This window comes from Paraburkholderia dioscoreae (assembly GCF_902459535.1).
Taxonomy (GTDB): domain Bacteria; phylum Pseudomonadota; class Gammaproteobacteria; order Burkholderiales; family Burkholderiaceae; genus Paraburkholderia; species Paraburkholderia dioscoreae.
Map to the genome: position 1 here is coordinate 795,685 of NZ_LR699553.1, position 115,343 is coordinate 911,027.

The 115,343-nt window shown below is 61.2% G+C and carries 96 protein-coding genes, 1 other RNA gene, 1 pseudogene and 1 riboswitch (2 of these 99 only partly in view); of the genes and pseudogenes, 42 read left to right on the forward strand and 56 right to left on the reverse strand.

Features of this window, described 5'->3' with window-relative positions; genetic code table 11:
• The 5 genes from PDMSB3_RS03635 to PDMSB3_RS03655 all read right to left on the reverse strand — a co-directional run.
• A protein-coding gene (locus PDMSB3_RS03635; protein ID WP_165184740.1) for an NAD-dependent epimerase/dehydratase family protein crosses the window boundary here: on the reverse strand, positions 1-551 show its 5' portion. Its footprint begins 388 nt before the window's first position; 551 of the gene's 939 nt are visible here — the first part of the coding sequence; its start codon is at positions 549-551; its stop codon lies off the left edge, out of view.
• A gap of 143 nt (positions 552-694) precedes the next feature.
• Positions 695-2,506, reverse strand: coding sequence for a hypothetical protein (locus tag PDMSB3_RS03640; RefSeq protein WP_165184743.1), 1,812 nt, complete (start codon positions 2,504-2,506; stop codon positions 695-697).
• Between the two features lie 71 nt (positions 2,507-2,577).
• The gene (locus tag PDMSB3_RS03645; RefSeq protein ID WP_165184746.1) at positions 2,578-3,318 is read right to left on the reverse strand and encodes an SDR family oxidoreductase; all 741 of its coding nucleotides are present in this window, start codon (positions 3,316-3,318) and stop codon (positions 2,578-2,580) included.
• Complete coding sequence (locus PDMSB3_RS03650) at positions 3,315-4,631, reverse strand: FAD-binding oxidoreductase (RefSeq protein ID WP_165184749.1); 1,317 nt, start codon at positions 4,629-4,631, stop codon at positions 3,315-3,317. Before PDMSB3_RS03650 ends, PDMSB3_RS03645 begins: the two co-directional genes overlap by 4 nt.
• 3 nt (positions 4,632-4,634) lie before the next feature.
• The gene (locus PDMSB3_RS03655) at positions 4,635-6,059 is read right to left on the reverse strand and encodes a UbiA family prenyltransferase (RefSeq protein WP_165184752.1); all 1,425 of its coding nucleotides are present in this window, start codon (positions 6,057-6,059) and stop codon (positions 4,635-4,637) included.
• 344 nt (positions 6,060-6,403) lie between these two features.
• Here PDMSB3_RS03655 and PDMSB3_RS03660 point away from each other — a divergent pair, with 344 nt between their 5' ends.
• From PDMSB3_RS03660 to PDMSB3_RS03675, 4 genes are read left to right on the forward strand one after another with little or no spacing between them, the layout of a single operon-like run.
• Positions 6,404-7,249 (forward strand): glycosyltransferase family 2 protein, encoded by an 846-nt coding sequence (locus tag PDMSB3_RS03660; RefSeq protein WP_165184755.1) that lies wholly within the window; start codon positions 6,404-6,406, stop codon positions 7,247-7,249.
• A complete protein-coding gene (locus tag PDMSB3_RS03665) occupies positions 7,246-8,202 on the forward strand; it encodes a UDP-glucose 4-epimerase family protein (protein ID WP_165184758.1) in 957 nt (318 codons plus the stop codon). The genes PDMSB3_RS03660 and PDMSB3_RS03665 overlap by 4 nt, the downstream gene beginning before the upstream one ends.
• Before the next feature lie 7 nt (positions 8,203-8,209).
• Complete coding sequence (locus tag PDMSB3_RS03670) at positions 8,210-9,241, forward strand: MraY family glycosyltransferase (protein ID WP_165184761.1); 1,032 nt, start codon at positions 8,210-8,212, stop codon at positions 9,239-9,241.
• 5 nt (positions 9,242-9,246) lie between these two features.
• The gene (locus tag PDMSB3_RS03675; protein ID WP_165184763.1) at positions 9,247-11,124 is read left to right on the forward strand and encodes a polysaccharide biosynthesis protein; all 1,878 of its coding nucleotides are present in this window, start codon (positions 9,247-9,249) and stop codon (positions 11,122-11,124) included.
• An 86-nt stretch (positions 11,125-11,210) separates the two neighbouring features.
• Here the strand turns inward: PDMSB3_RS03675 and PDMSB3_RS03680 are convergent, their stop codons facing one another.
• The gene (locus PDMSB3_RS03680; protein WP_165184766.1) at positions 11,211-12,311 is read right to left on the reverse strand and encodes an MraY family glycosyltransferase; all 1,101 of its coding nucleotides are present in this window, start codon (positions 12,309-12,311) and stop codon (positions 11,211-11,213) included.
• A 272-nt stretch (positions 12,312-12,583) separates the two neighbouring features.
• Between PDMSB3_RS03680 and PDMSB3_RS03685 the strand changes: the two genes are divergently transcribed.
• From PDMSB3_RS03685 to PDMSB3_RS03735, 11 genes are all read left to right on the forward strand, one after another.
• Entirely contained in the window at positions 12,584-14,131 is a 1,548-nt protein-coding gene (locus PDMSB3_RS03685; protein WP_165184769.1) for a methyl-accepting chemotaxis protein, read from the forward strand.
• A gap of 382 nt (positions 14,132-14,513) precedes the next feature.
• Positions 14,514-16,001 (forward strand): hypothetical protein, encoded by a 1,488-nt coding sequence (locus PDMSB3_RS03690; RefSeq protein WP_165184772.1) that lies wholly within the window; start codon positions 14,514-14,516, stop codon positions 15,999-16,001.
• Between the two features lie 461 nt (positions 16,002-16,462).
• Positions 16,463-17,197 carry a Crp/Fnr family transcriptional regulator gene (locus PDMSB3_RS03695; protein ID WP_165187339.1) on the forward strand — a complete coding sequence of 245 codons (735 nt, stop codon included), beginning with the start codon at positions 16,463-16,465 and terminating at the stop codon, positions 17,195-17,197.
• Positions 17,198-17,324: 127 nt separating this feature from the next.
• Entirely contained in the window at positions 17,325-18,440 is a 1,116-nt protein-coding gene (locus PDMSB3_RS03700; RefSeq protein WP_165184774.1) for an acyltransferase family protein, read from the forward strand.
• Positions 18,441-19,548: 1,108 nt separating this feature from the next.
• Positions 19,549-20,610: a dTDP-glucose 4,6-dehydratase gene (rfbB, locus tag PDMSB3_RS03705; protein WP_165184777.1), complete on the forward strand. Its 1,062-nt coding sequence runs from the start codon at positions 19,549-19,551 to the stop codon at positions 20,608-20,610.
• A gap of 10 nt (positions 20,611-20,620) precedes the next feature.
• Positions 20,621-21,514 carry a glucose-1-phosphate thymidylyltransferase RfbA gene (rfbA, locus tag PDMSB3_RS03710; RefSeq protein ID WP_165184780.1) on the forward strand — a complete coding sequence of 298 codons (894 nt, stop codon included), beginning with the start codon at positions 20,621-20,623 and terminating at the stop codon, positions 21,512-21,514.
• Between the two features lie 513 nt (positions 21,515-22,027).
• Positions 22,028-23,452 carry a lipopolysaccharide biosynthesis protein gene (locus PDMSB3_RS03715; RefSeq protein ID WP_232064098.1) on the forward strand — a complete coding sequence of 475 codons (1,425 nt, stop codon included), beginning with the start codon at positions 22,028-22,030 and terminating at the stop codon, positions 23,450-23,452.
• Between the two features lie 59 nt (positions 23,453-23,511).
• Positions 23,512-24,465, forward strand: coding sequence for a glycosyltransferase family 2 protein (locus PDMSB3_RS03720; RefSeq protein WP_232064099.1), 954 nt, complete (start codon positions 23,512-23,514; stop codon positions 24,463-24,465).
• Entirely contained in the window at positions 24,462-25,112 is a 651-nt protein-coding gene (locus tag PDMSB3_RS03725) for an acyltransferase (protein ID WP_165184789.1), read from the forward strand. The genes PDMSB3_RS03720 and PDMSB3_RS03725 overlap by 4 nt, the downstream gene beginning before the upstream one ends.
• Complete coding sequence (locus PDMSB3_RS03730) at positions 25,109-26,263, forward strand: NAD-dependent epimerase/dehydratase family protein (RefSeq protein ID WP_165187341.1); 1,155 nt, start codon at positions 25,109-25,111, stop codon at positions 26,261-26,263. The genes PDMSB3_RS03725 and PDMSB3_RS03730 overlap by 4 nt, the downstream gene beginning before the upstream one ends.
• 24 nt (positions 26,264-26,287) lie before the next feature.
• Positions 26,288-27,247 (forward strand): glycosyltransferase family 2 protein, encoded by a 960-nt coding sequence (locus PDMSB3_RS03735; RefSeq protein ID WP_232064100.1) that lies wholly within the window; start codon positions 26,288-26,290, stop codon positions 27,245-27,247.
• Here PDMSB3_RS03735 and PDMSB3_RS03740 read toward each other — a convergent pair.
• The 3 genes from PDMSB3_RS03740 to PDMSB3_RS03750 all read right to left on the reverse strand — a co-directional run bounded on the left by PDMSB3_RS03740 (position 27,210) and on the right by PDMSB3_RS03750 (position 32,396).
• Positions 27,210-28,559 carry a hypothetical protein gene (locus PDMSB3_RS03740; RefSeq protein ID WP_165184791.1) on the reverse strand — a complete coding sequence of 450 codons (1,350 nt, stop codon included), beginning with the start codon at positions 28,557-28,559 and terminating at the stop codon, positions 27,210-27,212. The two genes, PDMSB3_RS03735 and PDMSB3_RS03740, sit on opposite strands and share 38 nt — an antisense overlap.
• Before the next feature lie 129 nt (positions 28,560-28,688).
• Positions 28,689-29,792, reverse strand: coding sequence for a dTDP-4-amino-4,6-dideoxygalactose transaminase (rffA, locus tag PDMSB3_RS03745; protein ID WP_407670559.1), 1,104 nt, complete (start codon positions 29,790-29,792; stop codon positions 28,689-28,691).
• A gap of 228 nt (positions 29,793-30,020) precedes the next feature.
• The gene (locus PDMSB3_RS03750) at positions 30,021-32,396 is read right to left on the reverse strand and encodes a polysaccharide biosynthesis tyrosine autokinase (RefSeq protein ID WP_407670560.1); all 2,376 of its coding nucleotides are present in this window, start codon (positions 32,394-32,396) and stop codon (positions 30,021-30,023) included.
• A gap of 511 nt (positions 32,397-32,907) precedes the next feature.
• On the opposite strand from PDMSB3_RS03750, the gene PDMSB3_RS03755 reads away from it, so the two are divergent.
• Entirely contained in the window at positions 32,908-34,029 is a 1,122-nt protein-coding gene (locus tag PDMSB3_RS03755; RefSeq protein ID WP_165184797.1) for a glycosyl hydrolase, read from the forward strand.
• Between the two features lie 15 nt (positions 34,030-34,044).
• Here the strand turns inward: PDMSB3_RS03755 and PDMSB3_RS03760 are convergent, their stop codons facing one another.
• The 12 genes from PDMSB3_RS03760 to PDMSB3_RS03815 all read right to left on the reverse strand — a co-directional run bounded on the left by PDMSB3_RS03760 (position 34,045) and on the right by PDMSB3_RS03815 (position 50,385).
• Positions 34,045-35,151, reverse strand: coding sequence for a glycosyltransferase family 4 protein (locus PDMSB3_RS03760; protein WP_165184800.1), 1,107 nt, complete (start codon positions 35,149-35,151; stop codon positions 34,045-34,047).
• A gap of 731 nt (positions 35,152-35,882) precedes the next feature.
• A complete protein-coding gene (locus PDMSB3_RS03765) occupies positions 35,883-36,932 on the reverse strand; it encodes a glycoside hydrolase 5 family protein (protein WP_165184802.1) in 1,050 nt (349 codons plus the stop codon).
• Positions 36,933-37,950: 1,018 nt separating this feature from the next.
• Entirely contained in the window at positions 37,951-39,033 is a 1,083-nt protein-coding gene (locus tag PDMSB3_RS03770) for a glycosyltransferase (RefSeq protein ID WP_165184805.1), read from the reverse strand.
• A gap of 46 nt (positions 39,034-39,079) precedes the next feature.
• Positions 39,080-39,943 carry a sugar transferase gene (locus PDMSB3_RS03775; RefSeq protein ID WP_165184807.1) on the reverse strand — a complete coding sequence of 288 codons (864 nt, stop codon included), beginning with the start codon at positions 39,941-39,943 and terminating at the stop codon, positions 39,080-39,082.
• A 1,001-nt stretch (positions 39,944-40,944) separates the two neighbouring features.
• Positions 40,945-41,679: an ABC transporter ATP-binding protein gene (locus PDMSB3_RS03780; protein ID WP_165184810.1), complete on the reverse strand. Its 735-nt coding sequence runs from the start codon at positions 41,677-41,679 to the stop codon at positions 40,945-40,947.
• Between the two features lie 29 nt (positions 41,680-41,708).
• Entirely contained in the window at positions 41,709-43,649 is a 1,941-nt protein-coding gene (locus tag PDMSB3_RS03785; protein WP_165184813.1) for a branched-chain amino acid ABC transporter ATP-binding protein/permease, read from the reverse strand.
• 8 nt (positions 43,650-43,657) lie between these two features.
• Complete coding sequence (locus PDMSB3_RS03790; protein ID WP_007176005.1) at positions 43,658-44,533, reverse strand: branched-chain amino acid ABC transporter permease; 876 nt, start codon at positions 44,531-44,533, stop codon at positions 43,658-43,660.
• A 96-nt stretch (positions 44,534-44,629) separates the two neighbouring features.
• On the reverse strand, positions 44,630-45,847 hold the full coding sequence (locus tag PDMSB3_RS03795; RefSeq protein ID WP_165184815.1) for an ABC transporter substrate-binding protein: 1,218 nt from the start codon (positions 45,845-45,847) through the stop codon (positions 44,630-44,632).
• Positions 45,848-46,071: 224 nt separating this feature from the next.
• Positions 46,072-47,094 carry a UDP-glucose 4-epimerase GalE gene (gene galE, locus PDMSB3_RS03800; RefSeq protein ID WP_165184818.1) on the reverse strand — a complete coding sequence of 341 codons (1,023 nt, stop codon included), beginning with the start codon at positions 47,092-47,094 and terminating at the stop codon, positions 46,072-46,074.
• A 12-nt stretch (positions 47,095-47,106) separates the two neighbouring features.
• Entirely contained in the window at positions 47,107-48,255 is a 1,149-nt protein-coding gene (locus PDMSB3_RS03805) for a glycosyltransferase family 4 protein (RefSeq protein WP_165184821.1), read from the reverse strand.
• Positions 48,256-48,295: 40 nt separating this feature from the next.
• On the reverse strand, positions 48,296-49,126 hold the full coding sequence (locus tag PDMSB3_RS03810; RefSeq protein ID WP_165184824.1) for a glycosyltransferase: 831 nt from the start codon (positions 49,124-49,126) through the stop codon (positions 48,296-48,298).
• Positions 49,123-50,385 (reverse strand): oligosaccharide flippase family protein, encoded by a 1,263-nt coding sequence (locus PDMSB3_RS03815; RefSeq protein ID WP_165184827.1) that lies wholly within the window; start codon positions 50,383-50,385, stop codon positions 49,123-49,125. The genes PDMSB3_RS03810 and PDMSB3_RS03815 overlap by 4 nt, the downstream gene beginning before the upstream one ends.
• 301 nt (positions 50,386-50,686) lie before the next feature.
• On the opposite strand from PDMSB3_RS03815, the gene PDMSB3_RS03820 reads away from it, so the two are divergent.
• From PDMSB3_RS03820 to waaA, 4 genes are all read left to right on the forward strand, one after another.
• Positions 50,687-52,081: a phosphomannomutase/phosphoglucomutase gene (locus tag PDMSB3_RS03820; RefSeq protein WP_165184830.1), complete on the forward strand. Its 1,395-nt coding sequence runs from the start codon at positions 50,687-50,689 to the stop codon at positions 52,079-52,081.
• Positions 52,082-52,325: 244 nt separating this feature from the next.
• On the forward strand, positions 52,326-53,327 hold the full coding sequence (waaC, locus tag PDMSB3_RS03825) for a lipopolysaccharide heptosyltransferase I (RefSeq protein WP_165184833.1): 1,002 nt from the start codon (positions 52,326-52,328) through the stop codon (positions 53,325-53,327).
• Positions 53,328-53,376: 49 nt separating this feature from the next.
• A complete protein-coding gene (locus PDMSB3_RS03830) occupies positions 53,377-54,261 on the forward strand; it encodes a Kdo hydroxylase family protein (protein WP_165184836.1) in 885 nt (294 codons plus the stop codon).
• Between the two features lie 67 nt (positions 54,262-54,328).
• Positions 54,329-55,648, forward strand: a complete 1,320-nt coding sequence (gene waaA, locus PDMSB3_RS03835; RefSeq protein ID WP_165184839.1) for a lipid IV(A) 3-deoxy-D-manno-octulosonic acid transferase — start codon at positions 54,329-54,331, stop codon at positions 55,646-55,648.
• 35 nt (positions 55,649-55,683) lie between these two features.
• Here waaA and ureG read toward each other — a convergent pair whose 3' ends face one another.
• The 16 genes from ureG to PDMSB3_RS03915 all read right to left on the reverse strand — a co-directional run bounded on the left by ureG (position 55,684) and on the right by PDMSB3_RS03915 (position 73,260).
• Positions 55,684-56,337, reverse strand: a complete 654-nt coding sequence (gene ureG, locus PDMSB3_RS03840; RefSeq protein WP_165184842.1) for an urease accessory protein UreG — start codon at positions 56,335-56,337, stop codon at positions 55,684-55,686.
• A gap of 11 nt (positions 56,338-56,348) precedes the next feature.
• Entirely contained in the window at positions 56,349-57,029 is a 681-nt protein-coding gene (locus tag PDMSB3_RS03845; protein ID WP_165187348.1) for an urease accessory protein UreF, read from the reverse strand.
• A complete protein-coding gene (gene ureE, locus PDMSB3_RS03850; RefSeq protein ID WP_165184845.1) occupies positions 57,016-57,675 on the reverse strand; it encodes an urease accessory protein UreE in 660 nt (219 codons plus the stop codon). Before ureE ends, PDMSB3_RS03845 begins: the two co-directional genes overlap by 14 nt.
• Positions 57,676-57,677: 2 nt before the next feature.
• Entirely contained in the window at positions 57,678-59,384 is a 1,707-nt protein-coding gene (ureC, locus tag PDMSB3_RS03855; RefSeq protein WP_165184848.1) for an urease subunit alpha, read from the reverse strand.
• 58 nt (positions 59,385-59,442) lie between these two features.
• Complete coding sequence (locus PDMSB3_RS03860) at positions 59,443-59,748, reverse strand: urease subunit beta (RefSeq protein ID WP_165184851.1); 306 nt, start codon at positions 59,746-59,748, stop codon at positions 59,443-59,445.
• 38 nt (positions 59,749-59,786) lie between these two features.
• Positions 59,787-60,089, reverse strand: a complete 303-nt coding sequence (ureA, locus tag PDMSB3_RS03865) for an urease subunit gamma (protein ID WP_011487082.1) — start codon at positions 60,087-60,089, stop codon at positions 59,787-59,789.
• Between the two features lie 175 nt (positions 60,090-60,264).
• A complete protein-coding gene (locus PDMSB3_RS03870) occupies positions 60,265-61,068 on the reverse strand; it encodes a transporter substrate-binding domain-containing protein (protein WP_165184854.1) in 804 nt (267 codons plus the stop codon).
• A 247-nt stretch (positions 61,069-61,315) separates the two neighbouring features.
• Positions 61,316-62,404, reverse strand: a complete 1,089-nt coding sequence (locus PDMSB3_RS03875; RefSeq protein ID WP_165184856.1) for an acyltransferase family protein — start codon at positions 62,402-62,404, stop codon at positions 61,316-61,318.
• Positions 62,405-62,457: 53 nt separating this feature from the next.
• Positions 62,458-64,146, reverse strand: coding sequence for a hypothetical protein (locus PDMSB3_RS03880; RefSeq protein WP_165184859.1), 1,689 nt, complete (start codon positions 64,144-64,146; stop codon positions 62,458-62,460).
• Between the two features lie 432 nt (positions 64,147-64,578).
• The gene (locus tag PDMSB3_RS03885) at positions 64,579-65,460 is read right to left on the reverse strand and encodes an urease accessory protein UreD (RefSeq protein WP_165184862.1); all 882 of its coding nucleotides are present in this window, start codon (positions 65,458-65,460) and stop codon (positions 64,579-64,581) included.
• 116 nt (positions 65,461-65,576) lie between these two features.
• Positions 65,577-66,269, reverse strand: coding sequence for an urea ABC transporter ATP-binding subunit UrtE (gene urtE / locus PDMSB3_RS03890; protein ID WP_165184865.1), 693 nt, complete (start codon positions 66,267-66,269; stop codon positions 65,577-65,579).
• Between the two features lie 45 nt (positions 66,270-66,314).
• The gene (gene urtD, locus PDMSB3_RS03895) at positions 66,315-67,178 is read right to left on the reverse strand and encodes an urea ABC transporter ATP-binding protein UrtD (RefSeq protein ID WP_165184868.1); all 864 of its coding nucleotides are present in this window, start codon (positions 67,176-67,178) and stop codon (positions 66,315-66,317) included.
• Entirely contained in the window at positions 67,175-68,356 is a 1,182-nt protein-coding gene (gene urtC / locus PDMSB3_RS03900) for an urea ABC transporter permease subunit UrtC (protein ID WP_165184871.1), read from the reverse strand. The genes urtD and urtC overlap by 4 nt, the downstream gene beginning before the upstream one ends.
• A 1-nt stretch (position 68,357) precedes the next feature.
• On the reverse strand, positions 68,358-70,016 hold the full coding sequence (urtB, locus tag PDMSB3_RS03905) for an urea ABC transporter permease subunit UrtB (RefSeq protein ID WP_165184874.1): 1,659 nt from the start codon (positions 70,014-70,016) through the stop codon (positions 68,358-68,360).
• A 209-nt stretch (positions 70,017-70,225) separates the two neighbouring features.
• The gene (gene urtA, locus PDMSB3_RS03910; protein WP_165184877.1) at positions 70,226-71,524 is read right to left on the reverse strand and encodes an urea ABC transporter substrate-binding protein; all 1,299 of its coding nucleotides are present in this window, start codon (positions 71,522-71,524) and stop codon (positions 70,226-70,228) included.
• Between the two features lie 389 nt (positions 71,525-71,913).
• Positions 71,914-73,260, reverse strand: coding sequence for a DUF3443 domain-containing protein (locus PDMSB3_RS03915; RefSeq protein ID WP_268738013.1), 1,347 nt, complete (start codon positions 73,258-73,260; stop codon positions 71,914-71,916).
• Here PDMSB3_RS03915 and PDMSB3_RS38160 point away from each other — a divergent pair.
• Positions 73,200-73,358, forward strand: coding sequence for a hypothetical protein (locus PDMSB3_RS38160; protein WP_268738018.1), 159 nt, complete (start codon positions 73,200-73,202; stop codon positions 73,356-73,358). The genes PDMSB3_RS03915 and PDMSB3_RS38160 overlap by 61 nt on opposite strands.
• A gap of 165 nt (positions 73,359-73,523) precedes the next feature.
• Here the strand turns inward: PDMSB3_RS38160 and PDMSB3_RS03920 are convergent, their stop codons facing one another.
• The 5 genes from PDMSB3_RS03920 to PDMSB3_RS03940 all read right to left on the reverse strand — a co-directional run bounded on the left by PDMSB3_RS03920 (position 73,524) and on the right by PDMSB3_RS03940 (position 77,241).
• Positions 73,524-73,973 carry a DUF2844 domain-containing protein gene (locus PDMSB3_RS03920; RefSeq protein ID WP_165184883.1) on the reverse strand — a complete coding sequence of 150 codons (450 nt, stop codon included), beginning with the start codon at positions 73,971-73,973 and terminating at the stop codon, positions 73,524-73,526.
• A gap of 144 nt (positions 73,974-74,117) precedes the next feature.
• On the reverse strand, positions 74,118-75,470 hold the full coding sequence (locus tag PDMSB3_RS03925) for a DUF3443 domain-containing protein (RefSeq protein WP_165184886.1): 1,353 nt from the start codon (positions 75,468-75,470) through the stop codon (positions 74,118-74,120).
• 15 nt (positions 75,471-75,485) lie between these two features.
• Positions 75,486-75,953, reverse strand: a complete 468-nt coding sequence (locus PDMSB3_RS03930) for a DUF2844 domain-containing protein (protein ID WP_165184889.1) — start codon at positions 75,951-75,953, stop codon at positions 75,486-75,488.
• A 245-nt stretch (positions 75,954-76,198) separates the two neighbouring features.
• A complete protein-coding gene (locus PDMSB3_RS03935) occupies positions 76,199-76,522 on the reverse strand; it encodes a rhodanese-like domain-containing protein (protein WP_165184891.1) in 324 nt (107 codons plus the stop codon).
• Between the two features lie 65 nt (positions 76,523-76,587).
• A complete protein-coding gene (locus PDMSB3_RS03940) occupies positions 76,588-77,241 on the reverse strand; it encodes a protein-L-isoaspartate O-methyltransferase family protein (RefSeq protein WP_165184894.1) in 654 nt (217 codons plus the stop codon).
• A gap of 287 nt (positions 77,242-77,528) precedes the next feature.
• On the opposite strand from PDMSB3_RS03940, the gene PDMSB3_RS03945 reads away from it, so the two are divergent.
• The 6 genes from PDMSB3_RS03945 to PDMSB3_RS03970 all read left to right on the forward strand — a co-directional run bounded on the left by PDMSB3_RS03945 (position 77,529) and on the right by PDMSB3_RS03970 (position 84,465).
• Entirely contained in the window at positions 77,529-78,608 is a 1,080-nt protein-coding gene (locus PDMSB3_RS03945) for a LacI family DNA-binding transcriptional regulator (protein WP_165184897.1), read from the forward strand.
• A gap of 3 nt (positions 78,609-78,611) precedes the next feature.
• Positions 78,612-80,099, forward strand: a complete 1,488-nt coding sequence (locus tag PDMSB3_RS03950; RefSeq protein WP_165184900.1) for a sugar ABC transporter ATP-binding protein — start codon at positions 78,612-78,614, stop codon at positions 80,097-80,099.
• A complete protein-coding gene (locus PDMSB3_RS03955) occupies positions 80,080-81,093 on the forward strand; it encodes an ABC transporter permease (RefSeq protein ID WP_165184902.1) in 1,014 nt (337 codons plus the stop codon). Before PDMSB3_RS03950 ends, PDMSB3_RS03955 begins: the two co-directional genes overlap by 20 nt.
• 87 nt (positions 81,094-81,180) lie before the next feature.
• Positions 81,181-82,143: a substrate-binding domain-containing protein gene (locus tag PDMSB3_RS03960; protein ID WP_165184905.1), complete on the forward strand. Its 963-nt coding sequence runs from the start codon at positions 81,181-81,183 to the stop codon at positions 82,141-82,143.
• Between the two features lie 88 nt (positions 82,144-82,231).
• Complete coding sequence (locus PDMSB3_RS03965; protein ID WP_165184908.1) at positions 82,232-83,281, forward strand: sugar phosphate isomerase/epimerase family protein; 1,050 nt, start codon at positions 82,232-82,234, stop codon at positions 83,279-83,281.
• A 32-nt stretch (positions 83,282-83,313) separates the two neighbouring features.
• On the forward strand, positions 83,314-84,465 hold the full coding sequence (locus PDMSB3_RS03970) for a Gfo/Idh/MocA family protein (protein WP_165184911.1): 1,152 nt from the start codon (positions 83,314-83,316) through the stop codon (positions 84,463-84,465).
• A gap of 39 nt (positions 84,466-84,504) precedes the next feature.
• Here PDMSB3_RS03970 and PDMSB3_RS03975 read toward each other — a convergent pair whose 3' ends face one another.
• From PDMSB3_RS03975 to PDMSB3_RS03985, 3 genes are all read right to left on the reverse strand, one after another.
• Positions 84,505-84,765, reverse strand: a complete 261-nt coding sequence (locus PDMSB3_RS03975) for a hypothetical protein (RefSeq protein WP_091796466.1) — start codon at positions 84,763-84,765, stop codon at positions 84,505-84,507.
• A 235-nt stretch (positions 84,766-85,000) separates the two neighbouring features.
• A complete protein-coding gene (locus PDMSB3_RS03980; RefSeq protein ID WP_165184913.1) occupies positions 85,001-86,170 on the reverse strand; it encodes an ABC transporter substrate-binding protein in 1,170 nt (389 codons plus the stop codon).
• A 34-nt stretch (positions 86,171-86,204) separates the two neighbouring features.
• Positions 86,205-87,146, reverse strand: coding sequence for a CysB family HTH-type transcriptional regulator (locus PDMSB3_RS03985; protein WP_091796464.1), 942 nt, complete (start codon positions 87,144-87,146; stop codon positions 86,205-86,207).
• A 219-nt stretch (positions 87,147-87,365) separates the two neighbouring features.
• Here PDMSB3_RS03985 and PDMSB3_RS03990 point away from each other — a divergent pair, with 219 nt between their 5' ends.
• The 6 genes from PDMSB3_RS03990 to cobA all read left to right on the forward strand — a co-directional run bounded on the left by PDMSB3_RS03990 (position 87,366) and on the right by cobA (position 93,583).
• Positions 87,366-89,045, forward strand: a complete 1,680-nt coding sequence (locus PDMSB3_RS03990; RefSeq protein WP_165184916.1) for a nitrite/sulfite reductase — start codon at positions 87,366-87,368, stop codon at positions 89,043-89,045.
• 22 nt (positions 89,046-89,067) lie between these two features.
• Positions 89,068-89,607 (forward strand): DUF934 domain-containing protein, encoded by a 540-nt coding sequence (locus PDMSB3_RS03995; protein WP_165184919.1) that lies wholly within the window; start codon positions 89,068-89,070, stop codon positions 89,605-89,607.
• Entirely contained in the window at positions 89,604-90,350 is a 747-nt protein-coding gene (locus tag PDMSB3_RS04000) for a phosphoadenylyl-sulfate reductase (RefSeq protein ID WP_165184922.1), read from the forward strand. Before PDMSB3_RS03995 ends, PDMSB3_RS04000 begins: the two co-directional genes overlap by 4 nt.
• A 111-nt stretch (positions 90,351-90,461) precedes the next feature.
• Positions 90,462-91,424, forward strand: a complete 963-nt coding sequence (cysD, locus tag PDMSB3_RS04005) for a sulfate adenylyltransferase subunit CysD (protein WP_165184925.1) — start codon at positions 90,462-90,464, stop codon at positions 91,422-91,424.
• Positions 91,425-91,449: 25 nt separating this feature from the next.
• Positions 91,450-92,766 (forward strand): sulfate adenylyltransferase subunit 1, encoded by a 1,317-nt coding sequence (locus PDMSB3_RS04010; RefSeq protein WP_165184928.1) that lies wholly within the window; start codon positions 91,450-91,452, stop codon positions 92,764-92,766.
• Between the two features lie 58 nt (positions 92,767-92,824).
• On the forward strand, positions 92,825-93,583 hold the full coding sequence (gene cobA, locus PDMSB3_RS04015) for a uroporphyrinogen-III C-methyltransferase (RefSeq protein WP_007175959.1): 759 nt from the start codon (positions 92,825-92,827) through the stop codon (positions 93,581-93,583).
• A 6-nt stretch (positions 93,584-93,589) separates the two neighbouring features.
• Here the strand turns inward: cobA and PDMSB3_RS04020 are convergent, their stop codons facing one another.
• Positions 93,590-96,790 (reverse strand): enterotoxin A family protein, encoded by a 3,201-nt coding sequence (locus PDMSB3_RS04020; RefSeq protein WP_165184931.1) that lies wholly within the window; start codon positions 96,788-96,790, stop codon positions 93,590-93,592.
• A gap of 1,304 nt (positions 96,791-98,094) precedes the next feature.
• Here PDMSB3_RS04020 and PDMSB3_RS04025 point away from each other — a divergent pair.
• Positions 98,095-98,508: pseudogene (locus tag PDMSB3_RS04025) on the forward strand (contractile injection system protein, VgrG/Pvc8 family); the annotation flags it as partial.
• Between the two features lie 264 nt (positions 98,509-98,772).
• Positions 98,773-99,819, forward strand: coding sequence for a type VI secretion system Vgr family protein (locus PDMSB3_RS04035; protein ID WP_232064104.1), 1,047 nt, complete (start codon positions 98,773-98,775; stop codon positions 99,817-99,819).
• A gap of 171 nt (positions 99,820-99,990) precedes the next feature.
• Here the strand turns inward: PDMSB3_RS04035 and PDMSB3_RS04040 are convergent, their stop codons facing one another.
• From PDMSB3_RS04040 to lptF, 3 genes are read right to left on the reverse strand one after another with little or no spacing between them, the layout of a single operon-like run.
• Positions 99,991-100,362, reverse strand: a complete 372-nt coding sequence (locus PDMSB3_RS04040) for a sirohydrochlorin chelatase (protein ID WP_165184937.1) — start codon at positions 100,360-100,362, stop codon at positions 99,991-99,993.
• Between the two features lie 11 nt (positions 100,363-100,373).
• Entirely contained in the window at positions 100,374-101,522 is a 1,149-nt protein-coding gene (lptG, locus tag PDMSB3_RS04045; RefSeq protein ID WP_011487122.1) for an LPS export ABC transporter permease LptG, read from the reverse strand.
• 3 nt (positions 101,523-101,525) lie between these two features.
• Positions 101,526-102,623 (reverse strand): LPS export ABC transporter permease LptF, encoded by a 1,098-nt coding sequence (gene lptF / locus PDMSB3_RS04050; protein ID WP_007175951.1) that lies wholly within the window; start codon positions 102,621-102,623, stop codon positions 101,526-101,528.
• A 137-nt stretch (positions 102,624-102,760) separates the two neighbouring features.
• Here lptF and PDMSB3_RS04055 point away from each other — a divergent pair, with 137 nt between their 5' ends.
• The 3 genes from PDMSB3_RS04055 to PDMSB3_RS04065 all read left to right on the forward strand — a co-directional run bounded on the left by PDMSB3_RS04055 (position 102,761) and on the right by PDMSB3_RS04065 (position 105,669).
• Positions 102,761-104,272 (forward strand): leucyl aminopeptidase, encoded by a 1,512-nt coding sequence (locus PDMSB3_RS04055; RefSeq protein ID WP_165184940.1) that lies wholly within the window; start codon positions 102,761-102,763, stop codon positions 104,270-104,272.
• A gap of 58 nt (positions 104,273-104,330) precedes the next feature.
• A complete protein-coding gene (locus PDMSB3_RS04060) occupies positions 104,331-104,747 on the forward strand; it encodes a DNA polymerase III subunit chi (protein ID WP_091796450.1) in 417 nt (138 codons plus the stop codon).
• A 94-nt stretch (positions 104,748-104,841) separates the two neighbouring features.
• A complete protein-coding gene (locus PDMSB3_RS04065; protein ID WP_165184942.1) occupies positions 104,842-105,669 on the forward strand; it encodes a DUF2486 family protein in 828 nt (275 codons plus the stop codon).
• Positions 105,670-105,815: 146 nt separating this feature from the next.
• Here PDMSB3_RS04065 and PDMSB3_RS04070 read toward each other — a convergent pair whose 3' ends face one another.
• Positions 105,816-106,154 (reverse strand): c-type cytochrome, encoded by a 339-nt coding sequence (locus tag PDMSB3_RS04070; RefSeq protein WP_165184944.1) that lies wholly within the window; start codon positions 106,152-106,154, stop codon positions 105,816-105,818.
• A 168-nt stretch (positions 106,155-106,322) separates the two neighbouring features.
• Positions 106,323-107,996, reverse strand: a complete 1,674-nt coding sequence (ilvD, locus tag PDMSB3_RS04075; RefSeq protein ID WP_165184946.1) for a dihydroxy-acid dehydratase — start codon at positions 107,994-107,996, stop codon at positions 106,323-106,325.
• Positions 107,997-108,169: 173 nt separating this feature from the next.
• On the opposite strand from ilvD, the gene PDMSB3_RS04080 reads away from it, so the two are divergent.
• Complete coding sequence (locus PDMSB3_RS04080) at positions 108,170-109,156, forward strand: LysR family transcriptional regulator (protein ID WP_165184948.1); 987 nt, start codon at positions 108,170-108,172, stop codon at positions 109,154-109,156.
• Positions 109,157-109,284: 128 nt separating this feature from the next.
• Positions 109,285-110,190 carry a prolipoprotein diacylglyceryl transferase gene (gene lgt / locus PDMSB3_RS04085; protein WP_165184951.1) on the forward strand — a complete coding sequence of 302 codons (906 nt, stop codon included), beginning with the start codon at positions 109,285-109,287 and terminating at the stop codon, positions 110,188-110,190.
• Between the two features lie 107 nt (positions 110,191-110,297).
• Here lgt and PDMSB3_RS04090 read toward each other — a convergent pair whose 3' ends face one another.
• The 5 genes from PDMSB3_RS04090 to PDMSB3_RS04110 form a co-directional block, all read right to left on the reverse strand.
• Positions 110,298-111,032 carry an SIMPL domain-containing protein gene (locus PDMSB3_RS04090; RefSeq protein ID WP_165184953.1) on the reverse strand — a complete coding sequence of 245 codons (735 nt, stop codon included), beginning with the start codon at positions 111,030-111,032 and terminating at the stop codon, positions 110,298-110,300.
• 175 nt (positions 111,033-111,207) lie between these two features.
• Entirely contained in the window at positions 111,208-111,666 is a 459-nt protein-coding gene (locus PDMSB3_RS04095; RefSeq protein WP_132375720.1) for an EVE domain-containing protein, read from the reverse strand.
• A 117-nt stretch (positions 111,667-111,783) separates the two neighbouring features.
• Positions 111,784-111,965, reverse strand: a non-coding RNA gene (gene ssrS / locus PDMSB3_RS04100) — 6S RNA.
• Between the two features lie 134 nt (positions 111,966-112,099).
• A complete protein-coding gene (locus tag PDMSB3_RS04105; protein ID WP_028200473.1) occupies positions 112,100-112,414 on the reverse strand; it encodes a cell division protein ZapA in 315 nt (104 codons plus the stop codon).
• Positions 112,411-112,773, reverse strand: a complete 363-nt coding sequence (locus tag PDMSB3_RS04110) for an ATPase (RefSeq protein WP_165184955.1) — start codon at positions 112,771-112,773, stop codon at positions 112,411-112,413. Before PDMSB3_RS04110 ends, PDMSB3_RS04105 begins: the two co-directional genes overlap by 4 nt.
• Before the next feature lie 208 nt (positions 112,774-112,981).
• Positions 112,982-113,239, forward strand: a riboswitch (cobalamin riboswitch).
• A 90-nt stretch (positions 113,240-113,329) separates the two neighbouring features.
• On the opposite strand from PDMSB3_RS04110, the gene PDMSB3_RS04115 reads away from it, so the two are divergent.
• Both PDMSB3_RS04115 and PDMSB3_RS04120 read left to right on the forward strand, forming a co-directional pair.
• Positions 113,330-115,204: a TonB-dependent receptor domain-containing protein gene (locus tag PDMSB3_RS04115; RefSeq protein WP_165184957.1), complete on the forward strand. Its 1,875-nt coding sequence runs from the start codon at positions 113,330-113,332 to the stop codon at positions 115,202-115,204.
• 51 nt (positions 115,205-115,255) lie between these two features.
• Positions 115,256-115,343 carry the start of a FecCD family ABC transporter permease gene (locus PDMSB3_RS04120; RefSeq protein WP_165184959.1) on the forward strand. It continues 977 nt past the right edge of the window, so the window shows 88 of its 1,065 coding nt (coding positions 1-88); its start codon is at positions 115,256-115,258; the stop codon falls past the right edge of the window.

The window sequence follows — 115,343 nt, forward strand, 5'->3', positions numbered from 1 at the left end:
TATTTACCGCTGCCGGGAATCGGGAACACCGGTACGCGATGCATGAAGCGTGACAGCCAGCCCAGATGTTTGCGGTCGAACCAGCCGAACATCAACGTAGGCCGCAGTACCACGCAGTCGATGCCCGATGCGAGTACGATCTCTTCCTGCTCGCGTTTCGTGTCCGTATAGAAATCCTCGCCCACCGAATTCACCACGGACGAGCTGATATGCACGGTGTACGGAATGCGATTGCGCTTGATTACGTCTAGCACATTGCGCGTGGACGTAATATTGTTGCGAATGAAGGGCTCGAGTGTCGGTGCGCCGATCTGTGCCTGCAGCATGACGACGAGGTCGGCGCCTTCAAAGTGCTTTGCCCAGTCGCCTGCCTCCGCGAGGTCCGCGTAAATTGCCGTCACATCCGCGTGGACCTTGCGAAGCACTTCCAGGTTGGCTTTGTGCTTGTCGAGCACGACCAGATTGTGATACCCGCGCGCTTTGAGTCGCGCGACAAGGTTCTGGCCGACGAGGCCGGCGCCGCCGGGCAGAAGGATGCGGGTTTGATTCATGCGCTCATTCAATTGCGGTCACCATTGCGGTTCGCGGGATCGGAATTATACAGTCCGAAGAAGTTTGCTTCGGTGCGTCTGCGGGCTATCGCGTCGGCTCAGTCCGTTGCCCGCAGATCGGCACTTTCCGGCATACGGCTTTGTCATTTCCCGACCGGACCGAGTCCGAGAAACTCGACGCGGAACTGGCGGGTCCAGAACCACGGCGTGTTCGACACGAATCTCACGGATGTCACGCGCAGTTGATTCGCGTCGTCTTTTGCCAGCCGTACGAAGCTTTCGTTCGATTCGACGAAAGGCGAAACGATGAATCCCGTCGTACCCATCGCCGGTATGTAGCGGCGCGTGACGACTGTGCCGTTATCGAGGGTCAATTCGATCTGCATGGTCGGCGAGCGGAAGAGGGTGGAAAGCACCCGACCGGCCAGCGACTGGCCGATTCCGACCTTTGCCAGCACAGGCTGGTCGCTGTGAGGCACGGGAATGGGCGCGTTGAGCAGGAACGGGCCCTCTGAGAGCAACGTGGGGTCGGCAAGTACAACCGGGCGTTGACGCTTCATGACGATATAGCGCGGACCGACTTCGCTGATCGCATACCGGGACCGCAGAATCGGCCAACTGCTGGCTTCTTCCAGCGACGCGAGGCGACCGTCGATCGGCGCGATCTCGAAAAAGACTGTGTCGGGCGCGGTTGCCCCGAGCAGATGCTGTGCATTGGCTGCTTCGAGCACCGGTGTGTAGGCCGAGTAGCTCTGGAACACGGGGCGCCCCGACCACGTGAGACCATTGGCGAAGATCGTCGAAAGATCATCGGGATACACGTCCACGGTGCCCAAGGTTTTCGGCAGCGGAGATTGTGCCGCGATGGCCTGGTTCGCGGCGCGGAATGCTGCACGCAGATCGTCGGGCGTCGGCGGATGTAGCGCGGCACCCACCATACTGCGATATGACTCGATCGACACGTCCCGCAGCGCGCGTGGCGAGTATTGCCTCGGCAGAACGGAATAGGCGCAGATCGCGCTGATCGCCATCAATACGACTGCCGTACGGACATTGACGAGCGACGCGGCCCAGATCGTGACCAGCAGCAGTGCGCCGCCCGCGATGATGGTATGCGCGTCCTGACGGATGAAGCCGGCTTTGAACGAGATGAACAGGTAGAGCACGGTGCCGAGCATCGCTATCGCGCGGAACAGCCGCGGCAGTTTCCATGTGCGCCATATACACGCGGTCAAGATGACCGAAGCGATCACATAGTAGGCGACGGCGCCCTTGGGCCCGGGGTACGACATCGCCTCGGCATAGCCGCTGATAATTGGCGATTGCGCGATGAAGAACGCCGGTAGCGCCTCGACAGGCTGTCCGCACCAGGTCCACGCGGCGATCATCGCGACAGCCGGCACGACCACCACGAGCGCGGCGATATGGAGGCGGCGGCCGCAGAGGAGTGCGATGATTCCCAGCAATGCCTGCGTCGCAGCAACACCGGCAAAACTACCCTTGACGAGCGGAACAAGTCCGATGCTCAACGATGCCAGCGCGAGCAGCATGACGGTGCGCGAATTGACCGGCAGATGGTAGGCGTCCTGCTCCGGCAGGCTCACGCGCACGCACGCTACGAAGAACAGGAACTCGGGCATCGTGAATGCCGCATCCCGTATCTCGAATGGTGCGATCACGACGATTATCAGCAGGAACGACAAGGCCCAGCGCCGCGCGAACGCCAGCAGTACGCCGGCCCACATCGAGAGGGCGATCAATGCACTGCTGATATCCATGATCGACAACGTCGCCGGGTGAAACTGACGCGTATAGGCGGAAGCGAGCGGGCCGAACGTGAATACGATGTCGCGGCCGAAGACCAGATGCCGTGCAATCCCCTCGTTCAACGCATACATCCATGAAGCGTCGAGCCCCGGGGTCGGTAGCCTTGGCGCGAGTGGAACGTAAAGCACGCAGAGCGCGATCAGTGCGATGAGCGCCCCGACGCCGACGGCGCAAGACCTGATCCGTGTGGACGCCGGCCTCATAACGACGCCCGCTTGAACAGGAACCGCGGCACCGAGCGAATGATCAACATGATCGGCGCCCAGAACCAACGTGTGTACAACACGTCCTTGCGTTTATCGACGGCGCGCACGATATCGCCCGCAACCTGATCGGGCGTCGCGACGAGTGGTCCGGGCAACGGCAGACCCGCTGTCATCGGCGTTGCCACGAAGCCCGGTTTGACCGTCAGAACGTGTACGCCGGCTTTGAACAGGCGCGCATTCAGTCCCTCGCAAAACGCGGAAAGCGCGGCCTTCGCGCTACCGTACAGATAGTTCGAGGGCCGGCCGCGGTCGCCCGCTACGGACGAGATCACCGCCAGCGCACCGCGCTTCTGTGCTTCCAGGATATTGGCAATCGGTGTCAGCAGCGCAATCACCGAAACTGCATTCGTGTTGAATTCACGCACGGCTACGGCGGGGTCGGCCTGACAGGCGGTCTGGTCCGGCAAGGTGCCGGGCGCGACCAGTACGATATCGAGTGCGCCAAGCTCCCTCTGGCAATGTTCGAGCATACCGGAATGCAGATCCAGGCGATCGATATCGAGTTGATGGCAGGCCGCCAGTTGCGCCCCACGCGCGCTCAGATCCGCCGCCACCTGCTGAAGGCGTTCGCCGTTGCGGGCAACCAGGAAAAAGCGTGCGCCCTGGGTTGCCCAGTGGCGTGCGCAGGCGATGGCAATCGCCGACGTCGCGCCGACGATAAGAATGTTTTTCATGTTCGAGTGGTCCGTTCCCAGAAACGCGAAAGCATTGCAGGGTCCCGCAGCGCTTCGAGTTGCTGCCATTGAGGATAGGCGGCGCGAAAGTCGGCACCGGGCATATGTGCGTCTTTGGCTGGATAGATCCGGCCGCCGGCTTCGCGCACGATGGCGTCGAGTTTCGCAAAGAGCCGGGTATTCAATTCGTTGCGCTGGGGAAAGTCCAGAGCAAGGGATGTGCCCTCGAGCGGAAACGACAAAAGGCCTGGCGAGCGCAGATCACCGCAGCGTTTCAGCACGGCGAGAAACGAGCCAGTGCCGCTCCCGGCAATCGCGTCGAGGATGGCGCGAGTCGCGTCATGCGCCGTGATCGACGGCACTACGCATTGGTATTGCTGGAAGCCCGCCCGCCCGTAGATTCGGTTCCATTCCAACAGGCTGTCCAGCGGGTAGAAGTAGTCGTCGTAAGTGACCTTTGCGAATACTTCGCCGCGCTGCTGTTTCTGATAGTAGAGCTCGTTGAACACGCGCAAGGTAAAGCGGTTGAATACCGGAATCGGCAGCGTGAACGGCACGGTGCGTTTCTTTCGCCGCGTGACTTCGAGCGGTCCGTCGGTCGCATGGTCGCCGACCATGAAGATGCCGCGTCCGAGGGCTGAACCGCGGCTTTGGCAATCCACCCAGGCGACGCTGTATTCGTGCAACGGATCGAGGCGTTCCGACAACGTGAAGAACTCGTCGAGATCACCGAACCGGATACTTGTCATATTGATCATGCTCGAGCGGATCGGCATCAACTGGATTTCCGCCCACAGGATCAGGCCAGTGAGTCCGAGGCCGCCAATCGTCGCTGCGAAGAACCCGGGTTGCTCGTCGGGCGAGCATTCGAACTGCGAGCCGTCGCTGCGCGCGAGGGCGAAGCGGCGCACGTGCCGGCCGAAGGTGCCGCGCAAGTGGTGATTTTTGCCGTGGACGTCGTTGGCAATTGCTCCGCCCAAAGTTGCGTATTTCGTGCCCGGCGTTACCGGCAGCATCCAGCCGCGTGGAATGGCGACGTCGAGAATCTGCTCCAGCGTGACGCCCGGCTCCGCGCGCAATACGCCGGTCTGCCAGTCCGCAGCAATCAGCCGGTCGAGCGGCAGTGTTTGCACGACATGTCCCGATGCGGCGAGGCAACTGTCTCCATAGCTACGGCCGTTGCCGAAGGCAAGGGCGGTGCCGCTTTCCCGGGCCGCCTCCAACCACGTGGCGCGCGCAGCGTCACGCCATGAGATTGCATGCGCTTCCTGCGGTACATGCGGGAAACGCCCCCATGACAGAACTGTTTTCATCGGCTAGATCGCGGCCCAGAAGATCAGGCCGCAAAGAACAACGACAGCCAGGCTCACGCGGTCGCGCGCGGCGAAAACGATCGGGTCGTCGTGCATCAGGCCGCGATGCGCAATGATCCAGGTGCGGCTTACCCAGTAGAGCAACAGCGGACAGGCGAGCCAGATGACCTGCGGGTGGCGGTACATGCTGGCGGTTTTCGCGTCCTGAATATAGAGCGCAAGCACGAGCACGGCCAGATAGCCGGAAGCCGTTCCAAGTGAAGAGATAAGCGACAGGTCGCTCGCCACATAGCCGCGCCCGCGTGTCTTGACGACGCCGCGCACTTTCATCGAGTGCAGTTCGGCATATCGCTTGACGAGCGCGAGGCTCAGGAAGATGAACATCGAGAAAGCGAGCAGCCAGAAAGTCAGTTGTGCGTCGACTGCCGCCGTGCCGGCGATGATACGCATTGTGTAGAGCATGGCCAGTACGACAACGTCGACCATTACCTGGCGTTTCAGGAACATCGAATAGGCCAGCGTCAATGCGTAGTAGCCAAAGAGCGCCGCGGAGAATTGCCAGGGCAGGAAAAGCCACGCCGTGGAGAAAGCACCCACCAGTAAGACGGGAAAGAGCGCAAGCCCCCATGTGAGCGGCAGCGCGCCGGACGCAAGCGGGCGCTGGCGTTTCACGGGGTGGTGACGGTCATCTTCGAGATCGAGCAGGTCGTTCAGCAGGTAGACACTGGAGGCACACAAGCCGAATGTGAGAAATGCCACAAGCGCGGCAACCGTTAATCCAGGGGAGGACAGCTTATGTGCAGCCAGTAACGGCAAGAAAATGAGGAGATTCTTCAGCCATTGATGCAGGCGTAAGGATTTGGCGCAAGTCCTGATCGTGGGAGGGCGCGATTCGATCACGCGCTCGACATTGCCGATCCTGCGGGCGGCGCGTTCCACCCCGTTCGACGGATTGACCACGTACGCACGCTCTGCAGATTGCCAGACCGCTATGTCGTCATGCGAATTGCCCGCATAATCGAAGCCTTTTTCGCCGTACTCGGCGACCAGCATATCCCGCTTGTTGTGAGCGGACAGGTTGATGTTGCCGTTCGTTGCAAATGTTTTGTCGAACAGGCCCAGATGGGCGGAGATGGCCTGCGCATAACGTTCGTGACTCGCGGTGGCCAGCACCAGTGAGCGGCCCGCGTCGCGTTCCCTCTTCAACCATTGCAGTACAGTGGCGTCGTAGGGCAGCACGGCGACATCCACCTTCGTCGCGTCGGCGAGGCCAGCCTTCAAACCGGACTTGCCATTGCGCGCGAGCCAGAGGAGCGGCTCGTAAAAGCGTTGCGGGGCTGCCTTCAGATAGGCAAAGGCTGACTCGATCAGGATGTCTGAGCGAATCAATGTGCCATCGAGGTCGACGACGAGTGGTCTGCTGCGCATTCAGTCTGCCCTGTGGGCGGTTCGAGTTGGTGAGCGGTTTGCCGCCAGCTGTGGCGCTGCGCTATCGCCGGAGTTTCGGCCGATTACCGAACGGTTGGAGTTTGGCGGCGTTACTTTACTATTCCGCAATAATGCGCACAACCTTACGGGTAAAGTGCCCAATTTCGATGCAGGTCATCCTGATCAAATCGGAATAAAGGAAGATTGCTGAAATCGTATCGGACGTAACAATCAGAAAGACGAGTTGCCGAAAATCGAAAATTTGAGCAAACTGCGGGTTTGTTGCGCGCACGCAACGCGGCATTTTCTCGAAGTGCCCGCCATAAGGCACGCAGTTCCTACACATGAAAGAAACATGCTCTCTGCATCCCGAGTCCGACGGGTTGTCCGTGTCGGTGGTGGTCTACCACCCGCATACAGAACAGTTGGTATCCACGCTCACGGGTCTCGCCGCCGCGTGTGATGCGCTGCACATCAGCCGACCCCGGCTCCCGGTCGCGCTGTATCTGGTGGACAACGGCGGCTTGCCCGACGTCTCGGCCTCGCTGGATGAACTCCGAGCCCGCAATGTCGTTTGTGCGGTCATCACGGGGCAAGGTAACGTAGGCTACGGCAGGGGCCACAATCTGGCAATCGAGCGTAGCGCCAGCCGTTATCACCTCGTCCTGAACCCCGACATCGATCTGGCGCGCGACGCGCTTCGCGAAGGGCTGGACTTTTTCGACGCGCACCCCGAAGCAGGTCTCATCACGCCGTGGATCGGGGACGAGCATGGCGCGCAGCAGTTCTTGTGCCGGCGCTACCCCACTTTGCTCGATCTGTTTGTGCGCGGCTTTCTGCCGTCTGGAATGCGTCGGCTGTTTGTCCGTCGACTCGCACGCTACGAGATGCGGGATCGGATCAACGCGCGCGACACAGTGTGGGATCCGCCCATCGTCAGCGGCTGTTTCATGTTGTTTCGCATGACGGCCTTGAAGCAGCTGGCGGGCTTTGATGCCCGCTATTTCCTTTACTTCGAAGACTATGATTTGAGTCTTCGCGCGCATGACGTCACCCGCGTCGTCTACACGCCCGCCGTGCGCGTGCTGCACCACGGCGGCGGCGCAGCGCGCAAGGGCTCTGCGCATATCCGTATGTTCATGTCTTCAGCATACAAGTTCTTCAATCGCTTCGGCTGGAAGTGGCTATGAGCCGCGTGCTGGTGACGGGCGCCAACGGATTCGTCGGCCACGCGCTATGCCGCGTGTTGATGCAGTCGGGCCACACCGTCTGCGGACTCGTACGCCAGGCGGGGCAACTTGAGCGAGGCGTGAACGAGTGGGTCGAGACCCAGCCGGATTTCGCCGGCGTCGACACCAACTGGCCCGCTGCGCTTCAGGTCGACTGTGTCGCCCATCTGGCGGCGCGCGTGCATGTGATGCGCGATACCGCAGCCGATCCCGATGCCGCGTTCCACGCCACCAACGTCGAGGGCGCGTTGCGCGTCGCGAAGGCGGCCTGGCGTCATGGCGTGCGGCGTTTCGTCTTCGCCAGCAGCGTCAAGGCAATTGCCGAGAGCGACGCGGGCCGGCCATTGCGGGAAGACGATCCGCCCACGCCGCAGGACGCCTACGGGCGCTCGAAGCTTGCGGCCGAACAGGCACTGACGCGCTACGGCGAGGAAACCGGTCTGGAGGTGGTGATCGTGCGCCTCCCTCTGGTCTATGGACCACAGGTGCGCGCGAATTTCCTGAGGCTGATGGACGCGATCTGGAAGGGCTTTCCGTTGCCGCTCGGCGCAATCGACGCGCGCCGCAGCCTCGTCTACGTCGACAACCTCGCGGACGCGCTGATGCATTGCGCAACCGATCCGCGCGCCGCGCACCGGACTTTTCATGTGGCTGACAGCGACGCCCTCACCGTCGCGGAACTCGCGCGCTCCCTCGGCCGGCATCTGCACAAACCCGCCCGCCTGCTGCCCCTGCCCGCAAGCTGGCTGCACCTCGCGGGCCGCCTGACAGGCCGCACGGCGCAAGTCGACCGGCTGGTGGGATCCTTGCAACTGGACACCAGCCGGATCCGCGCGGTGCTGAACTGGCAGGCTCCGTATTCCACCGACGAAGGGCTGGCCGAGACAGCCCGTTGGTATCGATCCACGCATTGAGGCGCGCATGCTGATGTTCCTTTTCACGTTGCCGGGCTGGACGATCGCGATCCTGATCGCGATCGCCTCGGCTTGCGCCTGCGCGGCCATCCTCTGGGCTTTGCTCAAAACCGGTCTCGCCTGGCGTCTCGCCACCGACATTCCCAACGACCGCTCGCTGCACACGCGGCCCACGCCGCGTGTGGGCGGCTGGGGCATCGTCCCGGTGGTGGTCCTGGCAACCGTTGTCCTCGCGCCGCACCTCTGGCTGGCCGCGCTGTGCGCTGCGGCGCTGGCCGCGGTCTCGCAGATCGACGATCGGCGCGGACTGCCCGCACGGATCAGATTCGCGGCGCACCTCGCCGCGGTGGCGATCTTCGTCGGGGCGCACCCGGCGCCCGTGCCGCTCTGGCTGCTGGCGGGCATGTCATTTTTACTGTTGTGGCTGGTCAATCTTTACAATTTCATGGATGGCGCGGACGGCCTGGCCGGCGGCATGACGTTGTTCGGCTTCGCGGGCTACGCGGCCGGCGCTGCGATCGCGGTCCATCCGTCGCTGGAACTCAGCCTGGCTTCAGCCGCCGCCGCGGGCGCCGCCGCCGGGTTTCTGGTCTTCAACTTTCACCCTGCGAAGGTCTTCCTCGGCGACGCCGGATCGATTCCGCTCGGTTTTCTGGCGGGCGCTTTCGGCTACTGGGGCTGGAGCGCCGGCGTCTGGCCGGTCTGGTTTCCCGCGCTGGTGTTTTCGCCGTTCATCGGCGACGCGTCGGTCACGCTCCTGCGAAGGCTTCTGCGCGGCGAAAAAATCTGGCAGGCACACCGTGAACACTACTATCAACGCATGGTCCAGTACGGGCTCGGGCATTCGAAGACCGCCATCCTGTGGTACGTGGTAATGGCGACTGGTATAGTCCTTGCTCTAACCTTGCTCGGCTGGTCTTCAGCCGTTCAATGGTGTAGCGTTGGCGCATGGGTGATCGTGCTGGTATTGATTGGTATCGGAGTCGATTCACGCTGGCGTCGATTCCGGATAGCAGATTCCGAACAACCTGAGGTGTGACGCCGATGTTTCGACACAAAGCCTCATGGCTATCATTTAGCGCCTTCGCCTTCGACCTCTGCGCGGTCGCAGGCGCCTGGCTCGCGGCATACCTGATCCGCTTCAACGGCTACGTTCCGGTCGAGTTTTGGTCCGGCGCGGTCAGGACACTCATCTGGGTTCTTCCCGTCTACGGGGTGATGTTCCGCATCTTTGGCCTGTACAGGGGCATGTGGGTGTTCGCGAGCCTGCCTGACCTGATGCGCATCGCGAAAGCCGTGCTCGCCGGCGCGTTCGTGATGATGATGGTGGCCGTCATGGTCCAGCCGCATCCCATCATTCCGCGCTCCGTGCTCGCTGTATCTCCGCTGCTGTTGTTTCTCGCTATGGGCGGTTCGCGCGCGCTCTATCGCGCGTCCAAGGAGTTCTATCTCTACGGCGGCCTGGTGGGACAAGGCAAGCCGGTGGTAGTGCTCGGCGCGGGCAACGCCGGCGCGAACCTGGCGCGCGAACTCTCGCGTTCGAGCGAATGGCGCCTGGTGGGTCTGCTCGATGACGACCCGGCCAAGCAGGGCCGCGAAATCTACGGCTACAAGGTCTGGGGGCCGATTAGCGACCTGCAGCACTGGGCTACGGACATGAAGGTCGAGCACGCGATCATCGCGATCCCTTCGGCGTCGGTCGATGCGCAGCGCCGCGTGGCGACGCTGTGCGTACGCGCCGGCGTGCGGGCTATGGTGCTCCCCGCGTTGACCACGCTGACGCAAGGCGAAGCGTTCCTGTCGCGCGTGCGTCAGATCGATCTGGAAGACCTGCTCGGCCGCGAGCCGGTGCGCATCGACATGCCGCACGTCGAGGCACTGTTGAGCGGCCGCGTGGTGATGGTGACCGGCGCGGGCGGTTCGATCGGCTCCGAACTGTGCCGTCAGATTCTGCGCTTCGAACCTGCCCAGCTGATCGCTTTCGATCTGTCCGAATACGCGATGTACCGCCTCACGGAAGAACTGCACGAGCGCTTTCCGAAGCTTTCCGTGGTGCCGGTGATAGGCGACGCAAAAGACTCCCTGCTGCTCGACCAGGTACTGTCGCGCTACACACCGCACATTCTCTTTCACGCCGCGGCCTACAAGCACGTGCCGCTGATGGAAGAACTGAACGCGTGGCAGGCGGTGCGCAACAACGTGCTGGGCACATACCGTGTCGCGCGCGCCGCGATTCGCCACGACGTGAAGCACTTCGTGCTGATTTCCACCGACAAGGCGGTGAATCCGACCAATGTCATGGGCGCGAGCAAGCGTCTCGCGGAAATGGCTTGCCAGGCGTTACAGCAGACCAGCACACGCACGCAGTTCGAGACCGTGCGGTTCGGCAATGTGCTCGGTAGCGCGGGCAGCGTCATCCCCAAGTTTCAACAGCAGATCGCGAAGGGTGGGCCGGTTACGGTCACGCATCCGGAAATCACGCGCTTTTTCATGACGATCCCCGAAGCGTCGCAACTCGTGCTGCAAGCGTCGAGCATGGGTCACGGCGGCGAGATTTTCATTCTCGACATGGGCGAGCCCGTCAAGATCGTCGATCTGGCGCGCGACCTGATCAGACTGTATGGCTTCAGCGAGGAACATATCCGCATCGTCTTTACGGGGCTGCGCCCCGGCGAGAAGCTCTATGAGGAACTGCTAGCCGACGACGAAGCGACCACGCGCACGCCGCATCCGAAGCTGCGTATCGCGCAGGCGCGTGAAGCGCCCGACAATCTGCTCGACGAACTGCTTCCCTGGCTAATGCAGCACCGTGTCCCGAGCGACCAGGAGGTCCGGCGCGATCTGCGCCGCTGGGTGCCGGAGTACCAGCCGGCTACGGCGCCGGCGTTGCATAGCGTAGCGCCGGCAACGCGGGCTTCGTAAGCAGGAAAGGAAAGGTGGTCGCGGTGGCTCTTCGCAGCGATCATGCATCGGAAAGCACAAGGCGCTCATGTTGAGCGCCTTTTTCGTTACCGCTTGGCTCGCCTCACTACCATCCATCTCGGCGACTTGAACCGCACGATGCTCACGTAGAGCCACACGTACGTCAGCGCGAACACCACCACGAAGCAGAACAGATGCAGCGTATGCCGCCAGAACAGCGTGGCCGGCACGACTGCGATCAGGCACAGCAGCCACAGGTACGGCGACGTCAACGAGTTACGCCGCGTCAATTCGCGTGCGGTCCGCGCGCCCACGGCCCAGCGCATCAGCCGCTTATACACCAACATGTGCAGATGCACGCCGTCGGGGATGCCGGGCGACATGCCGCGAATGAATTTCTTCCGGTAGATCGAGAAACACGTCTCGAAGATCGGATACATGAACAGCAGCACGGGATACCAAGCCGACACGTCGCGATTGCGCATCACCAGCATGATTGACAGTTCGGCCAGCATGAAGCCGATGAAATAGGCGCCGCCGTCGCCGAGAAAGATCAGCCCCGCCGGGAAGTTCCAGATGAAGAAGCCGAGCACCGCGCCCATCATCATGAACGAGGCGGACAGCACGATCGGATCGGACACCTGGAACGCCACGTAGGCGAGCGAGGCGAACATCATGAACGCGACCATCGACGCAAGCCCATTGAAGCCGTCGATGATGTTGATCGCATTGGCGAGCGCGGCAACCGCCAGCACCGTGACGGCGCAGGAGATCACCGCATACGAGAGCAGGAAATCGAGTGGCGGCACGCTGATGCGGGTCACGGCGATATCCAGCAGGAAATAGGCGAGCGCGGCGGCCGCCATCGTGCAGACGAGCCTTGCGAGCGGTGACACGCGCTTGGTCAGGTCTTCGACCAGACCCGAGCCGAAGGCGGGCATGCCGCACGCAATCAGCCCGAGAATGCCGCCCGACACGGCCGGATACGCGTGATGCAACTGCACGGCGGAAGCGATCAGCCCGAGCAGAATCCCGGCCCCGCCGATGCGCGGAACCGGATGCGCATGGAATTTCTGCACGCCGGACAGATCGGTGTCGGTGGAGAATTTTTCATGCAGATGCGCATAGCGCACGATCAACAACGTGATCAGCAGTGAAACGAGGAAGCCGAGCGCAAAACTGAGCATGAAAGTGGGCCTGAGCGAAGACGCCGAATTATACAAACGAAACGCGCGGGGTCCGGAAAAGCGGCGGCCCGGCGCGACTGCGCGCAGATCCCAGATAGTGAGGTGCAAACTACCCGAAAACGCCCGCCAGTCATGGATTCCACCTATTCAGCAGCCGCCGCGCGACGTCGTTAACCTGGACGCGGCGAAGTGTAAGTCACGCGCAAAAAAGACGGCCCGCGCCCCTGCCAACCCGTTTTCGCCGCCGATCGGCAAGACGTTCCGGAGACCCAATGCTAAATAACATCACAATTCGTGGCGGCCTGACGCTGGTGGTCAGCGTATTTGTCGTCTTCCTGCTGACAGTGATCGGTGTTGGCTATGGCGCGCTCAAGCTGGCCAACAGCAGTCTCGACGACACGCAGCGTAGCGCGGCCGCGTTGGCTCATCTGAAGGCGAGCTCGGAGAAACTGCTGCAGGTTCAGCTCGCGCTAGGTTCGTATCAGACGCTCTTTAGCGTCGGCAAGCAGACCGACGACCTGTTGCCGGCCGCGCACAAGGTGCTGGTCGAATCTAACAAGGACTTCCGCAATTACATGGCCGGCCCGTTTGCCAGCGAAAGCGAGCAGAAACTCGCGCAGAACGTGGAGCAGGCGCGCAGCGCACTGGTCGATAAGGCAATCGAACCGGAATTCAAGGCGCTTGCCGATTTCGATTTCAATACCTTCCGCAACATTCAGGGTGAGACGGCCAACGGCTTTTACGCCGCCTATTCGAAAGCGATCGACGCGCTCCAGCGTTCGCAGGTGGACAGCCAGCATCGGCAAGCCGAAACGGCGGCGCAGCGCTTCCAGATTGCGACGCTGCTATTTGCCACCATCGGTGCGGTTGCGATCGTGATCGGCGTGGCGGCACGCATCGGTTTGTCGGCGGCGCTGATCAAACCCGTCAACGCGACCGTCAAGCATTTCGAGCGGATCGCCGCCGGCGACCTGACGGGTGCCATCAAGATCAAATCGCGCAACGAGATGGGCCAGTTGCTGACAGCATTGACCAGGATGCGCGACGGCCTCGTCGAGACCGTGTCCAAAGTGCGCGGCAGCACGACGGCGATCACGCGGGGGGCGAACGAGATCGCCTCAGGCAATGCGGATCTGTCCTCGCGCACGGAGCAGCAGGCAGCCGCGCTTCAGCAGACCGCCGCGAGCATGGAGCAATTGTCCGCGACGGTGAAGCAGAATGCGGACAATGCGAAGCAGGCCAACCGGCTTGCCCACGGAGCGCTCGACACGGTCACGCGGGGCGGCACAGTGGTCTCGCGGGTTACGGAAACGATGGACGGGATCAGCGAGTCGTCGCGCAAGGTGACGGAAATCATCGGCATGATCGAAGGCATTGCGTTTCAGACCAACATTCTGGCGTTGAACGCGGCGGTCGAAGCGGCGCGGGCCGGTGAACAGGGGCGCGGGTTCGCGGTGGTGGCCTCGGAAGTGCGTAGCCTCGCACAGCGCTCGGGTGCGGCGGCGAAGGAAATCAAGGAATTGATCGGTGAATCGGCGGCCAAGGTTCAGGAGGGCGCATCGCTGGTGTTGGACGCGCAAAAGACGATTCACGAAGCCATGAGCGCGGTTGAACGCGTGACCGGCGTGATGAACGAGATCGAGGCGTCGGCGCTCGAGCAGAGTGATGGAATCGAGCAGGTCAACAAGGCCGTCTCGCAGATCGATGAGGTCACGCAGCACAATGCGGCGCTCGTTGAAGAGGCTGCTGCGGCGGCTAAATCGCTGGAAGAGCAGGCGACGATATTGCGCGATGCCGTGGCGGTATTCCAGATGGCGTGAAAGAGGAAGCCGCGCTCACAGAGGCGCGGCATAAGAACTGAGGGCTCGTCTTCACGGCATGATTCAGACAGCAGACGGCAATTTTTAATAAGTCATGCTAATTATAAAATTTCTTAAGCTGCGAGGCCATGCCCCCGTTTGACAATTGCTGCGTCCTGCGCCACTTGCAAGGCTACCGCATTTTTTCCCGAAGCCGGCGCGCAGTGCGGCAATTTGTTCCGTGTTCGAAGTAAGGCGTCGAAATATTGTCTGTGCGCGAACGCACAGAGTCATGCATCGCATTCGGGGATATTGTGTGTAGATTGTGACCCGGGGAATATCCTCGACAACGGCGACGCACAGGGTGCGTATCAACAACGGACAACGGTCGAGCCCACCAGTTATGCAGAGCTCCACAGCAAAAATTCCGGAAAGCTCCGGGAACGTACCAGTCGACTACTCGTGTGTGTTGTGCGGTGCTGGGCCGGCGGGCATGGGCTTCCTGTTTTACGCTTTCAAGAGTGGCAAGCTGGCGGAGGTGGCCAGAAATGGCTTGCTGATTATCGACAAGCGCGTCAGCCTCGGCGCGGGCAAGCTTGGCGACTATGTGAACGTGACAGGCAACTCGGTTGCCAAAACTTTTCTCGCGTGCCTCGAGCACGAACGCTTCGACGACGTGTTCGGCGACCTCCGCGAATATAACGCGCTGCATAAGAAAATGGCTGCGGATCCTGACGGCGCGCCGCTGCTCACCGAGGTCGGCGAACTGCTTACGCTGGCTGCCGAGCGCCTGATCGCTCACCTTGTCGAACACTCCGACGTGGACGTGCTGCGTGGACACGAGATCGATGTGATACGGCGTGGTAAAGACGGCCGGTTCGAGATCGCTCATCACGATACGCGCAAACCGTCGGTACGCCGACTGGTAACCAGCGACACCGTGGTGATGAATCTGGGCGGTACTCAGCGTGTCGAAGAGGTCGATGAACTGTGTCGTACGCTGGACATTCCGTCGCCGGGCAACGGCGTCATGATTCGCACGTCGGACGACCTGCTTCGCCTCACGAAGAAACAACTGGTCGACACCTTCGCACCCGTTTTCGCCCCTGCTGCGGCTCGGCGGACGAACCGGATAACGGTCATCGGCGGCTCGCACAGCGCGTTCACCATGACCGAGCGCCTTGCGACAGATCTGGGCGGTGTAGGGCTGGATGAAATCTCCATCATCCACCGTTCACCGATACGGCTGTTTTTCGAAACCGAGGACGAAGCGCGTGCATGGGGCTATACGGTAAATCCGGCAAGCGATATCTGCCCAGTCACCAAGCGTGTCAATCGTTCGAGTGGTCTGCGTTATCGGGCGTTCGAGATCGCATGTTCCGTCATGTCGCACGGCCGCGTAGCCGGGACGAAGCCACGCATTGAATTGATCGACGCAGCCTCTGGAGAAGCCGAACAGGGCCGTGCCGCCATTCGCCTGACGCACTCGTGTGCCGTGATTCATGGTGCGGGTTACGGGCCGAACATGTCCGCATTGGTCGATCACCGCGGAGTGACGATTCCCCTGCAGTTCTGCCAGGGTGGAATCGAGGTCGACAGGTTCGGTCGCCCGCTCGACATCACCGGCAAGGCGATACGTGGACTCTTTACGTTTGGGCTAGGCGCGGGTTTTCGGCCAGACCCGGAGATTGGTAGCGAAGCCGCGTTCACCGGACGAATCTACGGCGTGTGGATCTTTCACCATGATATCGGCGGCCGGATTCTGGAGGGCGTTCTGAAAGCGCTGGCCGAGAAGGCCGTTATGCGGGAAACAGAAATGATTTCGACAGCGGATGACGATGGGAATGCGAGCAGCCGACCGACTCGAAATCGGATCGACCAACGTCGTTGACTGTCCATCCGTCTGTTGTTTCATTGATCCGCAATCGGCGTAAGTGAGCTGTGATATTGCAGCCGTTCAATCCAGTCGAATAGATATCCTTATTAAATAAGATGTATCGCTATCCTGAACCGTGGTGTGTTGAAAGTTCAGACAACACGGACTTCTGTTTTATCTGCTACAAAGCAGCTCGCGCGTACAGAGCAGGAACGAACGTTCAACGCAAATAAGTCCCCTCAATTCCGCCGATTGTGCGGGGTATTCCGCCAGTGTTATTGGCGCGACATTCTTTGCCGGTTATGCTGCACTGCGACATCGAACGCAACGCGATGGCCAGTGCGAAGCTTTGATCGTCTCCATTACCGCTTCAGTTTGCCGACCGCGCGAGCGAGGGGAAGTGAATCGTCATTGCCTCCTCGATTCGGGCGGAGGTCTGCCATACGCGGGCCTGCGATACTTACGTGAGGGAAATGATGACGACACATCAGTCATACCGCCGTGGCAACCGTCTGCTGGAGGCACTCCCAGCGCATGAACTGGAAGTGCTGGCTCCTCATCTCGAACTCGTCGAGTTGAGTCCGGGACAAATGTTGTCCAAATCCGGAGAACTCATACGAACCGTCTATTTTCCGGTCACGGCGATTGTGTCTCTTCTGCAGACCATGGAAAACGGCAGTTCGGTGGAAATCGCTGCGATCGGCAGAGACGGTACGACAGGCGTGCCGATCCTGACTGGTGGAGACACCATGCCAGCCAGCGTCCAGGCTCAATGCCGGGGTTTCGCTTATCGAATCAGCGCTGCGCAATTGCGCGACGCTTTGCGCAATTGTGCTTCGCTGCGCTCGCTGATGCTGCTGTACATGCAGGCTCTCCTTACACAGGTGGCACAAACGGCGGCGTGCAACAGACTGCATCGACTGGACGAGCAACTGTGCCGCTGGCTGCTGGTCGACATCGACCGTTCGGGTACAAGCGATTTGCAGGTTACGCAGCAATTGATCGCCGACATGCTCGGAGTGCGCCGTGAAGGCGTGACCGAGGCGTCGGGCAAGCTTTGCGAAGCCGACCTCATCCATCACAGTCGTGGCCGTGTCCGAATACTGGATCGGACCGGGCTGGAAGCGCGCGCGTGCGAGTGTTACCAGATCGTCAAACGCGAGTTCGACCGGCTCCTGCCGCATATTGGCGCAATGGAAGTTACGCGCTAAGGAGCGGAATATCCGCAATCCAGATCGTCAATCGATGCGGGGTTGGGGCGTGTTTGTGGGTTTGCGTACATTGCCCGATATTCCACAAAGATAAACTGCGGCGAAGAACCCGACATGAGGAAGCCCGATGCCGAACCCGGAAAGAGTGAGGTTACCGAACGCGGGCCGATCGGCGACCTCCGGTGGGCGCTACGCTTTCATCGATGTTCTCCGTGGCGTGGCTGCGCTGCTCGTGATTTTTCAGCATGGCGGCGAGGGCGCCGGCTGGTTTTCAATCACAACAGGTTTCGGCCCGTGGATCAACTTTGGACAGGTCGGCGTGCTGACCTTTTTTCTTGTCAGCGGATTTGTTATTCCACTGAGTCTTGAGCGCGCAAACGCGCTGGGCAAATTCTGGAAACACCGTATTTTTCGGATCTATCCGCTCTACCTGGCGATTTTCGCGTTCGAGTTCGCGCTCTATCTTGTCGGCTACGGTGCTTACCCTCCCGGTGCCGTCCATAATTTCGGCTACTTCCTTCTGTTGCACCTTTTCTTCCTGCAAGACTACGCGCATCTACCCAACTTCGTTAGCGCGTCGTGGACGCTGTCCATGGAGTTTGCCTGGTACATCCTGTTGTCGTTCGCCTTCGCTGCACGGTCCAATCGACGCAGCGTCTTGCTGGCTGTGCTCACAGTAGCCGCGCTGCTCGCATTGTCCGTCGCATCGTACGTTTTACACCTACGGATACCGCTCGGTCGGTTCGGCATCCTGGCGACTTGCGTCGTAGGTCTGTTGTTTTATCGCCGGCATACCCATGAACTCGGCCAATTGGCATTTCTGGTTCTGGTGGGCTCAATTATCCTTGCGATCATTCCAGCGCTTTACATAGGATTTGGCCTGTTTCAACGCCCGGAGATTGCGACAGTCCAGTCTGTTCTGATTTCATGGGGCGTCGCCTATCTGCTGTTCATGGGTTGCTATGTGGCACGCGAGCGATCGATCATGCAACTCAAACCGCTGCTAGGTCTCGGAACGATAAGCTATTCGCTGTACCTGGTGCACCCGACTGTCCAGAATCTGATCGGACTGGCCCATATCGAAGGCTGGGCGCATCTGGCCATTTTATGGCCGACAACTCTGGCGCTCTCGTATTTAACGTATCGTTACATTGAGAAGCCTGCGATCGATTACCCGAGGCGCATGGAGCGGAAGAAGAAGGAGCGTCTGGAGATAAAAGGTCAGGCGCTCGCTAACGACTGAACATGCATTGTCCGCGCAAGTCAGATCGCCTGTTTGGGTCATGCGAGGTGCGGTTGTGCGATGCCGGGGATCGCATTCGCGTGGATAGCCTGAAGGAGGCTGATCGGTCTTCTGGCTTCGCACAGTGCGTGGTCTGACAGGAAGTCGCCATCTATCGTCTGGTTTGTTGTCAAACTGCAATTCCGCGGTGGCCTGCGGTTCTTGCCCCGTGCCGCATCATCCTCAAGCTGCCGATTTGCCATGCTCATGTGCGCGGTGGCCTTCACGTTGTCAACTCGAACCGGCGCGATGATCCGTGTGCACGGTGGACTCTGACGACACCGTAGATGTACTGCTTCGGCTGTACCTGTTTTTGACTGGGTTGCGATTCCGATAATGTATGATGTTTGCCGCGACGATCGCCGCGCCATTCCAGCGCTGCTGCCTATGGGTTGTCGACGTTCGGCACGTTGCTCTACCGTCGGCGGACGGTATTTGTCGGTAAATCGCGAAGGAGGTGAATCGTTATAAATTCAATCTCGCCTCCATGAAAGGAACAGGCAAATGTTGAGCGTTTTGACACATATATTATGTTTCATATTTGGCGTGCTCATTGGCGTTTTTGTATGCGCATTATGTGTCGCGCGTTCCAGAACGCCACGAGACGACAAATAATTTTTTGATCGTGTCGCGCAAGCAGGCTGCGTCTCGATGCACATCGGCGACTTCATTCGCCACGAACCATGAAGGGCATAGCGATCGGCTTCATCAGGGGAGGCCGGTTTTCAGCAAGAGAAAATATCCGGCACCGGCGAAGGCACAACAACCATAACGCCGAGAAGTTGAGATGCGGACGACGCGAACGCTGCTGCGTTGCCGGACCGCGTCAAACCCCCTTCTTGATCCCATTAGCGCAGGCAACAGTGGGTATGTTGCTTTCCGCACTGAAAGGCGATCTCCAGAACCCTACACTGCATTCGTTACATCTGTCCGCGACGATGGAAGTCGCGATGGAAAGCTATACCAATGCTGCTTACCGGTGTCCTGTGGCTGCACCATTCACCGGATGTCCGCCAGATTCCAACAGGCCTTCTGCATACTGAGAGAGGGCGGCTTCCAGAGGGCTTCCATGATCTTCGTGACAGGCGGGGCCGGTTTTATCGGCGCCAACTTCGTGCTCGACTGGCTGGAAATCAGCGACGAGCCTGTAGTGAATGTCGACAAGCTCACCTATGCCGGAAATCTGCACACGCTGAAATCTCTGCAGCGCAATCCGATGCATACGTTTGTCTGCGCCGACATATGCGACCGCACTGCAATGGACGAGTTGTTCGCCGAATACAAACCGCGCGCGGTTCTCCACCTGGCGGCGGAGACTCATGTCGACCGGTCAATTCACGGGCCGGAGAAATTCGTGCAGACCAATGTCGTGGGTACCTTCACGCTACTGGAAGCGGCACGCTCGTATTGGAGCAGGTTGAACGATGCTGATAAAGCGGAATTCCGCTTCCTGCACGTCTCGACCGACGAAGTATTCGGCTCGCTGTCCTCTACCGACCCGCAGTTCTCCGAAACCACGCCTTATGCGCCGAACAGTCCTTACTCGGCCACCAAGGCGGGTTCCGACCACCTCGTGCGCGCTTACCATCATACGTATGGGCTGCCGGTGCTGACCACGAACTGCTCGAACAACTACGGTCCGTACCAGTTCCCCGAAAAACTGATCCCGCTGATGATCGCCAGCGCGCTCGCCGGCAAGCCGCTGCCGGTCTACGGCGACGGCCAGAACGTGCGCGACTGGCTGTACGTGGGTGACCACTGCAGCGCGATCCGCGAAGTGCTCGCGCGCGGCACGCCGGGCGAGACGTACAACGTGGGCGGCTGGAACGAGAAGAAGAACCTCGAAGTGGTCCACACGCTGTGCGACCTGCTCGACCAGTTGCGTCCGAAGGCGGGCGCGTCGTACCACGACCAGATCACGTATGTGAAGGATCGTCCGGGCCACGACCGCCGCTATGCGATCGACGCGCGCAAGCTCGAACGTGAGCTTGGATGGAAGCCTGCGGAAACGTTCGAAACGGGTCTGGCGAAGACGGTCCGGTGGTATCTGGACAATCAGGCGTGGTCGGACGAAGTCGCCTCGGGCGAGTACCGCAAGTGGGTTGAGACCAACTACGCGCAGCGCGCGTAAGGGCACGGCAATGGCGCGTAAAGGCATTATTCTCGCGGGCGGTTCGGGCACGCGCCTGTATCCGATCACGCACGTCGTCTCGAAGCAGCTGCTGCCGGTGTACGACAAGCCGATGATCTACTACCCGCTGTCCACGCTGATGGTGGCGGGCATTCGCGACGTGCTGATCATTTCGACGCCGCAGGACACGCCGCGCTTCGAGGCGATGCTCGGCGACGGCAGCCAGTGGGGGATGAATATCCGGTATGCGGTCCAGCCTTCGCCGGATGGTCTTGCGCAGGCGTTTATTATCGGTCGCGACTTTGTGGGCAACGATCCGTCGGCGCTGATTCTGGGCGACAACATCTTCTACGGTCACGATCTGGCGAAGCAGCTGGAAAACGCCAACGGGAAAACGGAAGGCGCGACTGTCTTTGCGTACCACGTGCAGGACCCGGAACGGTATGGCGTGGTCGAATTCGACCGGCAGTTCCGCGCGCTGTCGATCGAGGAGAAGCCTGTGAAGCCGCGTTCGAACTACGCGGTCACGGGTCTGTACTTCTACGACAACCAGGTGTGCGATATCGCTGCGGACATCAAACCGTCGCCGCGTGGCGAGCTTGAAATCACCGACGTCAACTCGCGCTATCTCGCCAATGCGGCGCTCACTGTCGAGATCATGGGACGCGGTTATGCGTGGCTCGACACCGGCACGCATGATTCGCTGATCGAGGCGGCCACGTTCATCGCCACGTTGCAGAAGCGCCAGGCGCTCGTAGTCGCATGTCCGGAAGAAATTGCATACCGGCAACATTGGATCGACGGCGAGCAACTGCAGGCGCTTGCCCAACCACTCGCGAAGAACGCCTATGGCCAATATCTGCTTAATCTTCCGAAGGATCAGGTGGCATGGCCCAACCGCTAGACACATAGTGGTTGAACGAAGCGAGGCCGCTTCAAATTTCCCGGCAATAGCTGATACGCAACCCGCCGAACGTGCGCCGCCGCACATTTAGTTTGATACCGGACAGGTACGCTTCAAGGCGTAGACCGCAGTGGCGCGCGCGTTGCTGGATGTCTGTACAGAAACGTTCCTTTACGGGTCTGCCTGCAGACCGCATCAAGTACCGGGCAATACATCGTGCTTCACAAGTAGTGACTTTCCCTTATCGTCAATACGCATCCGCTCAGCATGAGTTGTCATTCCGGAATCGGCCGGCCGGAATGGAAGCGGCATCTTTCGGTCGGTTGGCAGATCAAATGCTCGCCTTTAAGATACGTTCGCGACGAATGACATCAAAGATGTCAATTCAGCATTCGCGGCGACTCCGGCGTTACCTTCAGTCCTTCCCAAATTTACTGGCAGAACGCGATGTTGAGACGAACCCTGCTCGCAAATTTCGTTGGCCAGATGGTGACCGCGTCGCTTGGCATCGTCATGGTCCCGATCTATGTGCATCATCTCGGGGTCGAAGCGTATGGTCTGATTGCCATCAACGCGGTGGTTCTCGCATGGGTGCTCGTTCTCGACTTCGGGCTCTCGCCAACGTTGTGCCGCGAACTCGGCAGCCTGCGGGCAGGCACTGGCTCGAAAGCTGAAGTCGGACTGCTGCTGGAATCGCTGGAGAAGCTGATTCTAGGCACAAGCGCCATTCTGTTCGTCCTGTCGATCTTCGTGGCGCCTTATTTCGCCGAGCGATGGCTGAATGCGTCCACACTGCCTCCGGCCGAGATTCGCACGGCATTCGTGCTGATGATGCTGACTGCGATCGCGCGCTGGCTCGGTGCGCTATACCGCGGGGGCGTGGTCGGCATCGATCGACAGGTAGCGTTAAACGGAATTGTCATCACCTTCGCCGTGATACGCACCGTGCTCGTTGTGCCAATCATCATGATCTGGCCGCGCGTCGAGTTCTTCTTTGTCTGGCAGCTTCTGGCGATTGTCGCCGAAGCCGCTGCGATGCGCACACTGCTCGGCCGTACGGTCGATATACCATTTGTGTCGATGCGCTTTTCATGGAAGGTGCTGTCGTCGCGCGCAAAGCTGTCGCTTTCGATTGCATTGGCGACGGTGATCTGGGCCTGCACCACACAGATCGACAAGATCGTTCTGTCGAAAATTCTGCCACTGGCGGATTTCGCAGTGTTCAGCCTTGCGACGCTATTGGCGAGCGGCATCCTGCTGCTGGCGAACCCGATTCAACAGGCATTCATTCCTCGGCTAACAACCGAAAGCTTCGGTGGCGGAGAACGAATTCGCGAGATGTATGCACTCGCCACTGAACTGACGTCGCTAGCGGTACTGCCGGTCGCCGCAGTCTTCTTCTGTGCGCCCGAGGCCGTGCTTCGATTCTGGTCGGCAAGTGCCCCGGTAACTCCCGACGCATTGCGAACGATGCAATGCTATGCGGCAGGAAACGCATTTTCGGCGATCGCTTCGCTGGCGTTTATAGTGCAGTACGCAAAAGGGAATCTGTCATTGCATCTGAAAGGCAATATCGGCTTTCTGATTCTCTACGCTCCCGCTGTGCTATTCGGCGGCATTCATTTCGGTGCCGTCGGCGCTGCATACGCGTGGTTGGGAATGAACTTTCTTCTTCTGTTCGGTTGGGTTGCGATCGTACATCGCAAGTTTATTGCTGGTATCAATGCAAGCTGGTATCGCGGCCTCGCTGCTCGCATCGCTGCGCTTGCTCCGGTCGGACTATTGTTGAGTCGCGCGGATCTGACAGCCACTCCGCGCATTGGTCTGTTCTTCGTGCTGTCAGGAGCGTGGCTCGCCATGGCTACATTGACCGTTGCGGTCTCGCCGATCATCCAACGAAAGGCTCGCCGCCTGGCCGGGCGGCTGGTCATAAACTGAGAGACAGCGGTATGCATACTAACCTTCAACCTCCAGTCTCCGAGCGAGGAGCGCCCGTATTGTCGGTCATCGTGCTTTGCTACCGGCAAGGCGAGTATGTCGGTCCGTGCCTGCAGAGCATACTTGACCAGACACTCGATGCACCGTTCGAGGTGATCGTAGGCGATGATAATTCGCCGGACAATTCCCTGGACGTTATCGAGTCGTTTCGATCGCGTTATCCGGATGTGATCAAGGTCGTTTCTCACGATACGAACGTGGGCTTCGCAGCGAATTTCGCCCATACCGTCTCGCTGGCAAAGGGCGAATACATCGCGAACATCGACGGCGACGACCTCATGCTTCCCGGCAAGCTTCAGCGCCAGCTCGACTTCCTGAGAGAGCACCCCGCATACGGTCTCGTTGTCCATAAGATGCGCACGGTGGATCAGGATACGTTGGGGCCGGTGTCATACCCATTGCCCCAAAAAAAACCCGCAACATTCGACGCTGAATACCTAATCAAGAACGGACCGTATTTCTTTCATAGCTCGGAAATGTATCGGGCTCAACTGCGGCATCGCAGTCCCGTCGACGTAGGTCTGAAATCAGTCTGTGACGTGGCGCATCTCGTGCAGGTGCTGGTCGGTTCGCAAGGCTGCTACCTGGACGAAGAGTGGGGCCTTTACCGCGTCAACCGGACCGGTATGACCTCGATGCGAATCAACAATCCGGAGCGTCATAGGGAAAACATGAACGACATGATCGAGACCTGCCGGATCGCGGCCGACCTTGGCATAGCGAGCGACGCAGTCAACCGGGGGCGCGCAAGGTTCTATCTGACTTCGGCCATCTTCTACTTGGAGCATGGCCGCGAGGATAACTTCGAGGACTGCATCGAGTCGAGCTGGCGGGCTGCCAGAATCGGTATGAAACAACTGGTTTTGTATTCCATGCGTCGCTGGCCAAGAATGTTGCGCACCATCTATCCGTGGCTCAAGCAGATGGCCGGGCGGCAGCGGATCAGCGCATGAGTACGACTGTGCAGGGGAACGAGCGGGACGCCACCAGGAAAGTGCGGCTCCTCGATTTGTGCAACCGGGCGGCTTTAGCCTGGAACCGACTCAAGACGCGCGTGTGGTATGCGCACGTATTCGAGTCGGTCGGCAGGAAAACGACGATCTTTCGTCCCATGCTGCTCGCCAACGTGCATTACGCGTCGATTGGCGAGCGGGTACTGATCCGGCCTGGCGCGCGCATCGAACTTGTCGTGACGAATCCGGCTGTGCCGCCGCGGCTCACGATCGGGAATCGGGTCAATATCGAGCAGAACGTTCACATCGTATGCGGCTCTTCGATCGAAATCGGCGAAGGCGCGACGATCACCGGGAACGTTGCCATTGTCGACGTCGAGCATCCGTACGAGGACGTCAACGACACGACACGTATTGGTGAACGTATTCGCACACGAGGTAATTACGTGGTGATCGGGCAGGGCGCATTCATCGGATTTAGCGCCGTCATTCTGCCCAACGTGAAGATCGGCCGTCACGCCGTGGTGGGCGCGCATGCAGTGGTGACCCGCGACGTTCCCGACTATTGCGTGGTCGCAGGAAATCCGGCGCAGATCATGAAGCGCTACAACTTCGAAACCAGATGTTGGGAAAGGGAGAAGCAATGAAAGTCCTCATTACGGGCGGCGCCGGCTTTATCGGCTCGAGTCTGGCGCGCAAACTATGCGCAAACAACGCGGAAGTGACGGTGCTCGATAATCTCTCCCCACAGATCCACGGAGAGAATCCCAGTGTGACGTCGGCAATCTTCGCGTCGCTGCCGCAGAGCGTGCATTTCGTGAAGGGGTCGGTGACCGATCGGGCTGCCCTCGAACGCGTCATGCAGGGACAGGACGCGATCGTCCATCTCGCGGCCGAAACGGGTACGGGCCAATCGATGTACGAAGTCGACCGCTATGTGGACGTGAACGTGCATGGCACAGCGCTGATTCTGGACATACTGGTCAAGAATAGCCGCAATACCGTGCGCAATGTGGTCGTTGCTTCTTCGCGCGCGATATACGGTGAGGGCAAGTATCGTTCTCCGGCCGCCGGCATTCTGTATCCCGGTCCACGGCGCGAAAAAGATATGCTCGACGGCCAGTTCGAGCACCTCTGCCCGATAAGCGGAGAGCCGATGGAATGCGTGCCTACCGACGAGGAATCTAAAATCCATCCGACGTCGCTCTATGGCATCACGAAGCAGACTCAGGAACAGATGGTGATGACGACCTGCCGCTCTATCGGCATCGCCGCGTCGGCATTGCGTTATCAGAATGTCTATGGCCCGGGGCAATCCTTATCCAACCCTTACACGGGCATTCTCTCGATCTTTTCGACGCGCATTAAAAATGGCAATCCGATCAATATTTTCGAGGACGGACTGGAAAGCCGCGACTTCGTTTATATCGACGACGTGGTCGATGCGACCTATGCGGCGCTCACGAACGCCAATGCGGCGGACAACGTTTTCGGCATTGGCTCGGGCGTACGGACTTCTGTCATGGACGTCGCGAGGACGCTTTGCGAGGTGTATGCGAGCGATGTCAGCATAACCGTAACAGGCGCATTCCGTCTGGGAGATGTTCGCCACGTCTATGCCGATTTGACCAGGGCGAGGGACATGCTCGGATTCGAGCCCAAGATCTCGTTTGGCGAAGGTATCGCACGATTTGCCCAATGGGTCGACCAGCAGCAGGTGATGGCCGACACCTACGAGAAAAGTATTGCCGAGATGCGGGAAAAGGGCCTGTACAAGGGTTGTGAACGCGCGGCCTGACAACACGCACAATGCACACACGCAATGACGGAGGCGCCGCACGGCTGCCTGCGCAATTCATTTGAAGGATGCGATATGTCAACGAGATATGGTTCGCCGCTGATCGGGATTGTCACCGTGCTGTATCGCTCCGATTCCGTACTCCCCGATTTTTTCAGGAGCCTCGCCGCCCAGCGCGATGCGAATTTCAAGCTGTATGTGATCGACAACAGCGAGAAGGATACGGGAAGCACGATATCGCGCGAGCTCGCAGCGCTCCATGATATCCATGCCGATATTGTGTTCAACAACGACAATGTCGGCGTTGCCCGCGGCAACAATCAGGGTATAGAGATGGCGCTCGCAGACGGCTGCGATTACGTTTTGCTGGCCAATAACGACACCGATTTTCCGGATCCCGACGTGATCGCGGGACTGGTGCGGCACACCGAGGAAGCGGGAGCGTTGGCCGCCGTGCCCAAGATCACCTATCACGGCACGAACCGGATATGGTGTGCGGGGGGGCGATTCTCGCCGCTCACTGCAACCACGCCGCACGTAGGCGACAGGAAGGAAGATCGCGGGCAGTTCGACGAAGAGATGTTTACCGAATACGCACCAACCTGCTTTATGCTGCTGCATAAAAGCATTTTCCAGACGGTCGGCATGATGGATGAAAAGTACTTCGTCTATTACGACGACAGCGACTTCGTCTGGCGAATGAAAAGCGCGAATATCGGTCTGCTTTACGTGCCGACATCAAGCGTCGGTCACAAGGTGGCGGTGTCAACCGGTGGCAACGAAAGTCCCTTCAGCCTGTTCTATACGGCGCGCAACCGCGTCTATTTCAGCCGCAAGCATCTGGCTCCCGTGCATCGCGCCATTGCGATTGCTTATGCCATCGTCACGTTGACGGTCAAATGCGTGAAGTTTTCGCCGGCGGCCAGGTCGAGTGTGTTTAAAGGGCTTAGAGCCGGCTTCTCACTGTCAGTCGCCGATCATTGACCGGAGACGAGCTGCCGGGTAGCGCAACGCTACTCTGGCGTGCAGTCATTTTCTGGGCACGTAACCGCGCATAAGCGATGGCGACGAAAGTCCACGGTGCGAGATAGGAGAACTCCGGGACGGAGATCATCATCATTACCCATGTCGATACGCAGCACTGACGCAGCGCCATTCCCTCTGCTGACCAATCGAGTTTGAAAGCCGGATACAGAATCAGCAGGCTCACGAGCACGAGCCCTGCGATCCCTGTATTGACAAGGAGAGTGGAAAAGAGATCCGTCGATCGTATGTAGCCGAAGCCGATTCCAAATAACTGGTTTCCAAGCGATCCGGCTGCCCACATATCCATGGAAGCACGGAAGAAACCCGATCTCTCGACGCCGGATACGTTGTGCCCGTCCATCTTGTCGAGAATCATCTGTTGAAATAGATCGGCTATGTAATCCCTCGCCAGGTATGCCACCACAAAGAGGATTAGTGCGCCGGCCATAGCCTTGAGTGGATGGAAGCCAATCTTTCTGATGCGAATGAGTAGATAGACGACGTAGCCAATAAAGGCCGTCGACGAAGTACTCATGATCAGCGAGGCGCCGATGATCCAGACTGGTAGTCGCCGCTTTGACGTCGCGTTGAAATAAACCCAGAACGGGAACATCGACAAGGCATACATCGACGGTTCGCCGGTCAGGCTCTTCAGCCGTTGCATATGGAAACCGTGGATGTCGAGCCATTGGAAGGAGCTCCCGTTCAAAGAGCCTTCCTCTGCGCTACCGTCACCATTTCGGAATTCAGCACCGAAAGACCGGTTGGAAATAAAGTCACCCGGATGACCGGTCACGATGAAGTAGATCACTTCATAGATGCCGTACACGGCGAAAATCGCCGCTGAGGCAAGCAGCCACTGCCGCCACGAAGGTTTGTAAAAAATATAGACGTATGAGGCATAGAGCACGACAGCGAAGAGATAGATCGACTGTGTGAACAAGCTCTTTCTAAGGATGAAGGTCAGCACATCGCTGTCGTCGATGAGCAGGACTTTTGTAAGGTCAGGCTCGTACGGAGCCGCGGTGTCTGCGAGTTGGGACGCGAGGAAGAAAAATGTCCACACTGATGCCGCGACAATCAGGAAGTTGATATAGCGGGTGCGCGAAGCACCGGCGCACGCTAATGCGATTGGAAGTGAAAGAAAGCACATGACGTAGCCGAGCGTCGTCCCTTGGACGGATGGCATGAGCAATACAGACGTCACGGGCATGGCGAATACCCAGACGAAATAGTACAGATCGGCGTGCGAGGAGATGCTCTGTTTCATGGGATTCCAAAGGAAGCTTGCACCGGATCAGCACGCGGAAACGGATCACATCCGGGACACCCGGGCGCTGGCGAAGGCCTTTCGTCTGCGCGCGGATGAACTTTGCGGACCGCTAGCGGGTCCGCCGCCCTATTCCAGAAGCGCACTAAAAACATCGACCACGCGTATTTGTTGCGTTTCGGTCAGGCCGGCCCAGAGAGGAAGACGGATCAGCCGCTTTGACTGGTTGACGGTGACCTCCAACGAGCCGGAAACTTTCCCATACCGTTGCCCGCCAGGAGATGAGTGAAGGGGAACATAGTGAAATACGGAGCCGATTTCCTGTTTTCTGTACTCGTCGAGTATGCGCTGCCGTAGGTCCTCATCTTCTACTAACACATAGTACATGTGGCCGTTGTGCTGGCATTCCGCCGGTATGACGGGGCGACGCAGCGCGCCTTTGCGCTCAAGCGGTTCGAGAAGCACATGATATCGCTCCCAGTTCGCGACGCGGGCGGCGGTGATTTTTTCGGCACCTTCCAACTGTGCCCAAAGATAGGCGGCGGTCAATTCACTCGGTAGGAATGAAGAGCCGACTTCCTGCCAGGTGTATTTGTCGACTTCTCCGCGGAGAAAGCGGCTGCGATCTGTACCTTTCTCGCGGATTATTTCCGCACGCCTTGTGAGGGTGGGATCGTTGACCAGCAGGGCGCCACCCTCGCCCGAAATGATATTTTTTGTTTCGTGAAAACTGTAGGCTCCGAGGTCGCCAATGGAACCCAGGCCGCGGCCTTTGTAGGTGGCCATGACGCCCTGCGCCGCATCTTCGACGACTTTGAGTCCGTGACGTTGGGCGATTGATACGATCGTGTCCATTTCGCATGCCACCCCGGCGTAATGCACCGGGACAATCGCGCGGGTTCGCGACGTGATCGCCGATTCGATCAATCGCTCATCGAGATTCATGGTGTCCTTACGGACATCCACGAAAACAGGCACGCCACCGCGCAGCACGAACGCGTTCGCCGTCGAGACGAACGTGTATGAGGGCATGATGATCTCGTCACCGGGCCGGATGTCCAGCAACAAAACCGCCATTTCGAGTGCGGCGGTGCAGGAGTGAGTCAGTAGTGCTTTGCCGGCACCGCTTCTTTCCTGCAGCCATTTGTTGCAACGTCCCGTGAAGGAGCCGTCGCCGGCAAGCTTTTTATTGAAGTGAGTTTCCGCAATGTACTTCAATTCGTTGCCCGTCATGGCGGGTGTATTGAAGGGAATGCGGTTCTCGTTTACCTCGATTCCAATTTGCGGCGTAGATCGACTCATGAATAGTTTACCCCACATGATCGAGAATCAACGGTTCTCGCTGCCACACATAGTTGAGTCTCAAAGCTGCCAGTCTTCGAGACACCGCTTTCCGGCAAACTCGCCAGGTGTTTCAAGAAGCAAGGTGCACGAGCGCGCCTGCTGTATATCCCGTTAGCGTCACACCTGGTCCGTCTCGCTGAGCGTGCGCGTGTACTGCGCGGCCTGCTCGTAGCTCCTCCAGTTGCTGGCCCGCTTGGGGATCGCATTGAAGACCGATCCCAGAAGCCGTCCCCCCGCGCGCCGCAGTTTTTTGACCGTCTCTGAAATCTCGTCTTCGCTTTGCATGCCGGAGCGAAGCACAAGGACAGTCGCGCCGGCGTGCGGTGTCATGATCGCCGCGTCAGTCACGACCAGGAATGGCGGAGTGTCGACCAAAACGAGATCGAACTGCTGGCTTAACTGATCAACGACCTGTTTGAAGTCGTGCATCATCAACAGTTCTGACGGGTTGGCGGGGTAGGCGCCGCACGAAATAAAGGAGAGACCGCGAACGCCAACGGACCGAACGGCGTCTGCGCTGCGGAGCTTGCCCTGAAGAACCTCGGACAGGCCGCCGCGATTGGATTGCTTGAAAAAGGAGGCGAGATTGCCTCGACGCATGTCGGCATCGATGAGCAGAATGCGCAAGCCGACTTCGGTAAGCAGTATGGAGAGATTGGCCGCCACAAAACTCTTGCCTGTGGATGGACTCGGACCAGTCAACATCACAATGTTGTTCTTTTTGTTCAGGCGATCGCGACACACCTGCGTGCGTACTTCACGCAGCGCCTCGACTGACGGCTCATGCGGCAGCCGGCTGGCGAGAATCCGCGCGGCCGTGTCGCGCGCTAGCCCTCGGGTGAACGCGGCACTCGACGACTGTGCGTCGAGCGAGTCCGGCGCCAGTGAATGCGGATCGGGCAAGCCAGGTACGTCGTCGTTGCGCCCGGATACCGATTCCTGCGAGGTCTGCACCGCTGTTTCATTTTCCAGTTGAGCCTGTTGCCGGCTGAACAGTACTTCGCCGAGGACCGGCACATCCAGCCGGCGCTCGACGAAGAGCGGGTCGGTGACGCCGGTCGTTGCATAGCGCCTCAACACAATGAAGAACGCGCCGATGAAAAAGCCTAGCCCACCGCCCGCGAAGATCACCAACGGCCGGTTCGGCTTGATCGGCCGATAAGGCTTCATCGCATCATCGACAATGTGCGCGCCACCGGTCGCGCTTGCACGGCGTACGGAAAGTTCCTCGGCCTTGCTGACCATACCCAGATAGATAGTTTCCGCCACCTTCGCATCGCGGGTGAGTTCGGCGTTGCGCCGCTCTGAAGTCGGCATGCTGACGAAGCGGGAGTCGAAGGCGCGTTTTGCATCAGCCAGTTGGGCGAGCTGCGCATCAATCGTTTTGACCTGCTGACTGTTTGGCGTGAAGAGCGAAGCGGCCTGAGTACGCTGCAGTTGCAAGGCGGACGTGCGCTGCTGTAGCTCGATGCTCCCCTGCAGATAGGATTGCGCTTCGGTCGTCGGGCGCATTGTCTCGGTTGACGATTGATAGTCGCTCAACGCCTGTTCGGCACTCGTGAGGTCCCGTTTTAGCCTCGGCAGCTCGCCCTGTATGAACTCAAGTGTTTTCGTGTCGTTAAGCTGACGACTGGAAACCGCAGAGGCGATGTACTGCTGGGCAACCGCATTGGCGACATTGGCTGTCAACTCTCTGTCTTTCGACGCAAACGAGATCTGGACGATGCCGGTGTCTTTGGTAACTTCAGCAATCTTGAGTTGGCGTCGCAGTTCATCAATTGCATCGAGTGCATTGCGGTGGGTCACCGTGAACTGGGTGCCAGGCCAGGCGATGAGCTCCTTGACCGTAATTGACAGCCCATCCGGCATGGTCACTGGCTTTCCGGTCTCACCGCGTAGCAGGATGTCTCCGTTGGGTGCGCGAAGCTCGTACTGTCCCTTCTCAAGAGCAATCAGTTCGAGAGGCTTCTCTTCGAGATACGCTGGCACGTTGAACGACGGGATCTCGAGCCGTTCACCGCCCCAGGCGAACGAACTGAGTCCGAACCACGGTTTCGCGGGATGGCCGGGATAGGCGAATTGCTCGGCGAAACGTCCGAGGATAGGGACGGCATGCGGTTGCACGTCGACATCGAACTGAAATTGGCGAATCACCGGCTCAAGGACGGAACGGCTTTGCATTAGCGAGATCTCCGCAGCAGTCGCTTGCGTGCCCGGTTGCTGCTGCGCCGTGCCATCCTGGCGCGAAATACCGAGAGCATTCTGATCTGGCGGGGCGGGGGGGTCGACTCGCACGACGACGTCGGCAGAGTACGTTGGTGCGGAAAGGAAGGCGTATGAAGTCGCGAGGGTCGTCGCTACCGCGACGAATGCGAGGAGTGTCCAGATATGATCTCGCAGCAGATGGAGCATGTCGCGCAACGAAAAATTACCCTCGTCGTTGCCTGCCCGAGACGATCCAGAATTGAGAATATGGGTGTTCAAAGGCGCCATCTCCGAGGTTCGGGGTAACCAGCTTCTCGATGGTGCGACGAGCTTCGCCGCGTCGATCATTGGACACCGGCCTTGTGACTCGCCCAAGGCCGAAATTGGTACATGGATTCATATTGGTTCGACGAATCAGGGACTCGGATTTGATGTCGTTGTCCAGTCCGCCACTCACTGATTCGTCGCAGCCGCGCTCATTGACGCGGCCTCGGACAAGTGTGATATGAATACCGCCTTTCCTACTTCTCGGTCTGTGGTTTAGCGCACGTTGTGCCACGCTGGTTCCGTTAAAGTAGGTAGGGACGCGTAGAGTTTTTTTGTTGCAATAGCGGCATGGCAAGATTGGCTTTAATGCCACGTCATATTTGCCGGATTTGGTAGTTAACCTCGCCGTAGTCCGTGCCATTCGCCCCCGGTTGTGAAGATCTGCGCGCTTCCCATGCCCGGACTGGCTTGCGGGCGGGCTGGGTGAATGCGGTCCCCACGAATATGATCACGACAGCGAGGCTTCAGTCAGATGTTGAAACGGTCAATCGCAATAACCGCTGTCTTTTGTGGAATAGCAATCAGTCTCGCGATTGCCACTGTCGTTCATCTGAGGGAAGGCAAATGGTCGGGCTCGATTCTGGAAAACTCACTTGCCGCTGATAGGCCATTCGACGTTCCGGTCATGGCGACGCCGCAGATTCCGTGTTCAAAAGGGCGCACGGGTGTTTTCTATGGAATCGTGGGCCATGTCCAACAGGGCGGTATCTATACGGCGCGTAGCTACGAGGCGCAGATTTCCCAACTACGCGAGCTTGGCATGACGATTTACGCACAGGACGTCGGTGACAAAGCCGCGGCAGAAAAGGTCGCGCAACTCGCGCGGTTAGCAGCGGCACGATGCGTTGGCATACTGCCGTTGATCATCACACCGGACGTGCAGGCGAATTTGAACGAATCAACGGCTTACGCGCAAGGTCACAAACTCGGAGTGGACGCAGCTACGGCGTTGAAGGGCCTTGTTTCGTATTACCAGGTGGGCAACGAATTCGACAATGACGTGATCCTGAACGAGGCGAGCGGGGACTATCCTTCCCATTACGACAATGCAAAGTATCAGAAGGCACGTGGTGCGATTCGAGGCATGATCAGCGGCATCAAGGAAGTCCAGCCGTCTGCGAGGATATTGCTCGGCTCGCTAAGCTGGCTGCACTATGGCTTTTCAGACATGTTAAGAGACGGTACTGAACCGGATGGGAAACGGGACAGTTCAAAAGTCGTGGAGTGGGATATCACCGCCTGGCACTGGTACTCGGAAATGAGCCCGAATCGGGCTTCGTCGCTCCCGCAGCCCGATATTCTGAAACACGTATTGACGCATTTAAGTACGCAATACCGGAAACCAATCTGGATTACGGAATTCGGTGTGCGACCGGATTACTCGGGTGGCGATCCGGGCGCCTACCTGGTAGGACAGGACGGACTTGCCGGTTTCGTTGCAAATGCTAAAAAGTATGGAATCCAAAATGTAACGCTATATCAACTCTACGATCAACCGGATGAAAAGTATGGTCTGATCTACGGTGATGGTGTCAGGCCGAAGCAGCGTTTCGACCAGGTGAGGAATTTTATTGAAGCACACCCAATGCCCTGAGTATGCGTCGCAGTATCAAATTTTCTGCAGCTCGGTCAGGAGAATTTGTGCGCTCGTTTGCCAGCGGTATTTGCCCGCATGAAGATGGCCACGGTGGCGTAGATCGGCTCTCAGCTCGTCGGAATAAAGCAGGGATTTCAACTTGACCGCGATATCGTCGGACGAGTACGGGTCGCAATAGAGCGCGGCGTCTCCACACACTTCGGGCAATGCGGCCGCGCTTGCTACCAGGGTGGCGCAGCCGTTCTTCATTGCTTCGAGCGGCGGGATCCCAAACCCTTCGTAAATTGATGGATACACGAAGCAGCGAGCATGTTGATAGAGTGCCTTCAATTTGCTGTCGCTCACGTAACCGACGTACTTGATATTGGGGGCGATATTCGAAATATCCTCGATTTTGCCGAAGATCGGGTTCTTCATACCAACGATGACGAGGTCCAGCGAAGGATCGTTGACTTGACGAAATGCTTCCACAATGCGAGCGAAGTTTTTCGTCGGATTGAGGTTGCTGACCGCAAGCACGAAGCGATTCGACGTTAGGAGATGTTCGCCCAATACGCTTTCATCGGGGTCAGTAGCGTCGAGATGATCGGCGCCAAGCGGAACGACGCCGATTCGCGAGGCCGGCACGCCGCAATGATGGGCCAGGCGTTGGCGGGAAAAGTCGGAGTTGGTCACTATGCAGCTTGACGTACGCGCAAGGATCCAGAACATGATTCGATACCATGCACGGAAGCGCCGGGAAAAATGCGCAGGCGTGTCGAAGACGGCTGCGTCATGCATGAAGATGACCTGATGAGGGCGGAATATCGACCCGGAGTTACTGAGATTGACGATTCGGCGGCGTCCGGCAAATAAGGGAAGCACAAACTGCTCCCAGAATAGCCCTTTACCGAAACCGATCTTCACTGTCTTTGCACCGTCCACGGGCAATATGTTGTCGCCGGGCGGGACGGCGACAGTTATGTTGCTGATCTCCGGGAGCTGCGCCATAGCAACAATCAGTTCGCGCGCAACGCGTTGTACGCCGGTCGCCTTCTGGCCTGTAAACCTCCCGTTGTAGACGAAACTTTCTGCTCCAGTGGGTGCGTCAATTGCGTTTTCCAATGCGCGTGAAGACATATTCCGTCCTTGGTGTCGAGACTTTCTTTATCGGTAGCTCAGATGAAGAGCCAAACAGAGAAATAGGGGTTGAAACCAGGCATCAGCGCGGCTTCTGGCCTTCGCCCGAATGCAAGCCATGAAAAAGAGCTGGTGGTGTCCGGACACTGCGCGCGATCGTATTGAGGCTTCGAATCGGGCGACGTCATTGGAACCACGGCAAGTCTTCGCGCAGGACTAGCGTACGTTGAGCAAGGTACCAGGTCGAATTAAAGCGCCATGCGCGCGGATTTCGCATGCCAAGTTCCCAAGGGTCTCAATCTGTCGCACCACGTCGGCGGCACGCTATCTTGTGCGTGACATTTCGTGATGCGGGTTCAGGAAAAACCCTTTTGCTCTTAATCGAAGAGTGTCGCGTGTCTGACGCGGATGGGACGAGCTTTCACGTTATCGAGTCGAATAGCCCGGGTCCGTTCGGTACCGCTCATATCGTGGAAAGGGAGTTCGACTCGTGCGCGTGTTGTAATGAGCGACGCTTGATCACGAATGGCTGTCGCTGACTTGATACTCCGTACGGATCCAAGGTCGGATTCGAGGTGAGGATCACCCCTTGGAGGCCTTTGGAAAGCCGACGGATGCCGTCAGGTGCTGACTGCAATAGCGCCCTTTGCCTCAAGTAGAGGTGACATTCAAAAAGAACGCCAGCGTCGAGGCGCTGGCGTATGTCCTGCTACGTACAGATCCGAATGTACTTATTTTGGGTGTGAAGCGATGAAGGCCTTCACACTCGCGTACTGCGCCTTTTTCGTTTTGCCATCAATTTGAAGCAACCCATATGAGCCGGCAGGATCATCGTACAGCTCGTACATCTGGATGGACTGCAGGTTGTACTTGGACGCCACCGACGCGTATTCGCCCATCATGGTGTTGCCGGTCAGGTAAGCCCCAGCTTGCGAGTCCGAGGCAGTCCAGGGGCGGACGCCATATTCGGTCAACCAGATCGGCTTGCCGAATGCCTGGAGTTTGGACAGCACGTTGTAGCAGCCCGACCCGCCGCAAATGTTCTGGATGTCATCATAGTCGTTGTACCAGTGCCATGCCGTCACGTCCCAGGAGACGACTGGATGGCCCGCTGTTCCATCCGGTTGCGTACCCTGCGCGAGCATCTGGTCGAAACCCCAATGCAACCAGGTTCCAGCGCCCATAACGATTTTGCCTTGCGTATCAACAGACTTGATGCCGTCGACCATGCCGCGGATTGCGCCACGCGCAATCATGAACTTACTGTTGACGTAATCGGTCGGAAACGTCCCGTCGTAGTTACCGGCGAGCGTGTCTGCTTCAAGCTCGTTGCCGACCTCATAGAAAGGCGCATGCATCGCTGACGCCACCTGTTGGCCGAGCGCATATCCGGCGTTGTAAGACGCCGTTTCGTTCGCATACTCTTGCGGGGAGATGAGGAGCACCGGGTACACGGTAACGCCTCCGGCAGCCATGGTAGTGGCAATCTGCGCGAGCGCCGTCGCAGCTGTCTTGCTGGAAACGTCGCTGCGATAGATCGTCATCCCCAGATCTTGAAGCTGCGCCAACTGCGTCTGCGGGCTCGATGCGGCATAGGCGCTGCCTTGCTGGAAGTGGCCGTTCACGCCATAAAAAATCTTGCCGATCGGCGCTGTTGTCGTAGCCGGTGTGGGTGTTGCAGGCGTAGAAGGGTTGCGCTTCGCTTTATTTGCCACTGCCGTTGCGTCTTGCGGAGAGTCACCGCCACCGCCGCAGGCCGCGAGGAGAATGCTGCCGGCCATCGCAGCGCCGAGAAGGCGTGCCGTGTGCCATGACCAGATTCTCTTCAGGTGCGTCTGCCGATGAGGCTCATTGTTTCGTGAATTAGTAGTGCTTAGTTCAATGTTATGCATGATCTTTAGGAGTACGAATAACAGAAAATATAGGCTTCAAATAATTGGCGAGTTTTCAGAACACCGTGCAATTCGCGTGGGTGCCCAATCAATCCCGCGTTGAAACCCGAAGGAAAGAGATAAGTCGCTACCGGCGTGCAGCATTCTGTAGGGGCGGTGCGGGGACACCGAGCCGACAAAACGGGATCGCCGTTCACTTCACCGCTAAGGCTGCCGCACCGACCTGACTCTTTGCAGGGGAAGTGCGGACGGGTACCTCGTGGCTCCGCTTGCTACGCGCAAACGTTTGCTTTCCATATGGGATGAAAGGCGCAATTTATGTAACGACGGTCAATCGCTACACGCCCTCTGCCGGCTCGGGATTTGCAGAAGCTACCGTTGCATGGTCCTCGCGCAGAGAAGGGAAACTCTTGGATGGAAGTTCGCATCAGTAAATAGTGCTTGCTGGAGAAAAGTGGGTGGGCCGCGTCAACTCGTTGATTCTTCATACAAAAAAGAAATCTTTTGTAAAATCTACCGAAAGGGAATCCTAACATGAATAGAAAAAATGCCCAACTGAAAATTACATCAGTAATTAGTACTTTTAACAGGGTCTGACGGCGAAATAAGAAAGTACTATTCGGACAAAGTGCGAGCGTCGTACGCCATAAGGCTATGGTGACGCTATTGATTAGCGTTACGAAGCAATGCCATTTTTGGGGTGTCGTAATTTCGCATCAAACCCGCTGTTCCCCAGGGGTTTTTGCTGAGTATGAAACTTCAGACGATTCCATTCGCGCATCAGCAAGCTGCCGGTGCGTGGGCCGCCATGAAGCGGCCGCAGAGGAGGATGCGCGCCCTGTCGGCGCGATCAGAGAGAGGGGGGCAATAAAAAAAATAAATAAAATATAAAGCGCCAATATTTTATTTACGTCATCTGCGTTTCATAAAGCGCGGTTATGTCATCGAAGAAGCGGTCTTCGCTAAAACGCCTGCGTACTTCGTCTTGCGCGTTTTCAGCGATGGCTTTCCGAAAGTCGTCGTCGTCCATCATTCGGGTCAATGTAGACACGGCCTCTTCGGCGCTACTGAAGATCATGCCGGTTCGGGCGTGACGAAGAACGTCGATGTTCCCCGAGCAACCCGACGCGACGATTGCTGTTCCGAGCGCCATTGCTTCGATTATAGAAATCGGCATCCCTTCCCACGAGGAAGTGGACAGATAAACTTCGGCGCCTTTAACTCGTTCCATCGCGTCCGTCCGGCTAAGCCAGCCGGTGACTCTGACGTTCGCCTGTTCGAGTACCTTCTTCGTGGCTTCGTCGCCGTCGCCGATCCACACGAATTCAACATCTTGCCGCTTGAAAAGGCGTGCTATTTCTGCGAACAATTCAGGATTCTTCTGCCGCCTGATTCCGCCGACGGTGACGACGGATCTTGACGGAAGGGGGCGCTCCTGAGTCGAAGCATTGGGGTGGTTTGCCGCTACCTGCTTGTCGAGCGCGTTTTCGACCAGTACCACTTGCGTGCGCAAATAGCGTCGTACGATTGCACGTTCACTCTCGGAGCATGCGACGTACGTGGATTTCTTCAGGCAGGCCAGCGCCTCGAGTCCGATGAAGCATGTCTTCTTCAGCCTGGAGACGTCCGAGCGCATGAAAGAAATGCAATGTGGACTGTAAAAGAATCTGGCCGATTTCAAAGACAGGATGGTGGAAAGTCGTCCCAGAAATCCTGCAAACGACGAGTGCAGATGAACGATGTCGGGGCGCAGGCTATTGAGCTCACGACGCAATCCGAACAGGATGCTGGTCATAGGCCGCCCTTTCATCTGGAATTGCCGGAGGTGGACGTCCGGATGAAAGAGGGAGGCAAGATTGTCCGGCGTTTCGCTGCGTTTGGAAAACACCACGTAAACTTCGTGACCCTCACTCGCCAGACGATTCGAGATCATGCATACCACGGAGAGCGTGCCTGTCGCTGTCGATTCGACGACGTGAACGATTTTCATCTGTAGTCCGTGGGGATCGATTCACTGCAGTTCGATTGCATGCCGTTCAATACGCCCCGCTTCCGTCGAATACCACCTTGAACGTTCGCAGCAGAATACTGATGTCGAGCAGCGTTGAACGTTCCTTCACATAAGAAACATCCATCGCGACTCTCGTCGCATAGTCCACGTTATTGCGTCCGCTCACCTGCCACAGCCCTGTCAGGCCGGGCCTGACCGACAGATAGTAATGGGCATCCGCGCCATACCGTTCCAACTCTTTGGTGACGATTGGGCGGGGACCGACGAGGCTCATATCACCGCGGAGGACATTCCAGAGCTGTGGGAGCTCATCAAGGCTCGTCTTGCGCAGAAACCGGCCGACAGCGGTGATACGCACATCGTTCTTGAGTTTGAAATCGCGATTCCACTCCTCGCGCGCGTCCGCGTCGGTTGCAAGGAGTTCGGCGAGAACCACGTCGGCCTTCGGGACCATTGAGCGGAACTTCAAACAGCGAAACGATCGTCCGCCTCTTCCAACGCGTGGATGGCCAAAGAAGGCCGACCCTCCGTCGCTCAGTACGACACAAGCTACGACGAGGAAAATAGGCAGTAACACAAGGAGCAACGCAGACGCGCCGAAGATGTCGAAAACGCGTTTGGTGAAGTTGCCTTTCCTCGTCGGAATGTCGGGGTCATTCGCCGCCGACAACGTATGGCAAGCCACGGCACTTGCAGCCGCATCCGCTGGCACGTCCGCAGAAAAGGATTCGTCGCTGCGGCTGAAATCCGGGACGCTCTCCATATGCGAAGCCGAAAAGCCGCGGCCGCCCAATTCAGGATGGTCGGCGTGCGAACGACCTTCGTAGCGGGTATCGAAAGGAATGACTTCCTTTGACACTGATTCCGATACCTTGCCGACTAAAGCCATTGTTGCCCCCGGTTCGAAGTTCGTTGACAAGTACATCAGTATTTCGGCATTGCAAGTCGTACCGGTTAATTCAACCGTTGATTCAGCGCGCATGGCGCGTCAGATAAAAGCAGCCCGTCAGACGATTGCGGCGGATAACCCGAGATAGGACAGCAGATATATAGCAATATTTAATTGCTATAAAAATTACTGCTGATAATTAAGAAGAAAAGCTCAAGAGCATTTTTCATGCATGAGGAGGAAGCGCGCCTTCAGCATGCGAAGCGTCGCATTCCCCACAACATAAATCCTGAATATTTCAATAGAAAGTATAGCTTTGCAATTCGGCGTCCGTTCACGGACGAGTCGTAAAGTGCCGATGTCCTGGCCGACTCAGAAAGACATGCCGCGCAGTGTCGAAATACATTCGACAGAAGCCGTTGGAATTACGAAAATGTTATTCGTTATCAATGTTCCAATTGTCACATCAGAAGCCGGATGCGATAGATAGTTCGGGTTCACCTGGCAGGCTGCCGTTCGCAGTTTCTGCATCGACCCGCTACACCGATCAATGCGATAAATACGCGCCTGCTCCGTCGTTGGTCGAGCATGTGTAGACGTAGAGTATCTGTACGAATGTCGCTACTCCGTTCGGTACAGCACACAAAGCGCGGTTAGGCACGCCTCAGTCAGCGCGTCCATGTGTACGATGAAAGCGGCTTGCCGCGCAGATACCGGTGTCGCTGGGATGACAGTGAATTGCCATCACAACGCATTGCGCTTTTTTCCAGATTGCAGCCAGGCCAAGCCCATAGCGAGAATCCCATAGGCTTGAGTGTGCTGGCTAAGCCCCCTGAACGAGTGTTCGATCTCGCACGCAATACACCAGATCGATCGTCTGGTTTGTGCAGCGGAGAGGAATGGTTGAATGTGACCGATCCGATACGACCTGCCGGTCCACGCCATACAACGCGAAACGCGAAATGTATCGGCACCGCGCCAGTCTGACGGCCGTATGCGCCTCAGTGACTCGCACCGAGATACGCAGCCTTCACCGAAGGATCATTGCGCAACTCCGCCGCCGGGCCATGTGCTGCAATCCTGCCGTTCTCCAGCACATAACCATAATCGGCCACATTGAGCGCGGCCGCGGCGAACTGTTCGACCAGCAACATGGTGACGCCCTGGCTTTTCAGATTCCCGATGATCCGAAAGACCTCTTCGACCAGAATAGGCGCGAGTCCCATCGACGGTTCGTCGAGCAAGACCAGCTCCGGGTTCATCATGATCGCGCGCGCCATTGCCAGCATCTGCTGCTCGCCGCCGGAGAGCGTGCCGGCGAGTTGATGGCGCCGTTCCTTGAGCCGCGGAAACATCTCGATTGCGCGCTCCAGATCGGCCTTCACGTCGCCGCGCGGCCGCGCCGAGATCAGGCGAGGGAAGGCGCCCAGCATCAGGTTATCCGTCACGCTCATCGTCGCGAATACGCGCCTGCCTTCCGGCGAATGCGCGAGTCCGAGCCGCGCGATGCGGTGCGACTCCAGCGCGTCGATGCGCTTTGCGTCCGCGCCGACACCCATCGTGATCTCGCCGGCACTCGGCCGGATCATGCCGGAGATCGCTCGCATGGTCGTCGTTTTGCCTGCGCCGTTCGAGCCGATCAGCGTGACGACGGATGCCTTCGGCACGTCGATCGAAATGCCGTGCAGCACTTTGACCTTGCCGTAGCCCGCATGCAGATTTCTGATCGATAACATGTCTGTTCCTGTAAGGGCGCCCGGCGAACTCACGCCGCCTGGCCGGCAGGCTGGCCGCCGAGATAGGCCTCGATGACTTTTTCGTTGGACTGAATATCGGCGGGCTTGCCCTCGGCGATCTTCTGCCCGAAGTCCAGCACCGAGACCCGGTCGCACACGCTCATCACCACGTCCATGTGATGCTCGATCAGCACGACGGTAATACCGTGATCGCGCACCTTGCGAATGATCGCGACCAGTTCCTTGATATCCGGCGCCGTGAGTCCGGCGGCGGGTTCGTCGAGGAGCAGCACTTGCGGATCGAGCGCGAGCGCCCGCGCGATTTCGAGCAATCGCTGCTTGCCGTACGGCAGGTTGCGCGCTTCTTCGGCCGCGACGTTTTCCAGGCCGACAAACCGCAGCATGCCGAACGCGCGCTCGCGGGCGGCGCGTTCCTCGCGCCGGTAGCGCGGCGACATCAGTCCGACATCCGCGAGATTCGCGTTGAACGTGTGATGTAGGCCGACCAGCACATTCTCGAGCGCGGTCATTTCGCCGAACAGTTGCACGTTCTGGAACGTGCGCGCAATACCGGACAGCGCGATCTGCGAAGAGGTCTTTCCCGCGAGCGATGTGCCGCGATAGGCGAGCGTGCCCGCGGTCGGCACATAGATGCCGGTCAGCACGTTCATCATCGTGCTCTTGCCGGAGCCGTTCGGCCCGATCAGTCCGTGAATCGTGCCCCGCTGCACGGTCAGATCGACGTTGTTGAGCGCCTTCAGTCCGCTGAACTGCATGAGGATGCCGCGCAGTTCCAGAATGTCTTCGGTGCCCCCGGTTTGCACCGCCTGAATCGCATCGCCGCCGATCGTGGCCGGTTTCGTGGTGTCGACGGTAATCGTGCGAACCCTGCCATGCATCACGATCTTGCGCACGAAGCCGACCACGCCATCCTGCAGGTAGTACACGACGAGCAGGATCATCAAGCCGAATATGGTGAGCCGCCAGTCGGCGAGCGTATCGATCCGGTAGGAAAACGCGGCAAGGCCCACCGTGCCTATAACGGGAATCGCGACCTTGCGCGGCGTGGAGACCTTGCGGGCTAGCGCGACGCCCGCGCCGATCACCACGACCGCCGCCAGCACCGAGGCCACGGTGCGGAACATGTCGATGTCGTCGAGCAGTTTGGGCAGCAGCACGATGATCGCCGAGCCGAGCAGCGCGCCGGTGCGGGTTTTGCGGCCGCCCATGATGATGGCGAGCAGGAACAGAATGGTCAGTTCGAAGTTATAAGTGTTCGGCGAGATGTACTGCTCCGAATACGAATAGAGGCAGCCGGCCAGCCCGGCAAACCCCGCGCTGATCACGAACGCATAGACCTTGTAGCGATACACCGAGACGCCCATGCAGTCCGACGCGATCGGACTATCGCGCAGCGCCTCGAATGCACGGCCCAGATGCGACTTGAGCACGCGATGCACGACGATCAACGAGGCGACCAGTAGCGCCGCGACAAGCCAGTAGTATTCGACTTCGTTCATCGGCCGGCCGCCGAACGAAGGCTTCGGAATCTTCACGCCCATCGGCCCGTTGGTCAGAAAATCCATCTCGTTGATGAGAATCTGGATGATCGTGCCGAACGCGAGCGTCACCATCGCAAGGTAGGGACCGGACACGCGCAGCGCCGGCAGCGCGAGAATCGCGCCGAAGCCCGCGGTGACCAGAATAGCCAGCGGCGCGGTGACGAAAAACGGCATGCCGAGCTTGAAGAACAACACGCCGGCCGTATAAGCGCCTACGCCGAACAGGCCGGCATGGCCGAGCGACACTTGCCCTGTATAACCGACCACGATGTCGAGGCCGAAGAGCAGGATCGCGTAGATCATGATCGTCTCGAGCAGGTGGATGTAGTACGGATTCCCCGACAGCACGGGAAACACCGCGAGCGCGATCAGCGCCAGTGCGGACGCAATGAGCTTCTTCGGATTCACGGCGGTCCTCACACTTTCTTGATCGAGGTCTTGCCGAACAGGCCGGCAGGTTTCAATGCGAGCACGATCAGCAGCAGTACGAGCCCGGGGACGTCTTTGTAGCCCGTGGAGAGATAGAAGCCGGTCGTCGTCTCCGCGATGCCGAGAATGACGCCGCCCACCACGATCCCCAAACCGCTCGACAGTCCGCCGATAATCGCCACCGCAAAAGCCTTGAGCCCGAGCACGGCGCCCATCGTCGCGCCGGTGAGCGTGAGCGGCGCGATCAGCACGCCGGCGAAAGCGGCGGTCAGTGAAGACAGCGCATACGAAAACGTGATCACGAGGCCGGTATTGATGCCCATCAGCGCCGCGGCGTCGCGGTCGTTCGCGGTAGCCACCACGGCTTTGCCGAAAATCGTCTTACGGTTGAAGAACTCGACTGCCAGCATCATGACGAGGGCGCCGCCGACCACCAGCAATTCCATCGGCAGCACATTGGCGCCGAATATTTTCAGCGGCGCTTCCGGCAGCGGGGAAGGGAAGCGCAGATCGTCGCGGCCCCAAAGGTTCTCCGCGACGTTCTTGAAGATAATGCCGAGCGCGATGGTCGACATGATCCAGCCGAATTCGGATTTGATCCTGATCGCGGGCCGTACCCCGATCCGTTCGACGAAGGCGCCTTGCAGCAGACCGAACACGCAGACGAGCGGAATCATCAGCCAGTAATTGACGCCGAGCGTGACGAGCGTGAGGCCGACCAGCGCGCCGAGCATCAGCGCGTCGCCCTGGCCGAAGTTCAGCGTGCCGGAGGTGGCGAACGTGAGTTGATAGCCGAATGCGATCACGGCGTAGATCATGCCGAGCGCAATGCCGCTATAGATGAGCTGTAGAAGAATGGCCATCGTCGGGCGCCCTGGAATTCACCGGATATGAAGCAAAGCCGCGCCCGCCTTCAGGCGGGTGCGGCTCCGTAACATGCTGCTGCGCTTATTTCGCGCTCAATTCGCGGAGCTTGCCTGCTTGGTGCGCAGCTGGCTGCCACCCTTGCGATCCGCTTCGTACGCATAGACCACGCGGCCGCCCTTGACTTCGCCGACCACCGGCACGTTGGGGCTGATCGCTTCGTGGTCGTCGTGCGTGAACGGCTTGTCGTAGACCATCACGACGCCTTCCACTTTCGTATTGAGGTTTTCGAGCGCGGCGCGCACTTTCGGGCCGTCGGTCGAGCCGGCCTGGGTGATCGCGGCGGCCAGCAGATAGATCGAGTCGTAGCCTTGCGCGGCGGAAACCGGGGAGTCGATGCGGTTGTTCTTCGGCTTGAACTCCTTCAGATACGCGTCGATGAAGGCTTTACGCTTGGGCGTGTTCGCTTCCTGAATGAACGTCTGCGGCATGCGCGCGCCTTCGCCGTTGGTGCTCGCGTTGTCGATGTAGTTCGCCATCGAGAGAGTCCAACTGCCGATCAGCGGCACTTTCCAGCCGAGCTTGGCCATGCCGTTGGCGATTTGAGCGAGTTCCGGTCCGATTCCGTACGTCAGCACCGCTTCCGCGCCGGCCTCTTTGGCCTTGAGCAGCTGCGCGGTCATGTCGACGTCCTTGATATTGAATTTCTCGACGGCGACAGGCTTCACGCCTTTGGCGGCAAGCGCCTTTTCGAGGTCTTCGCGGCCGAGTTGACCGTAGTTGGTCGAGTCGGCGAGGATCGCGACCTTCTTGAAACCGCGTTTGGTCACGGCTTCTTCGACGATCATGGGCGCCTGGATGCGGTCCGCGGCGGCATTGCGGAACACGTAATTGTCCGGCTGGTCGGTGAACTGCTTCGTCACGATGCTACCGGTCGCGACGTTGTTGAAGACGGGAATCTTCGCTTCCTGGAAGAAGCGCTGTGAGGCGAGTGCGACGCCGGTGTTGATGTAGCCGACCACCGCCACGACTTTTTCCTTGTTGATCAGCTCTTGCGCGATCTGCACGCCGCGTTCGTTTTTCGCTTCGTCGTCGCGTTCCACTAGCACGATCTGACGGCCCAGCACGCCGCCGGCCTTGTTGATTTCGGCGGTGGCGAGGCGTACGCCGTCGCGCATGCTCACGCCCATCGAAGACGAGCCGCCGGTGAAAGGTCCGTCAACGCCGATCTTGATCGGATCCGCCGCATAGCCGACATTGGCGAGCGCACAAAGCGCAAGCGCACCCACAACGCTTTTCAAGCGAATTCCCATGACTGTCTCCGTAGCATGTCTTTTCTTGCACGAAGCCTCGAATCAGGCCCGTACGCGCCGATTCGAACGTTCTTAGGAAGCCTGACCGTCAATCGGTGAGCCAGTATAGAAATCGTAAAGTGTTAGTAATATTCGGAATTACCCGCTTGGTGCAATCCCTCAATCGACGGCGGCGGCGCCCCTGCCCGGCGACGCCTTCGCGCCGCCGTCGACTTTGATTCAACTCACGCGAATCCTTGCGGATTGGTGGACTGCCAGCGCCAGTGATCCGCGCACATCCGTTCGATACCGAACTGCGCGCGCCAGCCGATGATCTTCTCGGCCGCGGCCGGGTCGGCGAAACACGAGGCGACGTCACCGGGGCGGCGTGCCACGATTTCATACGGCACCGGCCGTCCGGCGGCTTTCTCGAAGGCCTTGACCACGTCGATCACGCTGTAGCCCTGGCCCGTGCCGAGGTTCACCACGAAACTGGCGTCGCGCGTGACCAGCGCGTCGAGTGCGGCCAGATGCCCGCGCGCCAGATCGACGACGTGGATATAGTCGCGCACGCCGGTGCCGTCGGGCGTGTCGTAGTCGCCGCCGAACACGCGCAGCTTTTCGAGCTTGCCGACCGCGACCTGCGCGACATACGGCATCAGGTTGTTGGGAATGCCGGCGGGATCTTCGCCGATCAGACCGCTCTCATGCGCGCCGACCGGATTGAAGTAGCGCAGCGTGGCAATGCGCCACGACGGATCGGCCACTTCCAGATCGCGCAGCACCTGCTCGGCGATCAGCTTCGACTGGCCGTACGGATTGGTGGCCGACAGCGGGAACGACTCGTCGATCGGCGAACTCTTCGGCACGCCATAGACGGTCGCCGACGAACTGAACACGACCTGCTTGACGTTCCGGTCGCGCATCACGCCGAGCAAGCTCAGCAGGCTGCCGACGTTGTTGCTGTAATACTCGATCGGCTTGGCCACCGACTCGCCCACCGCCTTCAGCGCGGCAAAGTGAATCGCGCCCGTGATCGGGTGGGCGTCGAAAATACGGTTGAGCGCCGCTTCGTCGCGCGCGTCGGCTTCGTAGAAAGTCACCGCCTTGCCGGTGATTTTTTCCACGCGCCGCAGCGACTCGCGGTTGCTGTTCACGAGATTGTCGATTACCACGACGTCGTAACCGCCGTTCAGCAGTTCGACACAGGTGTGCGAGCCGATAAAGCCCGCGCCGCCCGTTACCAGAATCGTGCCCTTCGTGGTCATGCTGTTGCTCCGTTAAAGTAAAACGCCCGTCATTTTCTGCACCAGGTCCTTATACGTTTCGACGACCACGCGCTCGTCGAATTCCTCCGCGACTTTCTTCCGGCCGCGTTCAGCCATGGCCCGCCGCTCAGCGCCGCTCATGTCGAGCATGCGCGCCAGCGTGGCCGCGAGGCTTTCTGCATTGCGCACCTCGCACAGCAAGCCGTTGACGCCGTCCGCCACCACCTCGCGGCAGCCCGGCACGTCGGTCGTGACGATCGGCCGGCCCATTGCCGAGGCTTCCATCAGCGTGCGCGGCACGCCTTCGCGATACGACGGCAACACCACGCAATCCGCTTCGGCGATGAAAGGCCGCACGTCATGCGCCTCCCCAAGATACTCGATGATGCCTTCCTGCTCCCACGCCGCCACTTCTTCGCGCGTAATCGCACTGGGATTGTCGACACCCACCGGGCCGAGCAACTGGAACCGCGCATGCGGATAACGTTCGCGCAAACGCCGCGCGGCTTCGACATATTCGCCCACGCCCTTGTCCCACAGCAGCCGCCCGATCAGCACGAAGCGGTAATCGTCCCGCTCGGGCAACGGGGTGAAGGCGAACTGGTCGAGGTCCACGCCTTCGCCATGCAGCAACCTCGCGCGCTCAGGATGCACCAACAAATTCTGTTCGACAAACGCGGCCTGATCGTCGCGATTCAAAAACCATATTTCGCGCGGGAAACGGAAGGCGAAACGATACAGTTTTTTGGCCACCTGAGCGGCGCGGCTCTGCTGGATGAACACGTAGCCCAATCCGGTTGTGACCGCAACCGATTGCACGCCCGCCAGCCTGGCGGCGATCGATCCATAGATATTCGGCTTGATCGTGTAATGGAATACCACGTGCGGGCGAATCGTCCGGTATTGCCGGTAGAGCGCATACAGCGTGCGCAGGTCGTCGCGCGGATTGGTGCCTTTGGAGGCGACCGGCAATTCGATGCAGCGGCAGCCCATCGCGGCGAGCAGTTCGAACGTGCGGTCGCGCGGCGCAAGCACCGTCACGTCGACGCCGCGTCCGACCAGCATGCGGATCAGCCCTTGCCGGTAGGTATAGATTGCCCAGGCGGTGTTACAGACGAGTGTAATGCGCAACGCGGGCGTCGACTTCAGGGCAGGCTTCATGCGGGAACGAACTCGGCGGTGAATGGGGGTGGTGAATGATTTAGCGGCTCGCGCGCGGCGTGAGCAGGCTGCGCTTGATCCGTTGCAGCGCGCGGTAAGGCGTCACCAGATGCAGCAGATTTTTGGCGAGGCCTAACCAGTCGTACGGATTGACGACGTTGAAGTAGCGCAGTTGCAGCCGCAGCGTCGAGCTCACCTGGCGGCGCCGTTTAGTGGCGCTGATGCCGCCTTCGTTCAGTTCGTAGTAGAGCCCGAGCTCCGGCAGGTTCGCGCAGTCGTAGCGTTGCATCAGCCGCACGAACAGATCGAGATCCTCGGCGGAGCGGTACTCGGCGCGGTAGTTGCCGACCGCGCGCACGGCGTCGATGCGCAGCATCATCGAAGGATGCGCGAGGCATGAGCGAAAAAAGCGCAAGCGGCGGATCGCATCCGGTTCGGCGGGCGGCGTCAGCATGAAAAGCGGCTTGCCTTCGCGGGTGACGACCTGCGTCCACATGCCGAGGCCCGCCACGCGCGGATGCAATTCCATGAAGAGGCGTTGTTTGGCGAGCCGCTGCGGCACGCTGCGGTCGCCCGCGTCGATGCGCGCCGCATAGCGGAAGCCGCGCTGCGCAAGGGCGTCGATGCCGGTTTGTAACGCGCGTTCAATACCGCCATTCTGCGCCATGCGCAGCACTTCGATCTTCATGTTGGCGATGGCCGGCGCGACGATTGGCGGCGTGCTGCCGTCGTCGACGATCAGCACGTGCACCGGCGCGCTTTCGCTGAACGACGCGAGCGTGAGGTCGACGTCGGCCTGGCCGTTGTAGGCGGGTATCAGCACCGCGACGTCGTCGAGGGTCATGTGCGCGGTGGCGGGTGAGTTCGTCATGGGCGCAATTTGAAACGGATGTAATAAAGATTAACCGACGCCGCTGTCAGATAGCCGGCCGCGAGGCCCACCAGCGCGCCGTAAGCGCCGAGCCGCGGAATCGCCAGCAGATTGACCACGAATGCGACGGCCAGCGCGAGCAGCCACTTCGAGAGCAACACGAACCTGGCCTGATATTTCAGCACGATCAGATTGCCGATCGCCTCGATGCCGGCGGGCACGGAGAGCCACACGGCCCAGCGGAAAATCTCGATCGCGCCTTCGAACTGCGGCCCGAACACGCGGCGGATGATCAGGCCGGCCAGCAGATCCAGGATGATCGCGCCGCCCACCATCAGCGCCGCGGTCATGGCGGTGAGCCGCCACATGTTGCGGCGTAGCTGGGCGGCGTCCTGCACACGGTAGACGAAGGCGGGCGCGATGGTCTGCGCGAGCATCAGCGCGAGCGTGATCCAGTTTTCGTTCAACTGCTGGGCGGCGGAATAGCGCCCGAGGTCGGCGAACGAAATGGCCCGTTCGAGCATGAGCCGGTCCAGTTTCAGGAACAGGTACATACAGATCAGGCCGAGCCAGAACACGGTGCCCGCGCTCGCGAAATGCCTGAAGAGCGCCCGGTCGAGATGCCAGTCGAGCTTGCCGCCATGCCGGCCGATGTAGTAGATCACCAGCACGGCGCCAATCGCCGCCGATTCGAGCGCCCACAGCCAGCCGAAACGCGCGGGCGTGGCCGCCGCGCGCACGAGCAGATAGACCAGGGCGGCTTTCAGCACCGCGGTGCTCATGCTGGTCAGCAACTGCGGCTTGCTGTAGGTCAGGCTTTGCAGCCACGCGTTGATCACGCCGACGAACGGCTCGCGAAACAGCATGGTCACGGCGAGGCCGGCGAGCATGGCGCCGACCAGCGGCTCGAAGAAGTGCAGGGCGATGCCGAGCCATGTGAGCAGCAGGGCCGCGACCGACACCGAAATGCGCAGCGCGAAGGCGCTGCCGAGCACGGTGCCGAGTTGCGCCGGCGGCCGGTTGACGATGGTGGGCACGAGGATCTCCGCGCCGCATACCCAGGTGATGGGCGAGAGCACCAGCAGCAGCGTGTTGGCGTATTGCCATTTGCCGAAGACGTCCGGCCCGAAGTAGCGCGCCAGCATGCCGCTGATCGCGATCGCCACGCCGATCTGCGTGAGCCGCTCCAGCCCGAGCCACACGATATTCGTGAAGGCGCGCGTGACGTCCGGATTGGCGAAGCGCTTGAGCGTCAGCATCCGGTGGATGCCCGGCGGTCCGCTCGTGCCGCTTGTGCCGACGGCGCCGATAGCGCCGATAGCACGCGCGACCCGAACGCCCCGAGCGGCGCAGTGCGCACGTTTGCCCACCCAGCCGAGTGTATCGGCAACTTTACAATTGGAGGGCGTCTAAGCATTAGAATGGCGTTATAAGGCTGGTCCGAAAAGCGCAATTATAAGTTGGAACCGGATCGCTTCCGGCAAGGGCGCATCGCTGGGTTTTACCGATTCATCATCGGTGCGCCGGTCAAAAATTTCCATTGCACGCAAGTGAGCCAACATGATCTCCAAGTCTATTTTCAAGGCATATGACATTCGCGGTGTAATCGGCAAGACGCTCGACGCCGACGCAGCGCGTTCAATCGGCCGCGCGTTCGGCAGCGAGGTGCGAGCGCAAGGCGGCGACGCCGTGGTGGTCGCACGCGACGGCCGCCTCTCCGGTCCCGAGCTGATCCAGGCACTGTCGGACGGTCTGCGCGCGGCCGGTGTCGACGTGGTCAACGTGGGCATGGTGCCCACCCCGGTCGGCTATTTCGCGGCCAGCGTGCCATTGAAGCTCGAAGGCGGCGAGCGCCGCGTCGATTCGTGCATCGTCGTGACGGGTAGTCATAATCCGCCGGACTACAACGGCTTCAAGATGGTCCTGCGCGGCGCGGCCATTTACGGCGAGCAGATTCTCGCGCTGCATCAGCGCATCGTCGACGAGAACTTCTCTGAAGGCAGCGGCACGTACACCGAGTACGACATTGCCGACGCCTATCTCGATCGCATCGCGAGCGACATCAAGCTCGCGCGCCCCATCAAGATCGTGGTCGACACCGGCAACGGCGTGGCCGGCGGCCTCGCCCCCAAGCTGTTCAAAAAGCTCGGCTGTGAACTGGTCGAACTGTTCACCGAGATCGACGGCAACTTTCCGAACCATCACCCGGACCCGGCTCATCCGGAAAACCTGCAGGACGTGATCCGCGCGCTGAAGGAAACGGACGCCGAAATCGGCTTCGCTTTCGACGGCGACGGCGACCGCCTGGGCGTAGTCACCAAAGACGGCCAGATCATCTATCCGGACCGCCAGCTCATGCTGTTCGCGGAAGAAGTGCTGTCGCGCAACAAGGGCGCGCAGATCATTTACGACGTGAAGTGCACGCGCAATCTCGCCAAGTGGGTGAAGGACAAGGGCGGCGAGCCGCTCATGTGGAAGACCGGCCACTCGCTCGTCAAGGCCAAGCTGCGCGAAACCGGCGCACCGCTCGCCGGCGAAATGAGCGGCCACGTGTTCTTCAAGGACCGCTGGTACGGTTTCGACGACGGCCTGTACACGGGCGCGCGTCTGCTCGAAATCCTTACGCGCGTGGCGGATCCGAGCAAGCTGCTGAACTCGCTGCCGAACTCGAACTCCACGCCTGAACTGCAACTGAAGCTCGAAGAAGGCGAGAACTTCGAACTGATCGCGCGCCTGCAGCAGAACGCAAAGTTCACCGGCGCGGACGACGTCGTGAAGATCGACGGCCTGCGTGTCGAATATCCGGACGGCTTCGGTCTCGCGCGTTCGTCGAACACCACGCCGGTGGTCGTGATGCGTTTCGAAGCCGATAACGACGCGGCGCTCAAGCGCATCCAGGAAGACTTCCGCCGCGTGATCCTCGCGGAGAAGGCTGACGCGAAGCTGCCGTTCTGAACGCTGAAGCGGCGGCGCGGTTCGGTTTGAACCGCGGTCCGCCGTCGAACGCGGCGCGGGTTTCTTTTACCGCGCCGCGTTTTTTCATGCGATTCACATGCAACGCGCTAGAATTGCCGTCCCCCTGAGAAAACGCCGGGCCGCCCCAGGTTTTTCTCGTCCCTTGCCCGGGGGCCTGGCGTGAAACGACAGGTTCGGGGCTCTCTCAACGCATCTTCGGGCCGGACAGCCGGTTTTCCCACTCTTGAGCGTGCAAAAGATATTGATCGTGAGGGTGTCGTCGTTGGGCGACGTCGTTCACAACATGCCGGTGATCGCCGACATCCGACGCCGTCATCCCGAGGCTCAGATCGACTGGCTCGTCGAAGAGAGCTTCGTGGGGCTGGTGCAACTCGTGAGCGGCGTGCGCCGGGCGATTCCCGTGTCCCTGCGGCGCTGGCGCAAGCGCATTCTGTCGCTGGACAACTGGCGCGAGATCGGCGCATTCCGCCGCGCGCTCGCCGCCGAAAACTACGATCTCGTGATCGACTGCCAGGGGCTCATCAAGACCGCATGGGTCGCGAGCATGGCGCGCGGGCCGCTGGTCGGCCTCGCGAACCGTACCGACGGCGCGGGCTTCGAATGGCCGGTGCGCTTCTTTTACGACAAGCGCGTGCCGATCGAGCCGCGCACCCACGTGGTGGAACGCACGCGCCAACTGGTGGCCGCGGCGCTGAACGACCCGCCGCCGCAACCCACCGACCACATCGACTTCGGCATCGACACCGGGCGGGCCGCGCTGGCTTTGTCCGAGGCGAATCTGAACCTGCCGGTGCCGTATGTGGTGTTCGTGCACGCCACCTCGCGCGCCGACAAGCAGTGGCCGGACACCGCGTGGATCGAGTTGGGGCAGTCATTGGTGCGGCGCGGCGCGTCGATCGTGCTGCCGTGGGGCAGTGAGGCGGAACGCGCCACCAGCGAGCGGCTCGCCAAGGAATTCGGCGCGGCGGCCATCGTGCCGCCGAAGCTCTCGTTGCCGGCCGTGGTCGGGCTGATCGAAGGCGCGGCCGCGACCGTCGGAGTTGACACAGGTCTGGTTCACATCGCCGCGGCGCTGAAGCGCCCGACCATCGAGTTGTACAATTTCGCCACCGCGTGGCGTACCGGCGGCTACTGGTCGCCGAACGTCGTCAATCTCGGCACGGCCGGACAGCCGCCCACGCTGCAACAGGTGAAGTCGGCACTCGCGGGCTTCGGCCTGCTGTGACACGTCCGGGGCGCTTCGCCTTGCGCTCCAACCGTTTTCAAGGGCGACCATGAACGAAACCCAGATCATCGAAGTAGCGAACGCCGACTGGCACGGGCGCAACCTGTCCGTGCCGCGCGAGACGCTGCTCGCCGGCGTCGAACGCGGCAAAGTGCTGTATTTCCCGAATCTGCGCTTCCCGATCGAAGGCGGCGAACAGGCGCTGCTCGACCCCGCGCTCGCCGATCCGAATCGCAAGAACATCAGCCTCGAACCGAATGGCGGCGCGTTGCACGGCGTGGCCGGCGACGCCGTCACGCAAACCGCGGTACGCGCGTTGATCGCGCGTTATCAGGCCAACGCGCGCACGCTGGTCGACGGGCTTTTTCCCGAATACAACGGCCGGCTGCGTGTGGCGCCGACCAGCCTGCGGCTGCATCAGGTGGAAACGCGCGAGACCTCGTGGCGCAAAGACGATAGCCGCCTGCACGTGGACGCCTTTCCTTCGCGCCCGAACTACGGCGAGCGCATTCTGCGCGTATTCACCAACGTCAATCCGCATGGCGCGCCGCGCGTGTGGCGTGTCGGCGAACCGTTCGAGGACATGGCCAAACGCTTCCTGCCGCGCATCAAGCCGCAAATGCCGGGCTCGGCCTGGCTGCTGAACCTGCTGCACGTGACCAAATCGCCGCGCAGCGAATACGATCATCTGATGCTGCATCTGCACGACGGCATGAAGGCCGACCTCGACTACCAGAAGTCGAGTCCGCAGGAGACCATACCGTTTCCGCCCGGCAGTGTCTGGGTGTGTTTCTCGGATCAGACCTCGCACGCGGTGATGTCCGGCCAGTTCATGCTGGAGCAGACCTTTTTCCTGCCGGTCAAGGCGATGGTGCAGCCCGAATGCGCGCCGCTCGGGATTCTCGAACGCCTCAAGGGCAGGGCGCTGGTTTGAGCGCCGCAGGCCGTTTTGCGGTTTCGTTCGGCGCGTCGGCTTCTCCGTTCAGGCACGCGGAGTGCCGATGCTGAGGATCGTCTATCACGCGCTCTGGTGGATCATCGCGCCGCTGGCCGTCCTGCGCCTCATGATCCGCTCGCGCAAAGAGCGCGGCTATCGCGAGCATATCGGCGAGCGTTTCGGATACTCGCGCGGCCGGCTGCCCGAAGACAACGCGCCGCTGATCTGGGTGCACGCGGTGTCGGTGGGGGAGACGCGCGCCGCGCAACCGCTGATCGAAGCGTTGATGAAGGCGCGTCCCGACGCACGCATTCTGTTGACCCACATGACGCCGAGCGGGCGCGCCACCGGCGAGCAGATTTTCGGCGACCGTGTTTTGCGCAGCTATCTGCCGTACGACATGCCGCATGCGGTGCGGCGGTTTTTGCGGGCATGGCGGCCATCGCTCGGTCTGGTGATGGAAACCGAAGTGTGGCCGACGCTGATCGACGAATGCCGTCGCGCGGACGTGCCGCTGGTGCTGACCAATGCGCGGATGTCGGCGCGCTCGTATAAGCGTGCGGCGAAGTTCGGCAGTGCGACCAAAGACGTGTTCGGCGGCTTTGCGCGCGTGCTGGCGCAGAGTCCGTCGGATGCCGAGCGGCTGACCGCGCTCGGCGCGCGCAACGCGGCGGTGCTCGGCAATCTGAAATTCGACATGACCACGTCGCCGGAACTGGCCGCGCGCGGGCATGCGTGGCGCGCGGCGATCGGTACGCGTCCGGTATGGGTCGCGGCCAGCACGCGCGAGGGCGAAGAGGAACTGGTGCTGCAGGCGTTCGCGGCGCTCGGCATCGACGACGCGCTGCTGATTCTGGTGCCGCGTCACCCGCAACGTTTCAACGAAGTCGCGGGGCTGGTCGAGAAAGCCGGGCTGCGGCTCGAGCGGCGTTCGGCCTGGGCGCCGGACGCGAAGGTGGCGTCGGCGGCGGCGACCGCGAGTGGCGGTTTGCCGGCTTTGCCTGGGGGCGTGAACGTGCTGCTGGGCGATTCAATGGGCGAGTTGGGCGCTTACTATGCGGCTTCGGATCTGGCGTTCATCGGCGGCAGTTTGCTGCCGTTGGGCGGGCAGAATCTGATCGAAGCGTGCGCGGTCGGTGTGCCGGTGCTGATCGGACCGCACGTGTTCAACTTCACGCAGGCCACCGCGGATGCCGTGGCGGCGGGCGCCGCGGTTCAGGTGCAGGATCCGGCCGATCTGGCGCAGGCATTGCGCGAATTGTTCGGCGACAAGGCCAGAAGGCTGGCCATGAGCGGCGCGGCTTCGGCGTTCGCCGCGCGTCACCGCGGCGCGACCGCGCGAACCGTGGATGTGTTGATGGCGTTGTTGCCGGAGGTGGAGTGAGGGCGGGGTGCAAAAGGCGTCATTGCACCCGGGCCTCAAACCTTCAACAACCCCTTCTTCTCGATAAACTTCACCACCACGTCCAACCCGTCGAGCGCCTTCAGATTGCACATCACGAAGGGCCGCTCGCCGCGCATCTTCTTCGCGTCCGACGCCATCACGTCGAGATTCGCACCGACCATTGGAGCCAGGTCCGTCTTGTTGATCACCAGCAGATCGGACTTCGTAATGCCGGGGCCGCCCTTGCGCGGAATCTTCTCGCCACCCGCCACGTCGATCACGTAGATCGTCAGGTCCGACAGTTCCGGACTGAATGTCGCCGCGAGGTTGTCGCCGCCCGATTCGATGAACACGATATCCGCGTCCGGAAAACGCGTGAGCATACGGTCGACGGCTTCGAGGTTGATCGACGCGTCCTCGCGGATCGCCGTGTGCGGACAGCCGCCCGTTTCGACGCCCATGATCCGTTCGGCCGGCAACGCGCCCGCCACCGTCAGCAGCCGCTGGTCTTCTTTCGTATAGATGTCGTTGGTAATGGCGACGAGGTCGTACTGTTCGCGCATCGCCTTGCACAGCATTTCGAGCAGCGTGGTCTTGCCCGAACCGACCGGGCCGCCGACGCCCACGCGCAGCGGCGGCAGCTTTTTCGTGCGGACGGTTGAGTGGGCGGGATGATGAGGTGCGTTCATGATGGATCGTGTTATGAGCGAAAGAGCCGCGAATACTGCGACTCGTGGCGCGCCGACAGAATGCCGAGTTGCGGCGCGAAGGTGTTGATGTTTTCCGGCGATGTAGCGAGAGCCCGCGTTACCGCGGCGTCGATCGGCTCGCGCAGCGCGACGATGATGCGTTGACCGGCGAGTTGTCCCAGCGGCACGGCCTTGAGCGCGGCGGCCGCCTGGTTTTCCACCCAGCTGAAGGCGTAGGCGGCGAGGGTGGCGTCGACGGCTGCGGCGTGGGCGTAGGCGGCGAACGCAAACGCGGTGGGTTGAGCGAGCGGCGTTATCGAGGCGAGCGTTGCGCGCCGGTCGGCATCGCCCCATTCGAGCGATACGCACAATTGCCGCAACGACCAGCCCATCTGCTCGGTTTCGCGGCGCAATTCCGCGGATTCACGGCTTGCCAGGAATTCGCTGTTGGCAACGCGCAAGCCCTCCGCGTCATGCGTGCGCCAGCGTTCCATCTGATGCGCGAGGAATGGCAGTTCGCCGTGCGCGAGCACGTCGGTCAAGCCGCTGGCAATCCACTCGCGGGCGGAATCGGCATCGGTGATCAGTTGCGCTTCGATCGCAGCTTCGAGACCCTGCGAGTAGCTGAATGCGCCGATCGGCAGCGCCGGCGACGCAAGGTGCAGCAGCGCCGTCAGTTCAGCGATGCGCATGATGGTGGTGATGCCCGTGGCCGCACGATTCGTCGTGGACGTGATCGCCGTGGTCGTGGTCATGCCCGTGCGAATGCTCCTGCGCCGCGTGACTATGTCCATGCTCATGCTCATGGTCATGCGAATGCCCATGATGCTCGCCGAACACCTGCTGCGCTAACGCATAGTCTTCGGCGAAGGTTTCGTCGTGACCGTGCTTATGCCCGCCGCCATACGCGCCCGATTCCGGTTGAAACGGCATCGAGACCTGATCGACCGTCGCGCCGATGCGCTTGAGCATATCGGCCAGCACCGGATCGAATTCGAGCTTCAGATAATCGGCGCCGACTTCCACCGGCGTGTGGCGATTGCCGAGGTGATAGGCGGCGCGAGTCAACGTCAACGCATCTTTCGCGCGCACGTAGAGCACCGCTTCCGGCGCGGCGACCACCCGCACGAGTCCGCCGTCGTCCGCGACCAGCACGTCGCCGTCGCGCAGCACGGTGCCGCGCGGCAATAGCAGCGCGACGTCTTCGCCGCTGTCGAGCGTGGCCGCGAGCCGGCTCTTGCGCCGGTCGTCGAACGCCAGCGTCAAGGTCGGTGCGCGCTTTACCAGCACGGGCGCGAGCTTCAGATGCGGTGCAATCAGTTTGTCGATGGTGCGCATGGTCAGAACAGGAAGTAGCGTTGCGCCATCGGCAGCACGGTGGCCGGTTCGCAGGTCAGCAACTGACCGTCGGCAATCACCTGATAGGTTTCCGGATCGACGCTGATCGCCGGACGCCACGCGTTGTGGATCATGTCTGCCTTCGAGATGTTGCGGCAGTTCCTGACCGCCACGATACGCTTGTTCAGGCCGTAGCGTTCGGCGACGCCCGCATCGGCGGCCATCTGCGAGACGAAGGTGAGCGACGTGCGGCCCAATGCGCCGCCGCGTGTCGCGAACATCTCGCGATAGTGCACCGGCTGCGGTGTGGGGATCGATGCGTTGGGGTCGCCCATCTGCGCCATCGCGATCATGCCGCCCTTCAGGATCAGCGACGGTTTGATGCCGAAGAACGCCGGCTCCCAGAACACCAGATCGGCCCACTTGCCCGGCTCGATCGAACCGACCTCATGCGCGATACCGTGCGTGATCGCCGGATTGATCGTGTACTTGGCGACATAGCGCTTCGCACGGAAGTTGTCGTGCCGCGCGTTGTCTTCGGGCAGCGCGCCGCGTTGTACCTTCATCTTGTGCGCGGTCTGCCACGTGCGGATGATCACTTCGCCCACACGTCCCATCGCCTGCGAATCCGACGACAGCATCGATAGCGCGCCGAGGTCGTGCAGGATGTCTTCGGCGGCGATGGTTTCGCGGCGAATGCGCGATTCGGCGAACGCAATGTCTTCCGCAATCGACGGATCCAGGTGGTGGCACACCATCAGCATGTCGAGATGTTCTTCGAGCGTGTTGACGGTGTACGGGCGCGTCGGATTGGTCGACGAGGGCAGCACGTTCGCCTCGCCGCACACCTTGATGATGTCCGGTGCGTGGCCGCCGCCCGCGCCTTCCGTGTGATACGTGTGGATCGTGCGGCCCTTGAACGCGGCCACGGTCGTTTCGACGAAACCCGCTTCGTTGAGCGTGTCCGTGTGGATCGCGACCTGGGTGTCGGTATCGTCGGCAACGGAAAGGCAGTTGTCGATCGCGGCCGGTGTCGTGCCCCAGTCCTCATGCAGCTTGAGGCCGATCGCGCCTGCGGCGATCTGCTCCAGCGCCGGTTGCGGCTGGCTCACGTTGCCTTTGCCGAGAAAGCCGAGATTCATCGGATAGCCGTCGGCCGCTTGCAGCATGCGTTCGAGATGCCACGGACCGGGCGTGCAGGTGGTCGCGTTCGTGCCCGTGGCAGGACCGGTGCCACCGCCGAGCATCGTGGTCACGCCGCTCGCAAGCGCTTCTTCGATCTGCTGTGGGCTGATGAAGTGAATGTGCGTATCGATGCCGCCCGCCGTGACGATCAGGCCTTCGCCCGCGATCACTTCGGTGGAGGCGCCGATCGCGATCGTCACGTTCGGCTGGATGTCGGGATTGCCCGCTTTGCCGATTGCGGCGATACGGCCGTTCTTGATGCCGATATCGGCCTTGACGATGCCCCAGTGATCGAGGATCACGGCATTCGTCACGACGGTATCGACCACGTCGGCATGCACGCGTTGCGACTGACCCATACCGTCGCGAATCACTTTGCCGCCGCCGAATTTCACTTCTTCGCCGTAGGTGGTGAAGTCGCGCTCGACTTCGATCAGCAATTCGGTGTCGGCGAGGCGCACGCGGTCGCCGGTGGTGGGGCCGAACATTTCCGCGTATGCGCGGCGGCCAATGCGTAAGGTCATGGTGTGGATCCGGAAATGAACAGGGCGATCTGGGCGCGTGCGGAGACGGAGAGGCGCCTCACAGTTTGCCCATCACCTTGCCGTTGAAGCCGTAGACGACGCGCTCGCCCGCCAGTGCGACCAGCTCGACGGTGCGTTCCTGACCGGGCTCGAAGCGCACGGCGGTGCCCGCCGCGATGTTCAGCCGGAAGCCGCGCGCGGCGGCGCGATCGAACGCGAGGGCGTCGTTCACTTCGTAGAAGTGGTAGTGCGAGCCAATCTGCACCGGCCGGTCGCCGGTGTTCGACACGACCACCGTCACGGTGGCGCGGCCTGCGTTGAGCTCGTGTTCGCCGTCGTCGATGAGGAGTTCGCCGGGAATCATCTGGGCCTGCCTTATGGTGTTTTCTGCGATTTCTGTGATCAGGGAATCGGATGGTGAACCGTAACGAGCTTGGTGCCGTCGGGGAAGGTGGCTTCGACCTGGATATCGGGAATCATCTCCGGCACGCCTTCCATGACGTCGTCGCGGGTGAGCAGCGTGGTGCCGTAGTGCATCACCTCGGCGACGGTCTTGCCGTCGCGGGCCGCTTCCATCAGCGCGGCGGTGATGAAGGCGATCGCTTCCGGGTAGTTCAGTTTGAGGCCGCGCGCGCGGCGCCGTTCGGCAAGCAGCGCGGCGGTGAAGATCAGCAGCTTGTCCTTCTCGCGAGGTGTCAGCTTCATCGAATGTGTGCGTAGGGTTGCGACGGTCGTTGCGGCGGTCCCGTGCGGGACCGGCTGCGACAATGATAGGCGCTGCGCGTCATGGCCGCGATCGCGTGCTACGCACGGGATGAGTCCATGACGAGTGCAATGCCGGATAAGCCAGTCACGGTATCAACTTCGCCTAACGGCACGCTTACAGATCCGCCGGTAGCGGCGCGCCGAACCACTTCTTCGACAGGGTATTGAGCGTGCCGTCCTGCTTCGCTTGCGCGATGGCGGCGTTCACTTTCTGCTGCAGACGCGGCTCGTTCTTGTTCATGCCGACGAAGCACGGCGAATTCTTGATGACGAACTTCGGTTCTGGCCGGCGCGGCGGATTCTTCGCGAGGATCGCGGCCGCGACGATATTGCCCGCGGCGATCAACTGCACCTGACCCGACAGAAACGCCGCGATGGTCGCGTTGTTGTCCTCGAAGCGCTTGATGGTCGCGTTCGGCGCCATTTGCGTGAGACCGATTTCCTCGAGTGCGCCGCGGGTTGCGCCGACCGTCTTGCCGGTCAGGTCGGCGGGGCCGCTGACCTTGATATCGGCGGGACCGAACACGCCCTGATAGTACGGCGCATAAGCGGTCGAAAAATCGATCACCTTCTCGCGATCCGGGGTCTTGCCGAGCGACGAGATCACCAGATCGACCTTGCCCGTTTGCAGATACGGAATACGGTTGGCGCTATTGACCGGCACAAGTTCGAGCTTCACATTCATCGACTTCGCGAGCAGCGCGGCGGTATCGATGTCGTAGCCTTGCGGCTTCATGTCCGCGCCGACCGAACCGAACGGCGGATAGTCTTCCGGCACGGCGACTTTCAGCACACCGGCCTTGGCAATGTTATCGAGTGTGTCCGCGTGAGCGACGGGCGTGGTGATGGCGAGGACGGGCGAGAGCAGCAGTGCGGCGAGCCAGGCGCGACGCGCGGGGCGAAGAGTGGATCGTGTCATGTTTGTTCTGTGAGCGGAGGTGGCGCAGAGCCGGTCGGCTGCCGTCAGGGTGCGGCAGCATCGTGTGAAATGGCGATGCAAGGTGTGTGCCATGACGGTGCAGCATGGGCCTGCCGGGCGTTGGAACATGGGGCGCACGCAATTGAAGCGGCGCGATGCGTCATCTTGGTGCGCGCTTCGTCTTACGACGGTGAAAGCCGCTACTGCGTACGCCTGACACTGGCCGGGCCCTCCTCAGTGATCAACGTCATGCACGCGATTTGACGGTCTTGCCGGGAGTCCGAGCTGCGAGATCCGAAACCTTTGTGTCTTCGCAGCGCACTGCCGTCGGTTCCTCGAAGCCTGCCCACGCGGCGATTCCCGCGCGCTTTGTGATCAGATGGATCGCTATCGGTACTGTCAAACCGGCCGCAATACCGAGCACAACGTGGACGACCGGCCGACTGATACCGAACGCCAGCAACGCGCTCCAGGTCGCGGCGATTGCCAGCACATGCAGCAGGTAGACGGGCTTCCACAACGAGCAAAGCGAGACGATCCAGCGCGAGCTTCGCCATGTTGCCAGGCACGTCCCAATCGAAATGGCCGCTGCGATACCCAGAAAACTGACGGGCAACGAGTAGATGTTCAGATAGTCGCCAAAAGGCTGCGCTATTGTCGCGGCGGCTGTAAAAGCGATTCCAGTGGCCAACGCGACGCGAAAGCCAGGAGCCGCGCGCTCACTCTGCCTGTCCCATCGGGAGGCGAACAGCATGCCGGACAGAAAGAAGGCAAGGCCCCAGCACGTCATCGTGACGACGCCCCAATGACTGCGCGTCGCGACTATGGCGCCAGCAACCACCAGCGCGGAAATCACGCAGCGATTTGCTACGGTCAACGCACTTGCGGACGTTGTGGGCCGTGGCCACACTGCAATGCACGAAACGATCTGGCAGATGAAAAGCGCGTAGAGAAACCAGAATTGTCCAACGGGTGCCCATGCCAGACGAGTCAATTCGATCTGTTGGAGGGAATGGCCTCTATATTCGGCCACGACCCACTGCACCCCTATCTGCAATATCGACCAAAGCAGATATGGATAGAGAACGGTCAGGGCGGCCGATTTCAGCAAGTGGGTGCGTGAGCGCTGCAAACACGCCACCGTACTCAGGCCAAACAGGAAGAAGAGTGTGGGATATCCAAGCGTGCTGGCGGCGTACAGAAGAATCTTCATGAGACGGGCCACATGCCCGTCTTGCAGAAAACCGGCATCTACGACTCGGCGAATGGCCTCCGCGCAAACGATCGCCATGATGGAAATCGCCTGACCGCCTCTAATGCGCTCTTCTTTCACCATTGCCTCGTTCCGGTTCCTGTTTCCATGCGATGTGGCCGGCTCTTCACGAAGTGCTAAAGCTGCACGTCGAAAATCACGCACCAGTTGTCGAGACGCATCGATTCCCGTCCATCGTTAAACCGGATCGCATCGCCTTGCGAATCCCGGAGATTGCCACGCGGACCATAACGGCTGCCCGCAACGCCAACACCATTGAATGCATATTCGACATGCGTACCGGCAGGGATAGGCGATTGGGCGGTAATTCTCACCTCGTCGGGGCCGGTGATCGATACCGACTGTATGGGCAGCAAGTTGCCGGATGGCAGACGCAGTGAAAAACCATAGTCCGAGTTGCCCGCAACCTGCGTTGTATCCCATCTGAGAGGCGGGGCGGGGACATTGAAGCGCAGCGTGGCCGTTGCGCCCGCGCGCTGCCAGGCCAGCGGTTCGAGAGGCTTCCACGTCTCCTGGTCGATCAGAATCCTCTTCAGCACGAGTCCGTAGTAGGCGCCCATCCATTCGGTGCTGCGATTGTCGGTATGCCCACCGTCCACGTAGCGAAAGAGATACATTGGCACGGCCAGATGAATGTGCGGATCTTCGTGGCTCGCCTGTAGGAGCGCAAGCGCGATATGCGGATACTGCTGATCAAAATGGCGATTCGTGGCCACTTGATACGTGATCATCTCGACGTCCTGCTTCTGTCCCGTGAGCGCCTTTGCGTCCCGATCGACGTCGGCCCGCAGCGTTTTCAGCCTGGTGATATAAGCCGGAATGGGTGTATTGACGGAATCATCGGCTTCCCCTTGAGTCCATGTAATTGCGCCCACGCCATACGTTTTGCCCTGGGCGTCCGCGAGCCGTTTTCCCTGAGCGATGTCGCGCAGCAGCCGTGTGTAATAGCGGCCGGGCTGCGACAACGTCGCGATATCCATGGAGCCTTCTCCCGGTGCCGATCCGACGAACTGATAGGGGAGCTTCGTATGGTTTTGCAGGTTTTCCTGCTCGATCAACTGCATGGCCATATTCAGCGTCCCGCTGGTTGGCGTCTCGGCCTTGTCACCCCATTGAGTCTCGATTAGCGGTACGAACTGTCTGTACGCCACGTCGACGCCATCGCTTTGCCCACCGTCCTGAGCCCGCACGCCGCCGTTGAAGCGCAACGACGAATAACGCTGATGGGTAGACAAAACGGGCTTGTTAAAAAAACCCTGGCTAAGCGATTGACCATAGGTAATGACGTGCGTGATCTCCCAGGGTGCGGCACCGTGAGGAATCCATGCCGAATAGGCCGGCTCGACGCGCCCATCGCTGGAACTTGCCTGCGTTGAGTCGAAGATAGTCGTCGTAGACTGCGTGCTTGCCGCTAATACTTTCCGCACTGCCCAGCCGCCGGCTGAAGAAGCGAGAATGAAACGGATCTGGCGCCCAGGTCGCCCATTGGCATTTTGCACGACCGCGCTCGCCTGGTTGCCGTCGATTTGCATGCTGTAGGTTTCCGGCAGCGCCGTCAGACGGTCACAGGCAGTTGCTGTCGACACATGCAGAAGCTGCTGAACCAGACCTTTCACGTCAGAGAGTGCGAGAGCCCCGGCGCTGCACGTTGTGCGGCGATATCGCCACAGCGGATCAAACTGATCTCTCCAGGTGTCAATTGCGTTTTCGACACCGCGATCTTCTGAGGAAAAAGTAATGCGATCATTATGCTGCGAACACGCGCAGCAAACGCTTATTAGCAGGACAAGGTATACGAAACGCATTGAGTGATCCTTAGCGTTCATCTGCGCTGGACGATTGTAAGGGGAATTATCACCTGCCTTATGTGCGACCTCGCACGCAGGAGTTGGGATTGACGGCGCTGACGAAGAGCGGATTATCGAATACGGCCGCGAATACAAAGACCGCAACGGCGCGCGCAGCGCCGCCGGAAGAATGACTGCCTTGTCACTGGGGCTGAATGTGCGAGAACACGGATTCCAGATGTGCCACTACCGTGGCTGTGCGGGGGCCCCGCTTAAGAATTAGCGGTGTGAGCCGCTTTCTTTGCTTACTTTCTTTGCGGCCGCAAAGAAAGTGAGTGCCGCCCCGCACAGGGGCAACGCTAATAGACCACAAAGAACTCAAGGAAAGGCCAAAACCAAAACCAAAACCAAAACAAAGGACAAAACCAAAAAACCACCAACCGAAACACCTCAAGTAGCCCAAATCCTCAAAGGCACACCTTCAACCCCATGCACAACAGGCCGCAACTGAATCCAACACCGAGTCAGAGCCTTCTGCAGCATCTCCATAGACCGTGAAACAGCGCGCACGACCAGCACCCCTGAAGTAACACAAGAAGCCGCACCCCGAAGCGACTCATCAAACGACAATTGAGCAGTCAAAGCTTCAGCAAGTGCATCATCACAAGCGGCCCCAACTGCCCAAAGCACCCCATAAGCAGGAAACCCAGCAAGCCCCTGAGCCGCGTCGCGCAGCGAGTCATCCGCCGAGAGGCTGGCCCGCTCAAACCACAACAACTCACCATTAGCGCCAACGATCCGCGACACAGCGCGCAAGCTCCCCTGCGACCACCTCTCCCCGGCGGCCTGCCGCCCAAGCTGCGTCGCATCCCACCCTAAAGCAGTCGCACCTTCGCCGAGCGTCAACGAGAAATCCAGCTTCGCATTCGCCTGATCGAAAACGATATTGTTCTGCGGCAACCAGTCGAGTTTCGCCTGCGCGCCGACGCGTACATCGATACGCTGCAGTGCCGCCCGCCCATTGGACTTGTACCACTTGGTGGCCCCGGGCGTGGTGATGACAGCATGCGCGCCCGCGTCAACATCAACGTCGATAGCAAGCTGATCGCCGCCCGCGATCCCCCCAGGCGGATGCACGATCACCGCATGACAAACACCATATCCTTCCGGATACAGCGGCCGCTGTACTCGCAACGGCCCATCATGCAAACGATGCTTGAGCGTAGTCCGCACGCCGTCCCTGACAAAGCCGAGTTCGAGGCGCGCGCGCCATTGCGAATGCGCACCGGCTTGCGCGGTAGCGAGGGTAGCGTGATTTTCGTGAAGCGACATACGAATGGAATGCGACCGGACGAAGAAGAGCAAAGCGTGCCTGCGCACATCAGACAACGCTCAACCGCGCTGCCGCAGAATGCATCGAGAATAGCACGCGCGGTGCCTGACACCGCTCACACGGCGATCAGCGTACGCACGCCGTCCGCATCCATATTGGCGCCTTCTCCGCCCGCGATGATCTCGCCGCGGCTCATCACCCAATACCGGTCCGCAATGTCTTTGGCAAAGTCGTAGTACTGCTCGACGAGCAGCACCGTCATGCCCATTTCCTCGACCAGTTGACGCAGCGTGCGGCCGATATCCTGAATGATCGACGGCTGAATACCCTCGGTGGGTTCGTCGAGAATCAGCAGTTGCGGATCGCTCATCAACGCCCGCCCAATGGCAAGCTGTTGCTGCTGCCCGCCGGAGAGATCGCCGCCACGGCGGCTGCGCATATCCTTCAGCACGGGGAACAGTTCGTAGATACGATCCGGGATCTTCTTCGGCGCTTTCTTGCTGGCGGCGCCCACCAGCAGATTTTCTTCGACGGTCAGCCGTGGAAAGATATCGCGGCCTTGCGGCACATAAGCGAGGCCTTTTTCCACGCGCGTATAGGTGGGCAGCTTGGTGATCGGCGTGCCGCGCCAGGCGATCGAGCCGCTCTTCGTTTGCACGACGCCCATCAGGCAGCGCAGCAGCGTGGTTTTACCCACGCCGTTGCGGCCGAGCAGGACAGTGAGTTTGCCGTCGGGCACGGTGAGCTTCACATCGCGCAGAATGTGGCTGCCGCCGTAGTACTGGTTCAGGTTTTCTACTTCTAGCATGTCCGTTCGACCCTTCGTTTCACCGACCCGTTTGAGAGACCCGCTTCACCGGCCCAGATAAGACTCGATGACCGTCTCGTCGCGCTTCACTTCGTCGAGCGTGCCGTGGGCGAGCACGCGCCCTTCGGCCATCACCGTCACCTTGCCGGTCTCGCCCGATAGCGCCGCCACGAACTCCATATCGTGCTCGACGACCATCATCGAACAGGTGCCGCGCAGATGATTGAGCAACTCGGCCAACTGCATGGTTTCGTCGTCGGTCATGCCGGCAGCCGGTTCGTCGAGCAGCAGCAGCGCCGGTTGCTGCATCAGCAGCATGCCGATTTCGAGCCGTTGCTTCTGGCCGTGCGAGAGTTCGCCAGCGAGGCGCCGCGCTTCGCTTTCCAGGCCGATCAACGCCAGCGTCTCTTCGATGCGCGCCTGCGCCTCACGATCCAGGCGCGCGCATAGCGAGGCCCACCAGCCCTTGTCGGTCTTCATCGCCAGTTCGAGGTTTTCCCATACGGGATGCTGTTCGAACACCGTGGGCTTCTGAAACTTGCGGCCAATGCCCGCACGCGCAATGGCCGGCTCGTTCATCCGCGTCAGATCGATCGACTGGCCGAGAAACACCTTGCCGGAATCCGGCTCCGTCTTGCCGGTGATCACGTCCATCATGGTCGTCTTGCCGGCGCCGTTCGGACCGATGATGCAGCGCAATTCGCCCGCTTCGATCGAAAGCGTCAGCGCGTTCAGCGCGCGAAAACCGTCGAAGCTCACGGTCACGTCTTCCAGATACAGGATCGTGCCGTGCGAGATGTCGATCTCGCCGGGCACGACCACGTGCCCCATGCTCGCAACGCCGCTCAACGAAGTCTCGGCGGGGTCTTCCGGCAGGGCTAAATCAGGAACCATCGGGTTTTCGTTCATGAGCGGTTCCTCTTGCGTGTCATGAGTTCGATCAGCCCCATGATGCCGTTCGGCAGGAGTAGCGGGACCAGCACGAAAATCAGACCCAGAAAGAACAGCCAGTATTCAGGGAAGTTCGCCGTAAAGAAGCTCTTCGCGCCATTCACCGCGAAGGCGCCGATGATCGGGCCGATCAGCGTGCCGCGGCCGCCCACGGCGACCCAGATCGCCATTTCGATCGAGTTGCCCGGCGACATCTCGCCCGGGTTGATGATGCCGACCTGCGGCACGTACAACGCGCCGGCAATGCCGCACAACACGGCGGATACCGTCCACACGAACAGCTTGTAGGCAAGTGGGCTGTAGCCGAGGAACATCAAACGCGTTTCACCGTCGCGCACCGCGGTCACGACGCGGCCGAGCTTCGAGGTGACGATAGCCCGCGCGCCGAGGAATGCGAGAATCAGTACCGCGAACGTGATCAGCAGCAACGCGGTGCGCGTGCCGGGATGCGTGATCGGAAAGCCGCCGATGCGCTTGAAATCGGTGAAGCCGTTATTGCCGCCGAAGCCCGTCTCGTTGCGATAGAACAGCAGCATCGCGGCGAAGGTCATGGCCTGCGTGATGATCGACAGATACACGCCCTTCACCCGCGAGCGGAACGTGAAGAAGCCGAACACCCACGCGACCACCGCCGGCACCAGCACCACCAGCAGCAGCGCATAGCCGAGATGCTGCGTGCCTTGCCAGTACCAAGGCAATTGATGCCAGTCGAGAAACACCATGAAGTCCGGCAGGTCGCTGCCATATTTGCCTTCGTGGCCGATCGCGCGCATCAGATACATGCCGATCGCGTAGCCGCCGAGCGCGAAGAACAGCGCGTGCCCCAAGCTGAGGATGCCGCAGTAACCCCACACGAGGTCGAGTGCCAACGCCGCAATCGCGTAGCACATGAACTTGCCGGTGATCGTCATCGCGTAGGCGGACAGATGCAACGCGCTCGTCTCCGGCACCACCAGCGTGGCGAACGGCACGCCCAGTCCGAATACGATGATCAACGCGATCAGCGCGAGCCACGCGCGCCGCGACAGCAGCGCGGGACGCGGCGGCAGGCCGAGCGCGAAACCCGATTGCGCGTCGCGGCCGGGCAGGTCGCCGCCGCCTGCGCCGACGTGAGCCGATGAAGTTGCAGACGTCATCTCATGCCTCCGCGCTACGGCCCTTGAGGGCGAACATGCCCTGCGGACGCTTCTGGATGAACAACACGATCAGCACGAGCACCGCGATCTTGGCGAGCACCGCGCCCCAGAACGGTTCGATCGCCTTGCTGACGAGTCCGAGGCCGAAGCCGCCGATCACCGTGCCGGCCAGTTGACCGACGCCGCCCAGCACCACGGCCATGAACGAATCGATGATGTAGCTCTGGCCGAGGTCCGGTCCGACATTGCCGATCTGCGAGAGCGCACAACCGCCCAGCCCGGCGATGCCCGCGCCGAACGCGAACGCATACGAATCGACCCTTGCAGTCTTCACGCCGACACAGGCCGCCATGCGCCGGTTCTGCGTGACGGCGCGCACGAAGAGACCGAGACGCGTCTTGGTGAGCACGGCCCATGCAATGCCGACCACGATCAGCGAGAACGCGAGAATCGCCAGCCGGTTGTACGGCAGGATCAGATTGGGCAGCACCGTCACGCCGCCGCTCATCCACGCCGGGTTGACCACCTGCACGTTCTGCGCGCCGAACAGCATGCGCGTCGCCTGAATCAGAATCAGGCTCACGCCGAAGGTGGTCAGCAGCGTCTCGAGCGGGCGGCCATACAGATGCTTCAGCACCAGCCGTTCGAGCACGATGCCTACGAGGCCCGCCGCCGCGAACGACGCCGGCACCGCCAGCAGCGGATACCAGTCGAACGCACCGGGTGCGAAGCGCTGAAAGAGGTTCTGAACCACATAGGTGGCGTACGCGCCGATCATCAGGAATTCGCCGTGCGCCATGTTGATCACGCCGATCAGCCCGTAGGTGATGGCAAGGCCCAGCGCGGCGAGCAGCAGCACGCTGCCGAGCGACAGACCCGCGAACAGCGTGCCGGCGATCTGGCTGCGGCGCTGGATCGCATCGAGTTCGTCGATGCCGCTTTGCGCGGCGGCGCGCACGCGGTCGTCGGCTTCCACGAAGGTGCCGTCCGGCTTTTTCGCGACGAGTGGACGCAGCAGTTCGTTCATGTCGAGGTCGTGCCGCGCGGCGACCAGTTGCACGGCTTCGAGGCGTTTGGCCGGGTCGGTGTCGTGCAGGGCGGTCATGGCCCACAGCGTGTCGAGGCGCTTCTTCAACGCCGGATCGGTTTCCTTTGCGCGGGCTGCATCGACGAGCGGTTTGATCGACGGATCCGGGTTCTGCAGCAGCGAGGTGATCGCGGCTTCACGCGTCGCCCTGTCCGGCGAATCGAGTTGCAGGCCGGACAGCGCGCCGGCCACTTTCGAGCGCAGCAGATTGTTTAGGGTGACCGGCTGGGCATCGCCCGCGGCGACGGTTTTGCCAGTCACCGCGTCCTTCGCGGTGTCGCCGTCCTGCAGCAGCACGGCGCCCGAATCGGTGGCGAGCGCGCTGTCTTCGGACAGGGCCTTGAGCACCGCCATCGACTCCTTGTCGTGATTGGCGATCAGTTTGTCGATGGCCGCGGATTTCGCATCGAAGTCGTCGCCGGCAAGCGGCGCCACATCGGCGGGACTCAGTGCGAAGGCCGCCAGCGGCGCGCCGGCGAAGAGCACGAGCGCCATGCCGCCGATGCGCGGTGCCAGTCGTCGTGCGAATCGTTGTGCGAACCGTCGTGTGGATATCAGGAATGAGGACGCCATAGTGGCCCTTGAAGGAAAACCGGCGGGGCGGCGCGGCATGTGGGCAAGCGCCGCAGCTGCGCCGTCGGGTTGCTGCGCGCGAAAGTCGTACCGCCGGGAAGCCCGCTCACGGCACGAACCCAGGCGCGGTGGGCGCGCCTGTCGCGGGATTGCTTCAGCGCGCCGCGACGGCCAAAGTCGCCGTCGCGGCGCGCGTTCCCGTCATCCCGTCAGGCGACGCGCGAGCGCTTCAGGAACGCCGGGATCGAGCTGACCACGTCCGGCTTGCTCGAATTGCCGGCAATGTACGGGCTCCACGGCTGCGCGCGAATCGCGGTCTTGGTCCGCCACACCACGTTGAACTGGCCGTCGGCGCGCACTTCGCCGATCATCACCGGCTTGTGCAGGTGGTGATTGCCGTCCATTTCGAGCGTGAAGCCCGACGGCGCCGCGAACGTCTGGCCGATCATCGCTACGCGCACCTTGTCCACGTCCGTGCTCTTGGCCTTCTCGACTGCCTGCTTCCACATATGGATGCCCACGAAGGTCGCTTCCATCGGGTCGTTGGTCACGCGCTTGGTGCCGCCCGGCAGGTTGTTCTGCGCGACCCAGGCGGCCCACTGCTTCTTGAACTTTTCGTTGGCCGGGTTGCGCAGCGACATGAAGTAGTTCCATGCCGCCAGGTTGCCGACCAGCGGCTTCGTATCGATACCGCGCAATTCTTCCTCGCCGACCGAGAAGGCGACCACCGGCACGTCCGACGCCTTCAGCCCCTGATTGCCCAGTTCCTTGTAGAACGGCACGTTCGAATCGCCGTTCACCGTCGAGATCACCGCGGTCTTGCCGCCTTGCGAGAAAGTCTTGATGTTCGCGACGATGGTCTGGTAGTCGCTATGGCCGAACGGCGTATAGACCTCCTGAATATCGGCTTCCTGGACGCCTTTAGACTTGAGGAACGCGCGCAGAATCTTGTTGGTCGTGCGGGGGTACACATAGTCGGTGCCCAGCAGGAAGAAGCGCTTGGCGCCGCCGCCTTCTGCGCTCATCAGATATTCGGTCGCCGGAATCGCCTGTTGATTCGGCGCTGCGCCCGTGTAGAACACGTTGCGCGACATTTCTTCGCCTTCGTACTGCACCGGGTAGAACAGCAGGCCGTTCAGTTCCTCGAACACCGGCAGCACCGATTTGCGCGACACCGAGGTCCAGCAGCCGAACACCACGGCGCACTTGTCCTGCGTGATCAGCTGACGCGCTTTTTCGGCGAAGAGCGGCCAGTTCGACGCCGGATCGACCACCACTGGCTCCAGTTGACGGCCCATCACGCCGCCGTTCTTGTTGATGTCCGAAATGGTCATCAACGCGGTGTCCTTGAGCGAGGTCTCCGAGATCGCCATCGTGCCCGACAGCGAATGCAGAACGCCCACCTTGATCGGACCGCTGCCCGACTGCGCCTGTGCAAACGGAACCTGACCAGCAAGCGCCAGCGCGCCCGACATTGAGCCGAACTTCAACAGACTGCGACGTTTCATGTATATCCCCTTGCCATTGATGGTGACTGTTTATGGGCGTCGATTTCAGCCAGCAGGGCTTATCCCGCATGACTTGCCGCTTGTGTACTGCAAGCCATATGCCATGCAGTAAATTCGACCAGAAGGTGGTGTGCGGCATGCTGTGGCGCGGCTGCGAGCCGGCCGGCTGATGCGTCTTGCAGCGCAGAATTGGTGCAGGATCGGACGCGGCGCCTCGTTCAGGTGCGCGCCGCGCCGCAACGAAGCGTCCGTATCCGCCAGCGGGCGTCCGCGGTGCATATCCGCCGCCCCTTTGTGCATGCACCGCGCTTTCGCGGGAGGGAACGGGAAAGCAGGCCGGCGCTTTGCGGCGCGCCGGCCTGTTTGTCACACGAGCAAGGTGGCCGCGCTCAGAACGCGACGAAGGGGCCGGTTTGCGCGCCGATCCTGGCGCCGTTCAAGGCGGTGTACACGTCGCGGCCGAAGAAGAACGGCAGGCCCCAGATGAAGTAGCTGGAGAGCGACGTATAGACGGCCAGATCGTCATGCGCGGCGTATGGGCCGTTCATCAGGTTGGCTGTATTGGCTACCTGGAATGGCACGGTCGCGGACGCCGTTGTTCCGCTGCCGGATTTGAGTATCGCGGACAGGCTGAGCGTGGTCGGCGGCGTGTAACGTCCCCACGAGTCGAACGGGATCGCGCGATCCTGGAACGTGTTCGTGTTCGAGCCGCTGTCCATCACGCCTCTGACGAACGACGCACCCTTGTACGTGGTCGTAAAGAAGCCGTTGCTGTCGAGCGCAATGACGTTGGCGTTCGACGGCAGCCTGTTGTTCTGCTGCGTGCCGATGCCGAACACCAGTTCGCCCGTGGCGCTTGCCTGACCGCCCGCCGGCAAGGCGGGCAGGCGGATGATCGTGCCATTGTTGTCCGAAGTGAAGCTGGCGACCGGATTCATGACCTGCGTGTCGAGCGGGACGCGTGTGCTCTTGCACGAGCCGGTGGACGGGCAATAGTAGTAAGTCGCCGACAACGCGTATTGGGCCGCGAGCGGAAAGTCGCGCACCGCGGAACCGATGCCGACCACGCCGTTGGCGCCGAGTTCGGTCACGGTGCCGATGTTCCCGAGACCCACCGACGCGCAGTCGGCAGGCGTGGCATACGCGCTATCGCCGATGACCTGGATCGGCAGGTTGCCTGCCGCCTTGGCGCCGATCGTCACGTCGGCGCGCCGGATCGGCCCCCACGCGTAACCCGACGCGAACTGCGCGCATTGGGCAATCGGCGCTCCGCTGGTGGGATCGTCGGTGGCGCCGGTTTGCGCCGGCAAGTGGCCCGCGAGCGCCGGACCGAGCGCGCTCGCCAGCACGCGTACGCCGGCCGAGCCCGTGTCGACCAGCATGTGGTCGATCGTTGCGCATTGGTTTGCGCCCTGCACACCGGGGATGCAGAGCGTGACGGTTACGTATGGCTGGTTGGCGTAGTCGCCGGACCAACGTTCGATGGTGATTGGGACGGTGTTGGCTTCGGGGGTGGGTGTTGGTGTTGGTGTTGGGCTCGGAGTCGGAGTCGGAGTCGGAGTGGGGCTCGGACTCGGAGTCGGAGTTGGCGCCGGGCTTGGAGTCGGAGTCGGAACCGGACTCGGCGTTGGAACCGGACTTGGACTTGGACTTGGACTTGGACTTGGACTTGGACTTGGACTTGGACTTGGAGTCGGAGTCGGAGTCGGAGTCGGAGTCGGAACTGGACTCGGCATGGGTGTCGCTGCCGGGCCTGAAGCCGGCGTCGGCGTCGGGCTCGGAGCGGGGCTGGGCGTCGGATTTTGCGTTGGCGCAGAACCCGATGTCGGCGTAACCGGCGCCGGGCTACCCTTGTCCTGCGTCGCATTCGAATCCCCGTTGTCCCCACCACCGCCACCACCGCAGGCGGACAGAACCACACTGGCACTCAGGATCGCGAAGCAAAGGGAGTGGTTGAATGTCTTCATGTTTCTTGTCATGCGTGTGTTGCCCCGCCGCTTCATTGCAGATCTTCCACGCGAACATTCGCGGGGACGAGGCGCGGCAGGAACGCTTTGCCGGAGGCGTGCCCCGGTGCGCCTGCCGACTCGATCTGGAAGTCGCCGTTGCGCTCGATCAACGGACCCGTGCCGCGAGCCCGCGCCGCGCTGGCAGCAACCGCGTTGGGGAAATAGCTGCCGAGCAGCGCGCTCATATCCGGCCGTACCGGTCCGTCCCACGTGACAGCAAATACGACGTTCGCCGGCAGCACGTATTCGCGCACTGTCACGCCATTGGCGTCACGCGACATGCGCACGGTGTAAGCCACGGCAGTGGAAGCGGCGTTAGAGGTTGCCGCGCGGAGCAACGGTTGCGGCGCCGAGCCAGCAACCGGCGCACCGCCCAACGCCGCATATGACGCGAGCGGCACCAATGCCGCAGCGGCCAGCGCGACCTTCGCAAAATTCATCACATTGCTCCAGAAACAGGTCGGAGCATGGTGCCAGCGGGACGTTATTGGGATTGCCGGAAAAGTCTGAATGGAAAACCGGAAATGGCGTGAGGAGACGCCGCGGCAGGGCGGCGCCTCGTGTGCCGGCTAGAAATTCAATCTTCAGAACGCAACGAACGGTCCGGTCTCGTTGCCGATCTTCGCGTTTCCAATCACGGTGTAGACGTCGCGGCCATAGAAGAACGGCAGCCCCCACAGGAACATATTGTTGTGGCTGCTCGAGAAGTACTGGCCGATGTTGTTGAACGCGGCGTAACCGCCTGCCATGAGGCTGGTGGCGTTGCCGACGGAGAATGGCATCTGCAGCGGCGCGCTTTTTCCGTTGGTGGGGTCGATCGTCGCGGTCAGATTCAACGTGCTCGTCGGCGTATATAAGCCGGCGGCGGAGACGGGAATCGTGGTATCCGGGAAAGCGTAGCTCATGGTGCCGCTGTCGATCGCGCTGCGGTTGAACACACGCCCTTGGTACTGCGTCGTGAACGTGCCGTATTTGTCCACTGCAACGACGGTAGCATTGGCCGGCAACGCATTGTTCGGTTGCGTGCCGATGCCGAACACCAACAGGCCCGAAACGTTTGCCTGGCCGGCGGCCGGCACAGCGGGCAGGCGGATGACCGTGCCGTTGTTGTCCCTGGCGAATCCGGCAACCGGGTTCATGACTTCCTGGCTTGCCTGCATGCGCGTGCTGATGCAACGGTTTTGCGACGGACAATAGTAGTAGTTGCCGGGGATCGCGGTGGTTATGGCGTCCGCGGAATCGCTCGTGAAGTTGTCGATGCCGAGAATGCCGTTAATGCCCGAGCCTTCCAGAGCGGCGCCCAGGTCTCCGCCGCCGTGTGCAACGCAATCGTCAGGCGTGGAGAACGCGCCGTCGGAATACAACTGGATCGGAATATTGCTCGCCGTCTTGCTGCCGATCGTGATGTCCGCGCGTTTGACCGAACCCCACGTGAAACCCGAAGCAAACGGCATGCATTCGACAATCGGCGCCGAGCCGACCGGATCGTCGACTGCGCCGGCTTGCGTGAGCAACAGAGGCGCCAGCGTGGGTAGGACGCGGGCTGCGATGCGCACGCCCGTTGAGCCGGTATCGATCAGCATCTTGTCGACCGTGACGCACTGGCCCGCGTCCTGTGCGCCCGGCGCCCCCGGCGCGCAGACCGTGACCGATGCGAAAAGCCGGTTGACGTTGCCCGTCGATGCATCGACGCGAACCGGCACCGTGTTGTCGCCGGTAGCCGGCGGCGTTGAATTGCCCGAGTTACTGGAGTTGCTTGAACTGCCGGAGCCGCCGGGCGGGCTGATCCAGTCAGGCGAGGCGTTCCAGCCAATCGAGTTGCCGCCCTGATTGCCGCTTGCGTTTCCGCCGCCGCCGCATGCGGAAAGCGCAATTCCCGCAATGGCCGCCGCGAGCCAGAGCGTCTTCTTCGATGTGTTCATGTTGTGTTTTTTCATAGCTCGACGCATGCCTTATTGCAGATCGCCCGGACGTACGCCGGCGGGCATCAGGCGAGGCAGCCAGGCCATGCCGCTGAAGCGTCCCAATCGGCCTGAGGACTCGATGCGGAAATCGTCGTTGCCGCCGACCAGCGGCCCCGTGCCGCGCGCGTGGCTTTGCGCGGCGTTGACGAAGTTGGGGAAATAGCTGCCGAGCAGCGCAGTCATATCAGGACGGATCGGCCCATCCCACGAGACCGCGAACACGACATTGCCGGGCAGTACGTATTCGCGAAGGGTGACGCCGTTGGCGTCGATCGACTGGTGCAGGGAGTAGGGCGCTGCGTTCGCCGGCTGAACGGGTGTCGCGACGGCGGATGGCGATACGGCGCGCAGTATGGCCGGAGAGGATGTGCCCGCGCCCGGTGCGCCCCCCAGCGTTGCATACGACGAAAGCGGCAACAAGGTTGCGGCCAGCATCGCGATCTTCGAAAATCTCATCACATTGCTTCCCTAAAAAAGGTCGAAGCATGTTGCCTGCGCGATGCTCAGGAAACCGTATGAAATTTCTGAAGTGAATGCGTGAAGCGGCGCAATGAAAGCGTGACGTTAGCTGTATGCCGGAGGGAGCAAGCGGGAGAAGCGGGGAAAGGACTGGTGGCCTGCGCGCATAGCGCGTGGCGCATGCAAGCAAGCATCAGAGCGGCCGTCGACGACGGCCGCTCCACTTCACTGCGACTGAATAATCAGTAGGTCGGCACCGACGGATCGACCTGACGCGACCATGCGTCGATTCCGCCTTGCAGATTGAACACGTTGGTGTGGCCGCGCGACTCGAGGAACATCGCGACCTGAGCGCTGCGCGCGCCGTGGTGGCACACACAAACGATTTGTGCGTCGTCGTCGAGTTCTTCGCTGCGCGCGGGAATCTCACGCATCGGGATCGACACGGCGCCGGCGATGGCCGCCGTCTGAATTTCCCACGGCTCGCGCACGTCGAGCAGGACGGGCGCGGGACGCGAAGTGTCGGCGAGCCATTCGGCGAGCGCCGGAGCGGTCAGGTTTTGCATCAGGAGGACATCCGGTTCAATTCAGAAGACGGCGGGCAGGCCCGCCGTCCGGGTCAGCGCGCCAATCAGAACTTGAAACGCGACGGCTGCACGGCGTTGATGAGCGGCTCGACATACGTTTCGAACACGTCGGCAATGCGGTACTGCTTTTCGTCGATACGCGTGATGATCTGCGCCTTCATGACCGGCGCGGTGCCGACGAACGCCGCCAGACGGCCGCCGATCTTCAGGTGATCGAGCATTTCCTGCGGCAGCACCGGCAGGCCGCCCGACACGCAGATCACGTCGTACGGCGCGGCGGCGGGCCAGCCGCGGGAAGCGTCGCCGGTGGCGACTTCGGCGTTCAGCACGCCATTGGCGATCAGGTTGGTTTTTGCCAGTTCCGCCAGTTCCGGTTCGATGTCGACCGTCAGCACGTGCTGCGCGCGGTGCGCGAGCAACGCGGCCATGTAACCCGAGCCCGCGCCGATTTCGAGCACGCTTTCGTGTTTCTTCACCGCCAGTTCCTGCAGCACGCGCGCTTCGACGCGCGGCGCCAGCATGTGCTGGCCGGCCGGCAGCGGCACTTCGAAGTCGACGAAGGCCAGGTCGCGATAGACGGCGGGGACGAAGTTTTCACGCTTGACGATCGACAACAGATTCAGCACGTCCTGGTCGAGCACTTCCCAGGGGCGGATCTGCTGTTCGATCATGTTGAAACGCGCTTGCTCGATGTTCATGGTGGATTCGGCTCTGTGGTTTGGCGAGTTTTGCGATGTGCCACTGACCGCCGGCCTCGCAAGACAACTCGGCACGCAAGGCACGTCAGGGTAACTGCGGGATTGTACCAAATGACTGTCACGATCCGCGCTGTGGCGGGCAGGGCGCCGCCCGACACCGGAGCGCGGCGTCGCGGCGCCCCTACAGGCTTCGCCGGCCCCCGTGTTAATCCCTAGCGATCGGCCCTTGCGCTTCGCGCGTCGATCGCTCAAGAATGTAATCGATTACATTTTCGAGGTGAGCTCACTTGTCCAGATCGTCGTCCAGGAAGGCTCCGGCAGCGGTGCCCGTGGCGCATCCCCAGCCCGGCGTCAAGCCGTTGCGCGGCGCGGCCGACGGCATGTCGATTGCCGGTGTGGCCGAGCAGGCGGGCGTTTCGGTGGCCACCGTGTCGCGCGTGCTGAACGGCCACGAGAACGTGCGGCCCGCCACGCGCGACAAGGTGCTCGCCGCGATCGACGCCAGCGGCTACCGCGTCAACGAACTCGCGCGCAACCTGCGCACGGCGGAGAGCCGCCTGCTGCTGACCATGGTTCCGGACGTGGGCAACCCGTTTTACGCGGAGATCGTGCGCGGCATCGACAGCGTCGCGCGTCAGCACGGCTATTTCATGTTGCTGTGCGACACGGGCGCCGATCCAGGCCGTGAGCGCAGCTACTTCGATCTGCTGCGCCGCCGCCGCGCGGACGGCGCGATCTGTCTCGATCCGGCCACCATCCAGCAGGCGCTCGGCGAGGCCTCGGGTGCGCTGCCGTGGGTTGCGTGCTGCGAATTCGACCCGGCCATGGGCGTGCCGTACGTGGGGATCGACAACTACCGGGCCGCCGGCGACGCCGTCAGGCACCTGCTCGCGCGCGGGCACCGCCGCATCGGCCTGATCAATTCCGATGTCGATTACCTGTATGCGCGCCAGCGTCAGCAAGGCTATCTGGATGCGCTGACCGAAGCGGGCATCACGCCGGACGAACGCTGGCGCATGAACCTGAACAGCCTCGATTACGAAGCGGGCGCCTCGGCCGCGGCCACGCTAATGAATCAGCCGCAGGCGCCAGGCGCGATCTTCGCGGTTTCGGACACGCTCGCGATCGGCGTGATCCACGGCTTGCGCAGTGTCGGCAAGCGCGTGCCCGACGATATCGCGGTGGTCGGCTTCGACGATATTTCGCTTGCCGCGCAGATCGATCCGCCGCTCACCACCATCGCTCAGCCCATGCGCGAGCTGGGCGAAACCGCCGCGCGCCTGTTGCTGCAGCGGCTCGCCAATCCGTTGGCGAACGTGCCGGGCGTGCTGTTGCCGCATCGGCTCGTGATTCGCGGGAGCGCCTGAGCCATGAGTCTCGCGATCCGTTTCGACGATATCCGCAAAGACTTCGGGCCCGTGCGCGTGCTGCACGGCGTGAGTTTCGAACTGGCGCCGGGACGCATCTACGGTCTGCTCGGCGAGAACGGCGCGGGCAAATCGACGCTGATGAAAATCCTCGCCGGCTATGAAACCGCCACGTCGGGCAGCTTGCTGATCGACGGCCAGCCGCAGCAGTTCACCGGTTCGCGCGATGCCGAAGCGCAGGGCATCGTGCTGATTCACCAGGAGTTCAATCTCGCCGAGCATCTGACGATCGCGCAGAACATGTACCTCGGCCATGAAAAGAAGCGCGGCTGGTTCGTCGACGATGCGGCGATGAACACCGAGGCCGCCCGTTATCTCGCGCAGGTCGGTCTGGAGAAAGCGCCGGACACCCGGGTGCGCGAACTGATCGTCGCGGAAAAGCAGATGGTGGAGATCGCCAAGGCGCTGTCGCGCCGCGCGCGCCTGCTCATCATGGACGAGCCGACGGCGACGCTCACGCCGTCCGAAACCGAACGCCTTTTCACGCTGATGGCGAAGCTGAAGGCCGACGGCGTGACCATCATCTACATTTCGCACAAGCTCGACGAAGTGGAGCGCATTACCGACGAAGTGATCGTGATGCGCGACGGCGGTTTCGTCGCCCGCGGCGAAACCGCCGGACTTTCGCGGCAGCAGATGGCGAACCTGATGGTTGGGCGCGACGTGTCCGACATGTTCCCCGAGAAAATCACCGTGCCCGCCGACGCGCCGGTCGCGCTGAAGGTGCAAGGCCTCGTCGTGCCGGACTGGGTGGAGGACCTGAGCTTCGACGTGCGCGCCGGCGAAGTGCTCGGTTTCGCGGGACTGGTGGGCGCGGGCCGCACCGAGGCGTTCGAAGCGATCATCGGCCTGCGCAAACGCACGGCGGGCCGCATCGAGATCGCCGGCCGTCCCGCCGATCTGAAAAGCCCGCGCGACGCGATGCACCACGGCCTCACCTATCTCAGCGAGGATCGCAAGGGCAAAGGCCTGCACGTGAACCTGAGCCTGCAGGACAACGTCACGCTGATGACGCTCGAACGCTACGCGCATCCGCTGCTCGACATGAAAGCGGGGCGTGCCGCGTTGACCAAAGCCGTGAGCGAATTCGGCATTCGCACCGGCGATCTGTCGAGCCGTGCGCGCATGCTCTCCGGCGGCAATCAGCAGAAGCTCGCGCTCGCCAAGTATCTGCAGCCGGAGCCCGATGTGATCGTGCTCGACGAGCCGACTCGCGGCGTGGATGTCGGCGCGAAACGCGACATCTATTTCCTGATTCATCGTCTCGCCGCGCAGGGCCGCGCGGTGATCGTCATTTCATCCGAACTGATCGAGCTGATCGGCTTGTGTCACCGCGTCGCCGTGATGCGCGCGGGACGCCTGCAAGCCACGCTGACGCTCGAGCATCTGACCGAAGAGGAGTTGATCGCCCATGCGACCGGCACCCACTGAAGCCGTCCAATCCGGCCGCGCGTTGCGCTTCGCGCATCGGTTGTATGCGCTCGGTCCGCTGGTTGGACTGATCGCGCTGTGCATTGTCGGCACGCTGCTCAACCGCGATTTCGCCACGCTCGACAACATGATGAACGTGCTCACGCGCACGTCGTTTATCGGCATCATCGCGGTCGGCATGACTTTCGTGATCATCTCGGGCGGCATCGATCTCTCGGTCGGCTCGATGGCGGCGCTGATCGCGGGCAGCATGATCTGGCTGATGAACGGGCTCGCGGCGGGCATAGACGGCCATACGTTCGCGCCTTTGCTGATCCTCACGCTCGGCATCGTGTTCGCGCTCGTGCTCGGCGGGTTGTTCGGCTGCGCGCACGGCTTGCTGATCACGAAAGGGCGGATCGAGCCGTTCATCGTCACGCTCGGTACGCTGGGCATTTTTCGCGCGGTGCTGACCTGGCTCGCCGACGGCGGCGCGCTGACTTTGGATAACTCGCTATCCGACTTATACGGCCCAGTGTATTACGCGAGTCTGTTCGGCGTGCCGGTGCCGATCTGGGTGTTTCTGGTGGTCGCGGCGGGCGGCGCGCTGATTCTTAACCGCACGGCGTTCGGCCGGCATGTGCAGGCGATCGGTTCGAACGAACAGGTCGCGCGTTACGCGGCGATTCGCGTCGATACCGTGAAGATCGTCACCTACGTGCTGCTCGGCATTTGCGTGGGCGTCGCCACGGTCCTGTATGTGCCGCGGCTCGGGTCCGCCACGCCGACGACCGGTTTGCTGTGGGAGCTCGAGGCGATCGCGTCGGTGGTGGTCGGCGGCACGGCGCTCAAGGGCGGCGAAGGCCGCGTGATCGGCACGGTGATCGGCGCGATCCTGCTGTCGGTGATCGCGAACATTCTGAATCTGACCAGCATCATCAGCGTGTATCTGAACGCGGCGGTGCAGGGTGTGGTGATTATCTTCGTCGCGTTCGTTCAACGTGGACGGCGGTAGCGGTGGAGCTTCAGATTGCGCTTCAAACTGCAATAACGGTGAGTTGAGATCGGGGCGCACGAACGCCTCACACAAGGAGACATAACCATGAAGCAGGTTCTTCGAGCGGTCGGCGCCGGCATGCTGGCGTTGGGAATACTGGGTACGGCGAATGTCGCGCGCGCCGATGAAAAGGTCACGCTGGGCGTCGCGATTCCAACAGCCGACCACGGCTTTACGGGCGGCATCGTCTGGTGGGCGAATAAAGCCAAGACCGATCTGGAGAAAGCGCATCCCGATCTGAAAGTGATCGTGAGGACCGCGGCCGGCGCGCCCGAACAGGCGAACCAGTTGCAGGATCTCGTGACCGTCAACAAGATCAACGCACTCGTGATCTTCCCGTTCGAATCGGCCTCGCTCACGCAACCGGTGGCGCAGGTGAAGAAGAAGGGCGTGTACGTGACGGTGGTGGATCGCGGCCTGACCGACACCAGCGCGCAGGACGCCTACGTGGCGGGCGACAACACCGCGTTCGGCAAGATCCCCGCCGAGTTTCTGGCGAAGGAGCTGGGCGGCAAAGGCGACATCGTCGCGCTGCGCGGCATTCCGACCACGCTCGACAACGAACGCTGGACCGCGTTCACGAACGTGATCAAGAACTATCCGGGGATGAAGATTCTCGACGCGAAGTACGCGAACTGGAATCGCGACGACGCGTTCAAGGTCATGCAGGATTACCTGACGCGCTTCAAGCATATCGACGCCGTCTGGGCGGCGGACGACGACATGGCCGTGGGCGTGATCAAGGCGATCGAGCAGGCCAGGCGCACCGACATCAAGATCGTGTTCGGCGGTGCGGGATCGAAGGGCATGGTGAAGAACGTGATGGACGGCGCGCCGATGATCAAGGCCGACGTATCGTATTCGCCGAAGTTCATCTACGACGCCATCAAGCTCACCGCCGAGGCGCGCCTGAAGGGCGAGAAGCTGCCGCCCACGACGATCATTCCGTCGGTGCTGATCACGAAGGAAAACGTGCAGCAGTTCTATTTTCCGGACTCGCCGTTCTGATCCCAGCATCCGGGGCGCGCCGGCGGGCTTGAGGCGGAACTTGTGCCGCCGCGGCGCGGCGGGCGCGCCCCGTTCGAGGAACCGTACGATGAAAACCATCAAAGGCCCAGCCATCTTTCTCGCCCAGTTCATGGGCGACGAGGTGCCGTTCGACAACCTCGCGCATCTCGCCGAATGGGCCGCGGGTCTCGGCTTCAAAGGGATTCAGGTGCCGTGCGACAGCCACCTGATCGATCTCGAACAGGCGGCGTCGAGCCAGACCTATTGCGACGAGTTGCGCGAGATTGTGGACGACGCCGGCGTGACGATCACCGAATTGTCGACGCATCTGCAAGGACAGCTTGTCGCCGTGCATCCGGCCTATGACGCATTGTTCGACGGCTTTGCCGCGCCGCAGGTACGAGGCGACCCGGCCGCGCGCACGCAGTGGGCGATCGAGCAGATGAAGCTCGCGGCGAAGGCTTCGCAGCGTTTGGGCTTGAGCACGCACGTGTCGTTTTCCGGGGCGCTGGCGTGGCCGTATCTGTACCCGTGGCCGCAGCGCCCGGCAGGCCTCGTGGAAGCCGCGTTCGACGAACTCGCGCGCCGCTGGACGCCGATTCTCGACGCGTTCGACGCAGCCGGCGTGGACGTGTGCTACGAACTGCACCCGGGCGAAGACCTGCACGACGGCGTGACGTTCGAGCGTTTTCTCGATGCGGTCAAGCAGCATGCGCGCGCCAACATCCTCTACGATCCGAGTCATTTCGTATTGCAGCAACTCGACTACCTCGCGTTCATCGACATCTATCACGAGCGCATCAAGGCGTTCCATGTGAAGGACGCGGAGTTTCGTCCGACCGGCAAACAGGGCGTGTACGGCGGCTACAGCGGTTGGGTCGAACGTGCGGGGCGGTTCCGCTCGCTCGGCGACGGGCAGATCGATTTCGGCGCGATCTTCTCGAAGATGGCGCAATACGATTTCCCCGGCTGGGCCGTGCTCGAATGGGAGTGCGCGCTGAAGCACCCGCACGACGGCGCGCGCGAAGGCGCGGAATTCATTCGCCGGCACATCATCCGCGTGGCCGAGCATGCATTCGACGATTTCGCGGGCAGCGGCGTGGACGCCGCGCAGTTGAAACGCGTGCTCGGCATCTGACGGCGGCAAGCCAACGCAAAGGAGCGAGGACGATGCCACAACGAAGGCTCAGGCTAGGGATGGTCGGCGGCGGGCAGGGCGCGTTCATCGGTGCGGTGCATCGGATCGCGGCGCGGCTCGACGATCGTTTCGAACTGACGGCGGGCGCGCTGTCGTCCGATCCGCAGCGCGCGCAGGCGAGCGCCGCCGAGGCCGGCATCCCGCGCAGCTATGCCGACTGGCGCGAGATGGCGCGCGCCGAGGCCGCGCGCGACGACGGCATCGACGCGGTGGCGATCGTCACGCCGAATCATCTTCATGCACCGGTGGCGACGGCGTTTCTCGAAGCCGGCATCCATATCGTATGCGACAAGCCACTGGCGATTTCGCTGGCCGAAGGCGAAGCGCTGGCGAAACTCGCTCGCGAGAAGAACCGGTTGTTCGCGTTGACGCATACGTATTCGGGCTATCCGCTGGTGCGTCATGCGCGCGAACTGATCGAACGAGGCGATCTCGGCGAGATACGCGTGGTGCAGGTCGAATATGCGCAGGACTGGCTGGCGGAACCGATCGAAACGAGCGGCACGAACAAGCAGGCCGGTTGGCGCACGGACCCGGCGTTAGCGGGTCCGGCGGGATGTCTCGGCGATATCGGCACGCATGCGTATCACCTTGCCGCGTTCGTCACGGGCATGACGCCGCGCGCGCTGTCCGCGGAAGTGCATACCTTCGTGCCGGGACGCCGCATCGACGATCACGTGCAGGCCATGCTGCGCTATTCGAACGGCGCGCGCGGGATGTTATGGGCGAGCCAGGTGGCGAGCGGCGCGGAAAACGCATTGCGTTTGAGGGTCTATGGAACGAAGGCCGGTCTGGCGTTCGATCAGGAGCATCCCAATGAACTGTGGTTCACGCCGTTGGGTGGAGTTGCTGAGCGCTTGACGCGGGGGCGCGTGAAGAGCGCGATCGCGGCGCATGCGACGCGCGTGCCGCCAGGGCATCCCGAAGGTTATCTGGAAGCGTTCGCGCAGTTGTACAAAGACGCGGCGTTGCAGATCGAAGCGCTGGACGCGGGGCGAGCATTGCCCGCCGAAAGTCTCTTGCTCACGACGGTGGAAGACGGAGTGGCGGGTTTGCGCTTTATCGAGGCCATGCTCGCGAGCAGCGCGGCGGATGGACAGTGGCGCGAGATTGGAAACGCCTGAGGCGTTGATACGGCTCAGGGCGTGAAGCGGTCGTCCCGCTCAACCGCCCTTGCTCTTCTTGATCTGTTCTTCGAACGCGATATCCAGCTTGCTCGCCTTGCGCGGCTTTGGCGGTCCGAACGCATCGACGAATTTGACGAAGTCGTCGAGCGTCAGCGGGTCGGAGACTTTCTTGTCCGTGCCGCTCGATTTGTCGACCAGATAGAACAGGCCGCCGGACAGGCTGATCGCGGCGAACTGCGGATTGCCGCTGCGGGTTTTCAACCGCTCGACGGCATGGATGGCTCGGGTGGTGCGCATGGTGTGGGACTGCTGATCGGGGAAAGACTGCTACTTTAGCAACTTCCCCGGCCGCACGCGCCGGTGTCCCAGTCTCGCCGCCTGATTGCGGCCGCAGCCGCCAGGTGCGCCGCAGCCGGTCCGCCCGACTTTTCCGCACAGTATACGGCGCCGCCAAGTGTATCGGTGCCGACGACGTGATCACGCCGCCGACACGGGCCGCCAAGTTTCCGGGGCGGCGGTTCCATTACATCGATTACTGGCTCAAATAGACGAACTTGCCGTTCTTGATAGTGCCCATCACGCTCGCGCGCTGATCCAGGCCCACATGATCCTTCGCGCTCGTGTTGACCACGCCGTTCGGCACGACCAGTTCATGAGCATGTTCCAATTCGTCACGCAGCGCCGTGCGGAACGCCGGCGTGCCCGGCTGCGCCGTCTTCAGCGCGCGGGCCACCGCGTCCTGCAAGCGCGGATAGACACCGGCCGCATCCCCCGCGAACTGCGTGACGCTACCCGGACCGTACTTCGCTTCGTATTCGTTCGTGAAGGCAAGCGCCGCTTTCTTCGCCGGATGATCGGCCGGCAGCGTGCGCGCCACCACGACCGGCTGGGTCGGGAACAGCGTGCCTTCCACGTCCTTGCCGCCCAGCTTGATGAACTCGGGCGTGGCGATGCCGTGCGTCTGATAGATCGGGCCTTTGAAGCCGCGCTCGATCAGCGTGCGTTGCGGCAGCACCGTCGGCGTGCCGGCGCCCGCGATCAGGATCGCGTCGGGCTTGGCGGCCATCAGTTTCAGAATCTGGCCGGTCACGCTCGCGTCGGTGCGGTTATAGCGCTCCGTTGCCACCAGTTGAATATGGCGCAGCGCCGCGAACTTGCTGAACTCGTTGAGCCAGCTTTCACCGTAGCCATCCGCGAAACCGATAAAACCCACCGTCTTCACGTTGTGGTTCGACATGTAGCGCGTCATCACGTCGGCCATCGCGCTGTCGGTCTGCGCCATCTTGTAGGCCCATACCTTCTTGCCTTCCTGCGGCTCGACCACGCTTGCCGAGCCGATCAGTGTGATCATCGGCGTCTGGCTTTCGGCGACCGGATCGAGCGCGGCCATGGCCGCCGGCGTGATGTTCGGGCCGACGATCACGTCCACGTGGTCTTCGTTGATCAGCTTGCGGATGTTGCGCACGGCGGCGCCGGGGTCGGAGGCGTCGTCGAGGAAAATGTAGTCGGCCTTCTGGCCGGCGATGGTGGCGGGCCACATCAGCATCGCGTTCTTGCTGGTGATGCCGATCACGGCCGCCGGGCCGGTGCTCGACAGGTCGATGCCGACCTTGATGTCGGCGTGTGCAGCGGTGGCGAGCAGGAGCGTGCTCAAACCAAAAGCGGCGGCGAGGCCGCTGATTCTTTTCTTATACGACGTCATCGAAGGGTCTCCGTAGCAAGAAGCGGTGGTGATATCAAAGTTCGTAGGTTTCGTGTTCGCCCTTGAGCGCCTGCTCGATCAGCTTGCGGTTCATGCTCGGCGACAGCAGTTCGACGAGCGTGTACACATAGCTGCGCAAATAAGCACCCTGTTTCAGCGCGACCCGCGTCACGTTGCTGCCGAACAGGTGGCCGACCGGCATGGCGCGCAGATGACGGTCGCGCTCGGCGTTGAACGCGATATCCGCCATGATGCCGACACCAAGGCCCAGTTCCACGTAGGTCTTGATTACGTCGGCGTCGATTGCCTCCAGCACGATATCCGGATGCAGACCGCGCAGGCGGAACGCCTCGTTGATCTTGGTGCGGCCGGCGAACGCGTTGTCGTAGGTGATCAGCGGATACTGGGTCAGATCATCCAGCGACAAAAGTTTGCGGTCGAGCAGCGGATGATCCGGTTGCATGACGGCCACGTGGTGCCACTGGAAGCACGGCAGCGAGACCAGCTCCTTATAGTTGGAGATCGCCTCGGTGGCGATGCAGAGGTCGGCCTGGTCGTGGATCACCATTTCGGCGACCTGAGTCGGGCTGCCTTGCAGAATCGAAAGGTGGACCTTGGGAAAGCGCTTCTTGAATTCGGCGATCGCAGCGGGCAGCGAGTAGCGCGCCTGGGTGTGGGTGGCGGCGATCACCAGATTGCCCTGATCCTGCGCCGCGTAATCTTTACCGACCCGTTTGAGGCTCTCGACTTCCTGCAGAATCTTCTCAACCGACTGAAGAATGATGCGCCCCGGCTCGGTCAGCGAGCGCACCCGCTTGCCGTGTCGTGTGAAGATTTCGACGCCGAGCTCGTCCTCCAGCTCGATGATCGCCTTCGAAACGCCTGGCTGGCTTGTAAACAGGGCTTTCGCGGCTTCTGTCAGGTTGAAATTCTGCCGCACTGCCTCACGGACGAAGCGGAACTGGTGTAGGTTCATATATAACCCCTCCGCATATCAAAAGAATTTTTTAGTCGTTTGAAATATAAGGCGAGTTTATTACGATCTGTCCATCTTTTTCAATATGGATATCTGTATTTGTCATAAGCAAATGAGCGATGGGTCTAAACGTTCATCTGCGGCTGCTGACAAAGAGAGGTATTCAAGGCGTGGCGGAACCGGACCGCTGCGTATCACTGCAAAAATTGGGGTCCCCGAATGTACCAATACGATCAGTACGACCAGACCATCGTCGATGAACGGGTCGCGCAGTACGCCGATCAGGTTCGCCGCCGTTTGTCGGGCGAATTGAGCGAAGAGGAGTTTCGTCCGCTGCGTCTGCAGAACGGCCTGTATATGCAGCGTCACGCGTACATGCACCGCATCGCGATTCCTTACGGCAACCTGCGCAGCGACCAGATGCGCGTGCTTGCGCAGATCGCGCGCGAGCATGACCGCGGTTACGGCCACTTCTCGACGCGCTCGAACATCCAGTACAACTGGATCAAGCTCGAAGAAACGCCGGAAATCCTGCGCAAGCTCGCCGCGGTGCAGATGCACGGCATCCAGACCTCGGGCAACTGTATCCGCAACATCACCGCCGACCAGTTCGCCGGCGTGGCGCCGGATGAAGTGGTCGATCCGCGTCCGTGGGCCGAAATCCTGCGTCAATGGTCGACGTTCCACCCCGAATTCGCGTGGCTGCCGCGCAAGTTCAAGATCGCCGTGTCCGGTTCGAAAGAAGACCGCGCTGCCGTGCAGATTCACGACATGGGCGTGTATCTGAAGAAGAACGAGCAGGGCGAACTGGTGGTCGACATTCTGGCCGGCGGCGGCATGGGCCGCACGCCGATCATCGGCGCGATCATCCGCAAGGATCTGCCGTGGCAACATCTGCTGACGTACTGCGAAGCCGTGCTGCGTGTGTATAACCGCTACGGCCGCCGCGACAACATGTACAAGGCGCGGATCAAGATTCTCGTGAAGGCGTTGAGCCCGGAGAAATTCTCGGCGCAAGTCGAAGAAGAATGGCAGCACCTGAAGGACGGTCCTTCGACGCTCACGCAAGCCGAAGTGGATCGCGTGTCGCAATACTTCCAGCCGCCGGTCTACGAAAAGCTCGCGGATACGGACGCTTCTTATGAAAAGCATCTGCTGGAAAACCGCGCGTTCGCCCGTTGGGTCGAGCGTAACGTGCGTCCGCACAAGGTGTCGGGCTACTCATCGGTGACCTTGTCTTTGAAGCCGACCACGATCGCCCCCGGCGATGCAACGGACGCGCAGATGGAAGCGGTCGCCGATTGGGCCGACGAGTACTCGCTCGGCGAAGTCCGCGTTTCGCACGAACAGAACCTGATTCTCGCCAACGTCAAGAAGCGCGACCTGTTCGCGCTGTGGGAAAAGGCCAAAGCGGCAGGTTTCGCGACGCCGAACATCGGCTTGCTGACCGACATCATCGCGTGCCCGGGCGGCGACTTCTGCTCGCTCGCGAATGCGAAGTCGATTCCGATCGCGCTCGCCATCCAGGAGCGTTTCAACGATCTGGACTACGTGTACGACCTGGGCGACGTCTCGCTGAACATCTCGGGCTGTATCAATGCGTGCGGTCACCACCACATCGGCAACATCGGCATTCTGGGCGTCGATAAGGACGGCTCGGAGTGGTATCAGGTGACGCTCGGCGGCGAACAGGGCTCGGGCGCTACCGGCGCGCACCTCGGCCGCGTGATCGGCCCGTCGTTCTCGGCGGAAGAAATGCCGGACGTGATGAGCAAGGTGATCGATACCTTCGTGGAAAACCGTCACGAAGGCGAACGCTTCATCGAAACGTATAACCGCATCGGCATCACCCCGTTCAAGGAACGTGTGTACGCCTCGCGTCAACCGGCTCACGCGTAACCGCGAAAAGGATACTGAACAGATGGCTTCTATCATCAAGAATCGCGCGATCGTCAACGATGACTGGACGGTCGTGCGCCCGGCGGAAGACGGCACGCTGCCCGCGGTGAACGAATTGCCCGCAGGCAAGGTGCTGGTGCCGCTCGCGTTGTGGCAGGCTGAGCGTGATGCGCTGAGCGCTTCGCGCAGTGCCGCTGAAATCGGCGTGTGGCTCGCGCCGGACAGCGAGCCGGCGGATATCGTCGCCGACTTCGACAAGATCGCGCTGATCGGCGTCGACTTCCCGGTGTTCCGCGACGGCCGCGGCTATAGCATCGGCCGCCTGCTGCGCGAGCGTTACGGCTACAAGGGCGAACTGCGCGCGATCGGCGACGTGCTGCGCGATCAGCTCGCGTTCATGTTCCGTTGCGGCTTCGACGCTTACGCGCTGCGCGCCGACAAAGACTTCGACGACGCGCTCAAGGCGTTCGACGAATTCAGCTTCAACTACCAGGGCGCGGTGAATTCGTCGCCGCTGTTCCGCCGCCGCGAAGCGGGCGAATTGGCGAAGGCGTCGGCATGAGCGAAGTCCAAGCCCTCACGCCGGAACTCGCCGCGAAGGTCGAGCGCCTCGATGCGCTGCTCGATTCGATCGCCGCGCGTCACGCGAACGTAAAGCTCGCCAGCAGCCTCGCAGCGGAAGACATGCTGCTCACGCACGCGATCCTGTCGCGTGGCGTGAAGATCGGCATCTTCTCGCTGAACACGGGCCGTTTGCATGCTGAAACGCTGGGCATGCTCGATCGTGTGAAAGAGCGCTACGGTTACGACATCGAACAGTTTCATCCGCAAGCCGCCGCGGTCGAGGAATACATCGGCTCGCACGGGCTGAACGCGTTTTATGAAAGCGTCGATCTGCGCAAGCGCTGCTGCGAAATCCGCAAGGTCGAGCCGTTGAACCGCGCGCTGTCGGATGTCAGCGCATGGGTCACGGGCCAGCGCCGCGAACAGTCGGTGACGCGTGCCGAGTTGCATGCGGAAGAGCACGACGCCGCACGCAATATCGCCAAGTTCAATCCGCTGACCGACTGGACCGAGGCCGAAGTGTGGGCCTACCTGAAAGCGTTCGATGTGCCGGTCAATCCGCTGCATGCGCGCGGCTACCCGAGCATCGGCTGCGAGCCGTGTACGCGCGCCGTGCGTCCCGGCGAAGATAGCCGGGCAGGGCGCTGGTGGTGGGAGTCGCGCGATACGAAGGAATGCGGGCTGCACATCACGACGATTACGCCGATCGCGGTCGAGCGTGGCGCGGACGCCCAGGCCTGAAGTTTCAGCGAACGGGCCTTGGCTTTTGGCCCGCACGCCACACATATCGATTTGAATACTTGCGCTTCGGCGAGCAACCGCTCGCCGGGCGTATCAACGAAGGACCCAAACATGAGCACCACGCTCGATTCCACTGTCAATGCACCGCTCGCCAACACGGCAGACCGGATGGATCACCTCGATTGGCTCGAAGCCGAGTCGATTCATATCCTGCGCGAACTGGTTGCCGAGTGCAGCAAGCCCGCGCTGCTGTTTTCGGGCGGCAAGGATTCGGTCGTGGTGCTGCACCTTGCGCTGAAGGCCTTCGGTATCGGCGCTAATCGCAAGACCGTGCTGCCGTTCCCCCTCGTGCATATCGACACCGGCCACAACTACGAGGAAGTGATCGACTTCCGCGATCGTCGTGCGCAAGAGATCGGCGCGGAACTGGTGGTGGGTCATGTGGAAGATTCGATCAAGCGCGGCACGGTGCGTCTGCGCCGTGAACTGGATTCGCGCAACGCCGCGCAAGCGGTGACGCTGCTCGAAACCATCGAACAATACGGCTACACCGCGCTGATCGGCGGCGCGCGCCGCGACGAAGAAAAGGCCCGTGCGAAAGAGCGCATCTTCTCGTTCCGCGACGAATTCGGCCAATGGGATCCGAAGGCGCAGCGCCCGGAACTGTGGAGCCTGTACAACGCGCGCCTGCATAACGGCGAACACCTGCGCGTGTTCCCGATTTCGAACTGGACCGAACTCGACGTGTGGCAGTACATCGCCCGGGAAAAGCTCGAACTGCCGTCGATCTACTACGCGCATGAACGCGAGATCGTGCGTCGCAACGGCCTGCTCGTGCCGGTCACGCCGCTCACGCCGATGCGTGAAGGCGAGACCAGCGAAACCGCGCAGGTGCGTTTCCGTACCGTCGGCGACATTAGCTGCACGTGCCCGGTGGAGAGCGATGCGGACGATATCGAGAAGATCATCGCCGAAACGGCCGTGACCGAAATCACGGAACGCGGCGCGACGCGCATGGACGATCAGGTCTCCGAAGCCGCGATGGAACAGCGTAAGAAGCAAGGTTATTTCTAAGCACACGGACGAGGGTAAGACAATCATGAGCGGTATTCACCAACCAGAAGACCTCGGCGTGCTGCGTTTCATCACTGCGGGCAGCGTCGACGATGGTAAGAGTACGCTGATCGGCCGCCTGCTGTACGACAGCAAGGCTGTGCTTTCAGATCAACTTTCGGCCCTGTCGCGCGCGAAGAATAAGCGTACCGTCGGCGACGAAATCGATCTGTCGCTGCTGACGGACGGCCTTGAAGCCGAACGCGAGCAAGGCATCACGATCGACGTCGCGTACCGTTACTTCGCGACGGCGAAGCGCAAGTTCATCATCGCCGACACGCCGGGTCACGAGCAATACACGCGCAATATGGTGACGGGTGCGTCGACCGCCCATGCGGCGATCATTCTCGTCGATGCAACGCGCGTGACGTTCGTGGATGGTGTCGCGCAACTGCTGCCGCAAACCAAGCGTCATAGCGCGATCGTCAAGCTGCTCGGTTTGCAGCACGCGATCGTCGCGATCAACAAGATGGATCTGGTCGATTACAGCGAGCAGCGCTTCAACGAGATTCGTGATGCGTACGTCGAACTCGCGCGTCAACTGGGCTTGAACGATGTGCGCTTCGTGCCGGTGTCGGCGCTCAAGGGCGACAACATCGTGACGGCGAGCGAACGCATGCCGTGGTATGCGGGCGAACCGCTGCTCGACCTGCTCGAAGCGCTGCCGGTCGAAGTGCCGACGGGTCAGGCGCTGCGTTTCCCGGTGCAATGGGTGGCGCGTCAGGATGGCAGCCAGGCCGACGATTTCCGCGGCTACATGGGCCGTGTGGAAGCCGGCGAAGTGAAGCTCGGCGATACGATCGTCGTGTTGCCGGCCAATCGTGAAGCGACGGTGGCTGAAATCATCGCGCCGGTGCCGGGCGGCACGGCTGCGGTGGACCGCGCGTTCGCCGGTCAAACGGTGACGATTCGCCTGGCGGAAGACGTCGACGTGTCGCGCGGCGATACCTTCGTGTTGCGTGAAGCAGCGCCGGAGCCGGCGAAGAAGCTGGAAGCCGACCTGTGCTGGTTCGACGACACGCCGCTGTCGACGCAACGCAAGTATCTGTTGAAGCAGACCACCAATACGGTGTTCGCGCGCATCGGTGCGATCAAGGAAGTGCTCGACGTGCATACGCTGTCGCAGGCGACCGATCGCAAGGATCTGACGATGAACGATATCGGCCGTGTGGCGCTGACGTTGCAGAAGCCGCTGGTGTGCGATGTGTACGACTCGCATCAGGGCACGGGTGCGTTCGTGCTGATCGATGAGGCAACACATCATACCGTTGCGGCGGGGATGATTCGGGCGTTTTCGGCGTAAGTGTGTCGCTGGTGGATTGCTGGGTCATGCCGGCGCCCTAACGGACAGGTTGAGGCAAATGGGTAAGGTTTATCTGATCGGCGCAGGGCCGGGTGCTGCGGACCTGATTACGGTGCGTGGCGCGCGGCTTCTGGGCTCTGCCGATGTGGTGCTGCACGATGCGCTCGTCGAGCCGGCTATGCTGGACTATGCGCCCTCGCACGCGCGGCGGATTGCTGTTGGGAAGCGCTGTGGGCAACTGTCCACCGCGCAGCAGTTCATCAATAAGCAGATTGTGGACGCTGCGCGGGAGCACGACGTGGTGGTGCGCCTGAAAGGCGGCGACCCGATGCTGTTCGGCAGGGCCGATGAGGAAATGCGGGCGCTCGAAGCGGCTGGCATCGAGTATGACGTGGTGCCGGGCATTACGGCCGCGTTGGCAAGCGCCGCATCGCTGAAGCGCTCGTTGACGCTGCGTGGCGTATCGCGCAGCGTGGCGCTGGCGACTTTCAGTCGCGCGCCCGGGTCTGAAGAAATCCGCGAACAGGTCAAGGCGGATTCGTTGGTGTTCTACATGGGCCGCGATAGTGGTGTGGAGATCGCACGGCAATTGATCGAGGCGGGCCGGGATATCGGCACGCCGGTGGCGATTGTCGAGGCCTGTAGCACCGAGCGTGAACGCACGTTGACCTTGACGCTGGAAAGGCTCGCTGCCGGCGAGGCCGTTGGCTGGGTCGAGACGTCTCAGCCCAGCTTGCTGATGATCGGCGAAGCGTTCGCCGCGCGCCTGGCGGACGCGGAGGTCCGCTCGGCAGACGGGATGCTGGTCGCGGCTTGAGCGTCACTACACCTTTGCCAGATTGTCTTCCAGATTCAGGCGACCGATTTCTCGCGCCCTGATGCCGTTCCAGATCTCGTCGCTAATCGGGAAGCCGGTGGAGGCAACCGGGCCGGCTTGCTTCCACGTCCAGCGGGTCCCCCCCTGGTAGGTTGCCTGCCAGATCAGCTCTCCTGAGACAGTGCGTACCTCGAGCTCGTTCTCGCTAGTTGCGGTCGCATAATAGCCATCTTTGAAGAGCCAGGCGGCATTTTCTTTGAACAACTCCGGGGCAATTATCTCAACCCCCCCATATCTTTGCAGGTAGCCGACGGTTGGCTGCATATTGTCTATCGGAAATCCCAACAACTCCATTTGCGTGACGAAGTGCGTCGCGCCCGCCGGCAGCGCCGAGTCCGGGTCCTGACTGAAGGCGTAGAGCTTTCGGCGGTTGTAGGCATCGGCTTCCAACGAGTAGCTGTTCCTGTTGATCGTGGGCGGCGTGACCGTATGGCCGGCAGGATCCTTCAACCCCCATTGCGACCAGCTACCGTTTTGATAGTTGGCGACGAATGGCGAAGAGCCATAACCCACGTTCAGATACCTGTTGTCCTTCACGTGAATGAGACGGCCACCACTGAACCGAAACACCCCGTTCAGATCCCACGAGTGCTGGGGAATCGGGCCGACGTAGAGATAACCGCCGCTGCCGACCAGTAACACCTTGTTGTAATCCTTTGGAAAATGGAAACGTCCGTCGTCGCCCATCGCGAATTGCCGGTTGTTTTCCGGGTAGCTGTCTGCGTAGCTTTTCTTGGCGATGTAAGGACGGTCGTAGCCATCCGTGTAAAGAATGTACTGCCCGCCGCCATACGCCTGTATTGTCATCGGTCCGCGGTAATCCTCGCCGTTCGACTGTTTAACCGCCGCCTGATCGAGTTTCATCATGGCATTCAGATAAAACGCCGCCTGGGTCCTGTTGGGATCTTCCTTGGGAATCACAGCGCTCGTCTGGCCATCGAGTTGGCGGCTGGTTGCGAATGGTCTGTAGGCGGGCTGCTGCCAGGCGGGGCTGTCAATAGGAAAACGCGCCAACTGGGGCTGCGCGCCTGCGGTCCGCAGGTGGCCATACACGTCCCAGCGAAAATGAGGGTTTGGCGTGTACTTCATTGCGGGATTGTTGTGCAGGTCTTCCGTGCGCCACCAGCCGACTATCTGCGTATTGTCGATGTGTCCCATCGCGGCATATTCCTTGTCTCTTCGCTCCAGGGCGTGTGGCCCAAGGCTGCCGTTGACGTCCACCATGTTGGGGGAGGCCGCGATGACGTAAATGTATCCGGCGCGGGACTGATGCTGCTGGCGTATGACGGCAACCGACGGAAGGGCGAAAGTGCCGAGATAGCCCGCGCTGTCCGTCTCCCCCTGGTGAGAGGCGACATCGAAATTGTGCATTTGCAGATTGATCTCGCTCAGCGGCGTCCATTCGGCATCGAAACCGCCTCGCCGGTTGACTTCTTCGGGTGTCTCCGTCGAGGGCCGGAAAAGTAGCCGCGGTTCGGCGTCCGGCTGGGAATCGGTCGAACGTTTTTTCAGATCGTCGGTATGCGTGCGCACGTACTCCTGAATGGAGGGCCGGTTATCGGCCGGCTCGGGCGGCAGATTGAAGCGCTCCGGTACGTGCGCACCATCATTGACATGTTCCAGACCGCCCGCATGCTCCGCGCGGTCCAGCGTGACGTTCCGTACAGGAGAGGGAGGTCGTCTTTCAGCGACCGGAACGCTGGTGCCGGCGATGCTGGAATCATTGGAATACCACGTGGTCGTAGCGTGGTGGACGCCTCCCTCGCCGCTATATCCGGTATCGTAGATGCGGCGCATGGTGGACGCGAGATTGTCGAAACCCTGGTACACGAAGACCCCAGAGTTGGGGTCGTAAACCTGATACTGATCGCTCGTAAAGTCGTCCGTGGTGTTCATCCGCTGGATGATGACCGGTCGGCTGGGTTCACGGCTCGACCCGCTAGCGGCTCGTGGGTTGAGCGTCAGATCGACTACCGCGAAGTCATTGCGATGGCGCGTTGCATCTTCGCTGACGTACGGTCCGCTAAAGTGAATCCTGAGATCGTTGACGAGATCCCCCGCGTTCGCCGTGTGGAGCACGCCGCTGTGTCGGGTGTGGTTCGGTAATATTGTGGTAGAGGCTGTTTGACAGCGTTCGTGCCGAACATTCAGGGCGTACACGATGTTCTGGTGCCCGTACGGATTGCCCAGCGAGCCGTGCAACTGGGTCGTGGCGGCAATGAGATTGATCGCTCTCCCAGACTCAACTTCCTGAAGCACATAGCCGCCTACGCTCTCATTCGGACTGTGCAGACCGGACTTTGCTGCTCCTTGGGGGAAAAGTACATCGAGCGAGATGTCGCTCGACTCCGTTGCATGCTCCTTATAGATGCCGTCATCGCAATCGGCTTCAGGCGGCCCAAGACCGGCCGCACCCTGCTGCGGGGGAAGTTCGTCTACTTCCTTGCCGGTTTGCCGAGCCGTCGAATAGACCTGCATTTTGAAGGGCATGACGTCATACTGATTTTCACGAACGTTGGATGGCGGACTACCTGAAGCTTGGCGCGTCTGGAAGGTTGAGTTCAAGTATCCATCTAAAGCGTGGGCCATATGCTGCCAGTCGGCATACTGGAAAGCGCCATTGTTAGGATCGAAGATGGAGTAGCGATTGTCAGAACCCCGCTGGATCAGAAGCGCGTGCCCACGCCTCATGTCTCCTCTCACCAAAGCCAACTGGATATAGGCCATATCATTGGGGTTCTGTAACGAACTGTGCAAGCTGTCCAGAAACCGTTCAATGCGCCTTTTTTTCGACCCCGTGCGGTCGAAAGTGAACGGCGCTTGCCGTGTGTGGTGCTGGAATCTGAGTGCGGTTCGGTTGTTCTGGAAGTTATTGATACGGGTGAACATAGCGTCCCGCGCAGGTGAGGACCGGCCGGCATCCGCGCGCATGCCTTGTACGGCAGTGAGCGGCAACATGCGCCCGGTTGGGGATGCTGTCGTGGGGACCCCTCGGCCGGTCGCTTGATCGACCCGCCGCATGACCTCTCGCACCATTCCTTCGCATAACCCACCGTGCACTTGCCCCTGGCTTTCAGGGTAATTGCGCTGATCGATTGGTTCGGAATCTACTGCGCCTTCCTTCAGCGCGCTGCCGCCGCGATCCATGATGCACTTGCTTTGACCCAGACCGCGTTCGACCCGCCCGCTCTCGTCGGCCACGGCAGCGTGTGAAAGCCGCGCGTGCGTGGCCGAACCCTTGCGAAGCCCATGGCTGGTGGCGCGGCCGCTTCCTGCCGTTGACCTGGCTTCTGTGGGCGACGCGTTTGCACTGAATGCAACAGATGCGTGCTGGGCAGCATAAAGCTTCACGCTTTGGGGCGTCGTGAAGCGAGGTCCCGGAACGTTGCCAACTGGCGCGGTCGACGGCGCGGGTTGAGATTTTGCCGCAGCATCCGAGGCCTGCGTGCCCGTTTGACCTGTACCGTTTTTGGCGATGTCCTGACTGGACGTTGGACCGTCAGCGTTTTGCTGATCGGCTGGGCCCTCGTTGCTAACGCAAGGAGTGTGGCCTTGGTGCGTATCGCGGACTCGCATGGGCAATCTTCCAGGAAGTGGGTTGCCGGAAATATCGAGGTGGATCCGGAAACACTTTGAGGACCATCGTAGGAATAACTGCGCGTAGCCTGGTGGTTGCGGAGTATGACGTGCGGGATCGATCACCCGGGGCGATGGTGGGGCAACGAAGGGGACGTCCTGCTGCATAGGAGCAGCGTTATCAGACTGGCGCGGCATTCCGCTTTGGTGACGAGGCCTTTCTCTTTGCGGCAAGTGCTGCTCCAAGCCGCCTCGGCCGTCGGCAAGCAAGCCTCAACGATCTGACAGCGGTTTCGGAACATCTATAGCCGAAAACGCTCGCTTCAATCCGGTGGCGCGCTCAGGTGTTCCCGTCAGCCGTCGCCTGGTTTCGCCTGATGGGCGCCTCTCGTTGGATCGCATCGGTACGGGACGATTTTTCAGTGCGCCGCTTCCCTCAGCCGATGACCTTGCCCCACTCGCGCGAACCAGAATCTCCTCAACAGATAATCCGTATTGCGCAGTCCATGGCCAAACGTTGTCGTGACTATGCGGGATACCTAGCCATTTATTCGTTTTGACGAATTTTCACAGCAGTCCTGCAGACGCATGACCGCGCCGCTCTGATAATAAAAAAATCATCCTTGAGCGAGGAAGTGCATATGAAGTCATGCGAAGGTCTGTCGTATCAGGTCTGTCAACGGTGGCTCGGTGTTTAGCCCGACTCAGTCAAGCACGCTGAAAGTGTCCTGCGATGCCTTCCCGGTCGAGCGCGGTTCCCGTACGGCTACGCGGTACGGAAGCACTCGGCAAGCTGTACAGGTACACGCTGGACATGGTGACAACCTACTCGCCCAGCGTTTCCCGACTCGACCCGAACGGGTCAGGTCGTTCCGGCGAAACTGCTCGGCGAGAAGATGACGATCTCGGTCGAGTTCGACGGCAAGGGAAGATCGGTCACCGGGATCGCCAGCTATGGCAGTGCGGCAAACGCTGGTGCTGGCGTCAGGAAGATTTCGGGGATCATCAGCAAGGCCGAGTTGACCGGCGCCGATGAGCGGCACCTGTACTACCGGCTCATCGTGCGTCCCACGCTGTGGCTGACGACCAGAAATTCCCGCAGTCGAATATTCCAGAATAAAAGCGTGCTGGATATTACGGTCGATGTACTGCGCGATTATCCGGTCGTGTATGACATGAGAGCGTGTGCGTTCAAGCTGGAGGACGGCTACCTGAGGCGCGACTTCGTGCGTCAGATGTGGGAATCCGACTTCGACTTCCTGACCCGTCTGTGGCGGGAATGCGCATGACTCGATACGCTATCACCCGCCTGGCGCGGGGCGCATCGACGAGGAATATATCTCCAGTCTGAAGGCGGCGCGCCGAGTCACGACTTCGAAGGTGAGCACGGTCGATTACGACTACACCCGTGGGCCTCAGATTCTGGCCGAGGACCACTACGTGTACGAGGATCGCGACGGGTACGACGAGCGGCACCCGGCAGAAGAAAGGCACTGGGGCGACTTCCCGCAGTCCCTTGCCGGTTCAATGGGCCTCTCGGGCCAGCCTAACAGGTGCCTGGAGGAAGCCCGCTATCTCGCAGGGGTGCGCGCCTCAGAGGCCGGTGCAACTTGCTCGGCCTGCAAACGGGCAGGACATTCTTGCTCACGGATCACCCTGAGCCAACGCTTAATGCCGAGTATCTGGTCGTGTCCACGACGATCGATATTCACAACGCGAGCGGGTCGACAGGGTCGGTAGGAGCGCGGGACGAACACCAACTCCAGTGCGTAACCGACTTCGTGCTGCAACCGCGCGACCGGTTCTTCAGGAACAGGCCGAGGAAGAAGCCGCGCTGTTACGCCGAAACGGCGATAGTGGTCGGGCCGAAAGACCACACCACCTGGGTCGATGAGTATGGCCGGGTCAAGATCAGCTATCTGCGGGACCTGGACGGGCCGAGAAACACGACCGCAAGCTGTTGGGTGCGCGTGTCATCGGGGTGGCAGGGTCAGTCGTTCGGCTCGATCTACGTCCCCCGTAGCGGTCAGGAGGTGACGGTCAACTATCACGAAGGCGACCCCGACAAGCCCTACATCGCTGACAGGATGATCAACCGGTTACAGCAGCCGCCGTGGAAGCTGCCGGCCAATCATGCATTGAGCGGCACACGCACGCGAGACCTCGGCGGATTGCAGGCCAATCAGATCCTCGCCGACGATACGCCTGGCAAACTTCAGGTACGGGTCAGCAGCGATTACGCGCAGTCGCGGCTGGTGCTCGGCCGTAACACGCGCATCGATGGCAACGAGGGGCGCAAGGAGGAGCGCGGCGAGGGGTGGGAACTGGCGACGGATTCTTGGGGCGTGGCGCGCGCCAACAAGGGCTTGCTAGTGACGACTGAGACGCGACCAGGCGCCACGGCTCCAGTGAAGGACATGGGCGAGACGGTGCAGCGGCTCACCCCGGCGCGCGAGTTGCACGAGGACCTGGCGCAGCTTGCGCAGCAGCACAAGGCGCAGGATGCACGGGCGAGCCCGCGCGATGCAACGCAAGCAATCAGGGCGCAGAACGATGCATTCAGGGGCGGCGCGCCAACCTATGACGATCCATCGCCGTAAATGACACGCCCCAAACGGCAGGCTTTTATCTGCCTTGCACACAAAACTTCAGACACTCCCGTATTTCGTCGTTCGCGATATCCGAAAGTGAGCGCCTCGCACAGGGCAACACGAATAAACCACCGTGAAACCAAGGAAAGGCCACGCCGCAGGAACACAACCCACCGGCCCTCAAACCTGCCGCAGACAATACTCAGCGACAGCGTCCAAAACGGCCTCATCCTCGCCCACAGCAACAGCACATTTAATCAGAACAGAAGGATGCAACGCCTGGCATTGCTCGATGACTAGAGGCAAATCCTTCCGAACATGCCCCCCTTGCCCAAAAAACACGGGCACAACGGTAACGACCTCACACCCTTGAGCAACAAGATCCGAAACAGCTGTAGGCAAATCCGGCTCCATCAACTCAAGAAACGCCAACGCCACAGGCCCGGACTCTGAAGCAGCTCCCCGCACCTTGCCAGCCAACCGCTCAAACGGCTCCCGCCACCGCACGTCCCTAGCGCCATGCCCAAACAAAACGATACCGTGCATAGCCATAGCAACCGCTCCTAATGCCGATCAACCCACTTCAACCCAACCAGCCCAAGCACGAGATAAACCAACCCAGGTGTAGCCGCAGTCAAAGGCGCAGGCCAGGTATTCAACGTGCCGATATGCGAGAACAACGTGTTGAACAGCTGAAAACTCATCCCCAGCATAATCCCGCCGAAAACCTTCATCCCGACGACACCCGCCCGCGTATGCAGATACGCAAACGGCAACGACAAAACCAGCATCACGAACACGGCAAACGGATACAGCAGCTTGCGCCACAACGCGATCTCATACCGCTGCGTATCCTGATGATTCTCCGTCAAATGCTGGATATACCGGAACAGATTGAACATCGACATCCGATCCGGCGACACCAGCAGCACCGACAAAATCTGCGGCGTCAATTCCGAACGCAGCGAATACTCCGGCACGGCGACTTCCTTCGCGCGATACACCGGATTCAACGCGTCAGCCGGCGTTCCAGGAGGAGGGGGCACATCGATCAACTGCGTATCGGTCACGCCCGTCAATTGCCAATGACCCGGCGGCTGATACTTGCCGCTCTTCGCAGTCCGCACGTTCGAAAGCCGGAACTTCGAATCGAATTCATAGATCCGCACGTTGCTGATCGTCGCGTCCGGCTTTAATTCGCCGACGTTGACGAAGCGCGTGACCTGCTCGCCGTCCGCGCGCGCCGTCAGCGTATCTTTCACCCACACGCCCGACTCGAAATTACTCGACACCGAAGACCCCAGCGCCTCGAGCCGCACACGCTCCGACAGCTGATCCGTGTACGGGCCAACCACTTCGCCGATCAGATAGGTCAGCAAAACCAGCGGAATGCCGATCTTCAACAGCGAGCGCAGCGACTGATTCGTCGCAAGCCCCGACACACGGAAAATCGTGTACTCCGAATTCGCCGCCATCTGCGCGAACACATAGATCGCGCTGATCAGCGCGGCGACAGGAATGATTTCGTAGAAACGCGACGGCGTCTGCAGCGCGACCCGCAACACGGCGTACTGAAATTTGTAATTGCCGTGCCCGACCGAATTCAATTCGTTGATCAGGTCGAAGAAAAAGAACAGACCCGAAAACGCAAACAGAATAAAGATGAACGTGAGATAGATCTGACGCGCGAAGTACCTTTCATAGATGCGCATCGGTCAGGCTCCCTGCGAACGGCTGAACATTGCCCGCGTGAATAGCGGCCGGTTGCGCACGCGCAGCCAGAAAATGAACGCGACGATCGCCGCGACGATCACATGCAGGCCCACCAGCCCGACCGGGAACGACATCTTGCCCTGCTCGATCCACGACTGCACCACGTTCAACAGATTCGAATACGTCAGATAGATGAGCACCGCCATCACCAGATTGATGGTGCGGCTGCGCCGCGGGTTCTGGTGCGCGAGCGGAATGGCGAGCAGCATCAGGTTGAGTGCAATCAGCGGCAGCCCCGCGCGCCACGCGAATTCGGCGAGATTGTCGTTGGTGGGATTGCGCAGCAGCGTAAGCGTAGGCGTGCCGGTGGTGGTCGGCGTATTGACGACCGGCTGGCTCTGGATCTTCACGCCGTAGCGCTCGAACTCCATGATGCGGAAATCGGGCTGGCCCGGCTGTCCGTCATAGCGGCGGCCGTTTTCCAGCACGACGAAGCGATCGCCGTTCTTACGCGTTTCCGTATGACCGGTCTTCGACACGACCACGTTGACCTTGCCGTTTTCCGTGCTGGTCACGAACACGTTTTCGACGCGCGCCTGGTCGGGCGACATCTTCTCGATGAAGAACACGCGGTGGCTGGTGGCCGATTCGCGGAACTGACCCGGCGCGAGCAGCGAGACCTCGTCGCGCTGCTGGAAGCGCGCGCGGATCAGCTTGCTCTGCTGGTTCGACCACGGCCAGCCGACGAACACGAAGAACATGATGAGGATGATGATCGGCGTGGCAAAAATACCGATCGGCTTGATGAATTGCGTCAGACTGACACCCGACGAGAGCCACACGACCATCTCGGAGTCTTTGTACCAACGGGTCAGGACGAACAGGATCGACACGAACAGGGTCGCGACGAGCATGATCGCCAGGTAGCCGATCACGGTCAGGCCGATCAGGACCAGCACGTCGCGCGGGTCGATCTCGCCTGAGGCCGCGAAGCCGACGATGCGGATCATCATCGTCGTCAGCACGAGCGTGAGGAGAACCATGAACACGGCACCAGCCGTATACGCGAGTTCGCGCTGGAGGGAGCGTTCGAAGATCATTATTGATGATGAGAGGGGGCGCTCTCAGTGGCGCACGGGTTGCTTCCCGTCACACCTCCGGTGCAGCCGCCGCGGGAAAAATAGCGGATAATTGCGGCTTTCATCCTAAGCCCAGATTTTATCCGAGGACAAGCGCGATGGACTTTAGCATAAAAGCCTGTGATTGGACCAAAGGCTCGTCAAACGGTTTCCTGACTGGAAAATCCGATTGCATCGTAATCGGTGTGTTCGAGTCGCAAACCCTCTCGGGCGCGGCTCTCGAGATCGACGCGGCCACCAAGGGCCTGTTGACCCGCATCATCAAGGCCGGCGACATGGACGGCAAGGCCGGCACCACGCTGTTCCTGCACGAAGTGTCGGGCATCGGCGCTTCCCGCGTGCTGCTGGTCGGCCTCGGCAAGCAGGACGCTTTCAACCAGAAAGCCTACGGCGACGCCGCACGGGCCGCCTGGCGCGCACTGCTGTCCACCAAGATCGTCCAGGTCACCTTCACGCTGGCGCAACTGCCTATCCTCGAGCGTTCGGCGGATTGGGCGGTGCGTGCCGCGATCCTCGCGCTGCGCGAGCTGACCTACAAGTTCACGCAGATGAAGAGCAAGCCCGACACGTCGGCGCGTGCGTTGAAGCGCATCGTCTTCAGCGTCAACACCGGCGACGAGAAGGCCGCCAAGCTGGCCGCGAAGCAGGGCGCGGCGCTCGCCAACGGCATGGACCTGACGCGCGACCTCGGCAACCTGCCGAGCAACGTCTGCACGCCGACCTACCTCGCCAACACCGCGAAGAAGCTCGCCAAAGACTGGAAGCTGAAGGTCGAAGTGCTGGGCGAAAAGCAGTGTGAAGCGCTCAAGATGGGCTCGTTCCTGTCGGTCACGGCCGGCTCGGTGGAACCGGCGCAGTTCATCGTGCTGCAGTACCAGGGCGGCGCCGCGAAAGCCGCGCCGGTGGTGCTGGTCGGCAAGGGCGTGACGTTCGACACGGGCGGCATTTCGCTCAAGCCGGGCGAAGGCATGGACGAGATGAAGTACGACATGTGCGGCGCCGGTTCGGTGCTGGGCACGTTGCGCGCCGTCGCCGAAATGGGCTTGAAAATCAACGTGGTGGGCATCATCCCGGCGGTGGAGAACATGCCGTCGGCCACGGCCACCAAGCCGGGCGACATCGTCACCAGCATGAAGGGCCTGACGATCGAAGTGCTGAACACGGACGCCGAAGGCCGCCTGATCCTGTGCGACGCGCTCACCTACGCGGAGCGCTTCAAGCCGGCAGCGGTGATCGACATCGCCACGCTCACGGGCGCCTGCATCATTGCGCTCGGTCACCATAACAGCGGCCTGTTCTCGAAAGACGACGCGCTGGCGGGCGAGCTGCTCGACGCGTCGCGTGAAGCTTCGGACCCGGCCTGGCGCATGCCGCTCGACGACGAGTATCAGGATCAGCTCAAGTCGAACTTCGCGGATCTGGCCAACATCGGTGGCCGGCCGGCAGGCAGCGTGACGGCGGCGTGCTTCCTGTCGCGCTTCACCGAAGCCTATCCGTGGGCGCACCTGGACATCGCGGGTACGGCGTGGAAGAGCGGTGCGGCGAAGGGCGCAACGGGCCGTCCGGTGCCGTTGCTGGCGCAGTTCCTTATCGATCGCGCTGCTCAATGACGCAATGCAGTAAAGTTGCAGGCCCGGCTGCGCAAGCAAACGCCGGGCGGAGCCGCCGATGACCAGAATCGACTTCCACTCGAACGTCGGCGATTCGCTGCTGTATGCGTGCCGCCTGATCCGCAAGGCGTATCAGGCGGGCCAGCCGACCATCGTGCTGGCCGAGCCGGCGCGCCTGAAGGCCTTCGACGAACAGTTGTGGACCTTCTCGCCGCTCGACTTCGTGCCGCACTGCATGGCGGGCACGCCGCTCGCCGCGCAAACGCCGATCGTGCTGGCTTCCACCCTCGACGACGTGCCGCATCATCAAGTGCTGCTCAATCTCGGCGCCACGGTGCCGGCGCAGTTCGCGCGCTTCGAAAGATTGCTGGAAGTGGTCGGTAACGCACACGAGGAACTCGCTGCGGGCCGCGAGCGCTATCGCTTCTATCGCGATCGCGGCTATGCTTTGAACAACTACAAGCAAGGCAGCTAGGGCCCATTCGGTCCGCATCGCGCGCGTGTCTGGCCTCAGGCATCCGGAGGGCGCGCGGCCTGCTTCTGCTTCGACTCAAACACGGAGAGCGCACGTGTCCGATCCCCACGACGATTCGATCCCGGTTCTGCACGAGATTCTCGTGCAGGGTCATCCTGCGCAGGCGCGCCAAGAGTCGAGCGGCAATGACGAGTTCGACGCGCCGCGCGAGCCCAGTTTCAAGGCGGAGCCCGTGCTGGCGCCACAGCCGGTGCTGACGCCGGGGCAGGTCAGGTCCGCCGAGCCTGTGCATCCGGCCGAGCCTGTCCATGCGCAGGAGCCGGCGTTCGCAGCTCAGCCGGTGCATGCACAAGAGCCCGCGTTCGCGCCTCAGCCGGAGCATGCGCAGGAGCCAGCGTTCGCGCCTCCACCAGTGCATGCGCAAGCACCCGCGGCGTTCGCGCCTCAACCGCATGCGCCGGACGAAGCCGCGCACTCAGCGCCGCCGGCGCATCAAGCCGATCATCATCATCCGAAGAAGCGCGCGCGGGCGCACCATGCCGCCCAGCCGCGGCATGCGCATGACGACGGGTACGTGCCGTCGGCGGGCGTGTTCGATCGGGCCGAGCCGGCCACGCCGCTGGAGGCGGGTTCGACCGTGCCGCCGGATATCGCCCGCGAAGGCGCTGGCGAGACACCGCTGGATCTGGACGCCGATGTCATCGCCGAACGTCTGCGCAGGCGGGTCGCGGGATTCCTCGCGGGTGACGGCCGGAGCATCATCGAAGATCGTTGCCGCGAAACTTTGCAGGCGCACACGGGCTGGCTGATCGATCAGATCACGCGCGAAGTGGCGTTGACGCTGGAAGAGGAAATGACCAGCTGGGTGCGCGAAGCGCTACTGGAAGAGATCGCGCGGCGCGCTTCGGTCAAAAAGGACTGACGGTGTACGTGAAGCGCGGGCACGCAGAGCAGCGCCTGCGTGTAGCGCTTGCTGGTCACGTCTGCTGGTCGCGTTTGCCTCTCGCGTTTGCCTGTCACGTCGTTCACAAGCCAGACGCCTGCATCTAATCAACGTACCCGAACAGCTTATTTGAGCGTCAACACCCAGCTAGCCAGCGTGGCAGCCTGATCAGGCGTGAGTTGAGTATTCGCGGGCATCGGCACCACACCCCACACGCCCGTGCTGCCATCCAGAATCTTGTGCTTCAGATAGTTGGCCGCGTCTTCACGGTCGGCATATTTCGCCGCGACGTCGCGCAGCGCTGGTCCCATGAAGGAGCGCGTGACCGAGTGGCAACTCATGCAGTTCTCCTGCTGGGCCAGCGCGAGGCCTGTGGCCTCGGCATGCGCGGCCGGACTGCCGGCACTCAACGCGGCGCCCAGCACGACGGCGGCTGCAAGCGCTGTGTGCGACATTGATTTCATTCTGGTCTCCGTCGGTGCGGGTGCCCGACTCGTGGTGTCGGCATTATAGAAGGAAAGGGGCGCACGGTTTCCCGCGCGTCCCTATCGCTTTTACGTAGCCTTCCATGTGCTCGCAGGCCGTTGCCGCGGCCTCCGGCGATGTGCGTTCCCGGCCCCTGAGGCCGTGGCCTAGCCCGTCACGGCGCCCTTATTGGCCGGCAGCGCCAATGCGGAGTACTTCGCCAGCACGCCGCGCGTGTAACGCGGCTTCGGCTGCTGCCATGCGGCACGGCGCCGCGCCAGTTCGGCGTCGTCGATATTCAGTTGCAGCAGCAGCTTATGGGCGTCGATGGTGATCGAGTCGCCTTCCTGCACGAACGCGATCGTGCCGCCCACGAAGGCTTCCGGCGCGACGTGACCGACCACCATGCCCCACGTGCCACCGGAGAAGCGCCCGTCGGTAATCAGACCCACGCTCTCGCCGAGCCCCTTGCCGATGATCGCCGAGGTCGGCGCGAGCATCTCCGGCATGCCGGGGCCCCCCTTCGGGCCGAGGTAGCGCAACACCACTACGTCGCCCGCGACGATCCTGTCGGCCAGAATCGCCTCCAGCGCGCTTTGCTCGTCGTCGAACACGCGTGCCGGGCCGGTGATCACGGGGTTCTTCAGGCCGGTGATCTTGGCGACTGCGCCGTCCACGGCCAGGTTGCCCTTCAGGATCGCAAGATGGCCTTCCTTGTAGAGCGCCTTCTCGACCGGGAAAATCACCTGCTGATCGGCGCGCGGCCTGGCCGGCACGTCCTTCAACTCTTCCGCGAGGGTTCTGCCGGTGATCGTGATGCAATCGCCGTGGAGCATACCCGCGTCGAGCAGGATCTTCATGACTTGCGGAATGCCGCCGGCCTTGTGCAGATCGGTCGCCACGAACTGGCCCGACGGCTTCAGGTTGCAGATCACAGGCACCTTCTTGCGCATGCGCTCGAAGTCCTCGATGCTCCATTCCACTTCCGCCGCATGCGCGATGGCGAGAAAGTGCAGCACGGCATTGGTCGAGCCGCCGGTGGCCATGATCACGGCCACGGCGTTTTCGATCGACTTGCGGGTGACGATGTCGCGCGGCTTGAGATCCTTCTTGACCGCGTCGACCAGCACGCGTGCCGATTCGGCGGCCGAGTCGACCTTTTCCTGATCCGGATTGGCCATCGTCGACGAATACAGCAGCGACATGCCGAGCGCTTCGAACGACGAGCTCATCGTGTTGGCGGTGTACATGCCGCCGCACGACCCGGTAGACGGGCACGCGTTCTGTTCGACCCCTTCGAAATCCTCCTGCGACATCCGGCCGGCGGTGAATTCGCCCACGGCCTCGAACGACGACACGATGGTCAGATCAGTGCCCTTCCAGTTGCCCGGACGAATGGTGCCGCCATACACGTAGATGCTCGGCACGTTGGTGCGCAGCATGCCGATCATGCCGCCCGGCATGTTCTTGTCGCAGCCGCCGATCACGACCACGCCGTCCATCCACTGGCCTTGCACGCAGGTCTCGATGCAGTCGGAGATGACTTCGCGCGACACCAGCGAGTACTTCATGCCCTCGGTGCCCATCGACATGCCGTCCGAGATCGTCGGCGTGCCGAATATCTGCGGATTCGCGTCGGCGCCCTTGATCGCGGCCACCGCGGCATCGGCGAGGCGCTGCAGGCCGGCGTTGCACGGCGTGATGGTCGAGTGGCCGTTGGCGATGCCGATCATCGGCTTGTCGAAGTCGGCTTTTTCGTAGCCGAGCGCGTAGTACATCGAGCGATTCGGCGAACGCGCTACACCTTGCGTGATGTTCTTCGAACGACGGTTGTATGGCATGGGAACTCCAGTCTGTTTTGTTTTGATCCGCGCTGCGGGTTCTGCCTTGCCGGCGTGGGTGGTCGGCCGCATCCGTCCAGTGTAGTTCGCGCGCGTTCCGCAAGGACGCAGTTTTGCAATGCGTGCGTCTAATATATTATTCGTGCTTCATTAGGTCGTAAAACGTATTACCCATGCTGCCAGCCATCCCCGACCTGCGCCAGTTGCGCTATTTCGTCACCGTCGCCGAAGAAAAGCACTTCGGCCGTGCGGCCGTGCGTCTTTCGATGACGCAGCCGCCGCTCTCGCAAGCCATCCGGGCGCTGGAGGAGACGCTCGGCGTCGCGCTGTTCGCGCGCACCAAGCGCTCGGTCGAACTGACGCCGGTGGGCGCCGATCTGTTGCCTGAGGTGCAGCGCCTGCTGGCGAGCGCCGAGGGGCTGCGGCCGCTCGCGCAGAGCCTCGCGCGCGGCGAGGCGGGCGTGCTGTCGCTGGCGTTTGTTTCGACGGCGGACTATGGGCTGCTGCCGCTCCTGCTGCGCGATTTCGGCGTGCGCCATCCGCGCGTGCGGCTGGAGTTGACCGAAGCCACCAGCGACGTGCAGGTGGACGAACTGGTGGCCGGGCGCATCGACGCAGGGCTCGTGATCGCGCCGCTGCCGTCGCGCCATGCCGCTCAGTTGTCGTGGCTGCCCATCGCGCGCGAGCCGCTGGTGATCGCCATGTCGACGGAGATGGCGGCGCGCGTGGCGAGCGGTAGCGGCAGCCGTGCCGACCCGGGCGCGGAATGGCTCGACACGCCGATCAGCCTGCGCGACGTGGCCGACGCACCGCTCGTGATCTTCCCAAGACGTTTGGCGCCAGGCTTTTATGACATCATTATGGATTGCTACGGCGTGGCGGGCCTCGCGCCCCGGATCGGCCAGGAAGCGATCCAGATGCAGACGATCGTGAGCCTCGTGTCGGCCGGCATGGGTGTCGCACTGGTGCCGCAATCGTTGCGTAATCTGCGCCGCACCGGCGTCGTGTACCGGCCGCTTTCGGAGTCGGTGCCGGCCATCGAGACTGGGCTGGTCTGGCGCACGGCCGAAGTAAGCCCGGTGCTGGCGGGCTTCATCGAGATCGTGCGCGCGCATGCCGCGACCGTCGAGGCGCCGCAATCCGCCGCGCCGCGCGTTTAGAAGCGTTCTCGCGAACGCATCGGCGCGCGGACCGTCCAACGCATGCACCGCAGCGTGGGGGCAGCGCCGCCCACTATTAGAAAACCCAGAAAACCCCCTTCTGAACCTGAACTGCCCATAACAACACGATGCTCATTCACCCGAATTTCGACCCCATTGCCATTCATCTGGGGCCGCTCGCCGTGCGCTGGTATGGACTGATGTACCTCGTCGCGTTCATCGCGGCGATCGTCGTCGGCCGGCTGCGGCTGCGCTTGCCGTATGTCGCCGCGCAAGGCTGGACCGCCAAAGATATCGACGACATGCTGTTTTACGGCGTGCTCGGCACGATCCTCGGCGGCCGGCTCGGCTACGTGCTGTTCTACAAGGCGAGCTTTTATTTCGCGCATCCGCTCGACATCTTCAAGGTGTGGGAAGGCGGCATGTCGTTTCACGGCGGCTTTCTCGGCGTGACGCTGGCCATGGTGCTGTTCGCGTATCAGCGCAAACGCTCGTGGCTGCAGGTCACCGACTTCGTCGCGCCGATGGTGCCCACCGGCCTCGCCGCGGGGCGTCTCGGCAACTTCATCAACGGCGAGTTGTGGGGCCGCGTGACCGATCCGACCGCGCCATGGGCCATGCTGTTTCCGGGCGCCGCGCCCGACGACGCCGCGTGGCTCGCCACGCATCCGCAACTGGCCGCGCAATGGCACCTGAACGAAGTGTTTGCGCAATATCACATGCTGCCGCGCCATCCGTCGGAACTGTATGAGATCGCGCTGGAAGGCGTCGCGCTGTTTTTCGTGTTGTTCTTCTTCTCGCGCAAACCCAAGCCGATGGGCGCGATTTCCGCCATGTTTCTGATCGGCTACGGCCTCGCGCGCTTCACGGTCGAATTCGCTCGTGAGCCGGACGACTTCCTCGGCCTGCTGGCCATGGGACTTTCCATGGGCCAATGGTTGTCTCTGCCGATGATCCTCGTCGGTATCGGCATGCTGGTGTGGTCTTATCGCCGCGCGCGCCGTGAACCGGCGCAGGCGGTCAGCGCGAGTTGAGCGGATCGCTACGGTTTATCGTAGCGAGCGGTCAAATGAAAAAAGCCACGGCGTGCCGTGGCTTTTTCTTTAAGTGCCTTGAAGCAATGCTTCTAGCGTAAAGCGCATCACTTCATCTGCACTGAACCCGACACATTCACCGTCACGGTCGACGTGCCGCCTTCGATCGGCACCGGCGCCGAAGCCTTCGCGTCGGCGCCCATGGCGCGCGCGCTCATCATCATCATCATGGGACGCGGCATCACGCCGTTGTGGCCGACGTTGACCTCGCGAATCGAATAGCCGCTGTAGCCGAACGCCTGCGCGGACGATGCGGCCTGCTCGCGGAACGACCTGATCGCTTCGCCGGTGAGCTTTTGCTCGGCAGCGCGTTGCGCTTCAGGCGAGAGCGAGAATTGCACGTTGCCGACCTGCATGATCGACGCCATTTGACCCGCCAGCTTCGACGCCGCGGCGAAGTCGTGCGATTCGAGCACGATCTCCGTGCGGCCGCGCCACGCGGAAATGCGCCCGTCACGGTCCGTTGACGGATAGATCGAGAACGAGCCCGTGCGGGCCGTCACGCCGCTCACACCCTTGGCTTTTTGCAGCGCCGAATCGGCGCGCTGATTCAGCGTTGACGTGAGCGCCGACGGATCGCTCGCTTCCTGCTCGTAGAACAGCGTGATTTCGACGACGTCTTGCGGGACTTCCGCGCTGGCCTGCGCGTTCAGCGACAGCACGCCCGCCGGCTGATATTGCGCGACGGCTTGCGCGCGGGCCATGGCCGGCGTCAGGGCGAGCGCGGCGGGCGCGGCGCATACGAAAGCGAGAGCGAGTGCACGTGCGGTGTTTTTCGTCATTGTTGGACTCCTTGCTTGAACAGGGTTTGTGCACGATTGAAGCGAGCGCCGCGCAATGGCACGGCGTTTGCGAGTCCGTTAGGCGGTTGTAACCTGAGCTTGGTTCCCGGGTTTGACGTTACTTTAATGTTTGCGTCCGCGTGAATACGCACGGCGCATGATCACCCACGCAACGTCAGGCGAGCCGTTTGGTGATGAAGCGCCATTCGGCTTCGGTCACCGGCGTGATCGACAGGCGGTTGCCTTTGGCGAGCACGCGCATGTCCTTGAGTTCGTCATGCTCGCGCAGCGCGGCGAGCGGAATCAGCGGGATCTTCTTCTTGAACACCACATCGACGAGCACCCAGCGCGGCGTTTCCTGCGACGACTTCGCGTCGTAGTAGGGACTCTTCTTGTCGAACTGCGTGGGGTCCGGATACGCGGTGGACGATACCTCCGCAATGCCCGCAATGCCGGGCTCGGGACAGCTCGAGTGATAGAACAGCACGCCGTCGCCGACCTGCATCATGTCGCGCATGAAATTGCGCGCCTGATAGTTGCGCACGCCGGTCCACGGCAACGTGCGATGCGGTGCGTTGGCGAGATGGTCGATGCTTGCTTCGTCCGGTTCGGACTTCATTAGCCAGTAGCGCATGAATCGAATTGAACGTAATTGAACGTTAAGGGTTTGAAGACGCGGAAGAAATCGGCGTACAAAAAACAGCGCACAAAGAAAAACGGCACCGAACCGAAGTCCGATGCCGTTCTAAATAAGGTCCCCGCCTTAGCCGCTAGGCCGGCATCCTGAACCGGGGGTTCAGAATTGGTCGCAGTTAGCAACACTTCGGGTACATCAGACAGAGTGACGCGCACACCCGTGCTACAAATTTCCGCAACCGTGCACATGGCATTGGTTCAAGGAATATATGACCTTGGCGAACCAGGCAGGGAAGCTAAACCGATGAAGCTAAATCACGAAAACTACCGATTGAACTCAAACGTTTGCAGAATCTTGCACGCCTTGTGCTCACGCACTCCGTTTGAATCCGCCGCCGATCTCAGGACCGGCCGCACTATAACACTGCTATTTACTGCATGCTGTACTGCTGAATCACAGTACCCAACTGTTCGTTCATTTGATGCATTGTACGCCGGATTTCCTCAGCAGGAAATGCTTCTCCGTGTCTCACGCTCGATTGCAGCTTAAGCAGTTCCGATGCCAGCGACAGCGCGGCCATGACAGCAATGCGATCCGTACCGCGCACGTTGCTGCTATTGCGGATCTTCGACATTTCGGCGTCGACGCGTGCAACCGCTTCAAGCAGCGCGCCTTCCGTTTCCGGCGAGCAGGCGAGGCGATAGGGCACGCCGAGAATCGATACTTCGATCTGCTTGGTGGTCATGCATTTTCTCCGTGGCGGGTCGCGTCGCTCTCGGCACCGGCTGCGACTTCATGCTGAGCGGGTTCGAGCAGATCGAGCTGGTTGTCCGGCTCGCTGTGCGCGCGGGCACGCGGCAACTTTTCGAGGATCGCATTCAGGCGCACCTGGGCGTCGTCGATCTTCGCCGACAGCGCGTCGCGTTCCGCCTGCAGCGCATTGCGTTCCTCGCGCAGCATTGCAAGTTCCGTGCGTGTAGCTTCGACGTCAGCACGCGATTGGGCGAGCTGCTCTTCGAGCGCGACTCGCGCTTCATTGTGGCGCTGGCTGATCGCGATCAGCTTGCCGATATTCTGTGAAAGTGTTTCGAGTTCGGTGAGCATGTGCTGCGTCCTCTAAAGACATCGCATTTTAGCGCGGAATGTCGCAGGTTCCGACAATTGTCTCGTTTCGAGACGTAACAACATCGCTTTGTGCAGGCTTTTTATCGACCATACGATGAAAAAGTACTCGTGCGTCGGACAATAACCTGCACTTGTCAGAACAGCGCGCCCGCGTGCCCTCGTTCTTGACGGACCCCGAGGCCGCTCCTACACTGGCCGCACTCTTGGTGCCCGCATGCGCTTTTCGACGGCGCACGCAGTTAAACGGGAAGCAGGGCGCGCCATTCGCCAGAACGCGCCAACCTGCGCTGCCCCCGCAACGGTAAGCGACCGCATTCGTCATGCAAGTCGATCCTGATCGCGCGTTGGAAGTTCAACTCGCGAGTGTGCCACTGCGCGTCACGCGTGGGAAGGCGGGATCGAGATGTCGCCAGCCCGGATACCGGCCAGAGGGAGAGGCACGTCACGCGCGAAAATGTTAAATACGCTGGCGCCTCGTTACGCATCGGCCTGCGGGGAAGCGGGCCGCGCACGCTACCCACAGGATCCTCGTCCCATGCTGTCTCCCATCGCTCGTGCGGTGTTGCTTGCCTTCGCGAGCCTGCCGATCGTTGTGCATGCGCAAGCTGCTTCTTCGTCCTCTTCTTCATCTGCTGCGGATTCATCGGCCACGGTGTTGTCCCCGGTGGTCGTTACGGCGGAGCGCGGGCCGCAAGCGCTGGCCGACACGATCCCGCAGACCGCATTGTTCGACCAGCAGGATATCGCCGACACCACCGCGACCGATTTGCCGGGCCTCCTGCAACTCGCGCCCGGCGCGCAAATCTCGCGTACAGGTGGCCCCGGTTCGACGACGAGCCTCTTCCTGCGCGGCGCGTCGTCGACGCAATCGCTGCTGCTGATCGACGGCGTGCGCGTCGATTCAGTGGGCCTGGGTTCGGCGCAACTCGCACAGATTCCGCTCGACCAGATCGATCACGTCGAGGTGGTGAACGGCAACGTGTCGGCGTTGTACGGGTCCGGTGCGATCGGCGGCGTGGTCCAGGTGTTCACGAAAGAAGGCGGCGACCATCCGCCGCGTTTCAATTTTTCGCTGGGCTACGGCAGCTATCACACGCAGACGCAGCAGGCGGGCGTGAACGGCGCATTGGATAAAGACGGCAATACGACCTTCAGCATTTCGCTCGCGAGGTCGAAGGACGACGGCTTCTCGTCGCTCAATCCGCGTGAGGCGCCCGCCGCCAATCCGAATGCGAACGGCTATCTGAACGAAAGCATCTCGGCTTCGCTGCGCCACAAGTTCAACGACAGATGGGATGCCGGCGCGAGCTACTTCCAGTCGAACGGCAACAACAGCTACGACAACGCGTACGGCGTGCCGACCGATCTGAACAACCTGTATAGCAAAGTGCGCCAGGTCTCGGTGTTCGCCAACGGCAAGCTCACCGACTGGTGGACGACGCACTTCATCGTCTCCGAAGGCGACGACCGCAGCGTGTCGAACACCAACGGTGTCTATAACGGCCGCTTCGATACCGACAATCGCCAGTACACATGGCAGAACGATTTCGCGCTGGCCGCGCAGCAGAAGTTGCAGGTCGGCTACGAGCATCTCGATCAGAGCCTCGACTCGGATACGTTCGCGGCGCCCGACCGGCATGTGGATTCGGGCTTCGTCGGCTATACGGGGCGCTTTGGGCGCAGCCAGATTCAGGCCAACGTGCGGCGCGACCAGTATTCCGATTTCGGCGGAGCGAACAGTTACTATCTCGGCTACGGCTTCGACATCACCGGCCATTGGAAGGTGAGCGCAAGCTACTCGGATTCGTTTCGCGCGCCGAGCTTCGACGATCTGTACTATCCGCTCAGCGGCAATCCGTCGATCCAGCCGGAGCGCAGCCATTCGATCGAAGCCGCGCTGCAGTACGCATCGAATGCGCTCGGCGTGATGCGTCTCACCGCATTCCAGACGCGCTATTCGAATCTGATCGACTACGAGCAGGTGACGCCCGGTATTTATCTAGCCGAGAATGTCGGCCATGCGAAGGTGCAGGGACTCGAGGGATCGTGGAGCGGGCATGTCGGCAAGACGGACGTGCGCGCCTCGGTGACGCTGCAAAACCCCGTCGATCTCGACAACGACGTCGACCTCGTGCGGCGCGCGCGGCGTTTCGGCTCGCTGACGGTGAACCGCAGTATCGCCGGGTGGCGCGTGGGCGGCGAGTGGATCGTGAGCGGCGCGCGCGACGACAGCAGCGGCAAGCTGGGCGGCTATGGCGTGGTGAATCTGTCGGCGCGCTACAACATCACGAGAGCCTGGTACGTGGCCGCCCAAATCCAGAATCTGTTGAACAAGGACTATGAAACGGCCTACTCGTATAACTCGCCGCGGCGCGGTGCGTATCTCACGGTTGGTTGGCAGCAGCAGTGACGGACCCGCGTCGTTGAGTTCGCGCGGATGAGCCTACCTACGAGCCGATCCATGAGCCGACAAGCGAGCCGCCACTCCGGTGCGATACCTGCAGCGCTGCGCGTGATGAGCGCGAAGCGCGCGGCCGCGATCTGGCTCG

Excerpts from the sequence above, each read along its gene's own strand:
- PDMSB3_RS03760 (WP_165184800.1), bottom strand. The coding sequence starts at position 35,151 with ATGTCTTCACGCGCATTGGAAAACGCAATTGACGCACCCACTGGAGCA.
- PDMSB3_RS03985 (WP_091796464.1), bottom strand. The coding sequence starts at position 87,146 with ATGAACCTACACCAGTTCCGCTTCGTCCGTGAGGCAGTGCGGCAGAAT.
- ureE (WP_165184845.1), bottom strand. The coding sequence starts at position 57,675 with ATGCGCACCATCGACAAACTGATTGCACCGCATCTGAAGCTCGCGCCC.
- PDMSB3_RS04000 (WP_165184922.1), top strand. The coding sequence starts at position 89,604 with ATGAGCGAAGTCCAAGCCCTCACGCCGGAACTCGCCGCGAAGGTCGAG.
- PDMSB3_RS03755 (WP_165184797.1), top strand. The coding sequence starts at position 32,908 with ATGTTGAAACGGTCAATCGCAATAACCGCTGTCTTTTGTGGAATAGCA.
- PDMSB3_RS03935 (WP_165184891.1), bottom strand. The coding sequence starts at position 76,522 with ATGCAAAACCTGACCGCTCCGGCGCTCGCCGAATGGCTCGCCGACACT.
- PDMSB3_RS03820 (WP_165184830.1), top strand. The coding sequence starts at position 50,687 with ATGATCTCCAAGTCTATTTTCAAGGCATATGACATTCGCGGTGTAATC.
- PDMSB3_RS03950 (WP_165184900.1), top strand. The coding sequence starts at position 78,612 with ATGAGTCTCGCGATCCGTTTCGACGATATCCGCAAAGACTTCGGGCCC.
- PDMSB3_RS03715 (WP_232064098.1), top strand. The coding sequence starts at position 22,028 with ATGGTCCCGATCTATGTGCATCATCTCGGGGTCGAAGCGTATGGTCTG.
- PDMSB3_RS04040 (WP_165184937.1), bottom strand. The coding sequence starts at position 100,362 with ATGGCTATGCACGGTATCGTTTTGTTTGGGCATGGCGCTAGGGACGTG.
- PDMSB3_RS03915 (WP_268738013.1), bottom strand. The coding sequence starts at position 73,260 with ATGCCGAGTCCAGTTCCGACTCCGACTCCGACTCCGACTCCGACTCCA.
- PDMSB3_RS03965 (WP_165184908.1), top strand. The coding sequence starts at position 82,232 with ATGAAAACCATCAAAGGCCCAGCCATCTTTCTCGCCCAGTTCATGGGC.
- PDMSB3_RS03750 (WP_407670560.1), bottom strand. The coding sequence starts at position 32,396 with ATGGCGCCTTTGAACACCCATATTCTCAATTCTGGATCGTCTCGGGCA.
- waaA (WP_165184839.1), top strand. The coding sequence starts at position 54,329 with ATGCTGAGGATCGTCTATCACGCGCTCTGGTGGATCATCGCGCCGCTG.
- PDMSB3_RS03665 (WP_165184758.1), top strand. The coding sequence starts at position 7,246 with ATGAGCCGCGTGCTGGTGACGGGCGCCAACGGATTCGTCGGCCACGCG.
- urtE (WP_165184865.1), bottom strand. The coding sequence starts at position 66,269 with ATGCTAGAAGTAGAAAACCTGAACCAGTACTACGGCGGCAGCCACATT.
- PDMSB3_RS03845 (WP_165187348.1), bottom strand. The coding sequence starts at position 57,029 with ATGCGCATCGCTGAACTGACGGCGCTGCTGCACCTTGCGTCGCCGGCG.
- PDMSB3_RS03700 (WP_165184774.1), top strand. The coding sequence starts at position 17,325 with ATGCCGAACCCGGAAAGAGTGAGGTTACCGAACGCGGGCCGATCGGCG.
- PDMSB3_RS03740 (WP_165184791.1), bottom strand. The coding sequence starts at position 28,559 with ATGAAACAGAGCATCTCCTCGCACGCCGATCTGTACTATTTCGTCTGG.
- rffA (WP_407670559.1), bottom strand. The coding sequence starts at position 29,792 with ATGACGGGCAACGAATTGAAGTACATTGCGGAAACTCACTTCAATAAA.
- PDMSB3_RS03875 (WP_165184856.1), bottom strand. The coding sequence starts at position 62,404 with ATGGTGAAAGAAGAGCGCATTAGAGGCGGTCAGGCGATTTCCATCATG.
- PDMSB3_RS04070 (WP_165184944.1), bottom strand. The coding sequence starts at position 106,154 with ATGAAATCAATGTCGCACACAGCGCTTGCAGCCGCCGTCGTGCTGGGC.
- PDMSB3_RS03885 (WP_165184862.1), bottom strand. The coding sequence starts at position 65,460 with ATGTCGCTTCACGAAAATCACGCTACCCTCGCTACCGCGCAAGCCGGT.
- ilvD (WP_165184946.1), bottom strand. The coding sequence starts at position 107,996 with ATGCCATACAACCGTCGTTCGAAGAACATCACGCAAGGTGTAGCGCGT.
- urtD (WP_165184868.1), bottom strand. The coding sequence starts at position 67,178 with ATGAACGAAAACCCGATGGTTCCTGATTTAGCCCTGCCGGAAGACCCC.
- PDMSB3_RS04095 (WP_132375720.1), bottom strand. The coding sequence starts at position 111,666 with ATGCGCTACTGGCTAATGAAGTCCGAACCGGACGAAGCAAGCATCGAC.
- PDMSB3_RS03880 (WP_165184859.1), bottom strand. The coding sequence starts at position 64,146 with ATGCGTTTCGTATACCTTGTCCTGCTAATAAGCGTTTGCTGCGCGTGT.
- PDMSB3_RS04060 (WP_091796450.1), top strand. The coding sequence starts at position 104,331 with ATGACCAGAATCGACTTCCACTCGAACGTCGGCGATTCGCTGCTGTAT.
- PDMSB3_RS04110 (WP_165184955.1), bottom strand. The coding sequence starts at position 112,773 with ATGCTCACCGAACTCGAAACACTTTCACAGAATATCGGCAAGCTGATC.
- PDMSB3_RS03975 (WP_091796466.1), bottom strand. The coding sequence starts at position 84,765 with ATGCGCACCACCCGAGCCATCCATGCCGTCGAGCGGTTGAAAACCCGC.
- PDMSB3_RS04020 (WP_165184931.1), bottom strand. The coding sequence starts at position 96,790 with ATGGATCGCGGCGGCAGCGCGCTGAAGGAAGGCGCAGTAGATTCCGAA.
- PDMSB3_RS03960 (WP_165184905.1), top strand. The coding sequence starts at position 81,181 with ATGAAGCAGGTTCTTCGAGCGGTCGGCGCCGGCATGCTGGCGTTGGGA.
- ureA (WP_011487082.1), bottom strand. The coding sequence starts at position 60,089 with ATGAAGCTGACACCTCGCGAGAAGGACAAGCTGCTGATCTTCACCGCC.
- PDMSB3_RS03685 (WP_165184769.1), top strand. The coding sequence starts at position 12,584 with ATGCTAAATAACATCACAATTCGTGGCGGCCTGACGCTGGTGGTCAGC.
- PDMSB3_RS03680 (WP_165184766.1), bottom strand. The coding sequence starts at position 12,311 with ATGCTCAGTTTTGCGCTCGGCTTCCTCGTTTCACTGCTGATCACGTTG.
- PDMSB3_RS03795 (WP_165184815.1), bottom strand. The coding sequence starts at position 45,847 with ATGGGAATTCGCTTGAAAAGCGTTGTGGGTGCGCTTGCGCTTTGTGCG.
- lptG (WP_011487122.1), bottom strand. The coding sequence starts at position 101,522 with ATGCGCATCTATGAAAGGTACTTCGCGCGTCAGATCTATCTCACGTTC.
- lptF (WP_007175951.1), bottom strand. The coding sequence starts at position 102,623 with ATGATCTTCGAACGCTCCCTCCAGCGCGAACTCGCGTATACGGCTGGT.
- PDMSB3_RS04055 (WP_165184940.1), top strand. The coding sequence starts at position 102,761 with ATGGACTTTAGCATAAAAGCCTGTGATTGGACCAAAGGCTCGTCAAAC.
- PDMSB3_RS03860 (WP_165184851.1), bottom strand. The coding sequence starts at position 59,748 with ATGATTCCCGGCGAACTCCTCATCGACGACGGCGAACACGAGCTCAAC.
- PDMSB3_RS04010 (WP_165184928.1), top strand. The coding sequence starts at position 91,450 with ATGAGCGGTATTCACCAACCAGAAGACCTCGGCGTGCTGCGTTTCATC.
- PDMSB3_RS04105 (WP_028200473.1), bottom strand. The coding sequence starts at position 112,414 with ATGACCACCAAGCAGATCGAAGTATCGATTCTCGGCGTGCCCTATCGC.
- PDMSB3_RS03995 (WP_165184919.1), top strand. The coding sequence starts at position 89,068 with ATGGCTTCTATCATCAAGAATCGCGCGATCGTCAACGATGACTGGACG.
- PDMSB3_RS03645 (WP_165184746.1), bottom strand. The coding sequence starts at position 3,318 with ATGAAAAACATTCTTATCGTCGGCGCGACGTCGGCGATTGCCATCGCC.
- PDMSB3_RS04080 (WP_165184948.1), top strand. The coding sequence starts at position 108,170 with ATGCTGCCAGCCATCCCCGACCTGCGCCAGTTGCGCTATTTCGTCACC.
- PDMSB3_RS03765 (WP_165184802.1), bottom strand. The coding sequence starts at position 36,932 with ATGGCCGGCAGCATTCTCCTCGCGGCCTGCGGCGGTGGCGGTGACTCT.
- PDMSB3_RS03770 (WP_165184805.1), bottom strand. The coding sequence starts at position 39,033 with ATGAAAATCGTTCACGTCGTCGAATCGACAGCGACAGGCACGCTCTCC.
- galE (WP_165184818.1), bottom strand. The coding sequence starts at position 47,094 with ATGACCACGAAGGGCACGATTCTGGTAACGGGCGGCGCGGGCTTTATC.
- PDMSB3_RS03735 (WP_232064100.1), top strand. The coding sequence starts at position 26,288 with ATGACGGAGGCGCCGCACGGCTGCCTGCGCAATTCATTTGAAGGATGC.
- PDMSB3_RS03925 (WP_165184886.1), bottom strand. The coding sequence starts at position 75,470 with ATGAAAAAACACAACATGAACACATCGAAGAAGACGCTCTGGCTCGCG.
- PDMSB3_RS03990 (WP_165184916.1), top strand. The coding sequence starts at position 87,366 with ATGTACCAATACGATCAGTACGACCAGACCATCGTCGATGAACGGGTC.
- PDMSB3_RS03725 (WP_165184789.1), top strand. The coding sequence starts at position 24,462 with ATGAGTACGACTGTGCAGGGGAACGAGCGGGACGCCACCAGGAAAGTG.
- urtA (WP_165184877.1), bottom strand. The coding sequence starts at position 71,524 with ATGAAACGTCGCAGTCTGTTGAAGTTCGGCTCAATGTCGGGCGCGCTG.
- PDMSB3_RS03655 (WP_165184752.1), bottom strand. The coding sequence starts at position 6,059 with ATGCGCAGCAGACCACTCGTCGTCGACCTCGATGGCACATTGATTCGC.
- rfbB (WP_165184777.1), top strand. The coding sequence starts at position 19,549 with ATGATCTTCGTGACAGGCGGGGCCGGTTTTATCGGCGCCAACTTCGTG.
- PDMSB3_RS03775 (WP_165184807.1), bottom strand. The coding sequence starts at position 39,943 with ATGGCTTTAGTCGGCAAGGTATCGGAATCAGTGTCAAAGGAAGTCATT.
- cysD (WP_165184925.1), top strand. The coding sequence starts at position 90,462 with ATGAGCACCACGCTCGATTCCACTGTCAATGCACCGCTCGCCAACACG.
- PDMSB3_RS03930 (WP_165184889.1), bottom strand. The coding sequence starts at position 75,953 with ATGAGATTTTCGAAGATCGCGATGCTGGCCGCAACCTTGTTGCCGCTT.
- urtC (WP_165184871.1), bottom strand. The coding sequence starts at position 68,356 with ATGACGTCTGCAACTTCATCGGCTCACGTCGGCGCAGGCGGCGGCGAC.
- PDMSB3_RS03940 (WP_165184894.1), bottom strand. The coding sequence starts at position 77,241 with ATGAACATCGAGCAAGCGCGTTTCAACATGATCGAACAGCAGATCCGC.
- ureC (WP_165184848.1), bottom strand. The coding sequence starts at position 59,384 with ATGACCTTACGCATTGGCCGCCGCGCATACGCGGAAATGTTCGGCCCC.
- PDMSB3_RS03650 (WP_165184749.1), bottom strand. The coding sequence starts at position 4,631 with ATGAAAACAGTTCTGTCATGGGGGCGTTTCCCGCATGTACCGCAGGAA.
- urtB (WP_165184874.1), bottom strand. The coding sequence starts at position 70,016 with ATGGCGTCCTCATTCCTGATATCCACACGACGGTTCGCACAACGATTC.
- PDMSB3_RS03955 (WP_165184902.1), top strand. The coding sequence starts at position 80,080 with ATGCGACCGGCACCCACTGAAGCCGTCCAATCCGGCCGCGCGTTGCGC.
- PDMSB3_RS03780 (WP_165184810.1), bottom strand. The coding sequence starts at position 41,679 with ATGTTATCGATCAGAAATCTGCATGCGGGCTACGGCAAGGTCAAAGTG.
- PDMSB3_RS03660 (WP_165184755.1), top strand. The coding sequence starts at position 6,404 with ATGAAAGAAACATGCTCTCTGCATCCCGAGTCCGACGGGTTGTCCGTG.
- ureG (WP_165184842.1), bottom strand. The coding sequence starts at position 56,337 with ATGAACGCACCTCATCATCCCGCCCACTCAACCGTCCGCACGAAAAAG.
- PDMSB3_RS03810 (WP_165184824.1), bottom strand. The coding sequence starts at position 49,126 with ATGACGAACTCACCCGCCACCGCGCACATGACCCTCGACGACGTCGCG.
- PDMSB3_RS03730 (WP_165187341.1), top strand. The coding sequence starts at position 25,109 with ATGAAAGTCCTCATTACGGGCGGCGCCGGCTTTATCGGCTCGAGTCTG.
- cobA (WP_007175959.1), top strand. The coding sequence starts at position 92,825 with ATGGGTAAGGTTTATCTGATCGGCGCAGGGCCGGGTGCTGCGGACCTG.
- lgt (WP_165184951.1), top strand. The coding sequence starts at position 109,285 with ATGCTCATTCACCCGAATTTCGACCCCATTGCCATTCATCTGGGGCCG.
- PDMSB3_RS03970 (WP_165184911.1), top strand. The coding sequence starts at position 83,314 with ATGCCACAACGAAGGCTCAGGCTAGGGATGGTCGGCGGCGGGCAGGGC.
- PDMSB3_RS03790 (WP_007176005.1), bottom strand. The coding sequence starts at position 44,533 with ATGGCCATTCTTCTACAGCTCATCTATAGCGGCATTGCGCTCGGCATG.
- PDMSB3_RS03690 (WP_165184772.1), top strand. The coding sequence starts at position 14,514 with ATGCAGAGCTCCACAGCAAAAATTCCGGAAAGCTCCGGGAACGTACCA.
- PDMSB3_RS03980 (WP_165184913.1), bottom strand. The coding sequence starts at position 86,170 with ATGACGTCGTATAAGAAAAGAATCAGCGGCCTCGCCGCCGCTTTTGGT.
- PDMSB3_RS03870 (WP_165184854.1), bottom strand. The coding sequence starts at position 61,068 with ATGACACGATCCACTCTTCGCCCCGCGCGTCGCGCCTGGCTCGCCGCA.
- PDMSB3_RS03695 (WP_165187339.1), top strand. The coding sequence starts at position 16,463 with ATGACGACACATCAGTCATACCGCCGTGGCAACCGTCTGCTGGAGGCA.
- rfbA (WP_165184780.1), top strand. The coding sequence starts at position 20,621 with ATGGCGCGTAAAGGCATTATTCTCGCGGGCGGTTCGGGCACGCGCCTG.
- PDMSB3_RS03675 (WP_165184763.1), top strand. The coding sequence starts at position 9,247 with ATGTTTCGACACAAAGCCTCATGGCTATCATTTAGCGCCTTCGCCTTC.
- PDMSB3_RS04090 (WP_165184953.1), bottom strand. The coding sequence starts at position 111,032 with ATGACGAAAAACACCGCACGTGCACTCGCTCTCGCTTTCGTATGCGCC.
- PDMSB3_RS04115 (WP_165184957.1), top strand. The coding sequence starts at position 113,330 with ATGCTGTCTCCCATCGCTCGTGCGGTGTTGCTTGCCTTCGCGAGCCTG.
- PDMSB3_RS03805 (WP_165184821.1), bottom strand. The coding sequence starts at position 48,255 with ATGAAGCCTGCCCTGAAGTCGACGCCCGCGTTGCGCATTACACTCGTC.
- PDMSB3_RS03830 (WP_165184836.1), top strand. The coding sequence starts at position 53,377 with ATGAACGAAACCCAGATCATCGAAGTAGCGAACGCCGACTGGCACGGG.
- PDMSB3_RS03670 (WP_165184761.1), top strand. The coding sequence starts at position 8,210 with ATGCTGATGTTCCTTTTCACGTTGCCGGGCTGGACGATCGCGATCCTG.
- PDMSB3_RS03815 (WP_165184827.1), bottom strand. The coding sequence starts at position 50,385 with ATGCTGACGCTCAAGCGCTTCGCCAATCCGGACGTCACGCGCGCCTTC.
- PDMSB3_RS03920 (WP_165184883.1), bottom strand. The coding sequence starts at position 73,973 with ATGAATTTTGCGAAGGTCGCGCTGGCCGCTGCGGCATTGGTGCCGCTC.